103 protein-coding genes and 1 pseudogene (1 of these 104 running past the window's edge) are annotated in these 101013 nt (G+C 68.9%); 42 read left to right on the top strand and 62 right to left on the bottom strand.

Translation table 11 applies throughout. From position 1 onward, the window contains the following. Nucleotides 1-239: 239 nt before the first annotated feature. The 3 genes from AC1RSK_RS17485 to AC1RSK_RS17475 form a co-directional block, all read right to left on the bottom strand. Entirely contained in the window at nt 240-446 is a 207-nt protein-coding gene (locus AC1RSK_RS17485; RefSeq protein ID WP_492908884.1) for a hypothetical protein, read from the bottom strand. A gap of 170 nt (nt 447-616) precedes the next feature. Next, nucleotides 617-1717: a serine hydrolase domain-containing protein gene (locus AC1RSK_RS17480; protein WP_492908883.1), complete on the bottom strand. Its 1101-nt coding sequence runs from the start codon at nt 1715-1717 to the stop codon at nt 617-619. A 66-nt stretch (nt 1718-1783) separates the two neighbouring features. Beyond that, a complete protein-coding gene (locus tag AC1RSK_RS17475) occupies nt 1784-2578 on the bottom strand; it encodes a helix-turn-helix domain-containing protein (RefSeq protein ID WP_492908882.1) in 795 nt (264 codons plus the stop codon). A 92-nt stretch (nt 2579-2670) separates the two neighbouring features. Here AC1RSK_RS17475 and AC1RSK_RS17470 point away from each other — a divergent pair, with 92 nt between their 5' ends. Then, on the top strand, nt 2671-3801 hold the full coding sequence (locus AC1RSK_RS17470; protein ID WP_492908881.1) for an esterase-like activity of phytase family protein: 1131 nt from the start codon (nt 2671-2673) through the stop codon (nt 3799-3801). A 17-nt stretch (nt 3802-3818) separates the two neighbouring features. Here AC1RSK_RS17470 and mgtE read toward each other — a convergent pair whose 3' ends face one another. The 7 genes and pseudogenes from mgtE to AC1RSK_RS17435 all read right to left on the bottom strand — a co-directional run bounded on the left by mgtE (nt 3819) and on the right by AC1RSK_RS17435 (nt 13855). Further along, nucleotides 3819-5189, bottom strand: a complete 1371-nt coding sequence (gene mgtE / locus AC1RSK_RS17465) for a magnesium transporter (RefSeq protein WP_492908880.1) — start codon at nt 5187-5189, stop codon at nt 3819-3821. Nucleotides 5190-5419: 230 nt separating this feature from the next. Then, nucleotides 5420-5530: pseudogene (locus tag AC1RSK_RS17460) on the bottom strand (type II secretion system F family protein); the annotation flags it as partial. A 54-nt stretch (nt 5531-5584) separates the two neighbouring features. Then, entirely contained in the window at nt 5585-6703 is a 1119-nt protein-coding gene (locus tag AC1RSK_RS17455; protein WP_492908879.1) for a hypothetical protein, read from the bottom strand. Continuing rightward, nucleotides 6700-10203, bottom strand: coding sequence for a hypothetical protein (locus AC1RSK_RS17450; RefSeq protein ID WP_492908878.1), 3504 nt, complete (start codon nt 10201-10203; stop codon nt 6700-6702). Before AC1RSK_RS17450 ends, AC1RSK_RS17455 begins: the two co-directional genes overlap by 4 nt. Nucleotides 10204-10214: 11 nt before the next feature. Beyond that, a complete protein-coding gene (locus tag AC1RSK_RS17445) occupies nt 10215-11810 on the bottom strand; it encodes an FtsZ/tubulin family protein (RefSeq protein ID WP_492908877.1) in 1596 nt (531 codons plus the stop codon). Next, entirely contained in the window at nt 11807-12343 is a 537-nt protein-coding gene (locus tag AC1RSK_RS17440) for a hypothetical protein (protein ID WP_492908876.1), read from the bottom strand. The genes AC1RSK_RS17445 and AC1RSK_RS17440 overlap by 4 nt, the downstream gene beginning before the upstream one ends. A 33-nt stretch (nt 12344-12376) precedes the next feature. Next, the gene (locus AC1RSK_RS17435) at nt 12377-13855 is read right to left on the bottom strand and encodes a hypothetical protein (RefSeq protein WP_492908875.1); all 1479 of its coding nucleotides are present in this window, start codon (nt 13853-13855) and stop codon (nt 12377-12379) included. Between the two features lie 140 nt (nt 13856-13995). On the opposite strand from AC1RSK_RS17435, the gene AC1RSK_RS17430 reads away from it, so the two are divergent. Continuing rightward, nucleotides 13996-15675: a hypothetical protein gene (locus AC1RSK_RS17430; RefSeq protein WP_492908874.1), complete on the top strand. Its 1680-nt coding sequence runs from the start codon at nt 13996-13998 to the stop codon at nt 15673-15675. Nucleotides 15676-15701: 26 nt separating this feature from the next. Here the strand turns inward: AC1RSK_RS17430 and AC1RSK_RS17425 are convergent, their stop codons facing one another. From AC1RSK_RS17425 to AC1RSK_RS17375, 11 genes are all read right to left on the bottom strand, one after another. Further along, complete coding sequence (locus AC1RSK_RS17425) at nt 15702-16166, bottom strand: hypothetical protein (protein ID WP_492908873.1); 465 nt, start codon at nt 16164-16166, stop codon at nt 15702-15704. Between the two features lie 187 nt (nt 16167-16353). Further along, nucleotides 16354-17340, bottom strand: coding sequence for a type II secretion system F family protein (locus AC1RSK_RS17420; protein ID WP_492908872.1), 987 nt, complete (start codon nt 17338-17340; stop codon nt 16354-16356). A gap of 13 nt (nt 17341-17353) precedes the next feature. Continuing rightward, nucleotides 17354-18337, bottom strand: a complete 984-nt coding sequence (locus tag AC1RSK_RS17415) for a type II secretion system F family protein (protein ID WP_492908885.1) — start codon at nt 18335-18337, stop codon at nt 17354-17356. A gap of 8 nt (nt 18338-18345) precedes the next feature. Then, complete coding sequence (locus AC1RSK_RS17410; RefSeq protein ID WP_492908871.1) at nt 18346-19869, bottom strand: TadA family conjugal transfer-associated ATPase; 1524 nt, start codon at nt 19867-19869, stop codon at nt 18346-18348. Beyond that, nucleotides 19870-21405: a CpaE/TadZ family protein gene (locus tag AC1RSK_RS17405; RefSeq protein ID WP_492908870.1), complete on the bottom strand. Its 1536-nt coding sequence runs from the start codon at nt 21403-21405 to the stop codon at nt 19870-19872. Nucleotides 21406-21408: 3 nt separating this feature from the next. Then, nucleotides 21409-22104, bottom strand: a complete 696-nt coding sequence (locus tag AC1RSK_RS17400) for a CpaD family pilus assembly protein (RefSeq protein ID WP_492908869.1) — start codon at nt 22102-22104, stop codon at nt 21409-21411. A 7-nt stretch (nt 22105-22111) separates the two neighbouring features. Next, nucleotides 22112-23593: a type II and III secretion system protein family protein gene (locus tag AC1RSK_RS17395; protein WP_492908867.1), complete on the bottom strand. Its 1482-nt coding sequence runs from the start codon at nt 23591-23593 to the stop codon at nt 22112-22114. Beyond that, on the bottom strand, nt 23590-24483 hold the full coding sequence (gene cpaB / locus AC1RSK_RS17390) for a Flp pilus assembly protein CpaB (RefSeq protein ID WP_492908865.1): 894 nt from the start codon (nt 24481-24483) through the stop codon (nt 23590-23592). Before cpaB ends, AC1RSK_RS17395 begins: the two co-directional genes overlap by 4 nt. A 154-nt stretch (nt 24484-24637) precedes the next feature. Beyond that, nucleotides 24638-25159, bottom strand: coding sequence for an A24 family peptidase (locus AC1RSK_RS17385; protein ID WP_492908864.1), 522 nt, complete (start codon nt 25157-25159; stop codon nt 24638-24640). Nucleotides 25160-25434: 275 nt separating this feature from the next. Continuing rightward, nucleotides 25435-25599 (bottom strand): Flp family type IVb pilin, encoded by a 165-nt coding sequence (locus tag AC1RSK_RS17380; RefSeq protein WP_492908863.1) that lies wholly within the window; start codon nt 25597-25599, stop codon nt 25435-25437. A gap of 531 nt (nt 25600-26130) precedes the next feature. Then, on the bottom strand, nt 26131-26295 hold the full coding sequence (locus tag AC1RSK_RS17375) for a Flp family type IVb pilin (protein WP_492908862.1): 165 nt from the start codon (nt 26293-26295) through the stop codon (nt 26131-26133). Between the two features lie 268 nt (nt 26296-26563). Between AC1RSK_RS17375 and AC1RSK_RS17370 the strand changes: the two genes are divergently transcribed. From AC1RSK_RS17370 to AC1RSK_RS17360, 3 genes are all read left to right on the top strand, one after another. Further along, nucleotides 26564-26956, top strand: coding sequence for a pilus assembly protein N-terminal domain-containing protein (locus AC1RSK_RS17370; protein ID WP_492908861.1), 393 nt, complete (start codon nt 26564-26566; stop codon nt 26954-26956). Between the two features lie 88 nt (nt 26957-27044). Continuing rightward, complete coding sequence (locus tag AC1RSK_RS17365) at nt 27045-27620, top strand: TadE/TadG family type IV pilus assembly protein (protein WP_492908860.1); 576 nt, start codon at nt 27045-27047, stop codon at nt 27618-27620. Next, nucleotides 27620-28150 (top strand): TadE/TadG family type IV pilus assembly protein, encoded by a 531-nt coding sequence (locus tag AC1RSK_RS17360; protein WP_492908859.1) that lies wholly within the window; start codon nt 27620-27622, stop codon nt 28148-28150. Before AC1RSK_RS17365 ends, AC1RSK_RS17360 begins: the two co-directional genes overlap by 1 nt. Here the strand turns inward: AC1RSK_RS17360 and AC1RSK_RS17355 are convergent. The 5 genes from AC1RSK_RS17355 to AC1RSK_RS17335 all read right to left on the bottom strand — a co-directional run bounded on the left by AC1RSK_RS17355 (nt 28143) and on the right by AC1RSK_RS17335 (nt 32994). Further along, nucleotides 28143-28886: an aminotransferase class IV gene (locus tag AC1RSK_RS17355; protein ID WP_492908858.1), complete on the bottom strand. Its 744-nt coding sequence runs from the start codon at nt 28884-28886 to the stop codon at nt 28143-28145. The two genes, AC1RSK_RS17360 and AC1RSK_RS17355, sit on opposite strands and share 8 nt — an antisense overlap. Beyond that, on the bottom strand, nt 28883-30238 hold the full coding sequence (locus tag AC1RSK_RS17350) for an anthranilate synthase component I family protein (RefSeq protein ID WP_492908857.1): 1356 nt from the start codon (nt 30236-30238) through the stop codon (nt 28883-28885). Before AC1RSK_RS17350 ends, AC1RSK_RS17355 begins: the two co-directional genes overlap by 4 nt. A gap of 40 nt (nt 30239-30278) precedes the next feature. Continuing rightward, on the bottom strand, nt 30279-31778 hold the full coding sequence (locus AC1RSK_RS17345) for an MFS transporter (protein WP_492908856.1): 1500 nt from the start codon (nt 31776-31778) through the stop codon (nt 30279-30281). Between the two features lie 112 nt (nt 31779-31890). Further along, nucleotides 31891-32664: a tyrosine-protein phosphatase gene (locus AC1RSK_RS17340; protein WP_492908855.1), complete on the bottom strand. Its 774-nt coding sequence runs from the start codon at nt 32662-32664 to the stop codon at nt 31891-31893. Between the two features lie 42 nt (nt 32665-32706). Beyond that, nucleotides 32707-32994: a DUF1330 domain-containing protein gene (locus tag AC1RSK_RS17335; RefSeq protein ID WP_492908854.1), complete on the bottom strand. Its 288-nt coding sequence runs from the start codon at nt 32992-32994 to the stop codon at nt 32707-32709. A 102-nt stretch (nt 32995-33096) separates the two neighbouring features. On the opposite strand from AC1RSK_RS17335, the gene AC1RSK_RS17330 reads away from it, so the two are divergent. From AC1RSK_RS17330 to AC1RSK_RS17320, 3 genes are read left to right on the top strand one after another with little or no spacing between them, the layout of a single operon-like run. Further along, a complete protein-coding gene (locus AC1RSK_RS17330; RefSeq protein WP_492908853.1) occupies nt 33097-33738 on the top strand; it encodes an HAD hydrolase-like protein in 642 nt (213 codons plus the stop codon). A 47-nt stretch (nt 33739-33785) separates the two neighbouring features. After that, nucleotides 33786-34670, top strand: coding sequence for a ferredoxin--NADP reductase (locus AC1RSK_RS17325; RefSeq protein WP_492908852.1), 885 nt, complete (start codon nt 33786-33788; stop codon nt 34668-34670). A gap of 10 nt (nt 34671-34680) precedes the next feature. Beyond that, complete coding sequence (locus tag AC1RSK_RS17320; protein ID WP_492908851.1) at nt 34681-35874, top strand: molybdopterin molybdotransferase MoeA; 1194 nt, start codon at nt 34681-34683, stop codon at nt 35872-35874. Between the two features lie 189 nt (nt 35875-36063). Here AC1RSK_RS17320 and AC1RSK_RS17315 read toward each other — a convergent pair whose 3' ends face one another. Beyond that, nucleotides 36064-36630 carry a tryptophan-rich sensory protein gene (locus AC1RSK_RS17315; RefSeq protein ID WP_492908850.1) on the bottom strand — a complete coding sequence of 189 codons (567 nt, stop codon included), beginning with the start codon at nt 36628-36630 and terminating at the stop codon, nt 36064-36066. A 204-nt stretch (nt 36631-36834) separates the two neighbouring features. Between AC1RSK_RS17315 and AC1RSK_RS17310 the strand changes: the two genes are divergently transcribed. Continuing rightward, a complete protein-coding gene (locus AC1RSK_RS17310) occupies nt 36835-37440 on the top strand; it encodes a TetR/AcrR family transcriptional regulator (protein WP_492908849.1) in 606 nt (201 codons plus the stop codon). Between the two features lie 144 nt (nt 37441-37584). Beyond that, complete coding sequence (locus tag AC1RSK_RS17305; RefSeq protein ID WP_492908847.1) at nt 37585-40029, top strand: hypothetical protein; 2445 nt, start codon at nt 37585-37587, stop codon at nt 40027-40029. Here AC1RSK_RS17305 and AC1RSK_RS17300 read toward each other — a convergent pair. The 5 genes from AC1RSK_RS17300 to AC1RSK_RS17280 form a co-directional block, all read right to left on the bottom strand. Continuing rightward, nucleotides 40026-40859, bottom strand: a complete 834-nt coding sequence (locus tag AC1RSK_RS17300; protein WP_492908846.1) for a hypothetical protein — start codon at nt 40857-40859, stop codon at nt 40026-40028. The genes AC1RSK_RS17305 and AC1RSK_RS17300 overlap by 4 nt on opposite strands. A gap of 97 nt (nt 40860-40956) precedes the next feature. After that, nucleotides 40957-41445, bottom strand: a complete 489-nt coding sequence (bfr, locus tag AC1RSK_RS17295) for a bacterioferritin (protein ID WP_492908845.1) — start codon at nt 41443-41445, stop codon at nt 40957-40959. Nucleotides 41446-41599: 154 nt separating this feature from the next. Further along, nucleotides 41600-41785, bottom strand: coding sequence for a (2Fe-2S)-binding protein (locus AC1RSK_RS17290; RefSeq protein ID WP_492908844.1), 186 nt, complete (start codon nt 41783-41785; stop codon nt 41600-41602). Nucleotides 41786-41947: 162 nt separating this feature from the next. After that, nucleotides 41948-42862 (bottom strand): LysR family transcriptional regulator, encoded by a 915-nt coding sequence (locus AC1RSK_RS17285; protein WP_492908842.1) that lies wholly within the window; start codon nt 42860-42862, stop codon nt 41948-41950. 3 nt (nt 42863-42865) lie between these two features. Beyond that, nucleotides 42866-43786 (bottom strand): LysR family transcriptional regulator, encoded by a 921-nt coding sequence (locus AC1RSK_RS17280; protein WP_492908841.1) that lies wholly within the window; start codon nt 43784-43786, stop codon nt 42866-42868. A gap of 139 nt (nt 43787-43925) precedes the next feature. Between AC1RSK_RS17280 and AC1RSK_RS17275 the strand changes: the two genes are divergently transcribed. Then, nucleotides 43926-46394 (top strand): hypothetical protein, encoded by a 2469-nt coding sequence (locus AC1RSK_RS17275; RefSeq protein ID WP_492908840.1) that lies wholly within the window; start codon nt 43926-43928, stop codon nt 46392-46394. Nucleotides 46395-46398: 4 nt separating this feature from the next. On the opposite strand, the gene AC1RSK_RS17270 is transcribed toward AC1RSK_RS17275, so the two are convergent. From AC1RSK_RS17270 to AC1RSK_RS17260, 3 genes are all read right to left on the bottom strand, one after another. Further along, entirely contained in the window at nt 46399-47592 is a 1194-nt protein-coding gene (locus tag AC1RSK_RS17270; protein WP_492908838.1) for an acyl-CoA dehydrogenase family protein, read from the bottom strand. A gap of 11 nt (nt 47593-47603) precedes the next feature. After that, nucleotides 47604-48704: an acyl-CoA dehydrogenase family protein gene (locus AC1RSK_RS17265; RefSeq protein ID WP_492908837.1), complete on the bottom strand. Its 1101-nt coding sequence runs from the start codon at nt 48702-48704 to the stop codon at nt 47604-47606. 65 nt (nt 48705-48769) lie between these two features. Beyond that, nucleotides 48770-49369, bottom strand: a complete 600-nt coding sequence (locus tag AC1RSK_RS17260; RefSeq protein WP_492908836.1) for a TetR/AcrR family transcriptional regulator — start codon at nt 49367-49369, stop codon at nt 48770-48772. A 107-nt stretch (nt 49370-49476) separates the two neighbouring features. Here AC1RSK_RS17260 and AC1RSK_RS17255 point away from each other — a divergent pair, with 107 nt between their 5' ends. The 3 genes from AC1RSK_RS17255 to AC1RSK_RS17245 all read left to right on the top strand — a co-directional run bounded on the left by AC1RSK_RS17255 (nt 49477) and on the right by AC1RSK_RS17245 (nt 51797). Beyond that, the gene (locus tag AC1RSK_RS17255) at nt 49477-49992 is read left to right on the top strand and encodes a hypothetical protein (protein ID WP_492908834.1); all 516 of its coding nucleotides are present in this window, start codon (nt 49477-49479) and stop codon (nt 49990-49992) included. Nucleotides 49993-50166: 174 nt separating this feature from the next. Next, on the top strand, nt 50167-50556 hold the full coding sequence (locus tag AC1RSK_RS17250) for a YciI family protein (protein ID WP_492908833.1): 390 nt from the start codon (nt 50167-50169) through the stop codon (nt 50554-50556). Then, nucleotides 50553-51797, top strand: coding sequence for an RNA polymerase sigma factor (locus AC1RSK_RS17245; protein ID WP_492908832.1), 1245 nt, complete (start codon nt 50553-50555; stop codon nt 51795-51797). The genes AC1RSK_RS17250 and AC1RSK_RS17245 overlap by 4 nt, the downstream gene beginning before the upstream one ends. A 30-nt stretch (nt 51798-51827) precedes the next feature. Here the strand turns inward: AC1RSK_RS17245 and AC1RSK_RS17240 are convergent, their stop codons facing one another. Both AC1RSK_RS17240 and AC1RSK_RS17235 read right to left on the bottom strand, forming a co-directional pair. Next, complete coding sequence (locus tag AC1RSK_RS17240) at nt 51828-53078, bottom strand: acyl-CoA dehydrogenase (RefSeq protein ID WP_492908831.1); 1251 nt, start codon at nt 53076-53078, stop codon at nt 51828-51830. A 15-nt stretch (nt 53079-53093) separates the two neighbouring features. Next, the gene (locus AC1RSK_RS17235; RefSeq protein ID WP_492908830.1) at nt 53094-54218 is read right to left on the bottom strand and encodes an acyl-CoA dehydrogenase family protein; all 1125 of its coding nucleotides are present in this window, start codon (nt 54216-54218) and stop codon (nt 53094-53096) included. Between the two features lie 245 nt (nt 54219-54463). Here AC1RSK_RS17235 and thiE point away from each other — a divergent pair, with 245 nt between their 5' ends. Continuing rightward, nucleotides 54464-55087: a thiamine phosphate synthase gene (gene thiE / locus AC1RSK_RS17230; RefSeq protein ID WP_492908829.1), complete on the top strand. Its 624-nt coding sequence runs from the start codon at nt 54464-54466 to the stop codon at nt 55085-55087. A 57-nt stretch (nt 55088-55144) separates the two neighbouring features. Further along, nucleotides 55145-55945, top strand: a complete 801-nt coding sequence (locus AC1RSK_RS17225; RefSeq protein ID WP_492908828.1) for an inositol monophosphatase family protein — start codon at nt 55145-55147, stop codon at nt 55943-55945. Nucleotides 55946-56107: 162 nt separating this feature from the next. Here the strand turns inward: AC1RSK_RS17225 and AC1RSK_RS17220 are convergent, their stop codons facing one another. Next, nucleotides 56108-57085 (bottom strand): NAD(P)H-quinone oxidoreductase, encoded by a 978-nt coding sequence (locus AC1RSK_RS17220; protein ID WP_492908827.1) that lies wholly within the window; start codon nt 57083-57085, stop codon nt 56108-56110. Between the two features lie 87 nt (nt 57086-57172). Here AC1RSK_RS17220 and AC1RSK_RS17215 point away from each other — a divergent pair, with 87 nt between their 5' ends. Further along, complete coding sequence (locus tag AC1RSK_RS17215) at nt 57173-57382, top strand: DUF1192 domain-containing protein (RefSeq protein ID WP_492908826.1); 210 nt, start codon at nt 57173-57175, stop codon at nt 57380-57382. 103 nt (nt 57383-57485) lie between these two features. Continuing rightward, a complete protein-coding gene (gene rcdA / locus AC1RSK_RS17210) occupies nt 57486-58007 on the top strand; it encodes a protease adaptor protein RcdA (protein WP_492908825.1) in 522 nt (173 codons plus the stop codon). A gap of 247 nt (nt 58008-58254) precedes the next feature. Here the strand turns inward: rcdA and rpmE are convergent, their stop codons facing one another. Then, the gene (gene rpmE, locus AC1RSK_RS17205) at nt 58255-58479 is read right to left on the bottom strand and encodes a 50S ribosomal protein L31 (RefSeq protein ID WP_492908824.1); all 225 of its coding nucleotides are present in this window, start codon (nt 58477-58479) and stop codon (nt 58255-58257) included. A gap of 102 nt (nt 58480-58581) precedes the next feature. Here rpmE and AC1RSK_RS17200 point away from each other — a divergent pair, with 102 nt between their 5' ends. The 6 genes from AC1RSK_RS17200 (at nt 58582) to AC1RSK_RS17175 (ending at nt 64762) form a co-directional block, all read left to right on the top strand. Beyond that, nucleotides 58582-60429: an ABC transporter transmembrane domain-containing protein gene (locus AC1RSK_RS17200; RefSeq protein ID WP_492908823.1), complete on the top strand. Its 1848-nt coding sequence runs from the start codon at nt 58582-58584 to the stop codon at nt 60427-60429. 108 nt (nt 60430-60537) lie between these two features. Further along, on the top strand, nt 60538-61932 hold the full coding sequence (locus tag AC1RSK_RS17195) for a cytochrome ubiquinol oxidase subunit I (RefSeq protein WP_492908822.1): 1395 nt from the start codon (nt 60538-60540) through the stop codon (nt 61930-61932). Beyond that, on the top strand, nt 61929-62954 hold the full coding sequence (cydB, locus tag AC1RSK_RS17190) for a cytochrome d ubiquinol oxidase subunit II (RefSeq protein WP_492908821.1): 1026 nt from the start codon (nt 61929-61931) through the stop codon (nt 62952-62954). Before AC1RSK_RS17195 ends, cydB begins: the two co-directional genes overlap by 4 nt. Next, nucleotides 62938-63087, top strand: a complete 150-nt coding sequence (locus AC1RSK_RS17185; protein ID WP_492908819.1) for a hypothetical protein — start codon at nt 62938-62940, stop codon at nt 63085-63087. Before cydB ends, AC1RSK_RS17185 begins: the two co-directional genes overlap by 17 nt. Nucleotides 63088-63149: 62 nt before the next feature. Beyond that, nucleotides 63150-63923, top strand: a complete 774-nt coding sequence (locus AC1RSK_RS17180) for an SDR family NAD(P)-dependent oxidoreductase (protein WP_492908818.1) — start codon at nt 63150-63152, stop codon at nt 63921-63923. An 11-nt stretch (nt 63924-63934) separates the two neighbouring features. Next, a complete protein-coding gene (locus tag AC1RSK_RS17175; RefSeq protein ID WP_492908817.1) occupies nt 63935-64762 on the top strand; it encodes an enoyl-CoA hydratase/isomerase family protein in 828 nt (275 codons plus the stop codon). Here the strand turns inward: AC1RSK_RS17175 and AC1RSK_RS17170 are convergent. Both AC1RSK_RS17170 and AC1RSK_RS17165 read right to left on the bottom strand, forming a co-directional pair. Beyond that, entirely contained in the window at nt 64759-66162 is a 1404-nt protein-coding gene (locus tag AC1RSK_RS17170; RefSeq protein ID WP_492908816.1) for an MATE family efflux transporter, read from the bottom strand. The two genes, AC1RSK_RS17175 and AC1RSK_RS17170, sit on opposite strands and share 4 nt — an antisense overlap. 488 nt (nt 66163-66650) lie before the next feature. After that, on the bottom strand, nt 66651-67898 hold the full coding sequence (locus tag AC1RSK_RS17165; protein ID WP_492908815.1) for an aspartate kinase: 1248 nt from the start codon (nt 67896-67898) through the stop codon (nt 66651-66653). Between the two features lie 172 nt (nt 67899-68070). On the opposite strand from AC1RSK_RS17165, the gene ubiG reads away from it, so the two are divergent. Continuing rightward, nucleotides 68071-68835: a bifunctional 2-polyprenyl-6-hydroxyphenol methylase/3-demethylubiquinol 3-O-methyltransferase UbiG gene (gene ubiG, locus AC1RSK_RS17160; RefSeq protein ID WP_492908814.1), complete on the top strand. Its 765-nt coding sequence runs from the start codon at nt 68071-68073 to the stop codon at nt 68833-68835. Nucleotides 68836-68920: 85 nt separating this feature from the next. On the opposite strand, the gene AC1RSK_RS17155 is transcribed toward ubiG, so the two are convergent. Genes AC1RSK_RS17155 through AC1RSK_RS17140 form a run of 4 tightly spaced genes read right to left on the bottom strand, consistent with a single transcriptional unit; the run spans nt 68921 to nt 71226 of the window. Then, a complete protein-coding gene (locus AC1RSK_RS17155) occupies nt 68921-69352 on the bottom strand; it encodes a DUF1178 family protein (protein WP_492908813.1) in 432 nt (143 codons plus the stop codon). Then, on the bottom strand, nt 69349-70176 hold the full coding sequence (locus AC1RSK_RS17150) for a carbon-nitrogen hydrolase family protein (protein ID WP_492908812.1): 828 nt from the start codon (nt 70174-70176) through the stop codon (nt 69349-69351). The genes AC1RSK_RS17155 and AC1RSK_RS17150 overlap by 4 nt, the downstream gene beginning before the upstream one ends. Then, on the bottom strand, nt 70173-70427 hold the full coding sequence (gene grxC, locus AC1RSK_RS17145) for a glutaredoxin 3 (RefSeq protein ID WP_492908811.1): 255 nt from the start codon (nt 70425-70427) through the stop codon (nt 70173-70175). The genes AC1RSK_RS17150 and grxC overlap by 4 nt, the downstream gene beginning before the upstream one ends. 28 nt (nt 70428-70455) lie before the next feature. Beyond that, complete coding sequence (locus AC1RSK_RS17140) at nt 70456-71226, bottom strand: ComF family protein (RefSeq protein WP_492908810.1); 771 nt, start codon at nt 71224-71226, stop codon at nt 70456-70458. Here AC1RSK_RS17140 and AC1RSK_RS17135 point away from each other — a divergent pair. Beyond that, nucleotides 71225-72139 (top strand): methyltransferase domain-containing protein, encoded by a 915-nt coding sequence (locus AC1RSK_RS17135; RefSeq protein ID WP_492908809.1) that lies wholly within the window; start codon nt 71225-71227, stop codon nt 72137-72139. The two genes, AC1RSK_RS17140 and AC1RSK_RS17135, sit on opposite strands and share 2 nt — an antisense overlap. A 276-nt stretch (nt 72140-72415) precedes the next feature. Here the strand turns inward: AC1RSK_RS17135 and AC1RSK_RS17130 are convergent, their stop codons facing one another. Continuing rightward, the gene (locus AC1RSK_RS17130; protein WP_492908808.1) at nt 72416-72595 is read right to left on the bottom strand and encodes a Flp family type IVb pilin; all 180 of its coding nucleotides are present in this window, start codon (nt 72593-72595) and stop codon (nt 72416-72418) included. Beyond that, nucleotides 72574-72975, bottom strand: a complete 402-nt coding sequence (locus AC1RSK_RS17125; RefSeq protein ID WP_492908807.1) for a (deoxy)nucleoside triphosphate pyrophosphohydrolase — start codon at nt 72973-72975, stop codon at nt 72574-72576. The genes AC1RSK_RS17130 and AC1RSK_RS17125 overlap by 22 nt, the downstream gene beginning before the upstream one ends. A gap of 102 nt (nt 72976-73077) precedes the next feature. Here AC1RSK_RS17125 and kdsA point away from each other — a divergent pair, with 102 nt between their 5' ends. Further along, a complete protein-coding gene (gene kdsA, locus AC1RSK_RS17120) occupies nt 73078-73929 on the top strand; it encodes a 3-deoxy-8-phosphooctulonate synthase (protein ID WP_492908806.1) in 852 nt (283 codons plus the stop codon). Between the two features lie 223 nt (nt 73930-74152). On the opposite strand, the gene argJ is transcribed toward kdsA, so the two are convergent. Then, nucleotides 74153-75580, bottom strand: coding sequence for a bifunctional glutamate N-acetyltransferase/amino-acid acetyltransferase ArgJ (gene argJ / locus AC1RSK_RS17115; protein WP_492908805.1), 1428 nt, complete (start codon nt 75578-75580; stop codon nt 74153-74155). Further along, nucleotides 75577-76560, bottom strand: a complete 984-nt coding sequence (locus AC1RSK_RS17110; RefSeq protein ID WP_492908804.1) for a peptidylprolyl isomerase — start codon at nt 76558-76560, stop codon at nt 75577-75579. Before AC1RSK_RS17110 ends, argJ begins: the two co-directional genes overlap by 4 nt. A 163-nt stretch (nt 76561-76723) precedes the next feature. Between AC1RSK_RS17110 and AC1RSK_RS17105 the strand changes: the two genes are divergently transcribed. After that, nucleotides 76724-77515, top strand: coding sequence for a response regulator (locus tag AC1RSK_RS17105; RefSeq protein ID WP_492908803.1), 792 nt, complete (start codon nt 76724-76726; stop codon nt 77513-77515). A gap of 179 nt (nt 77516-77694) precedes the next feature. On the opposite strand, the gene rpoH is transcribed toward AC1RSK_RS17105, so the two are convergent. The 3 genes from rpoH to AC1RSK_RS17090 form a co-directional block, all read right to left on the bottom strand. Continuing rightward, a complete protein-coding gene (gene rpoH, locus AC1RSK_RS17100) occupies nt 77695-78582 on the bottom strand; it encodes an RNA polymerase sigma factor RpoH (protein WP_492908802.1) in 888 nt (295 codons plus the stop codon). A gap of 357 nt (nt 78583-78939) precedes the next feature. Next, the gene (locus AC1RSK_RS17095; RefSeq protein WP_492908801.1) at nt 78940-79932 is read right to left on the bottom strand and encodes an RluA family pseudouridine synthase; all 993 of its coding nucleotides are present in this window, start codon (nt 79930-79932) and stop codon (nt 78940-78942) included. Beyond that, nucleotides 79929-80822, bottom strand: coding sequence for a helix-turn-helix domain-containing protein (locus AC1RSK_RS17090; protein WP_492908800.1), 894 nt, complete (start codon nt 80820-80822; stop codon nt 79929-79931). The genes AC1RSK_RS17095 and AC1RSK_RS17090 overlap by 4 nt, the downstream gene beginning before the upstream one ends. A gap of 173 nt (nt 80823-80995) precedes the next feature. On the opposite strand from AC1RSK_RS17090, the gene AC1RSK_RS17085 reads away from it, so the two are divergent. Then, the gene (locus AC1RSK_RS17085) at nt 80996-81259 is read left to right on the top strand and encodes a hypothetical protein (RefSeq protein ID WP_492908799.1); all 264 of its coding nucleotides are present in this window, start codon (nt 80996-80998) and stop codon (nt 81257-81259) included. A gap of 238 nt (nt 81260-81497) precedes the next feature. On the opposite strand, the gene AC1RSK_RS17080 is transcribed toward AC1RSK_RS17085, so the two are convergent. The 7 genes from AC1RSK_RS17080 to fucP are packed head-to-tail and all read right to left on the bottom strand — an operon-like array spanning nt 81498 to nt 87776. Then, complete coding sequence (locus AC1RSK_RS17080) at nt 81498-82349, bottom strand: fumarylacetoacetate hydrolase family protein (protein WP_492908798.1); 852 nt, start codon at nt 82347-82349, stop codon at nt 81498-81500. 2 nt (nt 82350-82351) lie between these two features. Then, nucleotides 82352-83083: an SDR family oxidoreductase gene (locus AC1RSK_RS17075; RefSeq protein ID WP_492908797.1), complete on the bottom strand. Its 732-nt coding sequence runs from the start codon at nt 83081-83083 to the stop codon at nt 82352-82354. Beyond that, nucleotides 83083-84276, bottom strand: coding sequence for a UxaA family hydrolase (locus AC1RSK_RS17070; protein WP_492908796.1), 1194 nt, complete (start codon nt 84274-84276; stop codon nt 83083-83085). The genes AC1RSK_RS17075 and AC1RSK_RS17070 overlap by 1 nt, the downstream gene beginning before the upstream one ends. 2 nt (nt 84277-84278) lie before the next feature. Beyond that, nucleotides 84279-84584, bottom strand: a complete 306-nt coding sequence (locus tag AC1RSK_RS17065; RefSeq protein ID WP_492908795.1) for a UxaA family hydrolase — start codon at nt 84582-84584, stop codon at nt 84279-84281. Beyond that, nucleotides 84581-85630, bottom strand: a complete 1050-nt coding sequence (locus AC1RSK_RS17060; protein WP_492908794.1) for an aldo/keto reductase — start codon at nt 85628-85630, stop codon at nt 84581-84583. Before AC1RSK_RS17060 ends, AC1RSK_RS17065 begins: the two co-directional genes overlap by 4 nt. A 48-nt stretch (nt 85631-85678) precedes the next feature. Continuing rightward, complete coding sequence (locus AC1RSK_RS17055) at nt 85679-86506, bottom strand: amidohydrolase family protein (RefSeq protein ID WP_492908793.1); 828 nt, start codon at nt 86504-86506, stop codon at nt 85679-85681. 1 nt (nt 86507) lies between these two features. Further along, complete coding sequence (gene fucP / locus AC1RSK_RS17050) at nt 86508-87776, bottom strand: L-fucose:H+ symporter permease (RefSeq protein WP_492908792.1); 1269 nt, start codon at nt 87774-87776, stop codon at nt 86508-86510. Nucleotides 87777-87898: 122 nt separating this feature from the next. Here fucP and AC1RSK_RS17045 point away from each other — a divergent pair, with 122 nt between their 5' ends. From AC1RSK_RS17045 to AC1RSK_RS17030, 4 genes are all read left to right on the top strand, one after another. Then, a complete protein-coding gene (locus AC1RSK_RS17045; RefSeq protein ID WP_492908791.1) occupies nt 87899-88282 on the top strand; it encodes an L-rhamnose mutarotase in 384 nt (127 codons plus the stop codon). A gap of 78 nt (nt 88283-88360) precedes the next feature. Next, on the top strand, nt 88361-89338 hold the full coding sequence (locus AC1RSK_RS17040; protein WP_492908790.1) for a D-2-hydroxyacid dehydrogenase: 978 nt from the start codon (nt 88361-88363) through the stop codon (nt 89336-89338). Between the two features lie 53 nt (nt 89339-89391). After that, the gene (locus AC1RSK_RS17035; RefSeq protein ID WP_492908789.1) at nt 89392-89529 is read left to right on the top strand and encodes a hypothetical protein; all 138 of its coding nucleotides are present in this window, start codon (nt 89392-89394) and stop codon (nt 89527-89529) included. Between the two features lie 9 nt (nt 89530-89538). Further along, the gene (locus AC1RSK_RS17030) at nt 89539-90318 is read left to right on the top strand and encodes an ADYC domain-containing protein (RefSeq protein ID WP_492908788.1); all 780 of its coding nucleotides are present in this window, start codon (nt 89539-89541) and stop codon (nt 90316-90318) included. Here the strand turns inward: AC1RSK_RS17030 and AC1RSK_RS17025 are convergent. After that, complete coding sequence (locus AC1RSK_RS17025; RefSeq protein ID WP_492908787.1) at nt 90311-91132, bottom strand: helix-turn-helix domain-containing protein; 822 nt, start codon at nt 91130-91132, stop codon at nt 90311-90313. The two genes, AC1RSK_RS17030 and AC1RSK_RS17025, sit on opposite strands and share 8 nt — an antisense overlap. A gap of 227 nt (nt 91133-91359) precedes the next feature. Between AC1RSK_RS17025 and AC1RSK_RS17020 the strand changes: the two genes are divergently transcribed. The 4 genes from AC1RSK_RS17020 to AC1RSK_RS17005 all read left to right on the top strand — a co-directional run bounded on the left by AC1RSK_RS17020 (nt 91360) and on the right by AC1RSK_RS17005 (nt 96672). After that, nucleotides 91360-91710 carry a hypothetical protein gene (locus tag AC1RSK_RS17020; protein ID WP_492908786.1) on the top strand — a complete coding sequence of 117 codons (351 nt, stop codon included), beginning with the start codon at nt 91360-91362 and terminating at the stop codon, nt 91708-91710. A 45-nt stretch (nt 91711-91755) separates the two neighbouring features. Then, the gene (locus AC1RSK_RS17015) at nt 91756-92085 is read left to right on the top strand and encodes a hypothetical protein (RefSeq protein WP_492908785.1); all 330 of its coding nucleotides are present in this window, start codon (nt 91756-91758) and stop codon (nt 92083-92085) included. 184 nt (nt 92086-92269) lie between these two features. Beyond that, complete coding sequence (locus tag AC1RSK_RS17010) at nt 92270-94885, top strand: TonB-dependent receptor (RefSeq protein ID WP_492908784.1); 2616 nt, start codon at nt 92270-92272, stop codon at nt 94883-94885. 125 nt (nt 94886-95010) lie between these two features. Beyond that, nucleotides 95011-96672, top strand: a complete 1662-nt coding sequence (locus AC1RSK_RS17005; protein ID WP_492908783.1) for an alkaline phosphatase D family protein — start codon at nt 95011-95013, stop codon at nt 96670-96672. Here AC1RSK_RS17005 and hisI read toward each other — a convergent pair. Together hisI and folE are read right to left on the bottom strand one after the other, a co-directional pair. Next, nucleotides 96669-97055: a phosphoribosyl-AMP cyclohydrolase gene (hisI, locus tag AC1RSK_RS17000; RefSeq protein WP_492908782.1), complete on the bottom strand. Its 387-nt coding sequence runs from the start codon at nt 97053-97055 to the stop codon at nt 96669-96671. The genes AC1RSK_RS17005 and hisI overlap by 4 nt on opposite strands. 146 nt (nt 97056-97201) lie before the next feature. Then, entirely contained in the window at nt 97202-97834 is a 633-nt protein-coding gene (folE, locus tag AC1RSK_RS16995) for a GTP cyclohydrolase I FolE (protein ID WP_492908781.1), read from the bottom strand. Between the two features lie 174 nt (nt 97835-98008). Between folE and cysS the strand changes: the two genes are divergently transcribed. The 5 genes from cysS to yidD form a co-directional block, all read left to right on the top strand. After that, a complete protein-coding gene (gene cysS / locus AC1RSK_RS16990) occupies nt 98009-99424 on the top strand; it encodes a cysteine--tRNA ligase (protein WP_492908780.1) in 1416 nt (471 codons plus the stop codon). A gap of 142 nt (nt 99425-99566) precedes the next feature. Then, a complete protein-coding gene (locus tag AC1RSK_RS16985; protein ID WP_492908778.1) occupies nt 99567-99902 on the top strand; it encodes a GIY-YIG nuclease family protein in 336 nt (111 codons plus the stop codon). A gap of 3 nt (nt 99903-99905) precedes the next feature. Then, nucleotides 99906-100373, top strand: coding sequence for an SRPBCC family protein (locus AC1RSK_RS16980; protein WP_492908777.1), 468 nt, complete (start codon nt 99906-99908; stop codon nt 100371-100373). Next, nucleotides 100370-100834, top strand: coding sequence for an iron-sulfur cluster assembly scaffold protein (locus AC1RSK_RS16975; RefSeq protein ID WP_492908776.1), 465 nt, complete (start codon nt 100370-100372; stop codon nt 100832-100834). The genes AC1RSK_RS16980 and AC1RSK_RS16975 overlap by 4 nt, the downstream gene beginning before the upstream one ends. 58 nt (nt 100835-100892) lie before the next feature. Next, nucleotides 100893-101013: the start of a membrane protein insertion efficiency factor YidD gene (yidD, locus tag AC1RSK_RS16970; RefSeq protein ID WP_492908775.1), read on the top strand. It continues 122 nt past the right edge of the window; the window shows 121 of its 243 coding nt (coding positions 1-121); its start codon is at nt 100893-100895; the stop codon falls past the right edge of the window.

Raw genomic sequence — 101013 nt, 5'->3', positions numbered from 1 at the left:
GGCATCGTCGTCGCCTTGCTGCGCACCGGCCAGACTTGGCAACCAAACTACCAAGCCTAAACACAGTTGCTCATCCGCCCCCTCCGGGGGCACCTTCTCCCACGAGGGGAGAAGGGAGCCCAGAGGCGAACTCACAAACATCACGTCGTGGCCATATGGGATAGCTCTGCACGCGACTGGGGCGGTCGCCCGTCCGGACGGCCGCCCCTCTCGCGAAGCGTGGATTGGCTGGGGGGACGTCAGCCCTTCGCGACACAGGCCTTGATGAAGGCCCGGTGGCTGCCGGTGTGGGTCTTCTGGGCCTTCCATTCAGCCTGACAGCTGTTGCGCTTGGCGGTGGCGGCGGAGACCGGCTTGGGCGCCTTGGTGGGCGCGGTGGCGGCGCCGGCGCTGCCGGCGACGGCGAGGGCGGCGATGGTCAGCAGGACGGGGGCGAACTTGGTCATGGCGGTGGGTCCTTCTCTGGGGCGGCGGTCTTGATCGTTCCGCCATGAGGAGACCTTGCCCGCCCGGCCTTACAGCCGACCGCTACGCAAACTCGCAAATCTGTAAGGTTGGGGTCCTCTCTGGAGCCCGTCCGGACGGCGGAACCGGAGTCCCTTCCGCCTGACGGGCTCTACTTCATCGCCGCCAGCGCGTGCTGGGCGATCAGGCTGTCGGCCAGGCCGTGCGAATTGCGCACCCCGTAGTTCACGGTGGTCACCACCACCACGGCCCGCAGGTCGGGGACCACCACCACCTTGTTGCCGCCGTTGCCGGACATGGCATAGGCGGCGTGCCGCTTGCCGGCCACGTCGTAGGCGACGAGCCAGGTCAGGTAGCCGTAGTCGCCCCGGTCCTCGGTGGTCTGCGCATGGGGCGTGGTCATTGCCTTGACCCAGGCGGCGGGCAGCACCTGCCGGCCCTGCCAGCGGCCGCCATCGAGCAGCAGCTGGCCCAGCTTCAGCAGGTCACGGCTGCGCAGGCCCAGGCCGCCGCCGCCCTGCGCCAGGCCGAGCGGCGAATACTGCCACTGCTCGCCCTCGATCCCCAGCGGCGCGAACAGGGCCGAATGGGCGAAGGCCGGCAGCGGCTCGCCGGTCGCCGACTGCACGACGGCGCCCAGCGTGGTGACCCCGGCGGTGCAGTAGCTGAAGGCGCGGCCGTAGGGGGAGGCCTCCGGACGCGGGGCCCAGCCGGGGAAGCCGCGCACCGGCAGGTCCATGGTGAACTTCACCCAGTCCTCGATCAGGTACATCCGCTCCTCGTTGCCGCGCGAGAAGCTGTTGCTGTCGTCGCACTCCAGGATCGAACTCATGGTCAGCAGGTCTTCAACGGTGATCGCCGCCTTGCGCGGGTCGGGGTTGTCGAAGGGGCCGTAAGGTGCGAGCAGCGGCGTGACCGGAGCGTCGACGCCTTTGAGCTTGCCATCGGCGATGGCGGCGCCGACCAGCATGGCGGTGACCGTCTTGGTCGCCGAGCGGGTGTTGCGGCGCAGCTCGGGTCCGCCCGTGTCGTAGTAGCGTTCGTGGACCAGCTTGCCGTCGCGGGCGATCAGCACGCTGGTGACCTTCTGGAAGGTCCCGGCCTGGACGGCCGCGTCCATCGCCGCCAGCCCTTCGGCCGAAACCGACAGGGACTCCGGGCTGGCGGTCGGCCAGTCGGCCGGCGTCGCGGCGGCGGCGGGGCTCGCCAGGATCGCCCCCAGGCTCAAGGCGATCATCAACAGCCGGGTCATGCAGTCTCCTTCGAATGAGGCGGCTTGATGCCATGCCCGGAGGGGGCCGTCTTGAACGGATGAAACCTAGGCCCGGCCAAAGGCGGCGCGATAGCGGGCGGGGGTGACGGCGAAGGCGGCGGCGAAGGCGCGGGTCAGGTGGCTCTGGTCGGCGTAGCCGGCGGCCTGGGCCGCCTCGGCCGGATCGGCCCCGGCCGCCAGCAGGGCGGCGGCGGCGTCGGCGCGGCGCTGGCGGATCGCCGCCCCCGGCGACTGGCCGAAATGGCGGCGATAGCGGCGGGCCAGGTGGACGGGATGCACCCCGGCCGCGGCGGCGATGGCGCGGACCTCCAGTCCGGCCGTGCGGCAGAGGTCGCCGATCGCCTCGTCGGCCAGCCGCAGCCAGTCCGGCGCCGCGGCCGAGCGATCCTCCTCGGCGGTGACGCAGGCCGCCAGGTCCAGCGCCAGTGATTCGGCCGCCAGGGCGGCGCCGGACGGGGCCCGGATGCAGGTCCCGACGAGGCGCCGGGCCAGTCGCCCGGCGCTCGCCGATCGCAGCAGCGTCGGCTCGGCCCCGATCGCCGGCGGCAGGGCCGGTGTGCTGATGGCCAGGAAGCCGCCGCCGGCCTCGTCGAAACAGTCGCGATGCTGGGTGCCGGGCGGATTGTAGATCAGGGCGCCGCGCCGCAGGGGCTCGCCGCTGGCCAGGCTGCGATAGCCGTCGGCCAGGGTGAAGATGAAGTGGCCTTCGTCGTGGCTGTGCTCTTCCACCGCCTCGGGCGGCAGGGTGGCGGTGCGCAGGTCGATCAGGAAGCCGCCGGCCTCGACCGACCGTGACAGCGCGCCGAGGAAGACACCGTAAGCCAACCGATCCTGGGACACGCAACTCTCCTGAATCTGGCGGCCACGCCGGCAACCAAGCCTAGCGCAAGCGCCGCCCGCCCGTCACAGTCGCGGTTTCCTCGGAGAGTCGCTTGGGCAAGCCTGTCATCACCGCCCTCGCCTATGACGATGTCCTGTTGGCGGAATTTTGTCCGCCCGGCGGCGTGCCGCGCGCCAGCCTGGGCCTGGGCTCGGGCCTGGCCAGCCGCCGGGGCGATCCGCCCGGCCGGGTGTGGGCCATCTGTGACCGGGGGCCCAACCTCAAGCCCAAGCAGGCGTTGAAGCGCTACGGCCTGGAGGCGGCCCGGCCGCTGCTTGAGGTCGAGGGCGCCAAGATCCTGCCGCTGGCCGGCTTCACCCCGGCGATCCACGAGCTGCGGGTCGAGGGCGACGCCGTGCGGCTGGTCTCCGTCCTGCCGCTGGTCGGCGCCGGCGGCGCGCGGCTGAACGGCCTGCCCCTGCCCGGCGGTCCCGAGGCGGCGATGGAGCCGGCCTTCGATCTCGATGGCCGGCCGCTGGGAACCAGCCTGCTGGGCGTCGACACCGAGGCCCTGGTCGCCCTGGCCGATGGCGGCTTCTGGGTGGCCGAGGAGTATGGCCCGTCGCTGCTGCGCGTCGCCGCCGACGGCCGGGTGCTGGCGCGCGCCTATCCGGCCGGATCGGAGGCCGCCTGGGCGACGCCGGCCTATGCGGTCAGCGGCGCCCTGCCCGCCAACGCCGCCCGCCGCCGGCTCAACCGCGGCTTCGAGGCCCTGGCCCTGTCCGGCGACGAGACCCGGCTGTTCGCCATCCTGCAGAGCCCGATTGCCGGCGAGACGGCCGCCCGGGCCTGGACGCTGGACGCCGCCGACGGGGCGTTGCTGGCCGGGCATCGCTATCCCTTCGACGCGCCCGAGAGCTTCCTGCGCGACGCGGCGGCCGGGCCGGTCGACGCCAGCGACCTGAAGATCGGCGACGCCCTGTGGCTGGCCGAGGACCAGCTGCTGGTCCTGGAGCGGATTTCCCATAGCGCCAAGCTCTACATCGCCCGCCTGGGCCCCGACGGCTCGATCAGCAAGACATTGCTGCTGTCGACCGACGACCATCCGGAGGTCTGCGCCGATCTGGAGGGGATCGCGCTGCTGTCGGATCGCGAGCTGTTGCTGGTCAACGACAACGACTTCGGCATCGAGGGAGCGGCGACGCGGTTCTATCGGGTCTGCTTTGCGCGCGACCTGATCTGAACCGCGCCGCGCCCGCGCTACAGCAACGTGCCGTGCAGGACCACCAGGGCGACGCTGAAGTAGATGACCAGGCCGGTGACATCGACCAGGGTGGCGACGAACGGGGCCGAGGCGCTGGCCGGATCGAAGCCGAGCCGCTTGAGGGCGAAGGGCAGCATGGAGCCGGTCATCGAGCCGAAGGTGACGATGCCGACCAGTCCCAGTCCGACCGTCAGGGCGATCAGGCCCCAGTGGACGCCGTAGTCGTAGAAGCCCAGCCCCTGCCACAGCCCGATCCGGCCCATGCCGATCAGGCCCAGGATGCAGCCCAGCGTGAGGCCGGTCGGCAGCTCGCGCAGGGCCACGCGCCACCAGTCGCGCAGGCGCAGCTGGCCCAGCGCCAGGGCGCGGATCAGCAGCGAGGTCGCCTGTGATCCGGAATTGCCGCCCGAGCTCATGATCAGCGGGATGAACAGGGTGAGGACCATGGCCCGTTGCAGCTCGTCCTCGAAATGCTGCATGGCGCTGGCGGTCAGCATCTCGCTCAGGAACAGGGCGCAGAGCCAGCCGGCCCGCTTGCGGATCATCTCGACGAAGCCGATGCGCAGATAGGGCTGGTGGAAGGCCTCGACGCCGCCGAACCGCTGCACGTCCTCAGCGCTTTCGGCCAGGATGGCGTCGATGACGTCGTCGACCGTGACGATCCCCATCACCCGGCCCCGGCCGTCGAGCACCGGCACGGCCAGCAGATCGTGCACGGAGATCAGCCGCGCCACCTCCTCGCGGTCAGTGTCGGGGCGGACCGACAGCGGCGTCAGGTCGGGCGCCAGTTGCAGGATCGACTGTTCCGGCTCGCCGGTGATCAGCCGCCGCAGGGTGACGGTGCGCAGCAGGCGGCCGTCGTCGGGATCGAGCACATAGATGGCGTAGACCGTCTCGCGGCTGCGCTCGACGGCGCGGATATGGTCGAGGGTCTGGGCCACGGTGGCGGTGGCCGGCACGCTGACGAACTCGATGATCATGATGCCGCCGGCCGTGCGGGCGTCATGGGCCAGCAGGCTCTTGATGCCCGCGGCGGTCTCGAAGTCGAGCCGGCTGAGCAGCAGGGTGCGCTGGGCGCCGTCGAGATCACGCAGGGCGTCGGCGGCCCGGTCGGCGGACATGCCCTTGAGCACGGCCACGGCCATGGCCGGCGGCAGGAGGAGCAGCAGCTCGCCGGCGAGGTTCAGTTCGGGACGATCGAAGATCTCGATCGCCCGCTCCACCGTCACGCCCTCGAGCGCGGCGGCGGCCTGGGTGGTGGAGAGCCGGTTCAGTTGATCGACGACGTCGCCGACATAGTCGCGCGCGATGTCGGCGACGGGCGGGATGGCCACCGGAACGACGGTGGCGAAGTCTTGAGTGTTCATGGCTTGACCTTTCGACGCGCCGGCGCGGCGCGTCGTAGGCAAGCCGACCCAGGGGTCAGACTGACGACGGCCGTGTCGGCGCGGGCAATCGACTACTGTCGCTGGGCATGGGGTTGGTCCGAGGGTTTGCGCGGGCCAGGATTGGCCAGCGCGGGGCGCCTATGCGCCCCTCGAAATGGCAGGTCAAGGGTGGTCCGGCGGTCGGCCTACTGCTTGGCCATGATGTCCTGCACCTTGATGATCGCCGCCTCGATCGACATGCCGCTCTCGACGCAGATCAGCAGCAGGTCGAGGCTGTCGGGGAAGGCGGCGACAATGCTCTCGCGGCGCTTGGAGGCGACCGCTGGTCCCGTTGAGGGTCTTCGGGGCGATGGCGATCAGCGGGCGTTGCTGTGTTACTCTCGAAGGCCGGCGATTTCGCCCTCGCGAAATACTTCATAACGACCACCACTCTTGCGACGGGCGAGCGCGCAGGATTTCAGCTTCAGCTCCCGCGTGCCGTCCACCTGTGCATGGAAAACCGCCTTGATGTCCTCTGGCGTATTCCTGACGGTCGAGTATGTCGCCGGAAACTCCACGGCATACTCAATGCCTGGCGCGATCATCACCACATCGTCCGACAACGAAGCGGCGATCAGAAATTGCCGTCCGCCCGGAGCGTCGACCAGAGAGCCGCCGCGAAGATCGACGGCAAAAGCCCGCCATTCTCGTACGGCCTCCCGGAAGGCCTCTTCGTCGAGCTCCAGCAGCGCCCTGCTGATCACGGCGCGGAACGACTCAGCCTTCTGAGCCTCCGTGTCAGTCAGGCTCCAGGAAGGCTCGCGCGCCTCCCGTCTTGGCTCCCGTGGAGGTGGCTCTGGAAGCGACGGCGGGGGCGGCAGCCGCCGCGACCTGGCCGGCGATAAACTTGGGCCTGCTTCGCCTTGCTGGCCTTCGAGGGCCGAAATCCGCTCATTCAGCTTGTCGATGTGGGCCAGCAAGGTGGCGTTCGACTCGACAACATCCCGAGTCGATACCTGCTGGCGCCGAAGTTCCTTCAGGGTCCAGAGCAGGGCCTGGGCGAGCGTCGGATTCTTCTCCAACCCCTCGAGATTTTCGAAACCAAGATCGCGAAGAGCCTGCACTGAACCGAACCTCGATTTCCCCCGCCAGGTCCACGCCAGCGTGATCGCAAGAAGCGACGCGAATAGGGCGGACAGCGCCAGCAACTGCGATCGGGTCGCGACCGCTTCCGAGTTGACCCCCATTAAGATCCTGAGAACCTTACTACTTACTTTAGATTTGGCGGATTTAGAGCCTTTGGCGGCGCGGGATTCGTTGTCATTGGCCGGGCGTTTCGAAGTGGAGCCATCGGAGACCTTTGAGGTCTTACCAGGCCTGATCTGTCCTTGCGAAAGCTCAACCGACCCGTTGCCGGACGCTGCGATCGCCAGCGGAGCGCCCAGGCCGGCCAGCAGGAGGGCGCATACCACGGCGGTCGCCCGTCGCGATCCTCCGACCACGGTCGTGTTCACTTGCGCGCGTCCGGCTTGGTGGGCCGCACGCGGGCCCGGCTTTCGCCTCGGGGCAGGGCCAGGTCTTCCACCAGAATCCGCAAGGCCGTAATGAACAGCGGCTCGGCCAACCCCTGGGGTCCTTCCTCGTCGCCCTCGCCAGCATCGCGCACGGTATCGAACACGTCGTTTTCAATCGCGGTGTCAAGGCCATCGGCAATGCTGACCCTGATGCCACCGTGCTGGCTCAACGCAGTGAGAAACTCGTTGAACCGGCTGATGTCCACGGAATCCGGCGCCTCGCCGAGGGTCAGTTCATTCATCCACTGGTCAGGCTCAACCTTCACGCCGTTGACCGTCACACCCAATCCCAATGGCTCGTCGTCCGGAATTTCATCGAGGAGATCCTGGTCGATCTGCACCTTGGACTTTTCCGACACCGCGCCGCGGATCACTTCAAGCTTGGGTTCTGTCGAGCGGAACAACCGGGGCGGCTTGGGATTTTCCTGGCCCGCCGCGCTGTTGAAGATGGCGACAAGGCGGCGGACCTCGCTCATGTCGCGGGGGCCCGCGGGATGCATCTGGGCGAACAGGCCCGCCCCCCGGCCGCAAAGCGCCAGCGTCACATCCCGGAGATCGTCCAGCTTGAGCGCGCCGGACTCGATCAGGCCGCGGACGACAAGGCCCAGATAGTAGAGCAGCCCGCCGAGAAACACGAAGGCCACCTGGGTCAGGCCCTGGGCTGGCGGCTCTTCGGCCGCCATGTCCCATTTCTCCACGATCGCTTCCTGCAGATCCGGCCCGCTGAACAGCAGTTCGCACAGGTGCCGCAGACGGGGGTCGCCCTTGAGAACGGCGCCCCACCCCTTGAAGCCCAGATCATCCAGAAAGTCGCCGTTGTTGGCGATATAGCCGGTGAAGAAATCCCCGCCGGCCAGTCGATAGGATCCGCGCCAAATCGGCCGGTTCTGCTTCCAGATCACCGTGTCGGTCGTGCCGCCGCCGATATCCAGAATGAGGTCCAGGGATCCCCGCTCGAACTCACGCCCCCCGCGCCCACCGCTGAGCACGTAGTTGGCCGTCGCGACCCCCTCGGAATAGAGGCGGCGAATCTGCTGCTCGGCGTCCACGCCCGGAACAACTTCCGTCAGCAGGCGCCGGAGGGTGCTGAGGAAACGACCGCGGGAATCACCCATCGCGTCCGGCCTGGAAAAGCGCCATTCGATGTTGCGGGGTGGCGTGCCGTTGTCGACGGCTTCCGCGGCGATCATCATCATCACCTGGCGAAGGAAGCGCAGTGATGCCGCCATCGTCCTTCGTTGGCCGCCCCACTTCAGGTCGAAGATCGCCCTGCGCAGCACGGGCTCGTAACCTGACTCGTCGATGTCTGGCCGCAGCAGTCTTTTTCGGGGCAGGAAGTAGAGCGTATCGCAGAACAGCGGCGTGTCGTCGTCGCCATCAACGACCCGGCTCAGTTCTTCGGCATCAGGATCGATTTCCCGTCGCAGCACCACGCTGGGCGTCGGCGTCTCTCGCTCGGAGGGCGGGAAGAAGTCCGAGAACAGATCCTGCGTGATCTCAAGGTCGGTGCGGTTGATCTTGTCGTCGCTCGCCTGGATCGGGCGAATGACCCGATCCTTGAACACCAAAGGCTTCAGTTCCTTTCCACCGCGGAAGCAGGCGACGGTGTTGGTCGTCCCAAAGTCGACGCCCACGATATCCTGACCGGTCCCTTCCTTTGGACTTGTGGTCTTAAGGAAGATCATGCCCGCCGAGCCATTGAGCTCGTAGAACACGCAATCGAAAGGATATCGTGAGTATTGGTTTTCCTGGACGGCCGCCGAGTCCTGAGAGCGCAGCCGGTCGAGGGAGGAGGATTTGAAAATCCGTCCCGAGAATGCCTCGACAGGCTCGCCATCGAAATAAGGCGCGACCCAGGGCTGCAAGGCCGCTGCCCGTGCGGTTCCTGTTTCGATCTCGGCGAGCATGGCTTCGAGACCGCGTCCGGAAAGGGCGAAGCGCGCCCTGACCCGTTCACCGAGCTTGGCGTGACTGAAGCGCGCGAAGTAGTGATTCCAGCGCGAGCTTTGAAAATTGGGCCAGATTGCCGCGCCCTCGGCCGTCCAGCGGACGTCCCGGATCAGCCGTCCGTCCTTGCGTTCGGGCTCGACGGCATAGGTCCGGGTGAGGCGATGCTCCGTCCGCCGGCCGGGACTTCCCGGAAGGGTGACGGCCAGGCTGACCACCCGACGTTCCGGACCTTCCGGCCGGGAATGCAGGCTTTCCTTGAGCTTCGCGGCCTCCGCGATCAGCAATGCCGCCGGGGTCAGGGGAATTAGGCAGCCGGCGAAATCGGCCGGATTGCCCGGCACGACCGGGGCGTCCTTCAACAGCACCAGCTGAGGTGCGAAAATCTCGTCCGGGGTCAGCACGAGATAGCCTTCCGCGGCCGTCGCTGCGCGCAGTTCCTCAAGCCGCTTGGGCGACCCGACGACATCAGCGAGCGTCGTGGGGCCCCAGACGAACACCTCCTGGAGGCCCTTGTTCAGAGTCTGTGCGATGGTCTCATCGACCAGAACTATGCCCTTGAAGGTCTTCTCGGGGTCCAGATCGGATCTCAGTGGAATCAAACACTCTGACAGCTGAACCGGATTGCCGTGCCGCAGCCGAACCTCACGACGCAGCAGGCGGTAGAGGGGCGGGAGCGTATCGCCCTGTGGCGGGCCAACCTCGCCTTCAAAGGGCGCGTGGTGCGTGGCCGCCTCAAGTGCGGCGATGAATTCGGCCAACTGGGCGTTCAGCGCCGCCGCCGGATCGGCCCGGCGCTCGACCAACGCCTCAACGTCGCGCCTGATCTGAACGACATACTCGCGGATGATCGCCAGTTGGCCGGCGGACAGTTCGCAATCAAGCGGATCCCTGAGCCCCTCCTGCAGCCAGCCGATCCCCGGGACCGAAAGCCCGCGATGACCACGCGCGGCCGCGATGAGATTGGCCGGGTTCAGCATTCCAACGACGACGGAATGCCCCCGACGCCCGCCACCCTCAACCAGATTGAGCCGGACGAGGACCGGTGACAGCCACTCTGCGGTCCGTGGGGCGTCCGTACCCTGACTACGGGATTTCTGGGCAAGAGCCGTCTTCGGCGGCAGCCGCCGCAACACCCGTGAAAAGGTGCGTTCGCTCTTCCGTAGATCCAGCGTCTCGACAGAGAGCGAATAGACCGAGGACGACGTGGCCTCCAGCGCCAGCAACGCAAGCAGCCCCCGCCACTGTGAAACGGCGTCGGCATGTTGTGGGTGGGTGCGCCGCAGAACCGCCTCGGCGAAGGTTCGCGGCTGGGCCCAGGGATCGGGAACGGATTTCACCTCATCGATCGTCGGCCGATCGCCGATGCGCATCGACACGCTGAGGTCCGAGAGGCTTCCCGGTCCCCGTGTCCAGGCGCCGAACACCTTGGGATCCGGAAATGGCGCGTCTTCCGACTGGAGCGGGGGGGCGAAGTAGGCGGGCTTGGACATCTGTCGGGCTCTCACAGCGGCCGGGCGGCGAGGTGGGTTGCAGCGATCAGCGCGCCGAGACCGGCGTTGTCCCCGCTGCGCCGCTGGCGGTCGGCCTTGTTCAGTTCATCGAAGAGCTTTCCCGCATCTCGCAGCTCCTCCACGGGGTCGCGCTTGGGAATGAGACGATTGAAAGCGTCCTGCACTTCCTTCGTGCCGCGCAAGGCCGGCCGGAGCCGAAGGGGATTGGTCGGATCCGATGGATTGGCGTCACTGTTCAACGCCTGGGTGTCCCACAGCTGGAAGGCCGTATCGACCGTGGTCTCCCGCGTGAAGAGCTGCATCGACCCAGCCCAGAGCAGAAAGTTCTCGAACAGGTGGCTGATCCTGCCTCGTACGTCGGCAGTGTCATCATCCCAAACCACGTCCCCGGCCAGGGCCTGCATCCAAGGCTCCAGCTTCCGGTCGTGGGTGTGGCGCTCATTGAGCGCGGGTTCCAGGACGTAGTTCCAGTAGAGGGCGGTCCGCGCCAGACGGGCGATACGATCGAAAGTCTGCGCTCGTATCTCGGCCGACCCGCAAGGCAGGTTGGCCCAATCCAGTGACAGCTTGTTCTGTCGAGCCGCCACGAAGAAGGGCACCTCGGCCGCTCGCTTGGGCAGGCTGGTTCCAAAGAATTCGATGGCCGAGAGCGCGCCGAGCAGCTCCGCGCCCATCGGCGGGTTCTTCTGACCGTTGTCGCCCGGCTTGTGGTACTTCATCATGTTGAGCTGATCCCAGCCCGCCACGTAGAGCCGGTCAAAGATCGGCTCGTTCCTGAAGAGCTGCTGATAGTAGTCAAGCGCCGTCTTCGCCTGCGGGATCAGATCGATCGTATGGACCACGTTGGCATCGCGATCCTTCGGATCGTCGAAGCCAAAATACGGCAGCATCAGCGCGCCCCCGAGCCGGATCTGATCGCGGACAGGTTCCGGTTTCCCCTCGCGCGCGGCGTGAATCGACCGGGAAATGACCGGGAAGCCCGCTGCCCCCGTGCCGCCGAAAACCGATCCCACAATAAAAATCCGAACATCGGCCGCGATCGTCGCCCGACCGACCAGATTCTCGATCGCTCGACTCATCGGATTGTCCGGCGCCTCGAGCTTGGCCAGCATCGCAGCGGCCCCAAGATGAGCCCGGCCGCGGTAACCTTGGGTCAGGACGAGGTCCTGCTCGTTCGGGCCAGGCTCGAAGAGGACATCGAACAGGGCCCGCTCCGGCCCGTCGGCTGGCAAATCGGCCCGATCGAGTATGTCGGCCAGGGTCAGTTCATCCTCGCCGGAGGGGCGCCACACCGCCATCGTCTCGAACAAGGGTTCGATCGAGACTCGGCCGATCTGTGCGCCATCGGCCGCCTGCGATACGGCCCAATCCAGGCGATTGGTCTTGGCGACGCCGAAATCATCTCGAAATCGCTGGATATCCGAGATCAGCTGCAGGGTGCGATTGACGTTGCCATTGCCCTGGTCCTGGTCGACCAGACCGACCAGAACCTTGCTGGGTCCCAAGCCAGCCAGCATCAGGTAGAGCGCGGCCTCGACGACCTTGGCCCCCGTGCCACCGACACCGATAAGAACATGCGTCGTCATCCGCGTCTCCCACGAGGCAGATAGAGCGCGCCCCAGGCGGAGCGACGCATGGTTTCCTTCACCGGATAGGCGGTGCCCAGGTAGTAGGCGATCATCACCGCCGGGATCAGGATCGCGCCCGCCCAGAGCTGGTAGGCCAGATTGAAATCCAGGTTCAGGGCCGACACCCAAATCCGCCACCAGGCGAAGCCCGCGGTGAGCATGAGGACGAGAAAGCCCCCCCCGACCCAGGGGCCGAGCAGCTGGACACCATCCCGGGGCACCGCCACGACGCATCGCTCGGCCATGAACAGCCAGATCGCCGCGATCAGAAAACTGGCGACGTGGGACAGGATGATGACGGTCACGACTCCCGTGCGAACCTGGTCCCGGCGGCGCTCGAGGTCACCGACGTCGAACACCGCCGCGAGGACGCTCTCCGCAAGCGCATAATTGTAGTCCGCAAGCAGGAACCACAGACCCGCCAAGGCCAGCAGTCCTATCAGCACGTGGATGCCCAGAGAGGCCATCCAGCGTCCGACGAGGTCATTCATCCCCATCTCCTTGAAATTCCGGGCAACATCCGATCACCCTGAAACCCTGACCACAAAGGCGAAACCGGAAATCGGCTGGCCCTCATCGCCGGCATCGGCGAGAGCGTTCTCGAGTAGCCGCGCGGTCTCGGCCAGGTTGAGGGTCGGAAACAGCCCGGGTGGGGCGCCTCGGACCTTGGCTTCCGTCGCCGCGTTGAAACTCCATTGCCGCATCCATTCGGCATCGGGATTGGGCCTCGTCAGCTCCGACCGCGCGATTTCCCCGACAATCAGATAGACGCCATCGCCCAGGTCGTCCGCGAGAGCCGCAGGACGCAGGACGAACCGGCGGCTCTCCCCCTCCCCTTCCCAGAATCCGACCAGTTCACGGGGGGCGCCCCAGGCCTTGGCGTCACAGGACCTGACGTCGCCGTCCAGGCGCCATGCCCGGGTCCGGGTTTCCAGCGGGCCACGCCAGACGGCGCCGCTTCGTAAGGCCGCTGGATCCGGCCCATCCCAGGTCGGGGTCTGAGCGCGGACCTTGTTGACGCCGCCGGCGCTGGCCCGGCTCTCAACCTGTCTCGCTTCCCTGCGCGACAGGGCGATCTGCTGGATTCGAAGGCCGTCATGAGCGCCCAGCACCCGCTTTGGCCGCAGCGACGGATTGCGGAAATGCGATCCGAGCGGCGTTTGGGCCAGACCGCGGTCGGATTCCGGTGACAAGGTGAACAGCGCATGCCGCACCTGGCCTTTCCCGAACGCTTCGGCGATCAACGGCGAGGGCGAGCTGCGCAGGCCGGCGTCGAAGGCCCTGATCCGGTCGTCCGGACCAGCGACGACAAGGAAGAGCGGCCGCGCCGAAGCCGTCGCCGGCTGGTTGCTCGGCATGTCGTGCACCACCCCATGATAGGGGGAGGGAATGCCGTAGATCGCGATGCTGCGACCGCTCTCAATAATTTTTCGGAGCGGGGTGTTGAAAGCCACCGATCCGCTGGTCGCCAGTTCGGAATTTTTCAGCCAGAGATCGCTGAAGACCACAGACAGGGTCTGCGGATCGTCCGCAGCGATGCTGTCGAGAACCCGGTCGAGGTGCGTCTCCTGATTGTCGCAGCCGGGCTGGCCATTGCAGGCATAGGTTGAGGTTCGGGTCAGGCCATCGATCCGATCACCGGTGATCCGGCGGGGGTCCGAGCTGCCGAACAGGTAGTAGTCCACCGCGCTCGCCGACCCGCCCACGGCGCCCGGCAGGGTGGCGAGGAGCTCCATCATCGGCTGGCGGTCCGGCGGGCCTGCCCGCAGGTAGCCGGCCATGCTGCCGGACCCGTCCACATAGACGACGGCCTTGCCCGCGCCCTCCGCCTTAACCTTCGAAGTGTTTGGACCGACAATGGAAATCCAGCGGCGCGCCTCGACCGGAAAACAATCCCGCGCCGATCTCGCCGAGGACCTCGGCGGATTGATCCAATCGCAGCCCGCCAGGCCAATCGCCGTTGCGAGGACGAGCACCGTCGCAGTCCGGCCAATACAGATCATCGTCGCGATGTCCCCAATCCGCCCCGATAACGTCGCTCGCTCATTTGTTCAGACGCGGTGTCCGCTGTCCAGTCTCACTTCCCAAGATTGTATTGATTGGGATATCGGTGTGTGATGAGTCAGACGCATGGGGGGCGGTCTTGGACTTCGGAAAACTGCGCATCTACATCGGGGGGACCACCTCCTACCCCATCGACGATGAAGCGGACGTCCGGGATCTGATTGACCGCGGACTCCTGACGCACGGAACGGTAGTGCAGGTGACGCGCGAGGACGGCGGCCTGAGGGAGGTCGCGGCGCGCGACATTCCGGTTCTCAAGGGACCGCTCGACAAGCAGTTGGGCAAGGAGGTTCGGAGGCGACGGAAGGGGGACGTTGAGAGTCCAGCGGTGGTTGATACATCGTCGCCGCCCCAGTCGATTGGTCCGTCCGAAGTCGACCCGCCACGGGCGGCCGATACGGACTCCGAAGCTTCGGCGCCGACCGGTTCGGTTGTTTCGCCCCAAAGCGACGCACCGAAAGCCGATACGCCGATCCAGGACGATACACTGGCCGTTTCGGCGCTGCCGTCCGAAAGCGTGGCGTCGGCCGCGGGCCAATTGCGTCTTCCCAACGCAGCGACCAACCCATCTTCGGCCAGCCCGCGCCCGGACGACCCGTCGGCGCAGGTCGCTGATGACGATAGCAATCGGTCACGCCCCGCCCCACCGAGCTCAGCGCCGCCGCAGGAGCCTTCGGGTGAGCGCCAGCCCGCGGGGCCAAGGAAGACGGGGAAGTCGCTCGCCATGACCGCGGCGATCGTCCTGGTGTTCTTCGCAGCGCTGGGCGGCGGCTTCGTCGCGGTGATTGGCCTGCCCAAAACACGATACACGTTGATCGCGGTAACGCCGCTGACGACCGCCTTGACGCCCAGCCCGCCCATGCTCGGGCCCCGGAAGGCGCTCTCGGGGACAATCGTGACCGTAATGGGCGGCAAGTTTCTGAAGATCAAAGACCCTGACGGGCGCGACAAGCTTGTTCCCATGGCGGCGCTTACCGAAGTGGTCCCGCCGGTGGCGGCCGAGCCCGAAATACCAGAACGGGGAGAACAACTCGTCCATGTGAAGGGGCCAGCTTACGAAAGCTGGCTCGGCCTGAAGCTCTACCGGATCGTCGAGGCGGGAGAGACGGTTGAGGTGCGCCTGTCCCTTAAGGGAAGCCTTGTCGAAGTGGCTCTCGACAACGGCCGCGTGGCGTACATGCGGCCCTCGTCGTTTTTGGCGCCCGAGGAAGCGACTCCGCCAACTCCGGTCATAGTTCAGACGCCTCCGATCATCTTGCCACAGCCGCCTCCAGCGACGACTCCGCCCACGCCCGCGCCATTGCCGCCTCGGGACGAGTCTCGCCAAACCAACGTGAACGGAAGAGGGGATATCCCGGAGTCACGGGCCAAGCCCGGCGACCGGGCTCAAGCGCCGATCCGCTTCCCACAAGCCCAAAGCCAGCCGGCGCCGGCGCCGGCGCCGGTCGACTTGCGGCTAAAGAACCTTCAGGAGGGACCTTCAGGACAGGAAAAGTGGAGCCTAGCGCCATATCAGTTCAGAAAGGAAGCTGAAAAAGGAACGTTGCGCGCCTACAGGGCCTCGGTGCGTGTGCGTTGCCGGGTCAGCAGCAACTATCAGCTTGGCGACTGCACGGTCGTGCGTGAGGATGAGAAGGGTGAAAAGTATTCAATCTGGGCCCTGAGAATCGCTCAGAAGTACCGCGCCTTTCCTTCGGACAACCGAGGACAATCGACGATCGGGCGGTATTTCGAGGACGAAATTCGAATTGACCACTGAACCCGATCAAGATGGCCGGCGCGATGTCACGTTCCGGCGGACACAAGCCACGCGGCCACACCCTGCACGATGATGATGCTCAAGGCGGCGATGAACAGGAGCGCCGACAACCCTGCGAGCGCGATGATCGGCAACGTGTAGAAGTTGACGTCAGCTTTGGCCCCGGGCTTGGCGGCCTTGACCATATTCTCTCGCTGCCTGGCCAGAACCAGCGGCAGGAAGGCGGCGAAAACCAGACCGACGGCCAACATGATCAGCGGAAAAGCAATGGCGGATCCCACCGTTCTTCTGAGGGGCTCTGGCGCCTGAACACTCGCCGCGCCGATGACGCTCAGGAGGCCGCCATTTCCAATCAGCAGCGAAGTATAGAACCGCCTGAACCAAAAGGGCGCATCATCGGTCGCGGTCCGCATGGAAGCAGCGGCGCCCGTTATCGATGTCGCAAGAGCCTGGGAAGCCAATGCATCGTGGGCTTGGCAGATCGCCGCCATAGTACGGTCCCGGGCAACGTTCAAAGCTGCCCTTTGCCTGGGTGACGCAACGCGCAACTCTCCGTCCAACTCCTTGAGACGGCCCTCGAGCTCAGCCAAAACCCCACTGAGTTTCATCGCCCGACCCGCCCCAATGATACCCCAACGGGAATAACGAACGAAGTTACGCAGGAGTTGTCAAGCGGTCCTACTGCTTGGCCATGATGTCCTGCACCTTGATGATCGCGGGACCGAGGATCACGACGAACAGCACCGGCAGGAAAAACAGAATCATGGGCACGGTCAGCTTGGCCGGCAGGGCGGCGGCCTTCTTTTCAGCGGCGGAGAGGCGCAGTTCGCGGTTCTCCTTGGCCATCACCCGCAGGGCCGAGCCGAGCGGCGTGCCGTAGCGCTCGGCCTGGATCATGGCGGTGACCACCGACTTGACGCCCGGATGGTTGGTCCGCTTGGCCAGGCCCTCGTAGGCCATGCGGCGTTCCGGCAGGTAGGAGAGCTCGGCGGTCAGCAGGCTGAGTTCCTCGGCCAGTTCGATGGAGGTGGTGCCGACCTCCTGGCTGACCTTCATGATCGCCGCCTCGATCGACATGCCGCTCTCGACGCAGATCAGCAAGAGGTCGAGGCTGTCGGGGAAGGCGGCGACAATGCTCTCGCGGCGCTTGGAGGCGATGTTGGAGATGTAGATGTTGGGCGCGTAGTAGCCGATCAGCAGGGCGGCGAAACAGGCGGCCACCTTCTGCATCATCTGCAGGCCGAAATCGTTGACCACGAACAGGTAGAAGGCCACCAGGATGGCGAAGATAAACGGCATCACCAGGCGGAAGAAGTAGAAGGTCGAGATCGGCCGGGGGCCGCGGAAGCCGGCCTGGGCCAGCTTTTCGACCACCTTGGGGTCTTCCAGCAGCTTTGACAGCTGCAGCCTCTCGACGACATTCTTGTAGAGGCCCTCGTCGGTATGGCGAAGGCTGGTGGTCGAGGACGGGCCTTTCTTGGCCAGGGCCTCGCGGTTTCGTTTCCGCAGCTCCTCGCGCCGGTTGGCGACGCTCTTGAGGCGTCCCTCCAGCTTGTCGCCCTTCAGCATGGGGCTGACCAGGGTGACGATGGTGGCGAAGGTGATCGCCGCCACGAAGGCGGTGAGGATGTTGTCCGGATTGGTGAGGATGGCGACGAAGTTCATCTGATGATCCCCGTCAGAACTTGAAGTTGATCATCTTGCGCATCACGAAGATGCCGCAGCTCATCCAGAAGGCCGCGCCCATCAGCATCAGATGGCCGCGCGGATCGGAGAACATCGGAGCCATGTAGCTGGGGGTCGTCACGGTGATCAGGATGACCACGCCGGGCGGCAGGGCGCCGATGATGAAGCTGGAGGCGATGGCTTCCGAGGACAGCGCCTTGATCTTCTCACGCATCAGTTTGCGGGCCCGAAGCACCTGGCTGAGGTTGTTGAGCGCCTCGGCCAGGTTGCCGCCGGTCTTCTGCTGGATGGCCAGCACGATGGCGAAGAAGCGCAGCTCGCTGGTCGGCATGCGCTGGAACATCTTCTCCAGGGCGTCGCCGATGGAGACGCCGACCCCGACGTTCTCGACCAGGCTGCGGAACTCGCCGGCCAGCGGTTCGGCGCTCTCGCGGCCGATGATCTTCAGGCAGTCGTGGACCGGCAGGCCCGACTTGATGCCGCGGACGATGATGTCGATGGCGTCGCTGAAGTGCTCGGTGAACTTCTTGATGCGGCGCTTGGCCAGGAAGCCGATCACCCAGCGCGGCAGGCCGAAGGCGGCCGCGAAGCCGGCCGGCAGCGCGATCAGCGGGTTGCGCTGGAACAGCAGGACGGCGGTGAAGACCAGCACGCCAACGACGCCGCTGACAATCCAGAAGACTTTGACGTTCCCCTTCAGGCCGGCCTGAAGCATCTTAGACTGCAGGTTGAAGGTCTTTTTCTTCTGCTGTTTTTCCTGATCCTTCAGCGTCTTGAGGATCTGCTTACGGCGGGCTTCAGGCGTGTTGGCGGCGGCGCGGGCGACGGCTTTTCGGTCGGCGGTGGTGCGGGGTCCGCCCGAGACGATGGCCTGGGCCCGCTTAGTCGCCTTGCTGTTACCCCCAGCTCCGGCGAACACGAAGCCCAGGGCGGCGATGGTCACGAAGGCCAGGAAGGCGATGAGGATGGTGATCATCATCGCGGCTACTCCGACGCGTCCAGGGCCTCAGCCAGTTCACGCTCCAGGCCGTAGTAGCGGGCGCGGTCCCAGAAGCGCGGCCGGGCGATGCCCGTGCCCCGGTGCTTGCCGATGATCTTGCCGTCGGCGTCCTCGCCGGTCATCTCGTAGATGAACAGGTCCTGGGTGACGATGACGTCGCCTTCCAGGCCGACAACCTCAGTGACGTGGGTGATGCGGCGCGAACCATCGCGCAGGCGGGCGGCCTGGATGATGACGTCGACCGAGCCGACGATCATCTCGCGGATGGTCTTCGAGGGCAGGCCGTAGCCGCCCATGGTGATCATGCTCTCCAGACGGCTGATGGCCTCGCGAGGGCTGTTGCTGTGCAGGGTGCCCATCGAGCCGTCGTGGCCGGTGTTCATGGCCTGCAACAGGTCGAAGGCCTCCGGGCCGCGGACTTCGCCGACGATGATCCGCTCGGGACGCATCCGCAGGCAGTTCTTGACCAGGTCGCGCATGGTGATCTGGCCGCTGCCCTCCAGGTTCGGCGGCCGCGTCTCCAGGCGCACCACGTGCGGCTGCTGCAGCTGCAGTTCGGCCGCGTCCTCGCAGGTGATCACCCGCTCGGTCGGGTCGATGAAGGCGGTCATGGTGTTCAGCAGCGTAGTCTTGCCCGAGCCCGTACCGCCGGAGATGAGGACGTTGCAGCGGCAGGCGCCGATGACCCCGAGGACGCGCGCGCCTTCCGGACTGACGGACCTGAAGTCCACCAGGTCCTTCATGGTCAGCTTGTCCTTCTTGAACTTCCGGATAGTCAACGTCGGCCCATCCAGCGCCAAGGGCGGGGCGATGACGTTGACGCGGCTGCCGTCGGGCAGACGGGCGTCACAGATGGGCGAGGATTCATCGACCCGCCGGCCGACCTGGCTGACGATCCGCTGGCAGATGTTCATCAGCTGGGCGTTGTCGCGGAAACGGACGTTGGTCAGCTGCACCTTGCCGCCGACTTCGATGAACACCCGGCCGGCGCCGTTGACCATGATGTCGGCGATGTCGTCGCGGGCCAGCAGAGGCTCGAGCGGACCGTAGCCGAGGACATCGTTGATAATGTCCTGCACCAGGTGCTCGGTCTCGGCGATCGACATCGAGACGTTCTTGATCGCCACCAGTTCGGCGACGATGTCCTTGATCTCCGCCGCCGCCGCCGTGGTGTCGAGCTGGGCCAGCTGGCTCAGGTCGATGGTGTTCAGAAGCGCGTTGAAGATCGTCGTCTTGGTGGCGTGGTAGTAGTCGCTCTGCTCACGGACGATCTCGGTCGTCGGGGCCTGCGCCTCCTTCAACTTGTTCATCACGTCGTTGCTGCGCAGGGCGGCGGCGGACTGTGGCTTGCCGGCGGGCGCGGGCGGGTTGACCGGCGGACCGCCCGGACGGGTGGTCGGGGCGGGCGCCGCCTGCGGGCGCGTCGCGGCGGGCGCGCCGGTGGGAGCCGGCGGCGGCGCTGGCCTGGCCGGCGCCGGAGCGCCATCGGTTGCACGCTTGCCGAACACCTATTTCTTCCTGAACAGGCCGGAGAGACCCGAGGCCTTCTTCTGGGCCGGCGGCTCGCGGCGGCTGATCAGCTGGGCCAGGGACTCGATGTCGGCGGCCGCCTTGGACTTGGGGGCGCTCTCGATGATCATCTGGCCGTTGTTGGCGGCCTGGCCGAAGGTCTTGGCGTCGAAGCCGATGATCATCGACGGCGCGACGCCGAGGGCGTCGCCGAAGTCCTTGGCCGGAATCTCCGGACGGCCCGGCAGGCCGACCTGGTTGAGCACCAGCCGGGGCGGGTTGTCGTTCGGCCGCGCCTGGCGGACCAGGTCGACCATGTTCTTGGCGTTACGCAGCGAGGCGAGGTCCGGCGTCGCCACGATGACCAGGTCGTCCGAGGCGATCAGCATCTTGCGCGTCCAGGCGTTCCAGCCGTGCGGGATGTCGAGGACCACGAAGGGGGCGGCGGCGCGGATCTTCTGCGTCACCTCCTCATAGGCGTCGCCGCCGATGTCGTAGTCGTTGTCGAGGGTGGCGGGGGCCGCGAACAGGCTGAGGCGATCGGTGCAGCGGGCCATCATCCGGTCCATCAGCACCGGATCGAGACGGTCGGGCTGGCCGAGCGCATCCATGACGCCCTGCAGCGGGTCGTGGTTGAAGTTCAGTCCCGCGGTGCCGAAGGCCAGGTCGTAGTCGACCAGCACCGTGCCGGCCTGCATCCGCTCGGAGATGGTCCAGGCGATGTTGTGGGCCAGGGTCGAGGCGCCCGAGCCGCCGCGCGCGCCGACGAAGGCGATCTGGCGGCCGAGGAAGGGCTGCGAGGGGTCGGCGTAGAGGCCGCCGATGGCGCGGATGATCTGCAGCGGCTGGAGCGGCGGCACCAGGTATTCGCTGACCCCCCGGCGCATCAGTTCGCGATAGAGGGCGATGTCGTTGGCCGAGCCGATGACCATCACCTTGGTGCCGGGGTCGCAGACCTCGGCCAGGCGATCAAGCTGGGCGATCATCTGCGGAGCCGGATCGAGACTCTCGACGATCACCAGGCTGGGGGTCGGCTGGTTCTGGTAGTGCTCGACCGCCGCCGCCAGGCCGCCGGCCCGGACAATGGTCGAGGCCCGCGACAGCCGCCGGTCGGTGCTGGCCCGCTCGACCAGCTCGGCGGTGTCGGTGCGGGCGCAGAAGACGTTGATGGTGATGCGCGGCACCGGCGCTTCACCCAGCGAGGCTTCGGCCCCGGCGATCATGTCGTGGACGGGATTATGACCGTGTGATGCTGCAGACGCCATTCTCGGGTACTCGGGCTCGTCGTTCGGACGGGCGGGTGGGAAATCGGCAAAGGGGTCGCGTTCGCCGGCCCGCGGGGCCGCCGCGGGCGCAAAGGGATCGGCGGCGAAAGGATCGTCGGCGAAGGGGTCGGCCGCCTGCGGCGCCACCGAGCCGACGGGCGAGCCAAGGTCGGCCCAGGGGTCGACGGCCGGCGCCTGCGACGGCGTGGCGAACTCGTCGTCGGCGTCGAAGCCCAGGTCGAACGGATCGTCAGCGGGACGCGCTTGCATGGGTCAGTTCACCACCTGAGACACCTGGCCACTGGCCTTCTCGTCGCGCTTGGAGCCGGTCGCCTCGCCTTTGCGATACTTGTCGTACATGGCCTCGCGGTCGCCGCCCTCGGCGGGCTGGGCGTCACGGGGGCTGATCAGGTCCTGCGGGTTGGCGACCTGGGCCGCCATGTTGGCCGTCACCGCGCAGCCGAAGTTGTCGTAGGGACGGTTGTCGTTGCTGTGGCTGACGTTGCGCCAGCTGCCGCACTGGGGAACTTCGGCGGCGTAGTGGTTGAAGCTGATCACCACCGGCGCCTTGGGATCGTCCGCGCCGTCGAAGGCGGTCATGCGGATCTTGCCGGCCGGCACACCCAGGCTGACGAGCCGATCACGGGCGTCCCAGGCCACCCGGTTGGCGCCGCGCGCCGCCGGCCCGGTGTCGGAGGCCCGCACGGTGACATCGCGCGCCTCGGCCTGCATCCAGGCGACGACGAAGCCTTCCAGCGCATTGGCCTGGTTGACCGACAGCCCGGTCTCGTGAGGGGCCAGGCGGATGTCCTGCGGCGCGGCGACGACCTTGACCTCCCGCGACCAGGCGTCGAGCGCCGTCTGCGAGGTCAGGTCGGCCTGGGGACCCGACGCGGTGGCGCAGCCGGCGAGAAGCGCGGCTGCGGAAAGGGCGGAAAGGAGGAGGATGCGCGGGGTCAGCTTGGTCATGGGGGCGTTACTCGATCACGTATCCGATGGGGCCCTGGTAGCGGCGGCCGGCGTTGGCGTTCGGCGGCGCGTTCACCACCTTGTTCAGCCTGCCCAGGAGGATGGTCTCGGGGTCGGACGCCAGCTGCAGGCCGTCGGCCGGCGTCTGGAAGGCCTTCGAGCCGCGCGAGTCGACGATGTAGGGCGTCACCATGATGACCAGTTCCGTCTGGCCGGAGGTGAAATCGCGGCTGCGGAACAGGGCGCCCAGGACGGGGCTGTTCATCAGGCCAGGCAGGCTGTCGAGGTTCTGGGCCGAGCGTTCCTGCAACAGGCCGGCGATCATCATCGTGCCGCCGGACGGCAGTTCGACGACGTTCTCGGCGCGGCGGACCTTCAGGCCGGGGATCACCAGGGTGGCGTCACTGCCGGTGCTCATGCTGAAGGCGCCCTCATTGGAGAGTTCCGACACCTCGACCGACACCTTCATGTTGATGCGGCCGCCCGACATCACCACCGGCGTGAAGCCAAGCCCGACACCGTACTTCTTGAACTCGATGGTCACCCGGCCGTCGCTGTCCTGGCCGACCGGCACGGGGAACTCGCCCCCCGCCAGGAAGTTGGCCGGCTCGCCATTGACCGACGTAAGCACCGGTTGGGCGAGGGTGCGGACCAGGCCGACCCGCTCGAAAGCCTTGATGGTGGCGTTGGCCGAGTTGACGTCGCTGGAGCCGGCGACGGTGCCGCCGAGGGTGGTGTCCTTGACGTAGCCGCCGGCCGCCCCGCCCAACAGGGCGCCATTGATCCCGAAGGTGGCGGTGCTGGCGATGCTCAGCTGGTCTTCGCCCAACCGCCCGATCACTGCCCCGAGGTCGAAGCCAAGCTGCTTGATGACGTTGCGGTTCACCTCGACGACGCGAACCTGCAGCATGACCTGGTCGCTGCCGGCGACCTGGACCATGTTCACCACCTGCTCGGGCTTGGTCACGAAACGGCGGGCGATCTGGGTGGCCTTGTCGGCGTCGCCCGGGGTGAGCACCAGGCCCGACAGGATGAGGGAGTCGCCGATCGGTTCGATGGTCACGCGGCTGCCCGGCAGCACGCGGTTGATGGTGTCGGCCAGGGCGCTGATGTCCTGGTCGACCCGGATGTTGAGCGACAGGATGCGGCGGCCCGCGGCGTCGAAGAAGACGGCGTCGGTCTGGCCCGAGGCCACGCCGAGAATATAGATGCGCCGCGGCGTGCGCAGCATGGCGTCGGCCACGGCCGGGTTGGTGATCAACACGTCGCGGGCGTCGACCGGCAGTTCGACGATCGCCGACTTGCCGCGCGGCAGGCTGAGCGTCTGCGATCCGCCGGCCGCCAGGTCGACCCGCAGGGTTCCAGGCGCGTCGTAGGCCGGGGCCGCCGGGGCGGGACCGCCGGACAGAGACTGGGCCGAAGCCATCGATCCGCCAAGCTGCAGACAGCCGGCGGCCAGCAGGGCGGGAATGATCCTCAGCCGGCTCATGGAGACACCTTCACTTCCGTAACCACCCCGGCGCGATGCACGCGCACGGTGTGGGTTTGTTCACTGCCGCTGGCGCCGCCGCCGCGGCTGGGCCCGCCGGCGGTGTCGGTGATGCCGCGCAGGGTCAGCATCAGGACGCCGCTCTGCTTGGCCTGGGCGACGGCGCTGGCCATCGCCTCGGCGTCATGCGCGGGAACCTCGAGGGTGGCGACGGCCCCGACCATGGTCTGGGCGTCCTTGTCGGGCTGGGGCTTCTGGTCGATGGCCAGGACCCGGACGTTGCGCATCACCGTGCGCGTCACATAGCCCTTGATGTCTTCGCTCTGGGCGTCGCGGCTGTAGATGACATCGACGCGGTCGCCTGGGAGGATGAAGCCGCCGGCGGCGCTGTCGACGGTGACGGGGGCGGCGATGGCCCGCATGCCGGGGGTCAGCACCACCGACATGAAGCTGCCCTCGCCGGCGCGCACCAGCTTGCGGGCGACGATCGGCTCGCCGACCACGAAGGGCTCCTTGACGATGGTTCCGACCATGCCGCCCATGTCGCCGTTGGTGAACAGGTTGCCGGCCGTGCGGGCCGCGCCCTCGGCGGCGCCCGCGGCGCCGGCCTTCTCGACCTTGGGGCCCGTGCCGTCGGTGATGAAGCTGGGGTTCATGGCCTCGGCCGGCCATTGCTGCCAGCCGACATCGCCGGCCACCAGCCGCGTGCCGATCGGCAGGTCACGCTTGGCGACCAGCACCTGCACCGTCGGCTTGGCGACGGGGGCGGCGGCGACCACCGCGGCGGGCGGCGGCGCCTTCTTCGGCGCGAAGGCGCCACGCACGACGAAGGCCAGCACGATGGCGGCCAGGGCGGCGATCACGAGGATGAACAGGCGGACGGGGCTCATGCGGCTCGAACTGCTGTCCCGGCGGGAAGAGGACCGGGGAAAACTCTTGTGCGCGTCGAGCCTTGAGGCCCAGCGCACGGGCGATTCGCGTCACGCCCTTCTGGCGGCGGATGCACCATCGGCCGGCCATGGTTAACGCGGACCTAAACCCTCTTTACGAAAGGGCGGCGAACGCGAGGGCCAGGGGGCTTTCAGGAAACGCCGCCAGGGCGCCGATGGCGATGGCCACGCCGTAGGGCGCATCGCCCCCCGGCTTGGCCAGGCGGCCGACCCAGTCGGGACCGCGCACCGCCAGGGGCCGCAGCCACACCGACCGCAAACCCAGCAGCGACAGGGCCAGCGCCCCGCCGGCCAGGCCGGTCACCAATACGAAAGTCATCGAGGCGGGCCAGCCCAGCCACAGGGCGGCGGCCGCGAACAGCTTGGCGTCGCCGCCGCCGATCCAGCCCAGCGCGAACATGCCCATCGACAGGACCAGGGCCCCGACGCCGATGCCGAGACAAAGCAGCGCAGTCTGCCAGGGCATGCCCAGGGCGGCCGCGGCCAGGCCGAACCCGCCGATCAGGACCAGCGAGATCCAGTTGGGGATGGTGAAGCTGGTGATGTCCTTCAGACCGCCCACGATGACCATGGCCGGGAAGACGCTCAGCAGCAGCAGTTGCAGGGTCTGGAACATTGATCTCAGAGAATGGCGCGGGAGGGTGAATGGAAGGTTGAGGTGGGGACGGGATCGCCGCGCAATCTGTCCGCAATTTGCTGAAACCGTTCGGGGCGGCGTTCCTGTCCCCGATCGGCGCAGGTCGGGGACAGGAACGCCCCGCCAGGCGCTTGCGCTCAAAGCGTCAGACAATCTGCGGGGCGATCCAGTCCCCACCGCCAAAGCGGAAGGGCCCGCGGATTTCTCCGCGGGCCCCCCGTTTTCAAGCGAAGCTTTGTGGGCTCGCTTTTGTCTTACGGCAGCTTCGAGTTGATGCCGCCGAAGGCAGTGTTCAGCTTGGTGCCGAGGGTCGTCACGGCGGTGATGATCACGACGGCGATGAGGGCGACGATCAGGCCATACTCGATGGCGGTGGCGCCGGACTCGTCCTTGGCGAAGCGCGAAACGAACTTGGTCATGGCTTTTTCTCCTGTTGCAAGCCTGGCGGGTTCAAGCCGCTTGGCCTGCTCCCCCGAAAACAAGGCCACTTTGGGGGACCGCGCTTAATTGCCAGTAAACATCGAAGTACAGAGCCGATTTTTCTTTTGGTTTATTCGTATTTACTATTAGGATCGATTAACCATGTGGAAAAACTCGTTATTTTTCCGTGGCTTGTGGCCATTCTGAATTTCGCGCTAACCTTTGAGGCCCGCAAGTTTTTTTAGAGCAACGCTCGTCGAACCGAGGCCGGCCGCCGCCTCTCGCCGGAGGCTGTTTCAGAATGACGCAGAATCCCGGGCGCTCGCCAGGCAAGAGGGGACACATTGAATGTCCCGCCAGCGGCACGGGCGACGGCGCCCAGGGCGAGGGGACATTCAATGTGTCCCCGTTTCCCCCGCGCCAAGCCCGCCGGGAACGCCAGCCGCAGGTCCGCGCATGCGAAAAGGGCCCCGGCTTGCGCCGGGGCCCTTCCGTTTCCTAGGCTTGCTGGGCCTTGCGGCCCCCTGGGATTAGGGAAGCTTGGAGTTGATGCCGCCGAAGGCGGTGTCGAGCTTGGTGCCGAGGGTCGTCACGGCGGTGATGATCACCACGGCGATGAGGGCGACGATCAGGCCATACTCGATGGCGGTGGCGCCGGACTCGTCTTTGGCGAAGCGCGAAACGAACTTGGTCATGTCTTATCTCCTGTTAGCGGGTCGAGGCGGGGTCGTTGTCAGGCCCATCGCCCGCTGCCCCCAGATGCAAGGCCAGAATGTCGCGTCGCACTTAATGGCCAGTAAAGTTGCCAAGCAAATCGGGAGCGATGTCGGGTTTATTTTGGCCTATACTTAAATTCCGATTCACCCGGGTGAATCACCCGTTAGCCAAACCCCCGTCCCTTCAGGCTTTCTTGACCAATTGGCGCGATTGTTAAGCTCTGATTCACGGCTCCGGACCGCCCTCATGCGCCGCCTGCTTCTCGTCCTCGCCTCGACCGCCCTGCTGGCCACGCCCGCCCTGGCCCAGACCCTGTCGGTACGTACCGACCAGGCGGTGCGCATCGCCCTGTCGGCCCCGGCCAAGGACGTCGCCGTCGGCAACCCGGCCATCGCCGACGTCATGGTGCTGGACGAACGCAACATCGTCGTGCTCGGCAAGGGATATGGCACGACCAACATCATCGCGCTGGATCGCGCCGGCCGGCTGATCCTCGACCGCGTCGTGGTGGTCTCGGCCGCCGACGCCGGCCAGGTCACCGTCTTCAAGGGAACCAGCGCCTCGCGGTACGCCTGCGCGCCCCGCTGCGAAATGACCGAAAAGGGCGCCGACGCCCCGGCCCCGAAACCGACGCCCTAGAATCTATAGAGACTACGCACACGTAAGGGGCCCTGGCGGCTCAACGCCCTAAACTCCCCCTTAAACCTGTCGCGCTAATGTCGCTCTCGTGAACGCGACCAACCCTCTTCAGCGAGCCCGCTGCTTCCTCGCCCGCTTCGGCTCGGCCCGACGCGGCGCGACGGCCGTGGAGTTCGCCTTCGTCGCCCTGCCCTTCCTGACCATGCTGTTCGCGGTGCTGGAGCTGGGCATGGTGTTCCTGGTCTCGACCACCCTGCAGAACGCCGCCGACGCCGCCGGCCGCAAGATCCGCACCGGCGAGCTGCAGAACAGCGGCGGCACCCGCGCCACCTTCAAGGACGCCATCTGCGCTGACATGTCCTGGCTGGGCTCCGACTGCGCCAGCAACCTGACGGTCGACGTGCGCACCTTCGCCAACTTCGATTCCATGATGACCACGGACGCCGCCGGCAACCGCGTCATGGCCGGCCCCACCGTCACCAACGGCGTGGTCCAGGAAGGCCTGTGGGAGCCGGGCGGCGCCGAGGACATCGTCCTGGTCCGCGCCTACTACAGCTGGACCCTGTTCACCCCGCTGCTCAACTCGGGCCTGGCCAACATCGGCAGCAACAAGCGGCTGATCAGCACCACCGTCACCTTCCGCAACGAGCCTTGGGGAACCTGATGGGCCTGTTCCGCCGCCTGGCGCGCGACAAGCGCGGCGTCTCCGCCGTCGAGTTCGCCCTCATCGCTCCCGCCCTGATCGCCTTCTACTTCGGCCTGGCCGAACTGACCCAGGCGATGATGGCCGAGCGCCGCACCAGCCACGCCGCCTCCTCGATCGGCGACCTGGTGGCCCAGTCGACCCAGATCAGCACCGCCACGGTGACCGACATCTTCACCATCGCCCGGGCGGTGATGTCGCCGTTTCCGACCACGACCCTGAAGATGCGGGTGACCTCGATCGTCGCCGACTCCGCCGTCAGCCCGAAAGTCGTCTGGAGCCAGGGCGACGGCCTGACCGCCCTGGGGACCGGCTCGACCCAGACCGTGCCCAGCGGCCTGATCAGCGTGGCCGGCGACAGCGTCATCCTGTCGGAAGTGGAATACAGCTACGACTCGCCGGTCGACTACTTCGTGCCCAACGCGGTGACCTTCACCAAGAAGTTCTACCTGCGCCCCCGCAAGTCGGACAGCGTCGCCAAGGTCAACTGACCAGGGCGACCAGCGGGCTTTCGGCGACCGGCCGGCCATCCAGCATCGACACGGTGCGCACCCCGATCAGGCTGTTGGTCAGGAACAGGCCCTCGGCCGCCTCCAGCGCCTCCCGGCCGACAGCCACCTCCTCGACCACGATCCCCCTGGCCCGCGCCCGCTCGATCACCAGGCCGCGCATGACGCCGTCCAGCACCCCGCAGTCCAGGGCCGGGGTCAGCAGCCGCCCGCCTTCGACCCAGAACAGATTGGCCACGGCCGCGCAGGCCACCTGCCCCGCCGTGTTGAGCATCAGCGCCTCGGCGCCGCCGGCCTCGCGCCGGGCCAGGACGTTGTCGAGGTAGTTGAGGGTCTTCAGCCGCGAGGCCGGGGAATGCTCGTTGCGCCGCACGCGGGCGGTGACCAGCGCCACCGGTCCGACGGGGGCCGGGGAGGCGCTGGCCGTGGCGAACAGCCGGGACTGGACCTGGGCCGGCCGGTCCAGACCACGCCCGCCCGAGCCCGCCGTCAGGGTCAGGCGCACCGCCGCCCGGCTCAAGCCCGCGTCCGTCACCGCCGCCTCGCAGAGCCGCAGCGCCGCCGCCCCGTCCGGGGCCGGCAGGCCCAGCGCCTCGCAGCCGGCCGTCAGCCGGGCCAGGTGCGCGGGCCAGTGCTCCAGCGCCCCGCCGCGCGCCAGCAGGGTCTCGAACAGCCCGTCGCCGAGCAGCAGGCCGCGATCGTCGTGGGGCACGGTCATGTCAGGGCCTTCCGGATGGCGGCGATCTTGGCCTCGGTCTCCAGCCGCTCGGCATGCGGGTCGCTGTCGGCGACGATGCCCGCCCCGGCCCGCGCCTCGACCCGCCAGCCGTCGGCTCGCCGCGCAAAGGCGGCCGTGCGGATCAGCACGCTGCTGTCGAAGGCCCCGTCGGCCCCGGCCCAGAACAGCGAGCCGCAGTAGGGGCCGCGCGGCGTCTCCAGGCCGGCGATGACCTTCATCGCCTGCACCTTGGGGGCGCCGGTCACCGAGCCCGGCGGGAAGGCGGCGCGCAGCAGGTCGATGGCGGTCAGGCCCGGCGCCAGCCTGGCCGTCACCGTCGAGACCAGGTGGTGCACATTGGCGAAACTCTCGACCGCGAACAGCTCGGGGGTCTTCACCGAGCCGGGCGGGCTGACCCGCGCCAGGTCGTTGCGCATCAGGTCGACGATCATCAGGTTCTCGGCCCGGTCCTTGTCGCTGGCCAGCAGTTCGGCGGCCAGGGCCCGGTCCTCGGCGGGGTCGGCGCCGCGCGGCCGGGTGCCCTTGATCGGCCGCGTCTCGATGCGGAAGGCGCCGCCCTCGACGGTAACGAACCGCTCCGGCGAATTGGACACCAGCGCCAGGTCGCCCAGATGCAGCCAGCCGGCGAAGGGCGCCGGGCTCGAGCCGACCAGCCGGGCCAGCAGGTCGAACGGCCCCGCCCCCGCCGCCATCGCCCCGCCCCAGACCCGGGCGATGTTGGCCTGGAAGATCTCACCGGCATGGATGCGCCCGACCACCTGGGCGACGGCGTCCTCGTAGAGGGCGCCGGCCGTCTCGGCCGCGAAGCCGAAGGCCAGCCGCCCCGCCGCCGCCGGCCGGGCCGGGGCGGTCAGCCAGTCGGCCGCCGCCAGGGCCTGGTCCCGCGCCGCGGCCTCGCCTGTCCCGCGTCCGACCGCCAGCACCCGCCGCTCATGGTGATCAAAGGCCAGCAGGGCCGGATAGCGATAGACCGCCAGGTCCGGCCAGCCGTCGGCGTGCTCGCCCAGCCCCAGCGTCTCGACCCGGTCGCCCAGTTCATAGCCGGCCAGCCCCGCCACCCCACCCTGGAACGGCGGTCCGTCCGGATAGCGCTCGCAGCGCTCGCCCAACAGGGCCTCAAGGTCGGCGAAGGCGTCCCGCCGATCGCGCCGGCCGATCCGCAGGCTCGCGTCCGGCCCGCGCAGCACATAGGACCACCGCGCCCTCGGCCCCTCGCCCCCCGACAGGAAGGCGCAGGTCCCCGCCTCTGTCCCGAAGGCGGACAGCACCTCGGCCGGCGCCCGCCAGGGGCGCGGCTCTATGGCGACATGGCGCAGAGAGGTCGGGCGCATGGGCGGGCAATAGCCCTGCCCGTGCTGAGGGGAAAGGGTGTCAGCTTGTGCGGAACTGCCCCTTGCCGCCGCCCTTGACGAAGAACAGCCCGACGCCGCCGAGGATCAGCAGGCCGATGATCGGCACGAAGCCCGCCTGCTGGGTCTGGTAAATGCCGGTGAACAGCGCGACGAGCGCCGATCCCAGCCAGACCGTCACCGTCCCCGACAGGGCGAACAGGCCGAAGAAGGCGGGCAGCTTTTCAGGCGGCGACAGCCGGGTCAGCATGGTGCGGCTGGTGGCGTACTGGGCGGTGACGAAGACGGCCGTGCCAAAGCCGATGACCAGATACAGCACCTCCGGCAGGGTGCGGAACATCGGCCCGTCCCAGATCGGGGCGTGGGCGGCCGCGTCGTAATGCCAGAAATAGAGGATGGTGTCGGGCTTCATGCCGATCTGGGCGGTGATGCAGATGACGCAGCCGATGATCTCCACGATCAGCGCCGTCTTGGGTCCCAGGGCGTTGTCGATCCGCGCCGCCATCAGCCCGCCGATCACGGCGAAGACGCTGAGCAGGATGCCATAGGCGTACATCTCCATCTGCCAGCCCATCACCCCCGAGGCGTAGAGGCCGCCATAGAGCAGCAGGGCCGTCATGCCGTCGTTGAACAGCATGCGGGAGCCCAGGAAGATGGACATGTCCCGCTCGGTGCGCAGCAGCTTGATCGTCACCCACAGGTTGATCGCCCCCTCCTTGATGCCCTGGAGGAACCTGACGCCGGTGGAGGGCGCGTCCGGTGTGAACAGGAACAGCGGGATGGAGCCCAGGGCCATCAGGCCGGCCGCGATCAGGGCCGAGATGCGCATCGGCTCGGCGCTGGCCGCGTCCAGGCCGAACAGCGGCGCCTTGGGCAGGAAGGTCCAGGTCTCGGTTCCAGGGGCCCCCGGCAGGGCGAAGGCCAGCAGGCAAAAGGTCAGGGTGATGACCGAGAAGAAGTTGCCCGCCGACAGCGCCAGGCCCGAGGCGTGGGCGGCGTGGCGGTGGCCGGCGGCGGTCATCAAGAGGCTGTTGTGGACCACCTCGCAGTAGGCGAACAGGATGCCGACGATGGCGAAGATCCACAGAGTGCCCATGATCGGCAGCCCCGCCCCGCCCGGCTTGGCGAACCACAGGATGGCGATCAGCGGCACCATCAGGGCGACGATCAGCAGCATCACCGGCTTGCGGGCCCCGAACCGCTCCAGCGAGGCGCCCAGGAACGGCGCGGTGATGGCGATGAACAGGCTGTTGAGGGTGCTGACCGTGGCGATCATCGCCTGGCCCTTGACCCCGTCGCCAACCACCAGGGCGGTGAAGTAGGCGGCGAAGATGTAGATGGTGATGAGGATCACATAGGGGTCGCGCCCGCCCTGGAAGATGGCCCAGGCCCAGGCCCCCAGCGGCATGTCGCGAAAACTGGCCCGGCCGTAGCCCGCCGCGTCCGCGCCGGCCGTGGCGGCGGGTTCCAGGCTGCCAGGCAACGGATCGCCTAGCGGCCCCGGCGTGGGCGTGCTGACCATGAAACGTCTCCCAAATCCACTAAGCAGGAAGCCGTCTCGGAGCGCGGCCTTGGCCGTAGGTTGGGCCCGAAACCGCCGTCAGGGAAGAGGGATTTTAAACGCGCGTTCGGGGTTAGAGGAGGATGCGACGCTCCACCGCCGCCCGCCGCGCCGCATCGACGCCCAACACTTCGCGCAGGTAACCATCGAGGCCGCCGTTCTCACGCCGCATGGCCTCGAACGCCCGGTCCAGGTACTCGGCCTCGACGCCCATGGTGGTGCGCATGGCCGCGTCGCTTGGCCGTCGGCCGGTCAGCTCCTCCACGTGAGCGGCGAACAGCGGCAGGCGGCGGGCGAAGCGTTCCTCGTCGTTGGTCAGCAGGTAGTCGGCGATAATGTCGTCGTGGTGCACCCCGGCGATGTGGTGGGTCAGGGCGCAGAGGATGCCCGTGCGGTCCTTGCCGGCCGCGCAATGCACCAGGGTCGCCCCCTGCGTCGCGCCCAGCCGCTCGAACCAGCGGCTGTAGAGGTCGACGTGCCGCGGCTCGTGCGGGGCGGCGTCGTAGTAGTCGAGCATATAGGCCCGCATGGTTTCGGAGGTGATCTCCGAGTGCTTCATGAAGGTCTGCCAGGGGTCGTCGCCGTCCTCCGGATGGTCGTTCTCGATCACCTCGGCGGCGAAGCCCTTCCAGCGCTTGGAGGGGTTGCGCTCGCGCTCACCCGGCCGCCGCAGGTCGACGATCAGGTTGACGCCCAGCGCCTTCAGCGCCTCCAGCTCCTCCTCCGAGGCCTCGGCCTGGTGGGCCGAGCGGAACAGGACGCCCTTGCGCATCTGCCGATGGCCGGCGGCGTAGTCGCCGAAATCGCGCAGGTTCTCGATGGTGGTGAAGGGCAGCTTGCGGGTCATGGCCGCGCTCCTAACGGTTGGCCGTGACGAAAGCGAGACGCTTCAAAGCCCCTCGGCAAGGATGACGCGGTAGTCGGCGCCCCTCAGGCGGTGCTGCAGGGCGTCCTGGTAGGCGTCGCTGTTGTACCAGGCCTTGGCCTCGTCCATCGACGGGAAGGAGAGCAGCACCACGCCGTCCGCCTTGGTCCCCTCCAAGGTCTCCAGCGGGCCGTAGAAGGCCAGCGGCGTGATCTTGTGGTCGCCGCGCGCGCCGGCCGCCTTCTTGCCATAGGTCGCCATCTCCTCGGCGTCCTTGATGCTGTCGCGGATGAAGATGACGTAGGCGGCCATGGGGGAGTCCTCGCTGAGTTTGGCGGCACGCTAGGCAGGGACAGGCCCGGCGCCAAGTATGACGTGGCGGCAGCCGACGCCGAGCGCTAGAGGGCAGGAACCATGTACCGCCTGATCATCTTCGATTTCGACGGAACCCTAGCCGACAGCGCGCCCTGGTTCGTCGGGGTCCTCAACAGCCTGGCCGACCGCCATCGGTTTCGCCGCGTCGACGCGGCGGAGATCGAGGCGCTGCGGGGCATGGGCAATCGCGAGATCATGAAGCAGCTGGGCGTCTCGCGCTGGCGCCTGCCCTGGATCGCCGCCGACATGAAGGCGCGGATGACCGCGGACATCGGCGCGATCCGCCTGTTCGACGGGGTCGGCCCGATGCTCGCCGCCCTCGACGCGGCCGGCCTGCGCCTGGCCATCGTCAGCTCCAACGACGAGACCAATGTCCGGGCCGTGCTGGGCCCCGAACTGGCCGCCCGGATCGACGATTACGGCTGCGGCGCCGGCCTGTTCGGCAAGCCGGCCCACCTGCGGCGGGTGATCAAGCGGGCCGGCGTGACGGCCGCGCAGACCCTCTGCATCGGCGACGAACCCCGCGACGGCGAGGCGGCGGCCAAGGTCGGCGCCGCCTTCGGGGCGGTGGCCTGGGGCTATGCTACGCGCGCCAGCCTGGCCCGCCAGAACCCCGCCCACAGCTTCGAGACCATGGCCGATATCGCCGCCCTGCCGGCCCCTGACCGGCAGCATCCCTAACCGGCCCCCTAGTATCCCTGCGTTGACATCCCGCCCGTCGGGGCCACATGGAAACCCAACACTTAGCGCCTCCCCGCGCGCCGCAAGGACCACCTTTGATGTCGGATGTCGCCGCCCCGGCTGCCCCCGCCCCGGCCTGGACCCCCTCCGCCGCCCAGCACCTGGAGAAGGTGCTGTGGGTCAAGCATTGGACCGACCGGCTGTTCAGCTTCGCCATCACCCGGCCGGATACCTTCCGTTTCCGCTCGGGCGAGTTCGTGATGATCGGCCTGCCGCCGGCTCCGGGCGAGGCCAAGCCGATCCTGCGCGCCTATTCCATCGCCTCGCCCAGCTTCGCCGAGGAGCTGGAGTTCCTGTCGATCAAGGTGGCGGACGGCCCGCTGACCTCGCGCCTGCAGCACATCCAGCCGGGCGACGACGTCCTGCTCGGCAAGAAGCCGACCGGCACCCTGGTGCTCGACGCCGTGCGGCCGGGCAAGCGCCTGTTCCTGTTCGGCACCGGCACGGGTCTCGCGCCCTTCCTGTCGGTGGCCCGCGACCCCGACGCCTACAGCAATTTCGAGCAGGTCATCGTCGGCCACGGCGTGCGTGAGGTCAGCGAGCTGGCCTACCGCGAGCTGTTCACCGCCGAGATTTTCGAGGACCCGCTGGTCGGCGAGGAGGCCCAGAAGCAGCTGGTCTACTACCCCACCGTCACCCGCGAGCCGTTCGAACGCCAGGGCCGGTTCACCGACCTGATCGCCTCGGGCCAGCTGTTCAGGGACCTCGGGCTGGAGGGGACGACCTTCAACCGCGAGGAAGACCGCATCATGCTGTGCGGCTCGATGGACTTCATCAAGGACATGGCCGCCTTGATCGAAAGCCATGGTCTGGTCGAGGGTTCGAACGCCGAACCTGGGGATTATGTGTTGGAGCGCGCCTTCGTGGGGTAGAACCCCGCTTATGGCCCTAAAGAATCTCACCGTCGAAGACGCCCGCGCCCGCATGCTGGCCGCCGCCGTCCGCCTGCCAACCCACGGCCTGCCGCTCGCCGAGGCCGACGGCGCCACCCTGGCCGAGGACATTCATGCCGTCCGCGACCAGCCGCCGTTCGACGCCTCGGCCATGGACGGCTGGGCGATCCGCGACCCTGACGCCCGCCAGGGGGCCGTTCTCGCCATCGCCGGCGAGAGCGCCGCAGGCCGCGGCTTCGACGGCGCCCTGCAGCCCGGCCAGGCGGTGCGCATCTTCACCGGCGCCGCCATCCCGGCCGGCGCCGACCGCGTCGTCCTGCAGGAAGACACCGAGCGCCAGGGCGACACCGTCCGCCTCGTCCAGCCGCCCACGCCCGGCCGCAACATCCGGGCCGCCGGCGGCGACTTCCGGGCCGGCGCGGTGCTGCTCGAAGCCGGCGCCCGGCTCAATCCCTGGCGGCTGTCGCTGGCCGCCGCCGCCGGCCGGGCCAGCGCCCGGGTCAGCGCCCGCCCCCGCATCGCCGTCCTGACCACCGGCGAGGAGCTGGTTTCGCCCGGCGGCCATCCCGGTCCGTTCCAGATCTTCGAGAGCGGCAGCGCCGGCCTGGTGCCGATGGTCGCCCGCTGGGGCGGCCTGGCCCACCGGCTGGCCCCCGCCCGCGACGACGAGGACGCCATCGCCGCGGCCGTGGCCGGGGCGGACGCCGACCTGGTGGTCACCGTCGGCGGCGCCTCGGTCGGCGACTACGACCTGGTCAAGCCGGCCCTGAAACGCCTGGGGCTCACCCTGCTGGTCGAGACCATCAATGTCCGGCCCGGCAGGCCGACCTGGTTCGGAACCCTGGGCGACGGCCGCCGCGTGCTCGGCCTGCCGGGCAACCCGGCCTCGGCCTTCGTCTGCGCCGAACTGTTCCTCAAGCCGCTGATCGCGACCATGTCCGGCGGCGCCCCCGGCCCGGCCATGGAGCCCGCCGTCCTGGCCGAGCCCCTGGCCGCCAACGGTCCGCGCGAACACTGGATGCGGGCCATCCTCGGCCCGGACGGCGTCTGGGCCCTGCCCGACCAGGACAGCAGCCTGGTGACGGTGTTCGCGGCGGCCGATGCGCTGCTGCGGCGACGCGCGAACGCCCCGGCCATCGCGGCGGGAGAGACGGTGGAAATCCTACGGCTGAACCGGGGCTGAGAGTCCTTCTCCCGCTCGTCGGGAGAAGGTGGGCCCGTAGGGCTCGGATGAGGGCAGCACCAGCCAAAGAAGATTAGTGACAGCGCCGAACCGCGCCAGAACGCGCCCAGCCGTCCGAAGCCGGCGCTGCCCTCATCCGACCCCCTTCGGGGGCCACCTTCTCCCGACAAGCGGGAGAAGGGATCCTACCTAGTGAACCGTGTGGCCGTTGTCGTGGCCGCTGTGCGTGCGGCGGTCCCACTGGTCCTTCAGCAGGCTGGCGATGCCCATCCAGCCGGCCGTCGGGGCCGCCACCGCGCCGGGCGGGGGCTGCACCTTGGCGGCGTGGTAGGCATAGACCGCGCCGGCCCCGACCGAGGCCACCGCCACCGCCACCCGGCCGCCGACCCGCTTGGGCCCCAGCGCCATCCAGGCGGCCGAGAAGCCCTGCACCAGGCCCCACAGGGTCAAGGCCCGGGTCCGGGTCGCGCCCTGCGGCGAGTTCCACACCCGCAGGCCGGAGATGGTCAGGGCCGTGAACATCGACGGCCAGATCACCGCGAAGGCGGCCTTGGGCGGATTGGTCACCGGGCCTTGCGACTCCGCGAAGTCGCTCATGTATTCGGGTTCCTCGCGCACCCCCCGCCGCGAGGCGATCACCTCGGCGATGGCCACCGCCCCGCCGGCCAGCAACAGGCCGAGCAGCACATGGCCCGCCGTCGTCACGGGCTTGGCCGGAACCTCGACCATCCCCTCGGGGCCCATCTCGTAGCGCATGCGTCGTCTCCCTGGATCTCCGGCGCCCGGAGCCTCCGGCTCAACGCCGGCCGGCGGCAGGCGGTTCCGGGTCGCGTAAGGCTCTGGTCGTCGCAAGAGGTCACCCCGAACGAAAGTGGCTGAACACCTGCGAATATCATGGACCGACATGGCCTTGTCATGGCGAACTGCCAACTCAATACGAGGTGTTCCTGACCTAACCGAATGCGCGAGGAACTTCACCAGCAACGGCGGGACAAGATCCTGCAGGCGGCCCGCCAGGTCTTCCTGACCCGCAGTTTCGACCGGGCGACGGTCGATGAGGTGGCCAAGCTGGCCCGGGTGTCGACCGGCACGGTCTATATCTACTTCGAAAACAAGGACCGTCTGTTCGAGGCGGTCACCGATCTGGCGCTGTCGCCGTTCGAGGGGCTGTTCGACGAGATCGAACATATGGACGGCGGGCCGGAGCCTGTGCTGACCCGGCTGGCCGAAGTCTATTTCCAATTCCTCGGCGAGCCCGAGATCAGGGCCTTCTACCGCACCGTGGTGATGGAGGCCGTCCACCGCCCGGAGATGTCGCGGCGGGTCTATGAGACGGTCCATCGCACCCTGGGCGCCGCCCTGCGCCGGCTGCTGATCCGTCTTCATGAGGCCGGCGAACTGGTCATCCTCGACGTGCCCATCGCCGCCCGCCTGTTCCAAGGCATGATCGAGCATTCAGCCCTGACCATCCCCCTGGTCCAGGGCGAGGCGCCGTCGCTGCACCCGGCCCAGCCCTATTGCGCCGAGGTGGTGCGGGTCTTCCTCGCGGCCTACACGCCGCGCTGAGCCTGGGCGGCGGCCCGGAAGGCCGGTCATCGGCGCGTCTGAGCGGAAAACGGAGGCTCCGCTTTCCTGGGGCGACCTTGTTTCTGCGGCCTCGCCGTTCCTAACACTGCGGCCTGACGCCCCGCATCGATCAGGACTGCCGTCATGCCGTTCCATCCCGACGTCAACCTGTTGACCCTGAACGGGTACAGCGGCCACCAGGTCATCGCGACCGACAATTCAGGCATGGCCGGGCGGTCCGTCGCCGGGATCGGCGACGTCAACGGCGACGGCTACGCCGACTTCATCATCGGCGCGCCCTACGCCACCGGCAGCCTGAACGCCAGCGGCGTCGCCTACGTGGTCTTCGGACACCCGGGCTTTACGCCACCGGCTTTTTCCACTGACTACCTGACCGGAAACAACGGCTTCACCATCAACGGCGCCAGCAACGGCGAGCACGCCGGCTGGTCGGTGGCCGGCGGCGGCGACATCAACGGCGACGGCTTCGATGACCTGGTGATCGGGGCGCCCGACGCCGGGGGCTACGGCCAGCAGGTCGGGGCGGTCTATGTGGTGTTCGGCCATGCCGGCCCGGCGCCCCGCACGCTGGAACTGAGCAGCCTGAACGGGACCAACGGTTTCAAGGTGGTCGGCGCGGCGGTGGGCGACGCCCTCGGCTGGTCGGTGGCCATCGGTCCCGATATCAACCACGACGGCCGCGCCGACCTGGTCATCGGCGCGCCGGGCGCGGACTTCGGCGGAGCGAACGCCGGCTCGGTCTATGCGGTGATGGGGCGCACCGGCGCCTTCTCCGCCGTCGTGGATCTGGCCGCCAGCCTTCGCCTGGATGGCGTCACCGCCGGCGACCGGGCCGGCACGGCGGTCGGTTCGGCGGGCGACTTCAACAGCGATGGCTTTGAGGACCTGATCATCGGGGCGCCCGGCGCCGGCGCGGGCGACGCCGGTTCGGCCTATGTGGTGCTTGATCCGCTGGCCGCCGCGGGAGGCCATGCCAACCTTTCGGCGCTGTCTGGCGTCAACGGCTTCCGGTTCGACGGCGCCGATCTCGGCAATGGCTTCAGGATGTCGGTCGCCGGGGCCGGCGACCTCAATGGCGACGGCCTGGACGACGTGGTCATCGGCGTCTACGCGGCCGGCGCGAACGGGACGGCCCTGGGGGCGGCCTATGTGGTGTTCGGCCAATATGTCACCGCCAGCGCGACCCTCTCGGTCGCCCAGCTCGACGGCCAGACCGGCTTCCAGTTCGTGGGGGCCACGTCCGGGCAGGGCGTCGGCTATTCGGTGGCCGGCGCGGGGGATGTCGATGGCGACGGCTTCGACGACCTGATCATTGGCGAGGGTAACTTCCTCGACGCCCGGGCCACCGTGGTGATTGGCCACGGCGGGGCGTTCGCCCCGACCCTGAGCACCGCCCAGATCGATGGGACCAACGGCTATCGGCTGAACGGGACGGGGACGGCGGCGGGCGTCAGCGTGGCCGGGATCGGCGACTACAACGGCGACGGCTCGGACGACCTGCTGCTCGGCGCCACGGCGATCGGGGCGTTCTTGAGCTTCATCGGCGGCGCCTTCGCGGTCGCCAGTCCGGCCCCGGTCCCTGTGAGCTTCACCGGTACGGCGATCGACGAGACCCAAAACGGCGGCGCGGGCAATGACAGCCTGAGCGGCGGCGGCGGCAAGGATGTGCTGTACGGCCTGGGCGGGGCGGACCAGATCTTCGGCGAGGCCGGCAACGACCAGCTGTTCGGCGGGCGGGCCAACGATCTGCTGGACGGGGGCCTGGGCGGCGACATCCTGGACGGCGGCGAGGCCAGCGACGCGCTGCTAGGCGGCGCCGGAGCCGACAAGCTGTTCGGCGGCGAGGGCGGCGACCTGCTGACCGGCGGCGACGACAACGACCGGCTCGACGGCGGCGCTGGCCTCGACACCCTGCAGGGCGGCGCCGGCAACGACCAGCTGGACGGCGGGACAGGCGACGACACCGCCAGCGGCGGGGCGGGCAACGACGTCTACATTGTCGACAGCCTGGCGGACCTGATCACGGAAAGCGCGGCCGAGGGCTATGACATCGTCCGCACCGCCAGCGTCGACGGCTGGGTGCTGGGCGCCAACTTCGAGGGCCTGCAGCTGCTGGGGTCCGCCGACCTCGACGCGACCGGCAACGGCCTGGCCAACAACCTGCAGGGCAATGCCGGCGCCAACCGCCTGGACGGCGGCGGCGGGGTCGACACCCTCAACGGCGCCGACGGCGACGACATCATCGTCGGCGGACTGGGCAACGACCTGCTGCGGGGCGGGACGGGCGCGGACATCTTCCTGGTCGCCCATGCCTTCGGCCCGACCCTCGAGACCGACCAGATCTACGACTTCAGCGCCGCCGAGGGCGACATCCTCGACCTGTCGGGCGCCTATGGCGGGACCCTCGCCCTGGTCGTCGCCTTCAGCAAACAGGCGGGGCAGATGACTCTGTCCTTCACCGGCGGCGTCACCGTCCTGAGGCTGGACACCAGCGGCGACGGCAAGGTCGATTACCAAGTGAAAATCAACGGCGACCTCACGGCCGAGAGCGGCGACTGGCTGCTCTAGGCGGCCTCCTCCAGGGCGGCGCGGGCGCAGTAGTTGTAGACCAGCACGGTGTAGGCGAAGAGATGCTCGACCCCCTGGGCCAGGATCGGCCGCACCAGCGCCTCGCCCTCGCCGGTCAGGGTCAGAAATCCGGCCTTCTCGGCATCGGTCAGCAGCCGGCGCACATGCATGCGCGAGACCCGGTTGCGCTTGGCCAGGCCGGCCAGGCTGAAACGCAACGGGCCGGCCGGCGGGAAGACGTCATCGGGCGCCGCGCTCATCAGCAGTTCGGCCATCAGGGCCATGCCGGCCGTGCGCTGGGAGAACAGGTCGAGGCTGTCGCCTCCCGGCTCGTGGGTGGCGAAGGCGGCCTCACTGATTTCGCCCATGGCCCGCATGAAGCCGGCGAAGATGGCGTCCTCATCGAAGCGGCGGGCCAGCGCCTCGATGTCGGCGTCGAGCGCCGTCATGCCCGCCAGGTCCTCGGCCATGCGGCGGCGGAAGGCCGCTTCCATCTTCGCCGTCGGCCGCCAGCGCTTGACGCGGGCGTCGTCGGTTGGGGCGGCTTCAATGTAGCCTATGAACTGCAGGTAGATCAGCATCGGCCGGGCCCGCCGCGCCCCCGACATGCCTGACCGGCCGAGCAGATCGCTCAGGCGGCTGAAGGTGATGCCGCCCGGACTGGCGTCCAGATAGAAGACCCAGATGGCGCTGATGTAGTGGCCGATGTGACGCAGGCTGCGGCTGACCGCCGACTCCGCCTGCGGGACCAGCCAGGCCGCATAGTGCCTTCGGATGGACGCGTCATGGCCGGGCCGCGCCTTGACCGTCGCCGGCCCTTCGCGCGCCATCCATGCCACCCAGTCCGCCGCAGCCTCGACCACCGCCCGCCCCTCAGATCGGGTGCAAGCTTACAGTCGGGATGCCGACGCGCCAGTCGAAATGGCTTTAGTGACCCTCGCCCTGCATCTCGCCCATGGCGCTCTGCAGGTAGTTCTGCTCGCCCAGCAGGCCGACCAGGTCGATCTGGGTCTCCAGGAAGTCGATGTGATCCTCGGTGTCGCTGAGAATCTCGACCAGCAGCTCGCGGGACACATAGTCCTGGGCGTCCTCACAGGCCTTCACGCCGGGAATCAGGGTCTCGCGGCCGCCCTTCTCGACGGCCAGGTCGGCGGCCAGGCCCTCGGGCACCGTCTCGCCGATCTTCAGCTTATGCAGGTCCTGCAGGTTGGGCAGGCCGTCGAGGAAGAGGATGCGCTTGATCAGCTTGTCGGCATGCTTCATCTCGCCGATCGACTCGTCATAGGTGATCTGGCCGAGCTTGCTGAGGCCCCAGTGCTGGTACATCCGCGCATGCAGGAAGTACTGGTTCACGGCCGTGAGCTCGTTGGTCAGGACCGCGTTCAGAATGCGGATGATGGCCGGATCGCCCTTCATGGCGGTGCTCCTCAAGGTTCAGTTGAAGAGTCCATGAACCCGCTTCGGGTTCCGTCGCAACCCTTATCTGTGCGAACGTTTCGCGCTTGCAGACAAATCTTCGCGAATGCCTCGCGACTACAGTAAGTGCTTGAGAATGCGCCTTAGAGGGCCGCTATTCGGCCGCGTAGCGCAGGGCCTCGCGGCTCTCGTCGATCATCTGGCGCATCTCGCAGACGCACTTGGCGCACTGCGCCTGGCAGCCCTGGCTCCTGAACACCTCGGCCGGACGCGAGGCGCCAGCCGCGATGGCGTGGCGGACGTCCCGTTCGCGAATGCCGTTGCAGTTGCAGACGTACAAGGCGGTGACCCGACTTCAGATGAGAACAATTCTCGTTCTCTAGCCCATCTCAGACGGGGATGCAACGCATTCGCAACTAACCCTGTTTTGGGTCAGGCGCTGACGGCGGCGGGGATGATCGCGACGATCCTGTTGCCGAGAGCCAGCCCCGCCGCCTCAGCCCTATTCCTCGGCCGCGAAATCTCGCGCCGCCAGCCTCAGTCGGTGCAGCACCGCCTGACCGACCAGGCTGAGCGGTTTGTCGCGCCGATGGACGGCGGCCATCTCACGCGGCGGCGCCGGGGCGAAGGGCACGGCCCGGGCGGCCGGATTGCGGAACACCGTCTCCTCGGCGATCTCCTGGTCGACGATGGTGACCAGCCGGCCGGCCAGCGCCATGGTGATGGCTCCGCGCTGGCTGACCACGTCCAGCCGCGAGCGGATCGGCACGCCGCGGGCCTCGAACAGTTCGCGGACGGCGGCGCGGTAGGGATTGTCGGCGTCCAGCATGACGATCTCGACGTCCGCGAGGTCGGGGACATCGAGGCTGGGCCGGTTGGCCAGGCGATGCTCCACGCCCATGACCACCGCCAGCCGCCGCCGCGCCAGCGGCTCGACGGCGAGCTGGGCGTGCGGCGGGAAGGGTCCCATCACCACCCCCATGTCGATGCTGTCCTCCAGCAGGCGGCGGTAGATGCCCTCTCGCGAGACGGCCTCGATCTTGACCTGCAGGCCCGGGGCCTCGGCGGCCAGGGCCCCGATGGCGCGCGGCAGCAGGCCCTCGGCGTAGAACAGCAGGCCGGCGATGTGGAACCGGCCCATGAGGCCCAGCCGGATGGCCTCGGCCGCCTGCTTGATGCGGTCCAACCCGGCGAAGCTGCGCCGCACCTGCTCGGCCAGCAAGGCTCCCTCGGCGGTCGGCCGCATGCCGAAGCGGCCGCGCTCGAACAGGGTCAGGCCGGTGCGGGCCTCCAGAGCGGCGATGGCCTTGGTCACCGCCGGCTGGGTCATCCCCAGCCGCTCGGCCGCCAGGGTGGCCGAGCCATCGTCCAGCACCGCCTGGAACACCTGGATCGACCGGAGATCCCGCGGCTCCATGCTTCAGGCCCCGACCGGCGAATCGAAGTCGGCGGCCGCCAGCTTCAGCCGGTGGACGATGGCCGCCGCCGGCCGGCTGAGCGGCCGGTCGTGGCGGTGGATGGCGATCAGCTCCCAGGGCGGCACGGCGGTGAAGGGGGCGATGTGGACGTCCGGGTCGTCGAAGGCCAGTTCCTCGGCCAGTTCCTGATCGATCAGGGTGACCATGCCGGCGGTCAGGGCGGCGACCGCCGCGCCGCGCTGGGTCAGGCATTCGAGCCGGGTGCGGACCGGCGCGGCCTGGCGGGCGAAGGCCTGCAGGACGAGGGTGCGCCAGGGACTGGGGGCCAGCAGCATGACCATCTCGACGTCGACGAGATCGGCGACATCGAGCTCCGCCCGCCCGGCCAGGGGATGGTCGCGGCGCATGATGGCCATCATCCGCCGACGGCCGAGCGGCTGGACGGCCAGCTGCGTCTCCGGGGCCAGCGGCCCCATGACCAGGGCCAGATCGAGGGTGTCGCGCGCCATCCGCCGGTGGATTTCCTCCGGGTCGAGGGTGACGACGGTGATCGACAGCTCCGGCGCCTCCAGCGACAGGGCCCCGGCGGCGCGGGCGATGACGCCGTCGGTGTAGAGGGGCGAGGCGCCGATCGCCAGCGACCCCTTCATGCCCTGGCGGATAGCCTCGGCGGCCCGCTCGATGCGGTCGAGGCCGGCGAAGCTGCCGCGCACCTCCTCGGCCAGCAGGGCGGCCTCGGCCGTGGGGCGCATGCCATGGCGGCTGCGCTCGAACAGGGTCAGGCCGGCGCTCGCCTCCAGCCCCGCGATGGCCCGGGCCACGGTCGGCTGGGTCAGCGACAGCCGCTCGGCGGCCAGGGCGGCCGAGCCGGTCTCCATCACCGCCAGGAAGACCTCGAGAGATCTCGGATCAAGACTGTCCACAGCGCCTGCCCCCACGGTGAGCAGGGTTATCCATAACCGGGATGAAATCCAACGCCGGGATTTGGAATTTGAACGGGAGGCGCGGCGGCGGTGTGCTCAGCGTGAGCGTGACGGATGGTCGCGTGGGAGGGCCGGGACCATGCCGTTTGCGTCCGACATCAACCTGCCGTCGCTGGACGGCGCCTCGGGGTTCCGCCTCGACGGCGAGGCGAACCTCGACCGGTTTGGCCGCGCCGTCAGCAGCGCTGGGGACATCAACGGGGACGGCATCGAGGACCTGATCGTCGGGGCCTACGGTTCGGACGCCAACGGGTCCTTCTCGGGGGCGGCCTATGTCGTCTTCGGAACCCGAGCCGGCTTCCCGGCCGCTTTCGACCTCGCGACACTGGACGGAACCAACGGTTTCAGGATCCTGGGCGAGACGGCCAACGACCGAATGGGCACGGCGGTCAGCGCGGCCGGCGACGTCAATGGCGATGGCTACGACGACCTGATCGTCGGCAGCTCGGCCTCCGACGCGGCCGCCCACGACGCCGGCGCCGCCTGGGTGGTGTTCGGCAAGGCGTCCGGCTTCTCCGCCAACCTCAGCCTCGCGGCCCTGGACGGCAGCAACGGCTTCCAGCTGAACGGCGTGGGCGCCGGGACCAATGCGGGCGACTCCGTCAGCTCGGCCGGCGATGTGAACGGCGACGGGATCGGCGACTTCATCATCGGCGCGCCGCGGGTCACGGCCGGGCTCAGCAGCAACGGCGCCGCCTATGTGGTGTTCGGCACGGACCTGGGCTTCGCCGCCAACTTCAGTCTCGCCAGCCTCGACGGGACCAATGGCTTTCGCATCACCGGCGAGACCCAGTTCGGCTACGCCGGAACCTCGGTCGCCGGGGCGGGCGACGTGAACGGCGACGGCTATGACGACCTGCTCGTCGGCGCGCCCGACGCCCAGTCCAGCTCCGTCATCACGGGCGCCGGCTATCTGGTGTTCGGCAAGGCGTCCGGCTTCGCCGCCAGCCTGAGCCTGGCGGGCCTCTCGGCCACCGATGGTTTCAAGCTTGGCGGCGACCGGGTCGGCGACCAGACCGGTTACACGGTCGCGGCGGCCGGTGACGTCAACGGCGACGGGTTCGACGACCTGCTGGTCGGCGCCTATTCCCAGGACCCCGGCGCCCTCAATGTCGGAGCGGCCTATGTGGTGTTCGGCAAGGCGTCCAGCTTCGGGACCGGCCTGAACCTGGCCACCCTGAACGGTTCCAACGGCTTCAAGATCGTCGGTGGCTCGGCGGGCGATCTTCTGAGCCTGGGGCTTCGCGCCGCCGGGGATTTCAACGGCGACGGCTATGGCGACATCGTGGTCGGGGCGCCGTTCGCCGACACCAACGGCGCCGCTTCGGGCGCCGCCTGGGTGCTGTTTGGCAAACAGACAGGCTTTTCCGCCACCATCAGCGTCTTGAGCCTGACCGGCGCGAACGGCTTTCGGCTGAGTGGGGCGGCGGCCGCCGACAACGCCGGCTGGGGTGTTGCGGCCGCCGACCTCAACGGCGACGGGCTGAGCGATCTGGTCGTCGGCGTGCAGGACGGCGACACCGACGTGGTCGACAGTGGCGCGGTCTATGTCGTCTACGGCCGGATGATCCGCAACGCGTCGGCCGGCGGCGGCGACCTGACCGGCAGCGCCCTGGCGGACGAGATCACCGGCCTGGGCGGCAAGGATCAGCTGTTCGGCATGGCCGGGGACGACCTGCTGATCGGTGGCGGCGGCAACGACTGGCTGGTCGGCGGGGCCGGGGCGGACGACATCGTCGGCGGCCTGGGCAACGACACCCTCGACGGCGGCGATGGCGCGGACGAGCTGACCGACGCCTCGGGGGCCAACAAGTTCTACGGCGGCGGCGGGGCCGACCTTCTGACCGGCGGCGGCGGCGCGGACCGGATGGAAGGCGGGGCCGACGGCGACACCCTGATCGGCGGCGGCGGCAACGACTACCTCGACGGCGGGGCGGGCGCCGACAGCATGACCGGCGGGACGGGCAACGACGTCTATGTCGTCGATGACGTCGGCGATCAGACCATCGAACTGGCCGGCGGCGGCTTCGACATCGTCCGCACGGCGCTGGACGGCTGGGTGCTGGCGGCCAACCTCGAGGGCCTGGAACTGCTGGGGGCCGGCGACATCGACGCGACCGGCAACGACGCGGCCAACAACCTGCAGGGCAACACCGGGGCCAACACCCTGGCCGGCCTGCGCGGCGTCGACACGATCAACGGCGGCGACGGCGACGACATCATCATCGGCGGCCAGGGCAATGACCTGCTGCGCGGCGGCGCCGGCGCGGACAGCTTCGTTGTCGCCCATGCCTTCGGGGCGGTGATGGAGACCGACCAGATCTACGACTTCGACGCCGCCGAGGGCGACATCCTCGACCTGTCCGGCGCCTTCGGCGGGACGCTCAACCTGGTCGCCGCCTTCAGCAGGCAGGCCGGCCAGATGACCCTGACCTTCGCCGGCGGTGTCACAACCCTTCGGCTCGACACCACCGGCGACGGTCGGGCCGACTACCAGCTGAAGATCAACGGCGACGTCACCGGCGAGAGCGGCGACTGGCTGCTGTAGCCGGCTAGCTCAGCTCCTCGGACGAATAGCCGAGGATTTCGCGGGCGATGATCAGCCGCTGGATCTGGCCGGTGCCCTCGTAGATGTCGCTGATGCGGCCATCGCGCAGGTACTTCTCGACCAGGTGGTCGTGGCTGATCGACATGCCGCCCAGCACCTCCATGGCCCCCTGCGTGACCGTCCGGCAAACGTCGCCGCCCTTGGCCTTGCAGATCGAGCTCTCGAGGTTGTTGGGCCGCCGCTTGTCGCTCAGCCAGGCGGCGTGCAGCACCGTCAGGGCGGCGGCCTCGGTGTCGGCCTCCAGCTCGATCAGCTTCTGCTCGACAGCGGTCCGCTGGTTGAAGCTCTTGGACCAGTCGACCTCGACGCCTTCGTCGGCCAGCGCCGCCTTGGCGAACTCCAGCGCCCCCTTGGCCTTCGCAACACCCCCCGACGCCACCGCCGGCCGGGTCATGTTGAAGGTCTTCATGACCCCCTTGTAGCTGGCAGAGCCGCCGTCGCGTGGCACGGTCTCGTCGCCGCCCAGCAGGCTGTCGCGTGGAATCCGGCAATCCTTGAAGGCGTAGGCGGCCGTATCCGAGGCCCGGATGCCGAGCTTCTTCTCCTGCCGCACCAGCTCGAAGCCGGGCGCGCCCTTGAGCACCAGGAACGACTTGATCCCGGCCCGGCCGGCCGACTTGTCGATGGTCGCCCAGACGATGGCCCCGTCGCATTTGACCCCGTCGGTGACGAAGATCTTGTCGCCATTGATCACCCATTCGTCGCCGTCCAGCCGCGCCGTGGTCTGGATGGCCTTGGTGTCGGAGCCGACGTTGGGCTCGGTGATCGACATGGCCAGGAACAGGTCGCCCCACTTGGCCTTCTGTTCAGCCGTGCCGGCCGACTGCAGGGCGGCGTTGCCCAGGCCGCTGGCCCGACCCATCGGCATGGCCAGGCCAAGGCCCCGCACCACGCCCTTGGCCGAGCCGCGGGCGATGCTGACCGCCATCATGAAGGTCATCAGCGGGGTGTCGTCGGGGGCTCGCTGGCCGAACAGCGGGAACACCTCCTCGAAGCCGCGCTCGCCCTCCAGCCGGGTCGGCGGCGTCTCGTGCTCGTGGTCCTCGTAGTAGCGGGTGTGGGCTTGCGTGGAGTTCCCCACCTCGACCACCTTGTCGAGGATCTGCTGGTCGATTTCGGAGAAGCGGAAGTCAGCCATGTGTTCTCTCCTCAGACCGAGACCGGACCGTCGAGGACGGTCAGGGTGCGGGCGTTGCGCAGCCACATCTCCAGCGGCAGGTCGCGGATGAAGCCGTGGCCGCCGAAGATCTGCAGGGCGTCGTCGGCGACCTTGATCGACCGGCGGCGGACATAGTCCTGGGCCAGGACGCAGGCCTTGGCCGCGCCGGGATCGTCGTGCTCCAGCAGGCTGGCGGCCTTCCAGACCATCCAGCGCATGGCTTCACACTCGATATGCATGTCGGCCAGCATGAAGGCGATCGACTGCTTCTTGCCGATCGGCTCGCCGAAGGCGACCCGCTCCTTCGCATAGGGAATGGCGAAGTCGGTCGCCTGCCGCGACAGGCCGACGGCCAGGGCGCAGGCCCCGATCCGCGCCTGGTTGACCAGTTTCAGGGCGTCGATGCCGGCGTCGCCGCCGAGCCGGGCCGAGCCAGGCAGTTCCACCGCCGCCAAGGTCACCTTCGACTGCGGCAGGGGCTTCAGGCCCATCGATCCGCTCTCGGCGGCGACCGATACCCCCTTGGCGTCGCGCGGCACGATGTAGGCCTGCACGGCGCCGTCCTCCTCCTGCGCCAGCACAAGGAAGTGCGTGGCCCGGTCGCCGAACGGGACGAGACGCTTGACCCCGTCCAGCACAAAGCCGTTGCCGCTTCGCCGCGCTGTCGTCCGCATCGCCTCGGCCGCGAACCCGAACTGACCTTCCTGGATCGCCAGGCTGGCCGCCACCGGGTCATTGCCAGCGAACCTCGGCAGGTGCTCGGCCTTCTGCTCCTCCGTGCCAAAGTCGATCAGCGCCCCGACGAACTGTCCCGGGGCCATGATCGCCGCGCCCTGCGAGGCGCAGCCCGCGCCCAGCGCCTCGAGCATCACCGCATTGGTCATGCAGGACCGCTCCCCGCCCCCGCCGCCATATTCCTCGGGAATCGACGCCGCGATCAGGCCCAGCTCCCAGCCCGCCTGGATCACCTCGGCCGGCATCTCGCCCGCCTCGTCGATGGCCCGCGCATTCGGCGCCAGGACATCCCTCGCAAAGCCCTGCAGGCTCTCGCGGATCATGGCCTGCTCTTCGGTCAGGTCGAAATCGATCATGTAGCTCTCCCTGATCGGGATCGATGGCAGAGCGACGGCGGGGAAGGCAAGGGGCGCCAGGCCCCTTACGGCGCGAAGGTCTTGCGGACGAGCCGCACCAGATCGTCGAGCATCGGCTCGGTATCAGTCGGCTGTTCCATCAGCTGCAACAGCAGGGCCATCCAGTTGACCGAGCCGAACAGCAGGCTGCTCCAGGCGAAGGGATGGGCGGCGGCCAACCGTCCCGCCTCGATATGCGGCTGGGCCCAGGCGAAGACCCGGCCCATGTACTCCCCGTTCAGCTTGGCGATGACCTCCCCGTGCCGCCGTAGCCAGGCGGAGTTGCCAAGGTCGACCATGAAGCGGGTGAAGTTGGGGCGCTCGGTGAGCAGGTGGAACGACGCCCGCACCGAGGCCTCGATGCCGGCCAAGGCGTCGGTCTGGGCCTCCATCGGCGCGGTGATCCGCTCCCAGTAGGTCCGCCATTCGCGCAGGTAGATCTCCAGGCCGATACCTTCCTTGCCCCCGAAGTGGTGGAAGACGCTGCCGTTCGACACCCCCGAGACCCGGCAGATGTCGGCGATCGAGGTGGCCTCGAAGCCGTTCGCCACGAACAGCTCGGTCGCCGCCGCCAGGACCTTTTCCCGCGTGCTCGCCTTGGCCTCAACGGTCGCCGTTTGCGTCATCGCGCCATCCCACAAAATTAGATTGACACTCTAGTCGATTGCTCTAGATCGTCACTCTAGTTCATCCCGACCGCCGAGTCACCCACGCAGAGTTCAGGAGATACAGCATGATCATCCGCCTTTCCCTGTCCACCTTGATGGCCACGGCCATCGGCCTCGCGGCCGCCCCGGCCATGGCCCAGCCCGCCGGAGCGCCGAGCCTCGGGTCCGCCGACGGCGCCGAACCCCAGTCGCTGGTGGTGGGGGTGAGAGTCCCGGCCATTCAGAAGCTCCGCGAGCCGGCGGCGTCCCTGCCGCCCGCCAAGGGCCAGGTCGCCGAAGAGAGGGCCAACGACCTGATCGGCTTTGGGACCGTGGAGGGCGAATCGGAAGCCAAGCCGGCCCCCAAGCCGAAGCCCGCGGTGGGCGCCACCAAACAGGGTTTGGGCGGCCTGACGGCCCAGGAGCCCGCCCCCGCCGCCAGGCGTAGGCGTCCGCGTAACAGTTCGAGCGACCTGCTGCCCATAGTGCTTGCAACGCCGACCGCCGACGGGAAGCAGGCCGATGGCGCGCCCGGCCGGCCGGCGGCCGGGCCCAAATCTCCGCCGCCGCCGAAGCCGCCCAAGCGTGGCGCCGTGAAGTGAAACCGTCCCCGCCGGGGCGCTAAAGTCGCCCCTCGCGGGCGGTTCGGACCGCCGGCGGGGAACCGGTTGACGAAAAATCTGGCGGCCGGGCGAACGCCGTGTCGAAATCGAGCGTCCGGCGCCGACCTCTCCATGCAAGGCCCGATGGGGGCCGGACAAGGAGGCGTCTTCGCCATGAAGTACATGATCATGATCCACAGCCCGCGTGACGGCTACGAGCAGTACATGCGCTGGCCACGCGAGGTGCTGGAGGCCAACATCGCCTTCATGCGAGGCTTCGTGAAGGAACTGCGCGACAGCGGCGAACTGGTCGGCACCGAGGGGCTCGGCGCCCCGCCCCAGGCCCTGGCGGTGCGGGCCGGTCCCGACGGCCGGCCGGTCACCGACGGCGTCTTCCCGGAGTCCAAGGAGTTCCTGGCCGGCTACTGGATCGTCGATGTCGACAGCCAGGACCGCGCCGCCCAGATCGCCGGCAAGCTGCTGGACGCCCCGCACGACGAGGGCCCCCAGGAGATGGTCGTCGAGATCCGCCAGGTGCTCGGCGGCTTCCAGGACATGACGTGACGACCGACCCACCCGGTCTGGAGCGCCTCCTGCGCGACCTCGGCCCGCCGGTCCTGGCCACCCTGGCCCGGCGCTGGCGGGACCTCTCCGCCACCGAGGACGCCGTGCAGGAGGCGCTGATCGCCGCCGCCGGCCGCTGGCCCGTCCAGGGCCTGCCGGACAACCCGCGCGGCTGGCTGCTGGCCGTCGCCCAGCGGCGGTATGTCGACCAGGTGCGGACCGGGGCGGCCCGCCGCCGCCGCGAAGCCGTCGCCGCCGAGGATGCTCCCACCATCGCGCCGCCGGCCGCCCTCGACGAGGGTTTCGATCCCCACGACAGCCTTGTGCTGCTGTTCATGTGCTGCCATCCGGCGCTGACCCCCGCCTCGGCCATCGCGTTGACCCTGCGCGCCGTCGGCGGCCTGACGACGGCCGAGATCGCCCACGCCTTCCTGGTCCCCGACGCCACCATCGGCCAGCGCATCAGCCGGGCGAAACAGACGATCCAGGCTTCCGGCCTCCCCTTCGAGATGCCGGACGCCGCCGAGCGCGCGTCGCGGCTCGGCTCGGTGCTGCACGTCCTCTACCTGATCTTCAACGAAGGCTACGCGGTCAGCGCCGGCCCGGCCCTGCACCGCGCCGACCTGTCGAACGAGGCCATCCGCCTGACCCGCCAGGTCCACGCCCAGCTGCCCCATGAGCCCGAGGTTGCCGGCCTGCTGGCCCTGATGCTGCTGACCGACGCCCGCCGCGCCGCCCGCGCCGGCCCCGGCGGCGAGCTGATCCCCCTCGACGAACAGGACCGCGCCCTGTGGAACCGCGCCGCCATCGCCGAGGGTGTCGCCCTGGTCAGCGCCGCCCTGCCGCAGGGCCAGGTCGGCGAATACCAGCTGCTGGCCGCCATCGCCGCCTTGCACGACGAGGCCGAGACCGCCGAAGCCACCGACTGGCCGCAGATCCTGGCCCTCTACGGCGTCCTGCGCCGGGTCGCCGACAGCCCGGTGGTCGCCCTGAACCAGGCCATCGCCGTGGCCATGACCCAGGGCCCCGCCGCCGGCCTGGCCTGGCTGGAGCCCCTGCTGGACGATCCCCGCCTGACCGCCGGCCACCGCCTCGACGCCGTCCGGGCGCACCTGCTGGAACGGGCCGGCGACCTGGCCGCCGCCGAACCCCTCTATCGCCAGGCCGCCGCCAAGGCCGACAGCCTGCCGGAGCGAAACTACCTGCTGCTCAAGGCGGCCAGGGCGCGGGAGGGCTCCTAAGCCCGTCCGCTGGTCGGCCCCGGACGGGCCCTAAGCCCGTCCGCTCGTAGGAATGTCCTTGAACGCCACATCCTTGTCGACGCGGATGTCGCCGGGCAGGCCCAGCACACGTTCGGCGATGATGTTGCGCAGAATCTCGTCGGTGCCGCCCTCGACCCTTGTGGCCGGCGAGCGCAGCAGCATGGCCTGGAAGCGGGCCCCGGCCTCGGCGTCGGCGGGGCTGTTGAGCACCCCGGCCTGACCCTGCAGGTCCAGCGCGAACATCGCCAGCTCCTGCATGGTGGCGCCGGCCACCAGCTTGCCGATGCTGTTCTCCGGCCCCGGGGTCTCGCCCTTGGACAGGGCGCTGATCGCCCGCATACCGGTGTACTTCAGGCCGCTGGCCTTGACCGCATACTGCGCCAGGCGCGAGCGCACGGCGGCGTCGTCGATGGCCGGGCCGTCCATGGTCTGCAGGGTCATGCAGTAGTCGAACAGTTCGGGGAAACCGGTCGGCATGCCCGAGCCGATCGACAGCCGCTCGTTCATCAGGGTGGTCAGCGACACCGTCCAGCCCTGCCCCACCGCGCCCAGCCGCTGGTTGTCGGGGATGCGCACGTCGGTGAAATAGACCTCGTTGAAGCCCGACTGACCGTTGGCCTGCTTGATCGGCCGCACCTCGACGCCGGGCGACTTCATGTCCAGCCAGAACATGGTCAGGCCCTTGTGCTTGGGCACATTGGGGTCGGTGCGGGTGATCAGGATGCCGTAGTCGCTGTGCTGGGCGCCGCTGGTCCAGATCTTCTGGCCGTTGATGATCCAGTCGCCGGAGGCGTCCTGCTCGGCCCGGGTGCGCAGGCCCGCCAGGTCCGAGCCGCCGGCCGGTTCACTGAACAGCTGGCACCAGATGTGCTCGCCGCTGGCCATGGTCGGCAAGAGGTGGCGTTTGTGCTCCTCGCTGGCCCAGGCCATCAGGGTCGGGCCGCACATGCCGTGGCCGATGATGAAGGTCCCCGACAGGGCGCCGAACACCCCCTCTTCCTGGCCCCAGATCACCCGCTCGATGGGGCTGGCGCCGCGCCCGCCATACTCCTTGTGCCAGTGCAGGCAGGCCCAGCCGGCCTCGGCCTTGGTCTTCTGCCAGGCCTTGGCGGTGGCGATCGGATCGCGGCCGCCGACGTTCATGCTGGCGAAGCCGCTCTTCTTGAGGTCGGCCTCCAGGTCCTTCGGAGCGTTGGCGTCGAGCCAGGCGCGCGCCGTGGCGCGGAAGGCGGCTTCTTCGGGGGTGTCGTCGAAGTTCATCTGTTTCTCTCCCGATCAGGCCGCGGCCGGGGATTCGTTGCGCCTGCGCAGGCGGTCGATCAGCAGGTCTTCCCAGGTCGACTTGGAGCCGAGCCCCAGGGCCAGGGCGTTGGACCGTCGGTAATAGAGGTGGCAGTCGAAGGCCCAGGTGAAGCCCATGCCGCCGTGCACCTGGATGTTGTTCTTGGCGCAGTGCTGGAAGGCGTCGGTGGCCGAGACCCGCGCGGTGGCCGCCGCCACGGGCAGCTCCGGCGAACCGGTCGAGAGCGCCCAGGCGCCGTAGTAGGCGTTCGAGCGGGCAAGCGTGGCGGCGACGTACATGTCGGCCAGCATGTGCTTGACCGCCTGGAAGCTGCCGATCTGGCGGCCGAAGGCCATGCGCTCCAGGGCGTAGTCGCGGCCCATCTCCAGCGCCCGGTCCGCCCCGCCGACCTGTTCGAAGGCGACCAGCACGGCGGCCCGGTCGAGGACGTCGGCGGCGATCTTCCAGCCTTCGCCGGCCGGCCCGAGCAGTTCGGCCGGCGCGCCGTCAAAGGTGATGCGGGCCTGGCTGCGGCTGGGGTCGATCGTGTCGACGGCTTCGCGGGTCACGCCCGCGCCGTTCAGGTCGACGAGGAACAGCCCGACCTGGCCGCCGCTGCGGGCCACGACGACGCAGAGGTCGGCGACATCGCCGTCCGGAACGGGGACCTTGCTGCCGCTGAGCTTGCCGCCCGAGACGGAGGCCTTGATCAGGCTTTCGGTGACCCGCCCGACACCCTCGGCCAGGGCAAAGGTCCCGATCGCCTCGCCCGAGGCCAGCTTCGGCAGCCAGGCCGCCTTCTGGGCCTCGCTGCCGGCGACCATCAGGAACTCCGCCGCCAGATAGATGGAGCTGGCCATCGGCACGGGCGCGACCACGCGGCCCAGTTCCTCGGCGATGACGCAGAGCTCCAGATGCCCCAGGCCGACACCGCCGTATTCCTCGGGGATGGCGGCGCCCAGGAAGCCCATCTCGGCCAGGCCCTTCCATAACGCCTTGTCATAGGGCTCCGGCCCTTCCAGCACCGCCCGCACGGTGGTGGTCGGGCAGCGGTCTGCCAGAAAGCGCCGGGCCTCCTCGCGCAGCTGCTTCTGCTCGTCGGAAAAGTCGAAGTTCACTGGGGCGGCTCCCGGATTTTCTGCTTTGCCGGAAGCTGGACGCCTTCACGCTGGGGCAGTCAAAGGCCGTCTCGCCGCACCACCTGCGCCACGGAAAACCGGGGACACTATATAGATTTCCGGCCCGGGACTGCGGGATGCCAACAGGCGGCGCACGGAAATCTATATAGTGTCCCCGGTTTTCCTGCCCCTGTCGTCGGATGCGCGCTGTTGGGCGGAAGCCTCTGGTAAGCTACACCGCCGCCATGGATTGCCGCCTCTACCTGATCACCCCGCCGACCCTGGCCGACCTGGCCGCCTTCGGCCGCGCGCTCGCCGCCGCCCTCGACGCCGGCGATGTCGCCGCCCTGCAGCTGCGGCTCAAGGACCAGCCCGAGCTCGTCATCGCCGCCGCCCACGACGTCCTCGCCCCGATCTGCCAGTCGCGCGACGTCGCCCTGATCCTCAACGACGATGCGAAGCTGGCGGCGAAACTGGGCTGCGACGGCGTCCACATCGGCCAGTCGGACATGGCGATGTCGGAGGCCCGCAAGGTCATGGGCAAGAGCGCCATGATCGGCGTCACCTGCCACGACAGCCGCCACCTGGCCATGGACGCCGCCGAGGCCGGCGCCGACTACGTCGCCTTCGGAGCCTTCTACCCGACGGCCACCAAGGACACCCTGTACCGCCCGGAACCGGAGATCCTGACCATCTGGCAGGAGACCATGGAAATCCCCTGCGTCGCCATCGGCGGCATCACCGCCGACAACGCCCGCCCCCTGGCCCAGGCCGGCGCGGATTTCGTGGCCGTCAGCGCCGGCGTCTGGTCCCACCCGGACGGCCCGGCCGCCGCCGTCAAGGCGATCAACGCCGCGATTGCCGGCTGACCTTGCTATAGAAGGTCCTCATCGCTAGGTTCCGCGACCTTTTTTCGAGACCCCGACATGCCCGCCACCTCTCCCCTGATCAACGTCATGACCGAAGCCGCCCGCAAGGCCGGCAAGGGCATGGCCCGTGACTTCGGCGAGGTCGGCGAGCTGCAGGTGTCGCGCAAGGGCTCGGCCAGCGACTTCGTCACCGCCGCCGACCTCAAGGCCGAACAGTTCCTGTTCGAGGCCCTGACCAAGGCCCGGCCCGGCTACAGCTTCATCGGCGAGGAGCGGGGCCTCATCGAGGGCACCGACAAGACCCACACCTGGATCGTCGACCCGCTGGACGGCACGACCAACTTCATCCACGCCATCCCGCACTTCGCCATCAACATCGCTCTGCAGCGCGAGGGCGAGGTGGTCGCCTCGGTGACCTACAACCCGATCACCGCCGACCTGTTCTGGGCCGAAAAGGGCAAGGGCGCCTGGCTGGGCGCCGAGCGCCGCCTGCGCGTCGCCGCCCGCAACCGCCTCGACGACGCCCTCCTGGCCACCGGCATCCCCTTCCTCGGCAAGCCCGGCCATGCCCAGTTCCTGAAAGAGCTGCACCAGATCAGCCAGCGGGTGGCCGGCGTGCGCCGCTACGGCTCGGCGGCGCTGGACCTGGCCTGGGTCGCAGCCGGCCGCTACGACGGCTACTGGGAACGCGGCCTCAACAGCTGGGACGTGGCTGCCGGCATGCTGCTGGTCACCGAGGCCGGCGGCAAGGTCACTGACCTGGACGGCGGCGACGACCCGATCGAAGCCAAGACCATCCTGGCGGCCAACCTCGACATGCACCCGCTGATCCTCGAGAAGCTGCAGGCGGTGGCTTAGGCCACCCGCCCCCAACAAGCTGTCATCCTCCGGCCGCGAAGCGGACCGGGGGACCCAACTTTCCGCGTGAAGACTCGCTGGGAATCTTTCCAGACCCGCCTTGGGTCCCCCGGTCCGCCCTATGGGCGGCCGGAGGATGACATCCTTTTGGGGTGGAAAGGCTCAGGTGGTCAGCACAACCTTCCCCACATGCGCCCCCGCCTCCAGGTACGCGTGCGCCGCCGCCGCCTCTTCCAGCGGGAAGGTCCGATCGACCACCGCCTTGACCTTCCCGGCCTCGACCCACGGCCAGACCACCCGCTCGATCTCAGCCGCCAGCCGCGCCTTTTCGTCCGCTGACCGCGGCCGCAAGGTCGAGCCCGTCAGCACCGCCCGCTTCATCATCAGGCCGAACACCGGCACCTCCAGCATCGCCCCGCCCAGGCTGGCGATGTAGACGATCCGGCCGCCGGTCTTCAGCGCCGACAGGTTCTTGGCGAAATAGCTGGCCCCGACCATGTCGAGCACCACGTCGACGCCGCCGTGCGCCTTCGCCACCGCCTCGAAATCCTCCGTCGTCGCGTCCACCGCCACGTCGGCCCCAAGCTCAAGCGCCTGCGCCTTCTTGTCCGCCCCGCGCCCGGTGGCGATCACCGTCGCCCCGGCCGCCTTGGCCATCTGGATGGCGGTGACCCCGATGCCGCTGGTCGCGCCATGGATCATCAGCGTCTCGCCGGCCTTCAACGCCCCATGCTCGAAGACATTGGCGTAGACGGTGAACACCGTCTCCGGCAGGCCGGCCGCCTGGGTAAAATCGAGCCCCCCCGGGATGGGCAAGGCGTGCCGGGCGTCGACCACGGCGTACTGGGCATATCCGCCCCCGCCGAGCAGGGCGCAGACCCTGTCGCCGGCCTTCCAGCGCCCGGCGCCCTCGACCACCTCGCCGGCCACCTCCAGCCCCAGGATCGGCGAGGCGCCGGGCGGCGGCGGATAGGCGCCCAGCCGCTGGATGATGTCCGGACGGTTCACCCCGGCCGCCCTGACCCGGATCAGGACATCGCCCTCGCCCCTGGCGGGAATGGGCGCCGTTTCGGGCCGCAGCGCCTCGGCGGGGCCCTTGCCGCCGTCGATCGCGATGGCGGTCATGGTCTTGTCGGTCATGGCGGGAGCCCCTCAGTGCTTGCGCGCGGCGCGGTTGCGGGGTGAGATAGGCGCAAACACGGACTTTCGCGATAGGGAGCGACGGCGATGATCGACGAACCCCTCGGGCCCCGGCCGGGCCGCGGCGACAATCTGACCGCGCTCGGCCGCGAGGATCTGGAAATCTACGGCGTTTCGGAACTGGAGGAGCGGATCGAGGCCCTAACAGCCGAAATCGCCCGGTCCCAGGCGCAGATCGACAAGAAGAACGCCGGAAAATCAGCCGCCGACGCCTTCTTCAATTTCAAGAACGGCTGATAAGGCAAACAGGGTCTTAAGGGGTTGGCACGCAGGTTGCAGTCAGACCGGTCCATAGGGCCGTGTACGGCCTGCTTGCGTAGATTGTAGGGGCGGAGTGTCCATGAACGAAGTTGGCGCGCTGGAGACGGCGCCGTGGCGGGCCGGGGTGATCTCGGATTTCGCGCGGTCGGAGCTGTTTGAACGCACCTTCCAGGAGGGCATGGACCTCGTGGAGGAAACCGCCGCCTATCTGGACGGGGCCGGCCGGCAGGACAGCAAGCTGCTCAGCCGCAACGCCGCCCTGGCCTACGCCGCCGAAAGCATGCGCCTGACTACCCGCCTGATGCAGGTCGCCAGCTGGCTGCTGGTCCAGCGGGCCGTGCGCGAAGGCGACATGGCCCCGGACGCCGCCTGCGACGACCGCTACCGCCTCGGCGCCGAGGCCGTCTGCACCGGCGAACAGAGCGAGGAACTGCTGCCGCTCGGCCTGCTGACCCTGCTCGACCGCTCGGGCCGGCTCTACGACCGCGTGCGCCACCTCGACAAGCGCATGTACATCGAGGCCCAGGCCGACGAAGTCCCCAACGCCGTCCTCAGCCAGTTCGACCGCCTGCGCAGCGCCTTCAGCGGGATCGAGGCTTAAAGCGAAGCGCCCTTCTCCCGCTCGTCGGGAGAAGGTGGCCGCGTAGCGGCCGGATGAGGGCAGCACCAGCTCATCCTGCACGTCCGCGTTCTGGCGCAGACAACGCTGTCGCAAATCTTCCTTGGCTGGTGCTGCCCTCATCCGACCGCTACGCGGCCACCTTCTCCCGACAAGCGGGAGAAGGAACGAAAAAAGCCGGCTCCCGAAGGAGCCGGCCCTTGTCGTCCGCGCAGCTGCGCAGGCGTTCTTACTTCTTGGTGAAGCCGCCGAACTTGGCGTTGAAGCGGCTGACGCGGCCGCCGCGGTCGAGCAGCGTCTGGTTGCCGCCGGTCCAGGCCGGGTGGGTGTTCGGATCGATGTCCAGGTTCAGGGTCGCGCCCTCCTTCCCCATCGTCGAACGGGTCTGGTAGGTCGTGCCATCAACCATCACCACATTGATGAAGTGATAGTCGGGGTGCGTGTCTTGTTTCATCGGACTGTCCAACCGACATAAATCGGAGAAAAGGTGGGTCGCGGGGTCGCCCGCAGAGATCGGCGGCTATACAGAAGCGTCATCGACAAGGCAAGGCCGTGAATGACTGACACCCAAAGCGAACAGGCGATCATCGACGGGCGCCCCGGCGCCGGCGCCGCCCTGCTCACCTCGATCCGCGAAGACGCGGCCCGCCGGGCCAAGTCGCGGGATGTCCGCAACCTGGCCAATCTGCTGCCCTTCATGCTGAACCACTGGGGCTACGGCGCCGGCGCCTTCGCCTTCCTGATCATCTCGGTCGGCGCCACGCTCGGCGTGCCCAGCGCGGCCCGCACCGTCGTTGACGACGGCTTCCTCTCCGGCGGCGCCGCGCAGCTGAACCTGGCCTTCATCGGCCTGGGCGCCGTGGCCCTGACCCTGGCGATCAGCACCGCCTTCCGATTCTACTTCATCAGCCGCCTGGGCGAGCGCGTCGTCGCCGACGTGCGCAAGGCGCTCTACAGCCACATCCTGACCCTCGACCCGGCCTTCTTCCTGAAGACCCGCACCGGCGAGGTGCTGTCGCGGATGACCACCGACATCACCCTGATCGAGACCCTGGTCGGCTCGTCGATCTCCATCGCCCTGCGCAACCTGTTCATGCTGATCGGGGCCACCATTGTGCTGGCCCATGTGTCCTGGCAGCTGACCCTGTTCGTGATGATGCTGGGCCCCATCGTTATCCTGCCGATGTTCATCATCGGCCGGCGGGTGCGCAAACTCTCGACCCAGGCCCAGGACAGCTTCGCCGAGGCGGTCGGCTACGCCGGCGAGAGCCTCGACGCCCTGGAGACGGTGCAGGCCTTCGGCCGCGAAAAATACGCCACCGACCGCTTCGGCAAGGCGGTCGAGTTCGCCTTCGGCCGGTCCATGGCCCGCGTCCAGGCCCGGGCCACCATGACCCTGCTGGTCATGGGCCTGATCTTCGGCGGCATCACCCTCATCCTCTGGGTCGGCGCCCGCCAGGTCGTGGCCGGCGACATGACCGCCGGCACCCTGCTGCAGTTCGTCATCCTGTCGGTGATGGCCGCCAGCAGCGTCGGCATGCTGGGCGAGACCTGGGGCGACGTGCAGAAGGCCAGCGGGGCCATGCAGCGGATCAGCGAACTCCTGGCCTCCAAGCCCAACATCGCCGCCCCCGCCCTGCCCGTGGTGCTGCCGGCGCCGCGCGGCGAGGTCGCCTTCGAGGACGTCACCTTCGCCTACCCCGGCCGTCCCGACCTGCCGGCCCTGCGCGGCCTGACCCTCAATGTGAAGCCCGGCGAGACCGTCGCCCTGGTCGGGCCCTCGGGGGCCGGCAAGTCGACCGTCTTCCGGCTGCTGCTGCGCTTCTACGATCCGCAGGGCGGGACCATCCGCCTCGACGGCGTCGACCTGCGCCAGGCCGACCCGACCGCGGTGCGGGGCCGCATGGCCCTGGTCGCCCAGGACTCATCGCTGTTCAGCGGTTCGGCCCGCGACAACATCCGCTTCGGCCGAGAAGAGGCCAGCGACGCGGAGATCGAGGCCGCCGCCGCCCAGGCCGAGGCCTATGGCTTCATCTCCGCCCTGCCGGAAGGCTTCGACAGCGCCGTCGGCGAGCGGGCCAAGACCCTGTCCGGCGGCCAGAAGCAGCGGCTGGCCATCGCCCGCGCCCTGGTCCGCGAGGCTCCCATCCTGCTGCTCGACGAGGCCACCAGCGCGCTGGACGCCGAGAACGAGCGGCTGGTGCAGAAGGCCCTCGACGAGGCCATGGACGGCCGCACCACCCTGGTCATCGCCCACCGCCTGGCCACCGTCCTGCGCGCCGACCGCATCGTGGTCATGGACGAGGGCCGGGTGGTCGAGGAAGGCACCCACGAACAGCTGGTCGCCAAGGGCGGCCTCTACGCCAAGCTGGCCGGCCTGCAGTTCGCGGCCAACGCGGCCTAGAACGCGCCTGCGACGCAATGTCGCCGACACTAATCTTGTAGTGGCGGCGTTACAGGCGTTGGGTTCCGGCGCTCGCTGATTGCGTTCGGCGAACTATGGGGATGCGGCGTGGGCGATCTAGACGCACTGGTGCTGGCGCGACTGCAGTTCGCCTTCACCATCGCCTTCCATATTATCTTCCCGAGTTTCTCCATCGGCCTGGCCAGCTATCTGGCCGTCCTCGAAGGCCTGTGGCTGACCACCCGCCGCGAGGTGTTCCGCAATCTCTACCTGTTCTGGGTCAAGGTCTTCGCCCTCAGCTTCGGCATGGGCGTCGTCTCCGGCGTGGTGATGAGCTACCAGCTGGGCACCAACTGGAGCGTCTTCTCGACCGCCGCCGCGCCGGTGATCGGCCCGCTGTTCGCCTTCGAGGTGCTGACCGCCTTCTTCCTGGAGGCCAGCTTCCTGGGGATCATGCTGTTCGGCTGGAAGAAGGTCGGGCCCGGCCTGCATTTTACCGCCACCGCCCTGGTCGCCATCGGCACCCTGATCAGCGCCTTCTGGATCATCAGCGCCAACAGCTGGATGCAGGCCCCGGCCGGCTTCGCCATCCTGCCGGACGGCGGCCTGATCGCCACCGACTGGTGGGCGGTGGTGTTCAACCCGACCTTCCCGGTGCGGCTGGCCCATATGGCCCTGGCCGCCTTCCTGACCACCGCCCTGGCGGTCGGCGGGGCCAGCGCCTTCGTCCTGCTGCGCGACAACGAACAGCCGGAAAGCCGCATGGGCCTGCGCATGGCCATCGGCATGTTCGCCATCGTCGCCCCGCTGCAGCTGGTCCTCGGCCACAGCTCCGGCGAGAGCGTCCGCCACCACCAGCCGCTGAAGACCGCCGCCATCGAGGCCTATTGGGAAACCCGCGCCGACCAGCCCCAGAGCCTGATCGGCCTGCCCGACCGAAACGCCGCCAAGACCCACGGCGAGATCGCCATCCCGGGCATCGGCAACGCCATCCAGGGCGTCTCGAAGGACACGGTCATCAAGGGCCTCGACGCCTGGCCGCGCGAGGACTGGCCGGTGGTCGGGCTGGTCTACTGGTCGTTCCGGATCATGGTCGGCCTCGGCCTGGCGATGATCGGCCTGGGCGCCTGGGGGGTCTGGCGTTGCCTGCGGGGCGGGCCGGAGGCCTCGCCCTGGTTCCTGCGGGCCAGCGTGCTGATGGGGCCGATGGGCTTCGTCGCCGTCATCGCCGGCTGGGTCGTCGCTGAGGCCGGCCGCCAGCCTTGGGTGATCTACGGCATCCTGCGCACACGCGACGCCGCCTCGCCGGTCGGCGCCGGCCAGGTCTCGGCCTCCCTGCTGGCCTTCATGGTCGTCTACGCCATCGTCTTCAGCGCCGGCGCCATCTACGTCCTGCGCCTGATGGCCCGAGGGCCCGCCCCGCATGAGGCCGCGCCAACCCCCGAGGACCGCGCCCCCGGCAGCGCCATGGCCGCCGCGCCTCACGAAGAGGAAGCGCCATGACCCTCGACCTTCCCCTCATCTGGGCCGGGCTGATCGCGACGTCGGTGCTGCTCTACGTCCTGCTCGACGGCTTCGACCTCGGCGTCGGCATCCTCTTTCCCTTCGCGCGCGGCCCGTCCGAGCGCGATGCGATGATGAACTCCATCGCCCCCTACTGGGACGGCAACGAGACCTGGCTGGTGCTCGGCGGCGGCGGCCTGTTCGCCGCCTTCCCGATGGCCTACGCCATCATCGGCCCAGCGCTGTACCTGCCGATCATGCTGATGCTGCTGGCCCTGATCCTGCGCGGCGTCGCCTTCGAGTTCCGCAGCCACGGGCGCAAGCGCGGCAAACGCTTCTGGACCGCCGCCTTCGCCGGCGGCTCCCTGGCCGCCACCCTGGCCCAGGGGCTGGTGCTGGGCGGCTTCATCCAGGGCATCGTGGTGCGGGGTGGCGCCTTCGCCGGCGGTCCCTTCGACTGGGCGACGCCCTACAGCCTGCTGGTCGCCGTCGGCCTCGTCGCCGGCTACGCCCTGCTCGGCGCCGCCTGGGTCATCTGGCGCTCGGAGGGCGTGCTGCACGACGACGCCCGCCGCTGGGCCACCATCGCCGGCCTGGCCACCGCCGCCCTGCTGGCCGCCGTCTCCATCGCCACCCTGATCGTCCACCCGCGCGTCGCATCCGTCTGGGGCTTCACCGGCGAGGGCTTCCGGCTGGACGTCTTCCTGCCGCACCTGCCGATCCCGTTGCTCGGCGCGGCCGGCCTCGCCATCGTCGCCTGGGGCCTGTGGAAACGCTCGCACCACGCGCCCTTCCTGGGCGGGCTGCTGGTCTTCCTCTCCGGCTACATCGGCCTGGCCGCCAGCTTCTTCCCCAACATCGTCCCCTACGACGTCCACTTCCGCACAGCGGCCAACGAGACCGGGGCGCTCGGCTTCATGCTGGTCGGCATCGCCATCCTGCTGCCGGTGATCCTGGGCTACACCGCCTGGGTCTACTGGATCTTCCGCGGAAAGGTCGCCGCCGATGCGGGATATCATTGAAGGCCCGCCCGGCGAGGACGACGCGCCACTGCCCTGGCGCCAACGGCTGATGTGGTTCGCGGGGCTGGCGGTGGCCGGGACGACCGCGACGGCGGTGGTGGCCTACGCCTTGCGGGCGCTGCTCAAGCTCTAACCCTTGCCTGACCCTACGGCGGGGTCTCCACTCTCTCCCTCAAACAAAAAGGGAGCGAAGCTGTGGACCTCGGCCTCAAGGACAAAGTCATCTTCGTCGCCGGCGCCAGCCGGGGCATCGGGCTCGGCATCGTCGAGGCCTGCCTGGCCGAGGGGGCCAAGGTCGCCATCACCGCGCGCGGAGCGGAGGCGCTGGAGGCCACCCGCGCCGACCTCGCGGGGCGTTTCGGCGAGGCCAACGTCTGGTCGATGGCCGGCGACCTGCGCGACACCGCCACCATCGAGAAGGCCCTGGCCGCCACTGAAGAAGCCCTCGGCCCCATCCATGGCGCGGTCGCCAACGTCGGCCTGCACCCCTGCCCGCCCGGCGCGGCGATCGACGACGAGACCTGGGACGCCGGCTTCTCGCAGAACCTCGGCTCGGCCTGGCGCCTCGCCCGCGGCGCCTACGCCCGCATGGAGCCGCGCGGCTCCGGCGCCATCCTGTTCATCAGCTCGATCGCCGGCCTGGGCGCCCTGGGCACGCCGCTGACCTATGGCACCGCCAAGGCGGCGGTGAACCATCTGACCAAGGAACTGGCCCAGATCGCCGGCCGCAAAGGGGTGCGGGTCAACTGCATCGCGCCCGGCAACATCATCTTTCCGGGCGGCGACTGGGAAGAGCGCTCGACCGGCCCGCGCGGCGACAACTGGAACCGCTGGATCCGCCGCGAGGTGCCGCTGCAGCGCTTCGGCAAGCCCGAGGAGATCGCCTCGATGGCCGCCTTCCTGCTCAGCGACAAGGCCAGCTTCGTCCACGGCGCGGTGGTCCCCGTGGACGGCGGCCAGACGAAATAGGAGTGAGCCCGATGACCGCCCCCGCAAACAACGACGCCGCCTACGAACACCTGGAGGTGCGGCTCGAGAACGAGACGGCCTGGGTGACGATGAACCGACCAGACAGCCTCAACGCCCTGAACCGCAAGCTGGTCGAGGAACTGCGCGACTTCTTCGTCGGCCTCTACTGGCGGCGCGATGTGCGGGTGGTGGTGCTGCGCGGGGCGGGCACGGCCTTCTGCGCGGGCCTCGATCTGAAGGAACGGTCGGACGGCAACCAGCAGCGCAGCATCGGCGCCGGGCTCACCGCCCAACGCCGGATCAGCGAGATCGTCATCGCCATGCGCCGCTGTCCGCAGCCCATCGTCGCCTGCATCGACGGGGCGGCGGCCGGCGGCGGCTTCGCTCTCGCATTGGCCAGCGACGTGCGGATCGCCACGGCGCGGCTGCGCATGAACGCCGCCTTCATCCGCATCGGCCTGACCGCCTGCGACATCGGGGTCAGCTACTTCCTGCCGCGCATGGTCGGCAGTTCGGTGGCGGCGGAATACATGCTGACCGGCCGCTTCATCACCGCCGACAGGGCCCGGGAACTGGGCCTGATCAGCCAGATCGTCGAGGCCGACCAGCTGGACGCGGTGGCGCAGGGCTTCGTCGACGACATGCTGCACGCCACCCCGCTGGGCCTGCGCCTGACCAAGGAGTGCCTCAACCACGCCATCGATGCGCAAGGGCTGGAGGCGGCCATCGCCATGGAGGACCGCAACCAGATCCTGGCCAGCTCCGACGGCGATTTCCAGGAAGGCGTGCGGGCCTTCCTGGAAAAACGCCGGCCGGTCTACACCAGCCGCGAAGGCTAGCGGGCGCGCGTGAGGAGGTGGAAGCGCAGGCACATCGCCGTCGCCGCCACCGCCAGCCCGAAGGCCAGGCCGATCCAGATGCCCAGGCCCCCCATGCCGAGGGTGACCCCCAGCAGGATGCAGACCGGGGCCCCGGCCAGCCAGTAGCTGCCGCCGGCCAGGATCATCGGCCAGCGGGCGTCCTTCAGGCCGCGAAGGCTCAAGGCCCCCACCACCTGCAGGGCGTCGAACAGCTGGAAGGCCGCCGCCACCTTCAGGAACAACGCCGCCAGGGCGATGACCTTCAGGTCCTCCGGCGTTCGCCCGGCGATGTACAGCCCGGCGATCTGCGCCCCGGCCAGGGCCATGGCGACCCCGAACAGCAACACCACCCCGCCGCCCGCGACCATGGCCACGAAGCCGGCCCGCCGCGTGCCCGCATGATCGCCGGCCCCGGCGTAGAGGCCGACCCGCACGGTGGCCGCCATGGCGATCCCAAGCGGCACCATGAAGGTCACCGAGGCGAAGTTCAGGGCCACCTGGTGCGCCGCCAGGGTGGCCGCCCCGAAGGTGCCGGCCACCAGGGTCATGGCGTTGAACAGCATGGCCTCGAACAACATGGTCAGCCCGATCGGCACGCCCAGCCGGAACAGCTCGACGAACCGCGGCCAGTCCGGGGCGGTGAAGCCCTGGAACATCTTCACCCGGCGCAGCAGCGGATCCAGCCGGATGACCACCACCATGGCCAGGAAGGCGAACACCGCCGAAGACGAGGTCGCGATCCCGGCCCCGACGATGCCGAGCGCCGGCAGGCCGAAGTGGCCGAAGATCAGCGTCCAGGCCAAGAGGGCGTTGAAGCCGATCGAGGCCAGCATGACGTACAGCGACGCCCTCGGCCGCTCCAGGGCCGTGGCGACGTTGCGCAGCACCTGGAAGCCGAAGGTGAAGGGCAGGCCGAAGCACAGCATGGCCGTGAACTTGCCTGCGTCGCGCGCCAGCTCCGGCTCCTGCCCCAGATGGCCGAGAATCCAGCCCGCCGACAGCAGGATGGGGATCAGCGGCAGCGGCAGGGCGATGGCCACCCACAGGCCCATGCGCGAGACCGCCCGGGGACCGGCAAGGTCATCCGGATTGCGGCCCAGCATCTGGGCGATGATCGGGGCCACGGCGGCGGTCGGGCCGCCGCCCATCAGCCAGCAGAAGTAGTAGACCGTGTTGCCGATCGCCGCCGCCGCCAGGGCATGGGAGCTGAGCCGCCCCAGCAGCACCACGTCGGTGGCCAGGATGGCCATCTGGGCCAGCTGGGTGAAGATCAGCGGGCCGGACAGCCAGAGCAGCTGTCTGGCCTCGGCGATCCATTCGGGCAGCTTGCCGCCGGGACTGAGGCGGCTGGAGAAGGTCTGTGAGGTGAGCAGGGTCATGTCGGTCTCTCGGGTCTTTTGGCCCGGGCCCGACGCAGCATGGGGATACAAAAAACCCCTCCGGAGCGTCGGGCTCGGGAGGGGGCGAATGAGGTTTCAGAAGGTCTGAAGTCTCAGGCGAGCTCCTCGCGAGCGCAGGCGGTCATGCGACCGCACGCGGCGGACGGCACGAGCGTGCTGTGGGTGAGGAAGATGCCGTTCACGGGTACGAGCTCTTAGGTTGGGCCCGAGTTGGGGCCGGTGATGGGGGATGGGTATGCCTGCTTTGTGGGCAGGTCAACACCCATGGAACAGGGTTTTGAGAGTGTTGCGCCAAAACCTCCCTCCCCGAATGGGGAGGGTAGACGCGCGGTTACGCGCGTCGGGTGGGGAAGTCGGTCACGGACTTGCGTGAGTTGGCGCTAAGAAGCCTAACCGGTGGGGCCGGTGACCCACTGCCCCACCCGGCGCGCAACGCGCGCCTGCCCTCCCCATTCGGGGAGGGAGGTCTAAACCTTATCCAGCTCGTACGCCGCGTGCAGGGCCCGGACGGCCAGCTCGGTGTAGGCGCTTTCGATCAGGACGCTGATCTTGATTTCCGAGGTCGAGATGACCTGGATGTTGACGCCCTTGTCGGCCAGGGCCTTGAACATGGTCTTGGCGACGCCGGCGTGGCTGCGCATGCCGACGCCGATCACCGAGACCTTGGCGACCTCCTCGTCCAGCGCCGCACCCTCGAAGCCGAGCTCAGGCTTCAGGCCGTTGACCACGTCCATCGCCCGCTGCGCGTCACGCTTGCCGACGGTGAATTCCATGTTGGCGGTGTCGGCCGTCCGGGCGTGGGCCTGGACGATCATGTCGACGTTGACGTTGGCGTCGGCCAGCGCCCCGAAGATGCGCGAGCTGACGCCCGGATGGTCGGGCAGGCCGAACAGGGTGACCTTGGCCTCGTCGCGGCTGTAGGCCACGCCGCTCACGATCCGCTTTTCCACGATATCCTCCTCGTCGCACAGGATGGTGCCCTGACCGGGCGCCTCCCCGGGCTCGACAAAACTCGACAGCACCCGCACCGGCACCTTGTGGGCCATGGCCATCTCGACCGACCGCGTTTGCAGCACCTTGGCCCCCAGCGAGGCCATTTCCAGCATCTCCTCGTAGGAGATGCGGGCCAGGCGGCGGGCCTTGGCTTCGATGCGGGGGTCGGTGGTGTAGACGCCGTCCACGTCCGTGTAGATGTCGCAGGCCGCGCCCAGCGAGGCGGCGATGGCCACGGCGCTGGTGTCCGAGCCGCCGCGGCCCAGGGTCGCCAGCCGGCCGCTGCGGGTGACGCCCTGGAAGCCGGCGATGACGGCGATCTCGCCGTCGTCCATGGCCCCCCCGAGCGCCTCGGACGGAATCTCCTCGATCCGCGAGCGGCCGTGGGCGTCGTCGGCGATGATCGGGATCTGCCAGCCCATCCAGGACCGGGCGCGGAGGCCCATGTTGCGCAGGGTCATGGCCAGCAGGCCGGCGGTCACCTGTTCGCCGCTGGCCACGACCACGTCGTATTCGTCATCCGAGGGGGCGATGCCCTGGGCGGCCGCGCCGGCCCCATCGGTCCAGGCGACCAGCTCGTTGGTCTTGCCGGCCATGGCCGAGACGACGACGGCGACGTTCTTGCCCGTGGCCACTTCCGCCGCCACCAGCCGTCCCACCCGGCGGATGCGTTCCAGGTCGGCCACCGAGGTGCCGCCGAACTTCATGACCAGCCGTGCCAAGCTACCCGTTCCCCATATCGACGAGACAAGATCTTGCCCCGCGCGGCCAAGGTTTGACCGTTTCCGCGCAAGGAGCCGCCTTCTAGCGGGCGATGCGCGGCGCCGCAATGCGCGGATCGTCAATTCCGCATGCAGACGGGACAAGCTCCGAACGGAGGACTATCTAGAGGCCATGGACAGCCCCGCCCCCACCCTGACCCACAGCATCGATCCGGAAGACGTCGAACGCTTCTCGCGCATCGCGGCGGAGTGGTGGGACCCCAAGGGCAAGTTCGCGCCGCTGCATAGGTTCAACCCCATTCGCCTGTCGTTCATCCGTGATCTGGCCCTGAGTCATTTCAATCGCGACCCCTGCTCGCGCCGGCCGTTCGAGGGGCTGAAGCTGCTCGACATCGGCTGCGGCGGCGGCCTCTTGAGCGAGCCGATGAGCCGGCTGGGCTTTTCGGTGATGGGCGTCGACGCCTCGCCCCGCAACATCGGCACCGCCAGCACGCACGCCACCGAGCAGGGCCTGAAGATCGACTACCGGGCCAGCACGGCCGAACAGCTGGAGGCCGACGGCGCCGGCCCGTTCGACGTCATCCTCAACATGGAGGTCATCGAGCACGTCGCCGACCCTGGCGAGTTCCTGCGTACCTGCGCCCGGCTGCTGGCCCCCGAGGGCGTCATGATCGTCGCCACCCTGAACCGCACCCTGAAAGCCCTGGCCCTGGCCAAGGTCGGGGCCGAGTACATCCTGCGCTGGGTGCCGGCCGGGACGCACGACTGGAACAAGTTCCTGAAACCCGAGGAACTGCGCGGCTTCCTCGAAGGCCATCCGTTCAACATCGAAGGCCCGTTCGGCGTGACCTACAACCCGCTGACCGGCCGCTGGGACCGCTCGGCCGACAGCGACATCAACTACATGATGACGGTGACGCGCCCCTCCCAGGCGTGACGGCAATCACGGCGCGGCCCGCGACAGTACGCCACCCTTCAACCGTCGAAGGATTAAGGCGAGCCGGAACCAGGGACCCTCCTCCCTAGTTCAATTCTTCCTTCTTCGGGGGTGCGGGTGGCAGGGGGGCTACCCGCACCCCGTCCTCGATCAGCGCCGTGACTTCCTTCGGCGAGGCCTCGCCGTAGATGCCGCGCTCCTCGCTCCTGCCCTCGTGGATGGCGCGGGCCTCCTTGGCGAAAGTGTCCCCCACATAGTCGAAATTGTCCTCGACATGGGCGCGGACGGCCTGCTGGGCCTGCAGCATCATCTCGCGCATCTGCGGCGGCACATCGGGGCCGCCGCGCGCTTTCGTGCCGGCCACGGCCGGGGCCATGATCTGTTTCCTTACCTCGCCGAGGCCGCAGACCGGGCATTCCAGCAGGCCGCGCGCCGCCTGGTCGTCGAAGTCGCCGGACGCGCCGAACCAGCCCTCGAACTCGTGGCCGGCCGCACATACGAGGGCGTATTTTATCATGGGTTTGGGCCGGTGAAGGCGCGGGCGTTCTTCAGGGCCGGGATGGCGGCGCGGGCTTTGTCGGCGAGGGCCGGATCGATGTCGACCAGCAGCACGCCGGGTTCGTCGTGATCCAGCTGGCCCAGCACCTCGCCCCAGGGGCCGATGGCGATGGAGTGGCCCCAGGTGCCGCGGCCGTCCTCGTGGAAGCCACCTTGCGCAGCGGCGAGGATGAAGCTGCCGGTCTCGATGGCCCGGGCCCGCAGCAGGATCTCCCAGTGGGCCTCGCCGGTCGGGCGGGTGAAGGCGGCCGGCACGGTGATAACCTTGACGCCCGCCGTGGCCAGAGCCCGGTAAACGGCCGGAAAGCGCATGTCGTAGCAGATGGTCAGGCCCAGCGGTCCGAACGGCGTCGCCGCCGCCACCGCCCGATCGCCGGGGGTGTAGACTTCCGATTCCCGCGCCGTCTCACCGGTCGGCAGGTCGACGTCGAACATGTGCAGCTTGTCGTAGGTGGCGACCACCGCCCCGTCCGGCCCGATCAGCATCTGGCGATTGGCCGCCTGGCCGTCCTCGCGCAGCACCAGGGCCGAGCCGATCGACAGCCAGACGCCGAGCTCCGCCGCCAGGGCCCGCAGACCCTGCACGACCGGGTCCGCCTCGGGGCTCTTCAGGGCTGGCAGCAGCAGCTCGCGCTTCTTCTGCAGGACGTTGACGCCCTCGGGGGTGATGATCAGCTGCGCCCCACGGTGCGCCGCCTCGCGCACCAGCGGCGCGACATGGGCCAGCGCCGCCTCATGGGTGGCGGGCGTGCGGGTCTGGACCAGGGCGGCGCGGAAGGTCATGCGCTGAGCAGATCGTCCAGCTTGCCGGCGCGCTCCAGCGCCATCATCTCGTCGCAGCCGCCGATGTGTTTTCCGCCGATGAAGATCTGCGGGAAGGTCGAGCGGCCCGACTTCTCCATCATCTCCTGGCGCAGCTTGGGGTCCATGCCAGCCTCGATCTCCTCGAAGTCGGCGCCCTTTTCGTTGAGCAGGGAAACGGCGCGGCTGCAGTAGCCACAGAACGGACGGGTATAGATAACGACTTCAGCCATAAGGGCTCCATACGGAACTTTTCAGCGCTTATGTAGTCTTCAGCGCCATCGATTTCACCCGGGCGATGACCAGCAGCGACACATCGGCCGCTCCAGCCGATTTCAGGGCCCTTGCGCAGGCGTCCGCTGTGGCGCCGGTGGTCAGGACGTCATCGACCAGCAGGATGCGCCGGCCCTCGATCAGGCGCCGGCGCCCTTCCGGAACGGCGAAGGCGCCGGCCACGTTCCGCCGCCGGCCCGAAGCGGTGCGCCCGCCCTGCGTGGCGGTCTGCCGCGGACGGGTCAGGGCGTCGGGCAGATAGGCCACCCCCGTATCCGCCGACAGCCGCCGCGCCACCTCTGCCGCCTGATTGTAGCGCCGCGACAAGAGCCGCCAGCGGTGCAGCGGCACCGGGACCAGGGCGTCGGCCTCGCTGATCAGGTCGCGCCCGGCCCGCGACAGCCAGCGGGCGAACAGCGGGGCCAGGTCGGTGCGGTCGGCGTGCTTGAGCTGCAGGATCGGCTCGCGGCTGTGTTCGTCGTAGAGGCAGGCGGCGCGGGCCCGACCGAACACGTGGGGCTTGGCCTCGCAGGCCGGGCAGCGGCCGATCATCTCGTATTCGGCCGGCATGCCGCAGCCGTCGCAGACGGGGTCCTCGAGGAAGACGATGCGGGCCCAGCTGTCGGCCGGCATCCCCGGCGACAGCGCCGCCGAGCCGTCCAGGGCCGTCGACGGCAGAATGAGGTCGAGCGCGCGGCGGCCGAATGCGCTAAGGGCGGGACCCGGTCGCCACCTCGCCTTCGGACCTTCCACCGTCATGACCGCCCCGCCCGTCCTGTTCGACCGCGCCCTGCACCGCCGGCGCCTGGACCGCGCCGCGCCGTCCTACGACACCGCCGGTTTCCTCAAGGGCCGCGCCGCCGCCGACGCCGTCGAGCGGCTGGAAGCCATCTTGCGCAGGTTTCCGCTGGCCGTCGACCTGGGGGCCCGCCGCGGCGCCTTCGCGGCGGCGCTGAAGGACAGCGACGCGGCCGGTAAGATCGACATGCTGGTCGAGACCGACTTCTCCGCCGCCATGCTGGCCGGCCGAACCGGGCCCCGGCTGGTGGTCGATGAGGAACGCCTGCCGTTCGCGGCCGAGAGCCTGGACCTCATCGTCTCCACCCTGGCCCTGCACTGGACCAACGACCTGGTCGGGGCCCTGGTGCAGATTCGCCGGGCCCTGAAGCCCGACGGCCTGTTCATCGGCGCCTTCCTCGGCGGGGCGACCCTGACCGAGCTGCGCCAGTGCCTGCTGGAGGCCGAAAGCGAGATCAGCGGCGGCGCCCACCAGCGCGTCTCCCCCTTCGCCGACGCCCTGGACGGCGCCGGCCTGCTGCAACGGGCCGGTTTCGCCCTGCCGGTCAGCGACGTCGACCGGGTCACCGTCCGCTATACGCATCCGCTTTCCCTGCTGAAGGATCTGCGGGCCATGGGCGAGACCAGCGTCCTGGTTGACCGATCCCGCAAGCCGCTGGGCCGCAAGGTGCTGTTCCGGGCCATGGACCTCTACCAGGCCCGCTTCGCCGGTCCCGACGGCAAGGTCGCCGCCACCTTCGAGATCGTCACCGTCACCGGCTGGGCCCCGCACGAGAGCCAGCAGAAGCCGTTGAAGCCCGGCAGCGCCAAGGTTCGGCTGGCCGACGCCCTGAAGACCACGGAGCGGAGCGCTGGCGAGAAGCCTACGCCCTGAGCCGGGCCTATCGAAGCGGGACCATTATATCATGGCCGACGCATCCAACAGGTTGAAAAGACGTGGCTTTCAGGTTGATGTCGGGTCGGCGAATGTAGGCGCCGGCGTAGGCGGGGCGTAGGCGCCGAGGCTGGGTTTGTTGACAGGTTTGTGGTGTCCGGCGCCTACACGTGAGAACCATTCCGGCCGAAAGGGCGCCGAGCCGCCAAAAAGCGCATGAATATGTCTAGACATATTCATCAAGTCACAAAAATCTTCAATATTTTCAGCGACTTGCTAAATCGCCGCGTCGATGGCGGCGGAGACGGCGTCCATGATGCCGGTGGTCTTGTTGCCGAAGGCCGTCACCGAGGTGACGATGACCAGGAAGATCAGGCTGGCGATCAGGCCGTATTCGATGGCAGTGGCGCCGCTCTCGTGGGCCCAGAAGGCCTTCAGACGAAGTCGCAGAGCCATGCGACCAGCGGGGCGTCCGCCGGCGGCATCGGGTAGTCCGCGAGTTGCTGGGGTTTTACCCACGCCAGAGCCTCATGTTCCCGCGCCGTGACGACCCCGTCCCAGCGTCTCAGAAGGTACAATGGCATAAGTAAGTGAAACGAATCGTAACCGTGGGATGCGAAAACGAACGGGGCCAGGCAGGCGGCCTTGACGTCGATGTCGAGCTCTTCCTTGAGCTCGCGGATGATGCACTCCTCCGGCGTCTCGCCGGCCTCGACCTTGCCGCCCGGAAACTCCCACATCCCGGCCAGCTGCTTGCCCTGCGGCCGCTGGCAGATCAGCACCCGGCCGTCGGCATCGATGAGGGCGGCGGCGACGACGAGGACGGTAGGCTTCATACGATCTGCACCTAACAGCCCCATTTGCGCCACGCCAGAACATCAGGAGGCGACAGGGGCGCATCGTCTGGTAAGGAGGCGCCAACCACAGGGAGCCTTTCCATGACGCAGCTGAGCCTCACCCGCTGGAACATCGCCTTCGGCGGCGGCGCGCCGCTGGTCGTCATCGCCGGTCTCAACGTCATCGAGGACCTCAGCCTGGCGCTGCACACGGCCACGACCCTGAAGGCCATCTGCAACGACCTGGGCCTGCCCTATGTGTTCAAGGCCAGCTACGACAAGGCCAACCGCTCGTCGCTGAAGAGCTACCGGGGGCCGGGCCTGGAGAAGGGGCTGGAGATCCTGGCCGAGGTGAAGGCCCAGGTGAACGTGCCGATCGCCACCGACATCCACACCCCGGAAGAGTGCGAGCCCGTCGCCGCCGTCGCCGACCTGGTGCAGATCCCCGCCTTCCTTTGCCGCCAGACCGACCTGGTGGTCGCCGCCGCCCGCGCCACCCACGCCGCCGGCGGCCTGTTGCATGTGAAGAAGGGCCAGTTCCTGGCGCCGTGGGACTGCAAGAACATCCTCGACAAGGTCAAGGAAGCCACCGGCGGGGCGGAGCTGACCATTCTCTGCGAGCGCGGCAACTCGTTCGGCTACAACAACCTGACTGTCGACATGCTGGGCATCGGCGAGATGAAGAAGCTGGGCGCCCCGGTGACCATCGACGCCACCCACGCGGTGCAGCTGCCGGGGGCGGATCCCCGCACCGGCGGGGCGTCGACGGGCGGGCGGCGCGACGGCGTGCCGATCATCGCCAAGGCGGCGGTGGCGTCGGGCGCGGATGGCGTGTTCCTGGAGTTCCACCCCGACCCGGACAAGGCGCTGTGCGATCCGCTCAGCTGCCTGCCGCTGGATGGGGCGGCGGGGTTACTGAAGACGCTGAAGGGGATTCATGAGCTGGTGAACTGATCATCCGTGATCCTTCTCCCGCTTGTCGGGAGAAGGTGGCGGCGTAGCCGCCGGATGAGGGCAGCGCCGGTGCTGGACGATTGTGCGCGTTGTGGCGCGTTCAGCGCAGTCCCAAGCCTTCTCAAGCTGGTGCTGCCCTCATCCGACCCCTTCGGGGCCACCTTCTCCCGACAAGCGGGAGAAGGGCGCGCCAAAGGCGCGCAAACACCGCACCTCAGTGCGCTTAGCTCCGATAATCGCCGTTGATCGCCACGTACTGCTTGGTCAGGTCGCAGGTCCAGATCACCGCGTGCCCACGTCCAACCCCGACGTCGATGCTGACCTCCAGCTCCTGCTTCTTCATGTAGGCGCTCATCTTCGCCTCGGAGTAATTCGCCGCCACCATGCCGTCGTGGGCGGCCATCAGCTTGCCGAACTGGACACTCATCTTCTCGCGGTTGACCGGCTCGTCGGCGCGGCCGACGGCCATGACGATGCGGCCCCAGTTGGCGTCCTCGCCGGCGAAGGCGGTCTTGACCAGCGGGCTCTCGGCCACCGTCCGGGCGATCTTCCGCGCCGAGGCGTGGCTCTCGGCCCCGGTGACGTTGATCTTGACGAACTTGCTCGCCCCCTCGCCGTCGCGCACCAGCTGCAGGGCCAGGTCGAGCAGCACGGCTTCCAGCTTTTCGCGGAAGTCGGCCAGGCGCTTGTCGCCGGCGCGGTGGATCTTCGGCGCCCCCGACTGGCCGGTGGCAAACAGCAGCAGGGTGTCGTTGGTCGAGCGGTCGCCGTCGACCGTCACGGCGTTGAAGGTGTTGCGCACATAGAGGCTGACCAGGGTCTGCAAGGCCCCCGGAGCGATGTCGGCGTCGGTGGCGACGAAGGCCAGCATGGTCGCCATGTCCGGCGCGATCATCCCCGAGCCCTTGGCGATGCCGGCGATGCGCACGGTAACCCCGTCGATCACCGCCGTGGCCTGGGCCCCCTTGGCGAAGGTGTCGGTGGTCATGATGGCCCCGGCCGCCTCGGCCCAGCCGTCGGCGTGGAGCCTGCCCTCGATCTCGGCCAGCTTGGAGGTGATCTTGGCGTCGTCGAGCAGCACGCCGATGACCCCGGTCGAGGCCATCATCACGTCGCGCTGGCGGCAGTCGAAACGCTTGCCGACCGCCGTCGCCACCCGGCGCACCGCATCGGCCCCCGGCTTGCCGGTGAAGCTGTTGGCGCAACCGGCGTTGACCACCAGGGCCCGCACGTCCGCCCCTTTGGAGGTGGTCAGCTGGCGCTTGCACCAGTCGACCGGGGCCGAGCCGACCCCATGGCGGGTGAACACCCCGGCCGCGCTGGTCCCCTCGGCGAAGCGCATGATGAGCAGGTCGTCGCGCTCATGCTTGTAGAAGCCGGCCCGGGCCGTGGCGATCTCCACCCCGGCCACCGGGGCGATCTTCGGGAAGGGCACGGCCAGCGGCGAGACCAGGAGGCCGGGCTTGCCCGGGGCCGCCGGTTCGCCAGAGGGAGTGGACGGAGCTTCCTTATGCGTCCGCTTCAGCGCCGCCCGCAGCGGGTCGAGCGCCCGATCGACCGCATGGCCGACGGCCTCCACCGGTCTGGCGGCGGCTTCCAGGGCCATGGCGGGCAGGTCTTTGGCGGACGAACTCTTGGGCGTCTTGGTCATTTCTTCTGCGGAACTGGAGCGGGAACAGGGGCGGGTTTGGCTTCCGGCGCGGCCGGGGCCGGGGCGGCAGGCGGCAGGGTGGCCCCGGGGGCGGGAGGCGGGGCGTTGGCCGGTTCGCTGGGCGCGCCGGGCACGACCTGGGCGCGGGGGATCAGGGTCTCGACCTTGGCCCCGCCACGCAGCTTTTCCAAGAGGTCGCGGATCTGGCCGTAGGTCAGGAAGCGCACGATGTGCGGCCGCGCCACGTCCAGCGTCAGCGGCTGCTCGGGCCGGCGCTCGTCGACCTTGACCACCGCCCAGCCGCCCTCGACGGCGAAGGGCCCGACCAGGGTTCCGGGCTGGGCGTCCTTGAGGGCCGTCTGATAGGCCGGTGGCATGACGTCGAGCGGGAAGAAGCCGCCGAAATCGCCGCCGTTGAAGCGGGTGGCGCTGTCGATCGACCGCTCCATGGCCAGACCTTCGAAGGGCCGGCCGGCGGCCAGCAGCCGCTTGATGTCGGCGGCGGCTTCGGGGCTGCCGACGACGATCTGGCGGGCCTTGTACTGCTCGGAGTTGGTCGCGAGCGTCTGCTGCTCGCGATACATCTTCTGGATATTCTCTTCGGTGACGCCCTTCTCGACGTAGCTTTCGACGACCATGTCGGCCAGCACGCGCTTGCGCACCGCCTCCAGCCGCCGCAGCGCCACCGGATCATTGTCCAGCCCGCGCTTGACCGCCTCGGCGCTGAGCAGCTCGCGGTCGACCACCTCGTCCAGCATCTGGCGGAACATCTCCGACTGGATGTCGAGCGGCTCGCCCTCGCCGATCAGCCCCTGGGCGATGGCCTCGCGCTTGACGTCCGAGGCCCAGACGGTCTGGCCGTCGACCCGCGCCACGGCGACGTCGCCGGTTTCCGGCGGCTTGTCGTTGCTGACCTTCGGCCCGCAGGCGGCCAGCGCCAGGAGGGCGACAGCGAAGAGGGGGGCGAGACGTCTGACCATGGAGACTCCGGCGTTCCTGAACGGTTCGCTTAAGGCCTTTCGGGATCAAAGGGAAATCTTTGCAACGGGCCGGCTGTGGCGAGGCGATTCATCCTCAATCTGATCTTTACCCGCGCTGTGCGACGAAATGAGCAAGACTGCTTTGTTGGAGCCCCCGCGTCCCGTGTTCAACGCCGATCCCAAGATCCTGTCGCGCATGGCCCCGCACCTGCAAAGGGTGCTGGTGGTCGATTCGCAACCGGCCGCCATCAAGCTGTTGCAGGACCTGCTGCGCAGCCTGGTGACCTGTCAGGTGTGGGCGGCAAGCAGCGACGCCAAGGCCATCGCCGCCGCCCGCGCGGTCGATCCGCAGATCATTTTCCTGGAGCACAGCGGCCCGGAGATCGATGGCGCCCGCCTGGCCCGCGCCCTGCGCCGCAGCGATCTCAACTGCCGCAAGGTTCCGATCGTCATGGTCACGGCCGAGGCCACCGCCCAGGCCATCCTCGGGGCCCGCGACGCCGGGGTGCACGAGTTCCTGCGCAAGCCCTACACGATCAAGGACCTGCTGCGCCGGCTGGAAGCGGTGGCGCTGAAGCCCCGCGACTGGGTGGAGGCGGTTCACTACGTCGGCCCCGACCGCCGGCGGTTCAACAGCGGCGACTATTCGGGCCCGCGCAAGCGCCGCTCGGACTCGCGCAAGACGCCGGACCAGGACCGCATCCTGCAGGCCCTGAAGATCACCCGCGCCGCCATGGCCGCCGTCGACACCGACTGGATGCAGGCGAGGCGGGCGTTGCTGGCCCAGGCGGCCGACCTGCAGAAGGCGGCGGTGGCGGTCGGCGACCTGAAGCTGATGGACGCGGCGGTGACCTTGAACAAGGCGGTCGGCGAGACGCTGGACCGGGCCAGGCTGGAACCGGCGGTGGCGGCGATCACGGCGTTTTTGCCGAAGGAAGAGACGAAGGCGGCGTAGGGCGCACGACCTCCCTCCCCGAATGGGGAGGGCAGACGCGCGGTTACGCGCGTCGGGTGGGGAAGTCGGTCACTGAATTTCGAGATTGCGCACTGAGAAGCCGAGCGGGCGAGTGGCGGTGACCCACTGCCCCACCCGGCGCGCAACGCGCGCCTGCCCTCCCCATTCGGGGAGGGAGGTTAAGCGTTGACCAGGTTCCGGTCGCGCGCCGCGGCCTGCATGGCCTTCTGCAGCTTTTCGAAGGCCCGCACCTCGATCTGGCGGACCCGCTCGCGGCTGACGCCGTATTGCGAGGCCAGGTCTTCCAGGGTGGTCGGGTCGTCGCGCAGCCGGCGCTCGGTCATGATGTGACGTTCGCGGTCCGACAGCTCGGCCATGGCTTCCTCAAGCAGGCCCATGCGCAGGGACTTCTCTTCGTTCTCGGCCAGTTCGGTTTCCTGGCTGACCTGGGTGTCGTCCGACAGCCAGTCCTGCCATTCGGCGTCGCCGTCGACCCGCATCGGCGCGTTCAGCGAGGCGTCGGGGCCCGACAGGCGCCGGTTCATCGACACCACTTCGGATTCCTGCACGCCCAGCTTGGTGGCGATGGTCGTCACATGCTCGGGCAGCAGGTCGCCGTCCTCGAAGGCGCTGATCTGGCTCTTGGCCTTGCGCAGGTTGAAGAACAGCTTCTTCTGCGCCGCCGTGGTGCCCATCTTCACGAGCGACCAGCTGCGCAGGATGTATTCCTGGATCGAGGCGCGGATCCACCACATGGCGTAGGTGGCCAGACGGAAGCCCTTGTCGGGCTCGAATTTCTTGACCGCCTGCATCAGGCCGACGTTGCCTTCGGAGATCACTTCCCCGATCGGCAGGCCGTAGCCGCGATAGCCCATGGCGATCTTGGCGACGAGGCGCAGGTGGCTGGTCACCATGCGGTGCGCGGCCTCGGGATCCTCGTGCTCCTTCCAACGCTTGGCGAGCATGAACTCCTCGTCCCGCGCCAGCATCGGAAATTTGCGGATCTCGGAGAGGTACCGCGAAAGGCCGCCATCGGGCGACATGACAGAGAGTGATGCAGCAGCCATTTTTCTTGTCTTTCCCCTATATCGGCAGGCGATCCTGGGCCTGCCCGCTCCGCGGCACAGGCCACCCGCCCCCGTTCCAACAGTTCAGATAGGAACCCGTTGCGACCTTTCAAAGGCCATGACGCGTTTGTAATCCGAGCGTCGGTATAATCCTGAGCGTGGGAGTCAGGTATCGAAAAGGACTGAGTGGGTTTTCAGAAAAGATGGGCCCGATGGGGGGCGTCAGTCCGCGGACCGTCCCCTCCGCCCGATTGTCCTCGCGAAGGCGAGGACCCATGCATAGTCGGCCGCACCGCATCGCAAGCCAGCCGCGCATGGATGCTCGCCTTCGCGAGCATGATCGGTGGTGGGGTGGGGTCAGAGCCCAGCCAGCCCCGCCTCCAGGGCCGCCATGTCGGCCGGCAGGGGGGTCTCGAAGCGAAGGCGCTCGCCGGTCACCGGATGGACGAAACCCAGCACCGCCGCGTGCAGCGCCTGCCGCGCCAGGCCGGCCTCCTCGATGATGGCCCGCACGGCATTGACCGGCGCGCCGGAGCCGTAGACCGGGTCGCCGAGGCAGGGCGCCCCCTTGCTGGCCAGATGGACGCGGATCTGGTGGGTGCGACCGGTCTCCAGCACGCAGCGGACCCGCGCCGCCATCGGCTTCGAACCGCCGAACGCCTGCTCGACCGCGTAGTGGGTGATGGCCTCGCGGCCGCCGGTCTTCAGGACCGCCATCTTCTTGCGGTCGTGCGAACTGCGGCCGATCTGCGTTTGGATAGTCCCGCTGGCCGGGGCCGGGGCGCCGCGGGTGAAGGCGATGTAGGCCCGCTCGATGTCGTGGGTCGCGAACAGGGCCGAGAGGCCGGCGTGGGCGGCGTCGGACTTGGCGGCCACCATCACGCCGCTGGTGTCCTTGTCGAGCCGGTGGACGATCCCCGGCCGCAGGACCCCGCCGATGCCCGACAGGCTGTCCCCGCAGTGATGCAGCAAGGCGTTGACCAGGGTGCCGCTCTCGGTCCCCGGCCCCGGGTGGGCGGCCATGCCGGCCGGCTTGTCGATGACGATCAGGTGCTGGTCCTCGTAGAGGACGCTCAGCGGGATGGCCTCGGGCTTGGGCTCGGCGGCCACGGGGGCCGGGATGGCGATCTCATAGGTCCCGGCCTGGGCCTTGGCCGAGGCGTCGGTCACCGGCCTGCCGCCGCGCGTCACCAGTCCGGCCGCCATCAGCACCTGGATACGGCCCCGCGACAGCTCGGCGACCAGATCGGCCAGCACCTTGTCGAGCCGTCCGCCGGCTTCGGCGACTTCGACGACCCGCAACCCGACATCTTCAAAGACGACCTCTTCCTCGTCATCCGGCGGCGTCACGACCAGCCCCCGGCCGGCGTTCCCTTGGACTTCGAACGCGGCAGCGGCAGGCGTAGCAACAGGTCGCCGAGGCCCGCCGCCACCGCCGCCGGGCCGCTGTCGGGGAAGAGGTGGGCGCGGACCTCGTCGCTGATCTCGGTGGTGGTGGCGTGCGCCTGGCGCAGGGTTTCGTAGCGCGCCTCGTCGGCGGCGGCGTCGCCGCTGAGGTCGGCGACGCGTTCCAGCAGGCAGACCTCGGCCGTCGGGGTGTCGGTGGTGTCCTTGGCGTTGGTCAGGATCAGGCCGTCGATGGTGTCCACCCGGGGCATGCGGTTGCCGTTGAGGATGCAGAACTGCACCGAATCGTCGGCGTCGTCGCTCATCATCCCGTACAGCTGGCCGAGGATCGGCATCAGCCAGCCCTCGCAGCGCCAGCCGGCTCCGCCCCAGACCACCCGCAGGTCCGGGCCGACCCGCTGGATCAGGATGTGCTCGCGCAGGATGACGCCCGGCTGGGTGCAGGCCGGCCGCGTCCCCTGCCAGATGCCCTCGTAGGCGGCCCCGTGGCGGGCGATCTCGCGCCGCGCCCCGATCAGCGACCGGAAGGCCGGCATGGCGTCCTCGGCCGGAGGCGGGGCGGCGATAGGCGTTGGGGCCGGAACGGCGACGCCGGCTCCAAGCCGATCGGCCAGGGCGGTCAGGTCGCGGTCCCAGTCCAGCAGGGTGAAGCCCGGAACCCGCTGGGCGACCAGCAGGGTCAGCTGCGAGAGGTTGTGCGACGAGGGGATCACCGTCCCCGACAGCCAGCGGCTGACCATCGACTTGTTGACCGCCAGTTCCGCCGCCAGCCGGCCGCGGCTGAGGGTCAGGGCCTTCATGACCAGGTCGATCTTGGCGGCCAGTGGGGTCATGGACCATCCGAAGGGGGCGGGAGCGGTCCCCAGTATGGGGTCAAAGCAACAAAAAGCAACCAAACGGCGACCGGCGTCGCGTGAGGCAACTCTTCAGGCGGCCTGGGCGGCGGCATAACGCCGTCACCGCAACACGCCGCCCCCCGCGGCACAGCCCGAAGAGAGAAACGACCATGAAGAAGACCCTCGCCATCGCCCTCGTCGCCGCCGCCACCCTGGCCGCCGCCCCCGCCTTCGCCGGCATCCCGTTCAACGGTACGAGCCACAACGGCATCACGCTCAACGGCAGCCGCATCAACGGCGTCGCCCTGAATGGCATTCCGCTCAACGGCGTCCAGCCCAACGGTCTGCAGCTCAACGGGACGGTCCGCACCGCCGACGCCACCCCCTCCGTCAAGGCCATCCGCCTGCCGGCCAAGCCGCTGACCAACCGCTAGCCCTGCGCGGCCCTGCATCCGGTTGCAACCGGATGCAGGGCGCTGCGACTTCACCGGACAAGGCCGGGCCGCCATAAGGCGGCGCACCGAGGGCCCTGCAGGGCCGCACCAAGGAAAGTCCCGTGAGAAGCCTCGCCAAGATCGCCGCCGCCCTGGCCGCCGCCCTCCGGGGCGGCCGTCCGGCTTTCTCGGACGCCTCATCGCGCGGCGTGCGCCTGGGCGGCCTCGCCCGTCGCCGTTAGGGTCGGGATTCAGCCACCACCCGCTGGCGCTGCTGGCCAAGGCCCTGGATGCCGAGGGCGACGCTGTCGCCGGGCCCCAGATAGACTGGCGGCTTCTGGCCCATGCCGACGCCGGGCGGGGTGCCGGTGGAGATGACGTCGCCGGGCTGCAGGCTCATGAAGCGGCTGACGTAACTGACCAGCTGGGCCGGCTTGAAGACCATGGTGCGGGTCGAACCGTCCTGGTAGCGGCGCTCGTTGACGTCCAGCCACATGGACAGGTTTTCGACGTCGCCGGCCTCGTCGCGGGTCACCAGCCAGGGACCGATGGGGCCGAAGCTGTCGCAGCCCTTGCCCTTGTCCCAGGTGCCGCCGCGCTCCAGCTGGAAGGCCCGTTCGGAGACGTCGTTGATCACGCAGTAGCCGGCGACGTGGTCCAGGGCCTCGGCCTCGGAGACGTAGCGGGCGACCGACCCGATCACCACGCCCAGCTCGACCTCCCAGTCCAGCTTGGTCGAGTCGCGCGGCTGGATGATGTCGTCGTCGGGGCCGACGATGGCGCTGGTGGCCTTCATGAACAGGATCGGCTCGGCCGGCACCTCGGCGCCGGTCTCGGCCGCGTGGTCGGCGTAGTTGAGGCCGATGCAGAGGAACTTGCCGACCGCCCCGACGCAGGGGCCGATGCGGCCGGGTTCGGTCACCAGCGGCAGCCCGGCCGGGTCGAGGGCGGCGAGGCGGGCCAGGCTGTCCGGCGACAGGGCCGCGCCGGCCACGTCGTCGATGACCCCGGAGAGGTCGCGGACCTGGCCCTCGGCGTCCAGCAGTCCCGGCTTTTCGGCGCCGGCCGGTCCGTAGCGAAGCAGTTTCATGTCTATCCGATCCAGCCGCCGTCGATGATGTGTTCGGCCCCCGTGGTGAACGAGGAGTCGTCAGAAGCGAGGTAGAGGGCCAGCCGGGCGATCTCCTCGGGCCGGCCGAGCCGGCCCATGGGCTGGCGGGCCATGAAGGCCTTGCGGGCCGCCTCGTAGTCGCCGGTGTCGGCCAGCCGCTGGTTCAGCGACGGGGTCTCGACGGTGCCCGGGCAGATGGCGTTGCAGCGCACCCCCTGGCCGACGAAATCGGCGGCCACCGCCTTGGTCAGGCCGATGACGGCGGCCTTGGTGGCCCCGTAGGCGAAGCGGTTGGGCACGCCTTTGATCGAGCTGGCCACCGAGGCCATGTTGACGATCGATCCCCCGCCGCCGGCGATCATGGCCGGCAGGAAGGCGCGGATGGTGCGGTACATGGCGGTGACGTTGATGTCCGTCGACCGGGCCCAGGCCGCCTCGTCGCAGTCGAGAATGGTCCCGGCATGGACGTAGCCGGCGCAGTTGAAGAGGATGTCGAGCCGGCCGATGTCGGCCGCCGCGACCGTGATGGCGGCGGGGTCGGTGACGTCCATCAGCCGGGCCTGAGCGCCGGCGATCGTGCCGATATGCTCGTCGCTGACGTCGGTGGCCCAGACGGTGGCGCCCTCGGCCAGGAACAGTTCGGCCGAGGCCCGGCCGATCCCCTGCCCCGCCCCTGTGATCAGGGCGACCTTGCCTTGCAGCTTGCCCGCCATCAGCCGCGCCCCGGCAGACAGGCCGGCCCGATGGGCTCGAAGCTCTTGTAGGTCAGGATGAACTCCTGGTGGCCCAGGGCCTCCGAGCAGGTGCGCTGGCCCGCCGCGACAGCGGTGACCAGGCCGAGGATCTCCTCGCCCACCTCGTCCAGGGTGGCGCGGCCCTCGAGGATGCGGCCGGCGTCGATGTCCATGTCCCCGCTCATCCGGCGATAGGTCTCGGGATTGGCGCAGACCTTGATCACCGGCGAGATGGCCGAGCCGACCACCGAGCCGCGGCCGGTGGTGAACAGGGTCACATGGGCCCCGCAGGCCATCAGCTCGACGATCTCGGCGTTGTCGCTGATGTTGGGAAAGCCGAACCGGGGCTCGCCGTCCGGCACCACGTCCAGCAGGTAGAGGCCGCCGGTGGGCGGAACGTCGCCGGGCTTGATCAGGCCGCCGATCGGCGAGGCGCCGGACTTGGAATAGGCCCCCATCGACTTCTCCTCCTGGGTGGTCAGCCCGCCGTCGGCGTTGCCGGGCGCGAAGCTGCCGAAGCCCATGATGGTGTAGTAGCGCTCGGCCTTCTCGACCGCCGCCTCCAGCTCGCGGCCAAGCTCCGGCGTCACCGCCCGGCCGGCCATGATGGTCTCGCAGCCGACCAGCTCGCCGGTCTCCTCGAAGATGCAGGCGGCGCCGGCCGCGACCAGGGCGTCGAAGGCCCGGCCAACGGCGGGGTTGGCGCTGATGCCGCTGGTGCCGTCCGAGCCGCCGCAGATGGTGCCGACCACCAGCTCCTCCAGGCCCATGGGCACGGGGTGGACGCGGTCGGCCTCGGCCCGCAGGCGCGCCACGGCCTCGACGCCGGCGCGGATGGTCGAGGCGGTGCCGCCCGTCTCCTGGATGACCAGCAGCTCGCAGGGCCGGCCGCTGGCCAGCACCGTCTCGCGCAGGCCCCGCCGGTTGAAGCTCTCGCAGCCCAGGGAGACCAGCAGCACGCCGCCGACGTTGGGGTGGGTCGCCAGGGCCTTCATCATCCGGTCGGCGTAGGCGTTGGGATAGCAGCCGGGGAAGCCCACCAGGTGGACGTCCAGGTCGTCGGCGGCATCGACGATGCGCCGGGCCACATGGTGGGCGCACTCGACCAGATAGGCGACGATCACCACGTTGCGGATTCCCTTGCGGCCGTCGGACCGGGGCCAGCCTCTCATGCTCATGCGCGCTCCTCGGCGGCGGCGTCGCGGGAATGGCTCGCGATGTAGTCGCTCTTCATGTTGTGCAGGTGGACGTGGTCGCCGGCCTGGACGGCGGCGGTCATCGAGCCGATCGGGGCGCCGTATTTCAGCACCTTGTCGCCAGCGGCGAGGGCATGGCGGGCGATCTTGTGGCCGATCTCGACGGCGGCTGGGGCGAGGACCGCCTGGCCGTCGATCTCCAGCCGGTCGCCGGCCGCCACCGGGGCGCGGCAGACCAGCACGTTGTCGGTGGGGTGCAGCAGGATAACGGGGGACATGCTCATGCCAGGGCCAGGCTCCCGGGGGTCGGCGCCGCCGCCTCGATCAGGCCCCGCTGACGCAGCTGCGCCCAGAAGCCGTCGGGAATGGGGGCGGCGACGCGCTCGGCCGCCAGCCGCGCCTCCTCGGCGTCGGCGACGCCGGGGATGACGGCGGCCACCTGAGGATGGGCCAGGGGGAACTGCAGGGCCGCCGCCGGCAGGGCGACGCCCCAGGCGGCGCAGACGGCGCGCAGGGCCGCCACCTTCTCGACCACCCAGGCCGGCGGCGGGGCGTAATTATAGTGGCTGACGGCCGGCTCGGCCTCGGCCAGGACGCCGGAGTTGAAGGGGCCGCCGACGATCACCGACACCCGCCGCTCTGCGCACATCGGCAGGAAACTGGCCAGGGCGGTCTGTTCCAGCAGGGTGTAGCGGCCGGCCAGCAGGAAGACATCGAACTCGCCCTCCGCCATCGCCTGCTCGCAGACCTGCCACTCATTGGCCCCCAGGCCGATGGCGCCCACCGCCCCACCATCACGCAATTGTCGCAGGGCGCGGTAGCCGCCGTCCATGAACTGCGCCCAGCGGGCGGCATAGCCCTGGCCATGGGTCGCCTGGCCGAGGTCGTGGGCCAGCAGGATGTCGATGCGGTCCCGGCCCAGCCGCGCCAGGCTGGCCTCGAAGCTGCGCATCACCCCATCGTAGGAATAGTCGAACACCGGCTCCAGCGGCGGGGCGTCGACGAAGCCGTGGCGCTCGCGGGCCGCGTCGGCGGGGGCCGGGGCCAGCAGCCGTCCGACCTTGCTGGAGATCACGGCTTCGCCGCCCGGGTCCAACAGGGCCAGGGCCGCGCCTAGCCGCTGTTCGGCCAGGCCGAAGCCATAGTGGGGGGCGGTGTCGAAATAGCGGACGCCCTGGTCCCAGGCCTGGCGCACCGCCGCCAGCGCCGCCCCGTCGGAGACCGGCCGATACAGGTTGCCGATCGCGGCCCCGCCAAACCCCAGCGCCGTCAGCGCGAGGTCCGTGGCGCCCAGAGATCGGGTTTGCTGCGGCAAGGTCGGAGCTTTCATGGATGAAGCAGTCTTCGCGGGTGGAAATGCGAGACCAGGGCTCGGAAGTCAATCATCCGCCGCCTCCGAAAGCCTGTACAGCCGCCGCGCATTGCCCCCGAACACCGCCGCCTGGTCGGCCGCCGCCACCGCCTGGCGGCAGAGCGCCAGCCAGCCGGCGTAGTCGCCGGCCAGGTCCAGCACCGGCCAGTCGCTGCCCCACAGCACCCGGCCGGGACCGAACGCCGCCAAGACCTGGTCGATGACCGGGCGCAGGGCCGTCGCCGGAGAGCCGGGCGGCGCCTCGGTCAGCAGGCCCGACAGCTTGCAATGCACATTGGGCAGCGCGGCCAGCGAGGCCAGGCCCCGCGCCCAGTCCGCCGTGTCTCCGCCGATCGCCGGTTTGGCCGCATGGTCGATGACGATGCTGAGCTGCGGCCAGCGCCGGGCGAAGGCCAGCAGGTGCGGCAGGTGGCGGGCGAAGACCAGGGCGTCGAACACCAGCCCCAGCTCGACCATCCGCGCGACCGCCGCATCGATGGGCGCCTCGGCGATCCAGTCGTCCCGCTCCAGGCTCTGCAGCATCGGCCGCAGGCCGCGCAGCTTGCTCCCCTCGGCGAGGGCCTCCAGCCGCCGCGGCGCCTCGGCGGCCTCCATGTCGATCCAGCCGACCACGCCGCACACGAACGGCCGCCCGGCCGCCAGGGCCAGCAGGAAGTCGGTGTCGGCGTCATTCGGCTGCGACTGCACAGCCACCGAGCCGGTCACCCCCAGAGGCCGGGCCAGGGCCTCCAGTTCGTCCGGCAGGACGTCGCGGTGGATCGCGGTCAGGTCGGGCGTCGGCCACTGCTGTCCGTGCCGCCCGATGCGCCAGAAATGCTGGTGGGCGTCGATCATTTCACGGTGCGTCGCGCTGGGCCCGCCATCCGAAGGCCGCGACGACGGCGAAACAGACCGCCGGCACGGCCATGGCCACATGGATGGCGCTGAGGTCCGAGACCAGGCCCATCAGGGCGGTGAGCACCGCCCCGCCGATGATCGCCATGACCAGCAGCGACGAGCCGGCCTTAGTCAGCGGCCCCAGGCCCTTCAGCGACGAGGCGAAGATGGTTGGGAACATGATCGACATGAAGAAGCTGGTCGAGGCCAAGGCGATCAGGCCCACCGGCCCCGGCGCCGCCACCGCCACCAGGCACAGCGCCACATTGATCGCCCCGAAGACAGTCAGCAGCATCGCCGGCCGCAGGCGGGCCATCAGCGCCGTACCGACGAACCGGCCGGCCATGAAGGCGATGATCGACCAGGTCAGATAGTCCGCCGCCGTCCGCTCAGGCGCTCCGACCGAAGCCTGGGCGTAGCGGATCATGTAGCTCCACACCCCGACCTGGGCCCCGACGTAGAAGAACTGCGCCACGACGCCCAGCAGGTAGCGGCGGTTGCGCATGAGGGCGGCGAAGTCACCGACCGCGCCCGGCCCTTCTTCCCGCGCCGCCTCGATCCCGGCCACCCGTGGGAAGCGGACGAGCAGCACCAGGCCGGCCCAGACCAGCACGAACAGGCCGATCAGCAGATAGGGGGTCTGCACCGCCGTCGCCTCAGTGGCGTAGAACCGCGCCAGGGCCTCGGGCGACATGGCGGCCAGCTGCTGCGGCGTATGCTCGATGCCCGACAGGATGAAGTGGCGGCCGATCAACAGGCCGGTGATCGAGCCCAGGGGGTTGAAGGCCTGGGCCAGGTTGAGGCGCCGCTCGGCCGTCTCGGGGCGTCCCAGCACCGTCACCAGGGGATTGGCCGACGTCTCCAGGAAGGCCAGGCCGCTGGCGATGACGAACAGGGCCAGCAGGAAGAGCTCATAGCGCCGCGCCTCCGCCGCCGGCCAGAACAGCAGGGCGCCGGCCCCGAACAGCAAGAGGCCGAAGATGACCCCGCTCTTGTAGCCGAACCGCTTCATGAACAGCGCCGCCGGAATGGCGAGAACGAAGTAGCCAAAATAGAAGGCCGACTGCACCAGCCCCGACTGCAGGTCGCTGAGGGTGAAGGCCTTCCTGAACTGGGCGATCAGCACGTCGTTGAGATTGTTGGCCATTCCCCACAGGAAGAACAGGCTGACGACCAGGACGATGGGCGCGGCCAGGGCGAGGCGCCCTGGCTGGGGCGTGGGTGACATGATCTGTTCCTCCCGGCGCCGTTGACCGGCGGCTCAGATCAGGCGACGAGATCAGATGTGAACTGCATCGTCAAATATGAAAACAACGCGGGCGGGCCCGCCGCCCCCGGAAAGGCTTCTCGATGACGCGTCACTGCCTGCTTCTCGACCTGGTCGACGACGCCGAACTGATCGCCCGCTACCGCGCCTGGCACGCGCCGGGGGCGACGCCGCCGGCCATCGTCCGCTCGATCCGGGCGGCGGACATCACCGGCATGGAGATCTACCAGCTCGGCGACCGGCTGGTGATGATCATGGAGACCGGCCCGGCCTTCTCAGCGCAGGCCAAGGCGGCGGCGGACGCGGCCGATGCCGACGTCCAGGCCTGGGAGGCGATGATGAGCCAGTTCCAACGGCCCACACCCTGGACGCCCGCCGGCCAGAAATGGACGCCGGCCGAGCGCATCTTTGACTTGGCGGAGCAGTCGGGCCAGTCGACGGACCGAGGGGAGGCAGACGCGGGCTGAAAAGCGAAGGCCGCGTCTGGATCAAGCGCGCGGACCCTTCACGGCCCCGAAGGTCAGGGACATGAGAATGAGCCATCAATGACGAAGATCGTATTCCTGGATCGCGCGACGATTGGCCCGACCGTTTCCATCACCCGGCCCAAGGCGCCGCACAGTTGGGAGGCGTTCGACCGCACCCCGCCCGAGCTGGTGGCGGAGCGCCTGCGCGGCGCCGATATCGCGATCACCAACAAGGCCCCGATCCGGGCCGAGGCCCTGGCCCAGCTTCCCGGCCTCAAGATGATCTCGGTCGCCGCCACCGGCTACGACGTCATCGATGTCCAGGCCTGCAGCGAACGCGGCGTCGCCGTCTCCAACGTGCGCGGCTATGCGATCAACACCGTCCCGGAGCACGTGTTCGCCCTGGTCTTCGCGCTGCGGCGCAACCTGATCGGCTACCGCGACGACGTGATCCGCGGCGAGTGGGCGAAGGCCGATCAGTTCTGCTTCTTCAATCACAGCATCCGCGACCTCAGCGGCGCGCGCCTCGGCATCATCGGCAGGGGGGTGATCGGTCAGGCCGTCGGCCGGATCGGCCGGGCCCTGGGCATGGAGGTGGTGTTCGCGGCCCGCAAGGGCGTCACCGACCCGGAGCCGCTCCATACGCCCTGGGACGAGGTGCTGGAGACCAGCGACGTGCTCACCCTGCATGCGCCGTTGACGCCCGCGACGCGCAAGATGATTTCCACGCCCGAGTTCCACGCGATGTCGCGCCGCCCGATCCTGATCAACACCTCGCGCGGCGGACTGGTCGACGAGCGGGCCCTGGTCGAGGCGCTGGACGCGGGTCTGATCAGCGCGGCGGGGTTCGACGTCCTGACGAGCGAGCCGCCGCGGCCGGACAACCCTCTCCTTTCGGTCCTGGAGCGCCCGAACGTCATCGTCACGCCGCACGTCGCCTGGGCCTCGGAGGAGGCGATGCAGACGCTCTGGGACCAGACGGTCAAGCACATCGACGACTATCTGCGGGGGGCGCCTTGCAACCTGGTCACCCCGCCGGGCCCGAAGTCCGCGTGACAGGCCGATCTGACTTGATCCAACCGGCGCGGCGAACCGTAGGGATGAGTCCGATGAAGACTCTCGCTCAGTTCGCCGCCGCCCTGGCCGCCGCCCTACGGCCCGGCAAGCCCGCCTTTTCCGACGCCCATCGCCACGGCGTGCGCATGAACGGCATCGCCGCCCGTAGCGGACGCGCCGACAATCGGTAGTATCGGCTCATGAAAGCCGCGCTGATCGTCGCCGCCCTGGCCCTGCTGGCCACGCCAGCGTTTGCCGCCCCGCCGCCGGACCTCAAGGTGGTCCGCACCGGTTTTGTCTACACCACCCCGGAGGGCGTGCTGCAGTCGCCCGACCTGGTCGGGGCCGAGTTCGACATGGTCATGGACGGCCGGGACATCACTGTCCGCATCGACAGCGTCACCCCGTCGAAGGAACGGCCCGGCGTCCTGCTGCACGACTTCCAGCTGAAGCAGGCCGACGGGTCCTGGGGCCCGCTGTGCGACAAGGACGCCTACGACCGCAGCGCCGGCTTTCCGGTCGCCGGCCGCTGGACCGCCGACGGCAAATATATCAAGGACCCCAGCAGCTGGTTCCTGACCTGCACCTCCGGCTCGCAGGGCAAATGCATCCTCTGGGGCTACGACCCCTGGGGCCAGGACGCCAAGGGCCGCCCGCTCGAGCGCCACTACCAGGCCTGCCAGCACATGGTCCGCGCCGACTATGACGGGAAGGGCCAGCCCCACACCCGCAACGGCACCGCCATCGACATGCAGGACGATGTCGGCCTGCAGAAGTGGGAATCGGGCGCCGATCCCGAGTTCGGCTTCGAGGCCGGCTGGGGTCCCGACGGCGCCGTCTGCGTCGCCCGCACCCGCTGGCCGGACCTCTTGAAGGCCGCGGACCTGTGGAAGGCCAGCCCCAACCTGGCCGGCCCCTGCACGCCGGAGATCGCCCGCCAGAAGGGCGCGCTGACCTATACCCGGGTGAAGATCAGGTAGCCGCGACCCGCCGCAGCCAGTCCAGCTTGATCGCCGAGGCCGCCGCCATCGGCCCGACGTCGCGCAGCAGATGGGCCTTCAGCTCGGGGCTGATCTGGCTCTCGTCGGCCGAGGCGTCCTGGGCCTGCAGTTCGCGGCAGCGGGCGTCGTCGGCGTCGATGTCGCCGCTCAGCTCGCCGATCCGCTCGACGATGACCGGCACCGCCGTCGGGGTGCGGGCCACGTCCAGGGCCGGGGCCAGGATGATGCCGTCGAACATCTCGCCGCGCGGCAGGCCGACGGCGCTGAGCATGGCGTAGAGCTGGGTGTCGCGGGCCTGGTCGCTGAGCACCACGAACACCTGGCCCTGCAGCGGCAGCATCCAGCCCTCGAACCGCGCCCCCGAGCTGCCCAGCCAGAATTCCAAGAGGCCGTTGGCGTTGCGGCGCACCAGGCCATGGTCGTGCACCAGCTTGCCCGGAACGATCAGCGAGCAGCGCACCGTGCGCCAGAAGCCCTCGAACACCGACTGTCGCCGGCCGGCCACGGCCCGCGCCTCGTCCAGGCCCGGCAGCGGCAGGCCGATCATCTCCGGCATGTGGGTCTGGGGCGCTGCCGCCGTCGCCATGCCGCCCATGAAGGCCAGCAGGGCGTCCGTCGTGGCGTCCCAGTGCAGCATCGAAAAGCCCGGCCGCCTGGTCGCCACCAGCTCGGTCAGCCGGGACAGGTTGTGCTCGGAGGGGTTGACCACCCCGGTCGCCCAGCGGGCCACCACCGACTTGTCGACGCCCAGGTCCGCCGCCAGCCGGCCACGGCTGAGCGACAGCGTTTTCATGACGATTTCAAGCTTGGCGGGAAATCCGGCGACGTCACCCATAGCGGGGATAGGAGCATGGATGCATCGATATGCAAAGCATCGATGCACAACGATGCACGGCCCCGCGCCTCGTTCTGCATTTTGGCGAACGTCGTTCCCCCTGCCTGCATCGCAAGGGCGCCCCTATACGCCGCTCCACACAACAACACGGCCGCAAGCGACGGCCCGCTCGAAGGAACGCCCAGATGAAAACGATCGCTCTCGCCGCCGCCGGCTTCGCCGCCGCTTTCGCCCTCGCCGCCGGCCCCGCCCCGGCCCACGCCTCCGGCGGCGGCACCACCTGCCCGCAATGGCGCTGCGGCTTCAACGGCATCAGCCTGAACGGCATCAACCTGAATGGCCTCACCCTCAATGGATGGCAGATCAACGGCTGGGAAATGAACGGCCTGCAGCTCAACGGCCTGCAGATGAACGGCGTCGCCTTCAACAGCAAGAATTTCAACGGCGTCAGCCAGACCGGCGCCGCGCCGGCGACCGACGCTCCGCTGGTCACCGCCGTCCGCCTGCCCGCCGGCAAGCGCCTGACCAACCGCTAGACACAGCGCCGAACGCCGCAACCGACTTCCATTCAAGGAATACCCATGAAGACCACCTCCCTCGGCCTCACCGCCGCCGGTTTCGCGACCGCCTTCGCCCTCGTCGCCGGCGCCGCGCCCGCCCAAGCCGGCCCCGTCGGCGAAGCCTGCCCGCGGTGGCGCTGCGGTTTCAACGGCACGTCCGTCAACGGCATCACCCTGAATGGCCTGCAGCTGAACGGCCGGCTGTTCAACGGCCTGCAGCTGAATGGCATCGCCTTCAACGGCAAGCTGTTCAACGGCAAGATGTTCAACGGCCTCGCCCCCACGGGGGCCGCCGTCGCCAGCGACACCCCGACCGTCACGGCGGTCCGGCTGCCGACCGGCAAGCGCTGATCTCCCCCCGACGTCAGCGCCCTTCCGGCGAGCGCCCCGGCCAGCCCCGCTGGCCGGGGCGCTTTGCTGTCCGGCGCCCCGCAATCCCTTTTCACGTCCCGGTTTCGCACATTCGTCGTGACAGCGTCATGCAATCTCCCTAGGGCCGACTGATCACTGTTCAGGTTCGAGGGGATACGAACTTATGACGCCGCCATACCGCCGCCTGCTGCTCGCCGCAGCGGGTGTTTCCACCATTGTCTTCGCCACCGCCGCCCATGCTCAGGACGCCGTCGAGGAGATCGTCGTCACCGCCCAGAAGCGCGAGCAGCAGGCGGTCGACGTGCCGATCGCCCTGACCGCCTACAGCGGCCAGCGGCTCGACAAGCTGGGGGTCGAGGACTTCGCCGACCTGGCGCTGTTCACCCCCGGCTTCGAGGTTCAGGACCAGTCGCCCAACAACCCCGGCTTCGTGATGCGCGGCATCACCTCGGACGACACCAACAGCTTCTCCGAAGCCCGGGTGTCGGTGTTCCAGGACGGCGTCTCGATCTCGAAGGCGCAGGGTTCCTACGTCGAGCTGTTCGACCTGGAGCGGGTGGAGGTGGCCAAGGGGCCGCAGTCGACCCTCTACGGCCGCGGCGCCCTGATCGGCGCCGTCAACGTCATCCAGGCCAAGGCCGACCCGTCCGGCTTCGACGCCGCCCTGAAGGTCACCGGCGGCGACTTCGGCCTGATGCAGGCCGAGGGCATGGTCAACGGCGCCTACAGCGACGCCTTCGCCATCCGCCTGGCCGGCCGCTGGCGCCAGCGCGACGGCTATGTGGACAATCTGGGCGAGGGCGAAGACTTCCAGTCCGTCGACACCGCCGCCTGGCGCCTGGCCGTCGCCTATGAGCCGAACGACAGTTTCCGCGCCGACCTGCTGGTCAACTGGCAGCAGGACCGCGCCGCCGGCACCGCCTTCAAGTCCCTGAACTACGACCAGACCGACCCGGTGACCGGCGCCGTGCTGGCCGGCACGGACGTGCGCGACGGCGCCGCCATCGCCGCCCCGTCCGGCTTCATCGGCGGCGACGACCTGGGCGTCGACCGCACCGTGCAGGGCGTCACCGGCCTGATCAGCTGGGACCTGAACGACAGCTTCAGCCTGAGCTCGATCACGGCGTACCGCGAATTCAAAAGTGCGGAGGTCTTCGACGCCGACGGCCTGTCCCTCCCCCTGCTGACCGGCCTCAACGACGCCCAGGACAGGCAGTGGAGCCAGGAGCTGCGGGTCAACTTCGACAACGGCGGCCGCTTCAAGGGCTTCGCCGGCGTCAGCTGGTTCAAGAACGAGAGCGACCAGTTCATCCCCCTGCAGTTCGACGAACGCGTCGGCCTGGCTGACCTGACCGGCCAGCTCAACGCCTCGGCCGCCGGCTCGGGCCTGCCCGTGGGCACCCCGGCCCCGATGGCCTATTTCAACAATACCGCCTTCACTGGCGCCCTGCTGCGGGGCCTGGTCGCCCAGCTGTCGGAGAACCCGAACACCGCCGCCTTCGACCCGGCCGTCGTGCTGACGCCCGCCCAGGCCCAGGCCATCGCCGCCAACCTGCGCGGCAACCATGTCGAAGCGGTGCAGACGACCAGCGACTTGACTGCCGTCGACCTGTTCCTCGACGGGACCTTCGCGGTCACCGACAGGTTCGAGGTCTCGGCCGGCCTGCGCTACACCCGCGACGACAAGGACACCGGCTTCCGCTCCTTCACCATCGGCGGGCGCAGCGTGCTCGGCGGCGCGGTCGGGGCGGCCCAGCTGGCCGGCCAGGCCAACCAGCTGATCGCCAGCGGCGTCCCGGCCAACGTCGCCCAGGGCAACGCCATGCTGGCCCAGGCCAATGCCCTCCTCGGCGCCCTGCAGAGCCCCTTCGTCCAGGCCATCCCGGAAGCCCTGCTGCCCAACTTCGGCCTGACCTTTCAGCCGACGGCCAACAATGGCGACCGCACGGTGGTCAGCCACCAGGATGAGGCCTTCACCTGGCGCCTGGTCGGCCGCTACGCGGTCAGCGACGACCTCAACCTCTACGCCTCTTACGCCCGCGGCCGCCGGCCCGAGATCCTGGCCACCGGCGCTCCCACCACGCCCGGCGGCGCGCCGCGCTTCGACGCCGTCGAGGCCGAGACGGTCGACAGCTACGAGGTCGGCGCCAAGGCCGCCCTGCTTGATGGCCGCCTGCGGCTGGACGGCGCGCTGTACTTCTACGACTACCAGGACTTCCAGACGGTCATCCAGGATGGGGTGGTGTTCACCATCGCCAACGCCGGCAAGGCCAAGGCCTATGGTTTCGAGGGCCAGGTCGACCTGCGGGTCACGGACGGCCTGACCCTCTACGCCACCTACGCCTACAGCCATGCCCGCTTCGACGGCGGGGCCTATGACGGCAACCACTTCCGCCTGTCGCCGGACCATTCGTTGTCGCTGGCCGCCAGCTGGACCTTCGACGCCCTGGGCGGGACCTTCGACATCCGGCCCAGCTACAGCTGGCAGTCGGAGGTGTTTTTCGACGACAACAACGACCGCTCGGTCTTCCAGCAGCCGCCGGGCGCCTTCGTCGCCGACAACATCCAGGACGAGAGCCAGGACGCCTACGGCCTGGTCAACCTGCGGGCCAGCTACAGGCCGGCGAACACCAAGGTGACGGTGGAGCTGTTCGCCACCAACCTGACCGACGAGGACTACATCATCGACGCCGGCAACACCGGCGACAGCCTCGGCCTGCCGACCTTCATCCCCGGCGCCCCGCGCATGGTGGGAGCCAGCATCGGGTGGAAGTTCTAGGAACCAGACAGTTCCTCCCCCGTCGCTGCGCGCCGGAGGAGGAACTGTTGCGCTGGACACTGTCATCGCCTTGTTGTCGGATGGGGGCAGACGAGAACGCAACAACGCGTCCAAGGGGGTCCGCCATGAACATCGACAGACGCAAACTGCTGGCTTGCTTCGGCCTCGGCGCAACCGCCATCGCCGGCTCGGCCCAGGCGCACGGCCATGTCATGGGCGCCTTCAACCACGGCGTCGCCTCGGGCGATCCGCTGCAGGACCGGCTGATCGTCTGGACCCGCCTGACCCCGCACGAGGGCCACGGCGTCGAGGACATCGAGGGCGAGCTGCGCATCGGCACGGACGCCAAGCTGACCAAGGCCCGGGTGATCAAGGTCACCGCCTCGCCCGACCGCGACTGGACCATCAAGGTCGATGTCGACGGCCTGAAACCCGGCATCGAATACTTCTACCAGTTCAAGGTCGGCGACGTCCGCTCAGCCACGGGCCGGGCCCGCACCCTGCCGCAGAAGACCGACGAGGTCGTGCTGGCCGTGGCCAGCTGCTCGCTGTTCATCCAGGGCTATTTCAACGCCTACGGGGCCATCGCCAAGATGGACCGCGTCGATGCCGTCGTGCACCTGGGCGACTACATCTACGAGTACGGGGCCGACCAGTATGGCGCTGGCTCGCCGGTCGCCAAGGACCGCAAGCTCGATCCGCCGACCGAGATCGTCACCCTGGCCGACTACCGCCGCCGCCACGCCTGCTACAAGGGCGATCCCCAGCTGCAGGCGGCCCATGCCCGCGCCGCCTGGATCGTCGTCTGGGACGACCATGAGACCGCCAACGACAGCTGGGCTGGCGGGGCCGAGAACCACAACCCCGACAAGGGCGAAGGCGACTGGGCGAGCCGTAAGGCCGCCGCCCTGAAGGCCTATTTCGAGTGGATGCCGATCCGCGAGCCCAAGGGGGCCATGGCCGAGGCCATCTACCGGTCCTTCCGCTTCGGCGACCTGGCCACCCTGCTGATGACCGAGACCCGGCTGACCGCTCGCGGCGAGGCCCTCGACGCCGGCCGCGACCTGATCGGCGCCGACGGCAAGCCCGACATCGCCGGCTTCATGACCAGGCTGAATGACCCGGCCCGCCGGCTGATGGATCCGAAGCAGGAGGCCTGGCTGGGCGAGGAGCTGACCCGCTCGGTCAAGGCCGGCGAGACCTGGCAGGTGATCGGCAACCAGATCGTCATGGGCAAGGTGCTGTCGCCCGACCTGCGCAAGACCATGGGCGAGGAGGCCTGGGGCAAGATGCTCGCCACGGTGCCGGAATACGTCGCCAAGGCGGTGACCGTCGCCTCGCAGCTGTCAGCGACGCCGATCCCGGTCAACCTCGACCAATGGGACGGCTATCCGGCCGCCCGCGAACGGGTCTTCGACGCCTTCAAGGCGGCAGGCGCCCGGCCGATCGTGCTGTCGGGCGACAGCCACAGCTTCTGGGCCAACGAACTCTCCGACGCCTCGGGCAAGCTGGTCGCCGCCGAGTTCGGCGCCACCGGCGTCACCAGCCCGGGGTTCGCCGACATGCTGCCGGGGGCGCCGTTGAACGAGGCGCTGGTGGCGCGCAATCCGGAGGTGAAGTTCTGCGATAGCGGCGTGAAGGGGTTCGTGAAGCTGACCCTGACGCGGGCCAAGGCGGTGGCCGACTTTGTGACGGTCTCGACCATCTACGCGCCGGAGTATGAGGTGAAGACGCTGCGAACCTTCACCGTCACGCCGGACGGGACGGGCGTCAGCCGGATCTCCTAGGGACGTTCGACCAGCTGGCCGTCCACGACCAGCCGGTAGAAGCACGACCGAAACCCGACGTGGCAGGCGCCGCCGTCGCCCTGTGGCCGCACCTTGAGCAGCACCGCGTCCTGGTCGCAGTCGAGGCGGGCCTCGACGACGACCTGGACCTGACCGCTGGTCTCGCCCTTCTTCCAGAGCGCATTGCGTGAGCGGCTGAAGTAGTGGGCCTCGCCGGTGTCGAGGGTCAGCTTCAGCGCCTGCGCGTTCATCCAGGCCAGCATCAGCACCTCGCCGGTGTCGGCGTGCTGGGCAATGGCGGCGATCAGGCCATTGGCGTCGAAGCGCGGCGCGATGACGGCGCCGCGTTCGAGGCTTGCAGTGTCAGGAGCGGTGGGGAACATCGGTCCTCCTCCCTCCCCGAATTGGGGAGGGTGGCGCGAAGCGCCGGGTGGGGAAGTGGGTTGCGCCAGAACCGCGGCGCTTGGCGCTTCCCCACCCGACGCGCTTCGCGCGTCTGCCCTCCCCAATTCGGGGAGGGAGGTTGGGCTCAGCGCTTCGCCATCGAAACGAACTCCAGGAACCGGTCGCGCAGGCTGGTGTCGGTCTTGAACACCCCGCGGAACTGGGTGGTGATCGTCGAGACGTGGCGGTGGTGCACGCCGCGGGTGGTCATGCACTGGTGTTCGGCGTCGATCAGGATGGCCACGCCCGCCGGCTTCAGCGAGTCACAGATCGCATCGGCGATCTGCTGGGTCATGGTTTCCTGGGTCTGCAGCCGCTTGGCGAAGATCTCCACCACCCGCGCCAGCTTCGAAATCCCCACCACCCGGTTGGTCGGCATGTAGGCGACGTAGGCCTTGCCGAGGAACGGGGCCATGTGGTGCTCGCAGTGGCTCTCGACCTCGATGTCTTTCAAGAAGACGATGTCGTCGTAGCCCTGCACATCCTCGAAAATGCGCGAAAGCTCCTTGCCCGGATCGGCGGTGTAGCCTTCGAACCATTCGGCATAGGCGTCGACCACCCGCTTGGGCGTATCGATCACCCCTTCGCGGCGCGGATCGTCGCCGGCCCAGGCGATCAGCGTACGAACGGCGTCCATGGCCTGCTCGCGGGTCGGACGCTGTACGGGTTCAAGATCAAGGCCGGACACGGCCAGGGTTCGCTCGGTGATAGCGTCCATCTTCGGAGAGGGTCCCTTGAGGCTGAGTTGCGCCGGAACGACCACCGCTCCGGAATGACGCGTGCCACCTCAAATCACATCGCCGGCAGGCGTGGCCTCGCCGGTTCACGACAGCTATATGGGACCGCCCGCCGCCCCGGCAACTCCTTACGTCACGTCACCACAAAGCAAATCATGACCCTGAAGCTCTATGACACCATGGCCCGCAAGAAGCGGCCCTTCGTTCCCGCCAACGACAAGCGGGTGACGATGTATGTCTGCGGCCCCACGGTCTATGGCTACGCCCACATCGGCAACGCCCGTCCGGTGGTGGTTTTTGACGTGCTGTTCCGCCTGCTGCGCCACCTGCATGGCGAGGATCACGTCGTCTATGCGCGCAACGTCACCGACGTCGACGACAAGATCAACCAGAAGGCCGCCGACGAGGGCGTCGACATCTCGGTGATCACCGAGCGCTACTTCGCCGCCTATCTGGAAGACATGGATGCGCTCGGCGCCCTGCGCCCGACGCATCAGCCGAAGGCGACGGATTTCATCAAGGAGATGGTCGAGGCCATCGCCGACCTGATCGCCAAGGGCGGCGCCTACGAGGCCGAGGGCCATGTGCTGTTCGACACCCAGGCGGCCAAGGACTACGGCGCCCTGTCCGGTCGCAGCCTCGACGACATGATCGCCGGGGCCCGCGTCGAGGTCGCCCCCTACAAGCGCCACCCGGCCGACTTCGTGCTGTGGAAGCCGTCGAAGCCGCACGAGCCCCGCTGGCGCTCGCCATGGGGCGATGGCCGCCCCGGCTGGCACAGCGAATGCTCGACGATGATCGAACAGGTGCTCGGCCTGCCCATCGACATCCATGGCGGCGGCATCGACCTGGTGTTCCCGCACCATGAGAACGAGCTGGCCCAGGCGACCTGCGCCCACCAGGGCGGCGAGTTCGCCCGCTTCTGGATGCACAACGGCTTCCTGGACATGGACGGCACGAAAATGTCCAAGAGCCTGGGCAACGTCATCATCCCGCATGAGCTCCTCCGGGTCGTGCCGGGCGAACTGGTCCGCTGGGCCCTGCTCAGCGCCCACTACCGCCAGCCGCTCGACTGGACCGAGAGCCTGCTCGACCAGAGCCGCAAGGCCCTGGACCGCCTCTACGGCGCCCTGCAGGACGCCGCCCGCGAGGTCGGCTCCGCCAAGGCTGGAGCGGAAGTCGGGGAGAAGGCGGCGGACGTCACCTACGCCCTGCTCGACGACCTCAATACGCCCAAGGCTCTGTCGGCCCTGTTCGCCCTGTCGGACGACCTGCGCACGGCCATCGCCGAGGGCGACAAGGCCGCCATCGCCGGGGCCCGCGACGACCTGGTCACCGCCGGCGCCCTGCTGGGCTTCCTGCAGAAGGCTCCCGGGGAGTGGTTCCAGGGCGCCGCCGCCGACGGCCTGAAGGACCAGGTCGAGGCCCTGCTGGTGCAGCGCGGGGAAGCCCGGGCGTCGAAGGACTGGCCGACGGCGGACAGAATCCGCGGGGAGCTGGATGCATTGGGCGTGGTGGTGATGGACGGCGCGCAAGGGGCCACTTGGCGGCTGAAGGCGGCCGGGGAGTAGGCGCAAGCCTCTCCCCCTCCACCGTGCGTCCTCGCGAAGGCGAGGACCCATGCATTGCTAGCCACATCCCAGACGCCTGCTAGGCTGCCGCCTACGCATGGATGCTCGCCTTCGCGAGCATGATCGGTGGGTGGGGTGAGGTGTGGGGTTCTACGTCTACCTTCTTGCCAGCGGTCCAAACGGCACGATCTACACCGGCCATACCGACAACCTCACCGTCCGAACCTGGCAGCACAAGAACAAGACCCGACGGGGGTTCACCGCGAAATACGATGTCGATCTGCTGGTCTGGTTCTCGCTCCACGACACCCGTGAAGGCGCAAAGGCCCGCGAACGCCAACTCAAACACTGGAACCGCTCTTGGAAAATCCGGCTAATCGAGGCCTTCAATCCGACCTGGAAAGACCTGTATGAGGATTTTCTAGCTGGCGCACAGCCTCCCTACATCGGCCCCCTGCCCGAGAGACCGCCCGAGTAACGCATGAAGATCGAGAACCGCATCGGAATCCAGGCGTCCTCCGACGCCATCTGGGAGGTGCTCTCCGACCTCGAACACTGGGGCGACTGGTGTCCGATGTATCCGCGCGCCGCCGGGACCATCCGCATCGGCGAGGTCCTGGACATCGACGAGCATGTGCCGGGCCTCAAGGTCCACAACATCCGCCCCGTCGTGCTCGACTGGGCGCCCTACGACCACATCCACTGGCGCACCAAGATGATGCGCGGCTGGGTCACCGGCACCCGCTTCCTGGAGATCGAGGAACTGACCCCGGGCAGCTGCATCTTCTCCAACGGCGAGGTCTACGATGGCCTGCTGGTCGACTTCGCCGTGCCCCGCGCCATCCGCTCCAAGATCCGCCAGGCCTACGAACAGATGGGCGAGGCGCTGAAGGCCGAGGCCGAGAAACGTTGGCATGCGGGCGGCGACCTCCCAAATAAGCCCCGATGATCGACGACCTCTACAGCGCCCGCATCCTGAACCTGGCCGCCAACATGCCGCGCGCCGGCCGTTTGCCCGCGCCGCAGGGCTCGGCCGAGCGGATCGCCAAGCTCTGCGGCAGCCGCATCGTCGCCGATGTGGTGCTGGATGAGGCCGGCCATGTCGCCGATTTCGCCCAGGACGTTCAGGCCTGCGCGCTGGGCCAGGCCGCCGCCGCCGTGCTCGGCGAGAGCGTCATCGGCGCGTCGAGTGACGAAATTGAAACGGCCCGCGATGCATTCCGTGCTATGTTGAAGGAAGGCGGACCCCCGCCTGAAGGACGATTCAAGGACCTGGCCGTGTTGATGCCCGTGAAGGACTATCCCGCCCGCCACGCCTCGAGCCTCTTGGCTTTCGAAGCGGCGCTGGCTGCTGTCCGACAGGCCCAAGAACGTCTTGAGGCTCGAACTAGCGGCGCCGACGCGGCTTGATCCCTCGCGGTGGCGGGGATAAGCGCCGGGCTTCGTTCACCCATTCCAATGCGTCGGCATGACCCTCTATGAACGCAGCGTCCGGCTGGCGCACCGCGCCTACAAGGTCACGCTGTCCCCGTGGACGGGGCGCCAGTGCCGCTTTCTTCCTACCTGTTCGGACTACGGCCGCGACGCCC

It is taken from the genome of Caulobacter sp. GW821-FHT11A05, from assembly GCF_058809015.1.
Note: the sequence above shows the minus strand (reverse complement) of the source record. Positions and strands in the feature narration are given on the sequence as shown.

Coding starts and splice junctions, on each gene's coding strand:
- AC1RSK_RS17485 (WP_492908884.1), bottom strand. CDS start 446: ATGACCAAGTTCGCCCCCGTCCTGCTGACCATCGCCGCCCTCGCCGTC.
- AC1RSK_RS17480 (WP_492908883.1), bottom strand. CDS start 1,717: ATGACCCGGCTGTTGATGATCGCCTTGAGCCTGGGGGCGATCCTGGCG.
- mgtE (WP_492908880.1), bottom strand. CDS start 5,189: ATGAACACTCAAGACTTCGCCACCGTCGTTCCGGTGGCCATCCCGCCC.
- AC1RSK_RS17450 (WP_492908878.1), bottom strand. CDS start 10,203: ATGTCCAAGCCCGCCTACTTCGCCCCCCCGCTCCAGTCGGAAGACGCG.
- AC1RSK_RS17445 (WP_492908877.1), bottom strand. CDS start 11,810: ATGACGACGCATGTTCTTATCGGTGTCGGTGGCACGGGGGCCAAGGTC.
- AC1RSK_RS17440 (WP_492908876.1), bottom strand. CDS start 12,343: ATGAATGACCTCGTCGGACGCTGGATGGCCTCTCTGGGCATCCACGTG.
- AC1RSK_RS17435 (WP_492908875.1), bottom strand. CDS start 13,855: ATGATCTGTATTGGCCGGACTGCGACGGTGCTCGTCCTCGCAACGGCG.
- AC1RSK_RS17425 (WP_492908873.1), bottom strand. CDS start 16,166: ATGGCGGCGATCTGCCAAGCCCACGATGCATTGGCTTCCCAGGCTCTT.
- AC1RSK_RS17420 (WP_492908872.1), bottom strand. CDS start 17,340: ATGAACTTCGTCGCCATCCTCACCAATCCGGACAACATCCTCACCGCC.
- AC1RSK_RS17415 (WP_492908885.1), bottom strand. CDS start 18,337: ATGATCACCATCCTCATCGCCTTCCTGGCCTTCGTGACCATCGCCGCC.
- AC1RSK_RS17405 (WP_492908870.1), bottom strand. CDS start 21,405: ATGCAAGCGCGTCCCGCTGACGATCCGTTCGACCTGGGCTTCGACGCC.
- AC1RSK_RS17400 (WP_492908869.1), bottom strand. CDS start 22,104: ATGACCAAGCTGACCCCGCGCATCCTCCTCCTTTCCGCCCTTTCCGCA.
- AC1RSK_RS17395 (WP_492908867.1), bottom strand. CDS start 23,593: ATGAGCCGGCTGAGGATCATTCCCGCCCTGCTGGCCGCCGGCTGTCTG.
- cpaB (WP_492908865.1), bottom strand. CDS start 24,483: ATGAGCCCCGTCCGCCTGTTCATCCTCGTGATCGCCGCCCTGGCCGCC.
- AC1RSK_RS17385 (WP_492908864.1), bottom strand. CDS start 25,159: ATGTTCCAGACCCTGCAACTGCTGCTGCTGAGCGTCTTCCCGGCCATG.
- AC1RSK_RS17380 (WP_492908863.1), bottom strand. CDS start 25,599: ATGACCAAGTTCGTTTCGCGCTTCGCCAAGGACGAGTCCGGCGCCACC.
- AC1RSK_RS17375 (WP_492908862.1), bottom strand. CDS start 26,295: ATGACCAAGTTCGTTTCGCGCTTCGCCAAAGACGAGTCCGGCGCCACC.
- AC1RSK_RS17370 (WP_492908861.1), top strand. CDS start 26,564: ATGCGCCGCCTGCTTCTCGTCCTCGCCTCGACCGCCCTGCTGGCCACG.
- AC1RSK_RS17360 (WP_492908859.1), top strand. CDS start 27,620: ATGGGCCTGTTCCGCCGCCTGGCGCGCGACAAGCGCGGCGTCTCCGCC.
- AC1RSK_RS17355 (WP_492908858.1), bottom strand. CDS start 28,886: ATGACCGTGCCCCACGACGATCGCGGCCTGCTGCTCGGCGACGGGCTG.
- AC1RSK_RS17350 (WP_492908857.1), bottom strand. CDS start 30,238: ATGCGCCCGACCTCTCTGCGCCATGTCGCCATAGAGCCGCGCCCCTGG.
- AC1RSK_RS17345 (WP_492908856.1), bottom strand. CDS start 31,778: ATGGTCAGCACGCCCACGCCGGGGCCGCTAGGCGATCCGTTGCCTGGC.
- AC1RSK_RS17340 (WP_492908855.1), bottom strand. CDS start 32,664: ATGACCCGCAAGCTGCCCTTCACCACCATCGAGAACCTGCGCGATTTC.
- AC1RSK_RS17335 (WP_492908854.1), bottom strand. CDS start 32,994: ATGGCCGCCTACGTCATCTTCATCCGCGACAGCATCAAGGACGCCGAG.
- AC1RSK_RS17330 (WP_492908853.1), top strand. CDS start 33,097: ATGTACCGCCTGATCATCTTCGATTTCGACGGAACCCTAGCCGACAGC.
- AC1RSK_RS17325 (WP_492908852.1), top strand. CDS start 33,786: ATGGAAACCCAACACTTAGCGCCTCCCCGCGCGCCGCAAGGACCACCT.
- AC1RSK_RS17320 (WP_492908851.1), top strand. CDS start 34,681: ATGGCCCTAAAGAATCTCACCGTCGAAGACGCCCGCGCCCGCATGCTG.
- AC1RSK_RS17315 (WP_492908850.1), bottom strand. CDS start 36,630: ATGCGCTACGAGATGGGCCCCGAGGGGATGGTCGAGGTTCCGGCCAAG.
- AC1RSK_RS17310 (WP_492908849.1), top strand. CDS start 36,835: ATGCGCGAGGAACTTCACCAGCAACGGCGGGACAAGATCCTGCAGGCG.
- AC1RSK_RS17305 (WP_492908847.1), top strand. CDS start 37,585: ATGCCGTTCCATCCCGACGTCAACCTGTTGACCCTGAACGGGTACAGC.
- AC1RSK_RS17300 (WP_492908846.1), bottom strand. CDS start 40,859: ATGGCGCGCGAAGGGCCGGCGACGGTCAAGGCGCGGCCCGGCCATGAC.
- bfr (WP_492908845.1), bottom strand. CDS start 41,445: ATGAAGGGCGATCCGGCCATCATCCGCATTCTGAACGCGGTCCTGACC.
- AC1RSK_RS17285 (WP_492908842.1), bottom strand. CDS start 42,862: ATGGAGCCGCGGGATCTCCGGTCGATCCAGGTGTTCCAGGCGGTGCTG.
- AC1RSK_RS17275 (WP_492908840.1), top strand. CDS start 43,926: ATGCCGTTTGCGTCCGACATCAACCTGCCGTCGCTGGACGGCGCCTCG.
- AC1RSK_RS17270 (WP_492908838.1), bottom strand. CDS start 47,592: ATGGCTGACTTCCGCTTCTCCGAAATCGACCAGCAGATCCTCGACAAG.
- AC1RSK_RS17265 (WP_492908837.1), bottom strand. CDS start 48,704: ATGATCGATTTCGACCTGACCGAAGAGCAGGCCATGATCCGCGAGAGC.
- AC1RSK_RS17260 (WP_492908836.1), bottom strand. CDS start 49,369: ATGACGCAAACGGCGACCGTTGAGGCCAAGGCGAGCACGCGGGAAAAG.
- AC1RSK_RS17255 (WP_492908834.1), top strand. CDS start 49,477: ATGATCATCCGCCTTTCCCTGTCCACCTTGATGGCCACGGCCATCGGC.
- AC1RSK_RS17250 (WP_492908833.1), top strand. CDS start 50,167: ATGAAGTACATGATCATGATCCACAGCCCGCGTGACGGCTACGAGCAG.
- AC1RSK_RS17240 (WP_492908831.1), bottom strand. CDS start 53,078: ATGAACTTCGACGACACCCCCGAAGAAGCCGCCTTCCGCGCCACGGCG.
- thiE (WP_492908829.1), top strand. CDS start 54,464: ATGGATTGCCGCCTCTACCTGATCACCCCGCCGACCCTGGCCGACCTG.
- AC1RSK_RS17225 (WP_492908828.1), top strand. CDS start 55,145: ATGCCCGCCACCTCTCCCCTGATCAACGTCATGACCGAAGCCGCCCGC.
- AC1RSK_RS17220 (WP_492908827.1), bottom strand. CDS start 57,085: ATGACCGACAAGACCATGACCGCCATCGCGATCGACGGCGGCAAGGGC.
- AC1RSK_RS17215 (WP_492908826.1), top strand. CDS start 57,173: ATGATCGACGAACCCCTCGGGCCCCGGCCGGGCCGCGGCGACAATCTG.
- rcdA (WP_492908825.1), top strand. CDS start 57,486: ATGAACGAAGTTGGCGCGCTGGAGACGGCGCCGTGGCGGGCCGGGGTG.
- rpmE (WP_492908824.1), bottom strand. CDS start 58,479: ATGAAACAAGACACGCACCCCGACTATCACTTCATCAATGTGGTGATG.
- AC1RSK_RS17200 (WP_492908823.1), top strand. CDS start 58,582: ATGACTGACACCCAAAGCGAACAGGCGATCATCGACGGGCGCCCCGGC.
- cydB (WP_492908821.1), top strand. CDS start 61,929: ATGACCCTCGACCTTCCCCTCATCTGGGCCGGGCTGATCGCGACGTCG.
- AC1RSK_RS17185 (WP_492908819.1), top strand. CDS start 62,938: ATGCGGGATATCATTGAAGGCCCGCCCGGCGAGGACGACGCGCCACTG.
- AC1RSK_RS17175 (WP_492908817.1), top strand. CDS start 63,935: ATGACCGCCCCCGCAAACAACGACGCCGCCTACGAACACCTGGAGGTG.
- AC1RSK_RS17170 (WP_492908816.1), bottom strand. CDS start 66,162: ATGACCCTGCTCACCTCACAGACCTTCTCCAGCCGCCTCAGTCCCGGC.
- ubiG (WP_492908814.1), top strand. CDS start 68,071: ATGGACAGCCCCGCCCCCACCCTGACCCACAGCATCGATCCGGAAGAC.
- AC1RSK_RS17155 (WP_492908813.1), bottom strand. CDS start 69,352: ATGATAAAATACGCCCTCGTATGTGCGGCCGGCCACGAGTTCGAGGGC.
- AC1RSK_RS17150 (WP_492908812.1), bottom strand. CDS start 70,176: ATGACCTTCCGCGCCGCCCTGGTCCAGACCCGCACGCCCGCCACCCAT.
- grxC (WP_492908811.1), bottom strand. CDS start 70,427: ATGGCTGAAGTCGTTATCTATACCCGTCCGTTCTGTGGCTACTGCAGC.
- AC1RSK_RS17135 (WP_492908809.1), top strand. CDS start 71,225: ATGACCGCCCCGCCCGTCCTGTTCGACCGCGCCCTGCACCGCCGGCGC.
- AC1RSK_RS17140 (WP_492908810.1), bottom strand. CDS start 71,226: ATGACGGTGGAAGGTCCGAAGGCGAGGTGGCGACCGGGTCCCGCCCTT.
- AC1RSK_RS17130 (WP_492908808.1), bottom strand. CDS start 72,595: ATGGCTCTGCGACTTCGTCTGAAGGCCTTCTGGGCCCACGAGAGCGGC.
- AC1RSK_RS17125 (WP_492908807.1), bottom strand. CDS start 72,975: ATGAAGCCTACCGTCCTCGTCGTCGCCGCCGCCCTCATCGATGCCGAC.
- kdsA (WP_492908806.1), top strand. CDS start 73,078: ATGACGCAGCTGAGCCTCACCCGCTGGAACATCGCCTTCGGCGGCGGC.
- argJ (WP_492908805.1), bottom strand. CDS start 75,580: ATGACCAAGACGCCCAAGAGTTCGTCCGCCAAAGACCTGCCCGCCATG.
- AC1RSK_RS17110 (WP_492908804.1), bottom strand. CDS start 76,560: ATGGTCAGACGTCTCGCCCCCCTCTTCGCTGTCGCCCTCCTGGCGCTG.
- rpoH (WP_492908802.1), bottom strand. CDS start 78,582: ATGGCTGCTGCATCACTCTCTGTCATGTCGCCCGATGGCGGCCTTTCG.
- AC1RSK_RS17090 (WP_492908800.1), bottom strand. CDS start 80,822: ATGACCCCACTGGCCGCCAAGATCGACCTGGTCATGAAGGCCCTGACC.
- AC1RSK_RS17085 (WP_492908799.1), top strand. CDS start 80,996: ATGAAGAAGACCCTCGCCATCGCCCTCGTCGCCGCCGCCACCCTGGCC.
- AC1RSK_RS17080 (WP_492908798.1), bottom strand. CDS start 82,349: ATGAAACTGCTTCGCTACGGACCGGCCGGCGCCGAAAAGCCGGGACTG.
- AC1RSK_RS17075 (WP_492908797.1), bottom strand. CDS start 83,083: ATGGCGGGCAAGCTGCAAGGCAAGGTCGCCCTGATCACAGGGGCGGGG.
- AC1RSK_RS17070 (WP_492908796.1), bottom strand. CDS start 84,276: ATGAGAGGCTGGCCCCGGTCCGACGGCCGCAAGGGAATCCGCAACGTG.
- AC1RSK_RS17065 (WP_492908795.1), bottom strand. CDS start 84,584: ATGAGCATGTCCCCCGTTATCCTGCTGCACCCCACCGACAACGTGCTG.
- AC1RSK_RS17060 (WP_492908794.1), bottom strand. CDS start 85,630: ATGAAAGCTCCGACCTTGCCGCAGCAAACCCGATCTCTGGGCGCCACG.
- AC1RSK_RS17055 (WP_492908793.1), bottom strand. CDS start 86,506: ATGATCGACGCCCACCAGCATTTCTGGCGCATCGGGCGGCACGGACAG.
- fucP (WP_492908792.1), bottom strand. CDS start 87,776: ATGTCACCCACGCCCCAGCCAGGGCGCCTCGCCCTGGCCGCGCCCATC.
- AC1RSK_RS17045 (WP_492908791.1), top strand. CDS start 87,899: ATGACGCGTCACTGCCTGCTTCTCGACCTGGTCGACGACGCCGAACTG.
- AC1RSK_RS17040 (WP_492908790.1), top strand. CDS start 88,361: ATGACGAAGATCGTATTCCTGGATCGCGCGACGATTGGCCCGACCGTT.
- AC1RSK_RS17035 (WP_492908789.1), top strand. CDS start 89,392: ATGAAGACTCTCGCTCAGTTCGCCGCCGCCCTGGCCGCCGCCCTACGG.
- AC1RSK_RS17030 (WP_492908788.1), top strand. CDS start 89,539: ATGAAAGCCGCGCTGATCGTCGCCGCCCTGGCCCTGCTGGCCACGCCA.
- AC1RSK_RS17025 (WP_492908787.1), bottom strand. CDS start 91,132: ATGAAAACGCTGTCGCTCAGCCGTGGCCGGCTGGCGGCGGACCTGGGC.
- AC1RSK_RS17020 (WP_492908786.1), top strand. CDS start 91,360: ATGAAAACGATCGCTCTCGCCGCCGCCGGCTTCGCCGCCGCTTTCGCC.
- AC1RSK_RS17015 (WP_492908785.1), top strand. CDS start 91,756: ATGAAGACCACCTCCCTCGGCCTCACCGCCGCCGGTTTCGCGACCGCC.
- AC1RSK_RS17010 (WP_492908784.1), top strand. CDS start 92,270: ATGACGCCGCCATACCGCCGCCTGCTGCTCGCCGCAGCGGGTGTTTCC.
- AC1RSK_RS17005 (WP_492908783.1), top strand. CDS start 95,011: ATGAACATCGACAGACGCAAACTGCTGGCTTGCTTCGGCCTCGGCGCA.
- hisI (WP_492908782.1), bottom strand. CDS start 97,055: ATGTTCCCCACCGCTCCTGACACTGCAAGCCTCGAACGCGGCGCCGTC.
- folE (WP_492908781.1), bottom strand. CDS start 97,834: ATGGACGCTATCACCGAGCGAACCCTGGCCGTGTCCGGCCTTGATCTT.
- cysS (WP_492908780.1), top strand. CDS start 98,009: ATGACCCTGAAGCTCTATGACACCATGGCCCGCAAGAAGCGGCCCTTC.
- AC1RSK_RS16980 (WP_492908777.1), top strand. CDS start 99,906: ATGAAGATCGAGAACCGCATCGGAATCCAGGCGTCCTCCGACGCCATC.
- AC1RSK_RS16975 (WP_492908776.1), top strand. CDS start 100,370: ATGATCGACGACCTCTACAGCGCCCGCATCCTGAACCTGGCCGCCAAC.